The 112,720-nt window shown below is 65.5% G+C and carries 115 protein-coding genes and 1 tRNA gene (1 of these 116 cut by a window edge); 78 read left to right on the forward strand and 38 right to left on the reverse strand.

The window, feature by feature from the left end:
* Positions 1–170: 170 nt before the first annotated feature.
* Both ACZYZF_RS26825 and ACZYZF_RS26830 read right to left on the reverse strand, forming a co-directional pair.
* Entirely contained in the window at positions 171–668 is a 498-nt protein-coding gene (locus ACZYZF_RS26825; RefSeq protein WP_463747495.1) for a methylated-DNA--[protein]-cysteine S-methyltransferase, read from the reverse strand.
* Positions 665–2,158 carry a DNA-3-methyladenine glycosylase 2 family protein gene (locus ACZYZF_RS26830; RefSeq protein WP_463747494.1) on the reverse strand — a complete coding sequence of 498 codons (1,494 nt, stop codon included), beginning with the start codon at positions 2,156–2,158 and terminating at the stop codon, positions 665–667. The genes ACZYZF_RS26825 and ACZYZF_RS26830 overlap by 4 nt, the downstream gene beginning before the upstream one ends.
* Before the next feature lie 87 nt (positions 2,159–2,245).
* On the opposite strand from ACZYZF_RS26830, the gene glsA reads away from it, so the two are divergent.
* On the forward strand, positions 2,246–3,529 hold the full coding sequence (gene glsA, locus ACZYZF_RS26835; protein ID WP_463747493.1) for a glutaminase A: 1,284 nt from the start codon (positions 2,246–2,248) through the stop codon (positions 3,527–3,529).
* On the opposite strand, the gene ACZYZF_RS26840 is transcribed toward glsA, so the two are convergent.
* Complete coding sequence (locus ACZYZF_RS26840; RefSeq protein WP_463837352.1) at positions 3,526–5,133, reverse strand: adenylate/guanylate cyclase domain-containing protein; 1,608 nt, start codon at positions 5,131–5,133, stop codon at positions 3,526–3,528. The two genes, glsA and ACZYZF_RS26840, sit on opposite strands and share 4 nt — an antisense overlap.
* A gap of 47 nt (positions 5,134–5,180) precedes the next feature.
* Here ACZYZF_RS26840 and nucS point away from each other — a divergent pair, with 47 nt between their 5' ends.
* Entirely contained in the window at positions 5,181–5,852 is a 672-nt protein-coding gene (nucS, locus tag ACZYZF_RS26845) for an endonuclease NucS (RefSeq protein ID WP_463747491.1), read from the forward strand.
* A gap of 1 nt (position 5,853) precedes the next feature.
* On the opposite strand, the gene ACZYZF_RS26850 is transcribed toward nucS, so the two are convergent.
* The gene (locus tag ACZYZF_RS26850; protein ID WP_463747490.1) at positions 5,854–6,051 is read right to left on the reverse strand and encodes a ferredoxin; all 198 of its coding nucleotides are present in this window, start codon (positions 6,049–6,051) and stop codon (positions 5,854–5,856) included.
* Positions 6,048–7,415 (reverse strand): cytochrome P450, encoded by a 1,368-nt coding sequence (locus ACZYZF_RS26855; RefSeq protein WP_463837353.1) that lies wholly within the window; start codon positions 7,413–7,415, stop codon positions 6,048–6,050. Before ACZYZF_RS26855 ends, ACZYZF_RS26850 begins: the two co-directional genes overlap by 4 nt.
* Before the next feature lie 105 nt (positions 7,416–7,520).
* Between ACZYZF_RS26855 and ACZYZF_RS26860 the strand changes: the two genes are divergently transcribed.
* Together ACZYZF_RS26860 and ACZYZF_RS26865 are read left to right on the forward strand one after the other, a co-directional pair.
* Positions 7,521–8,162 carry a TetR/AcrR family transcriptional regulator gene (locus tag ACZYZF_RS26860; protein ID WP_463747488.1) on the forward strand — a complete coding sequence of 214 codons (642 nt, stop codon included), beginning with the start codon at positions 7,521–7,523 and terminating at the stop codon, positions 8,160–8,162.
* On the forward strand, positions 8,159–8,449 hold the full coding sequence (locus ACZYZF_RS26865; protein WP_463747487.1) for a hypothetical protein: 291 nt from the start codon (positions 8,159–8,161) through the stop codon (positions 8,447–8,449). Before ACZYZF_RS26860 ends, ACZYZF_RS26865 begins: the two co-directional genes overlap by 4 nt.
* Before the next feature lie 4 nt (positions 8,450–8,453).
* Here ACZYZF_RS26865 and mce read toward each other — a convergent pair whose 3' ends face one another.
* A complete protein-coding gene (mce, locus tag ACZYZF_RS26870; protein ID WP_454791278.1) occupies positions 8,454–8,927 on the reverse strand; it encodes a methylmalonyl-CoA epimerase in 474 nt (157 codons plus the stop codon).
* Positions 8,928–9,009: 82 nt separating this feature from the next.
* Between mce and ACZYZF_RS26875 the strand changes: the two genes are divergently transcribed.
* The 3 genes from ACZYZF_RS26875 to ACZYZF_RS26885 are packed head-to-tail and all read left to right on the forward strand — an operon-like array spanning position 9,010 to position 11,565.
* Positions 9,010–10,203, forward strand: coding sequence for an acetyl-CoA C-acetyltransferase (locus tag ACZYZF_RS26875; RefSeq protein WP_463837355.1), 1,194 nt, complete (start codon positions 9,010–9,012; stop codon positions 10,201–10,203).
* Positions 10,204–10,259: 56 nt separating this feature from the next.
* Positions 10,260–10,643 (forward strand): DUF3817 domain-containing protein, encoded by a 384-nt coding sequence (locus tag ACZYZF_RS26880; protein ID WP_463747485.1) that lies wholly within the window; start codon positions 10,260–10,262, stop codon positions 10,641–10,643.
* A gap of 13 nt (positions 10,644–10,656) precedes the next feature.
* Positions 10,657–11,565 (forward strand): tetratricopeptide repeat protein, encoded by a 909-nt coding sequence (locus ACZYZF_RS26885; RefSeq protein ID WP_463837356.1) that lies wholly within the window; start codon positions 10,657–10,659, stop codon positions 11,563–11,565.
* Between the two features lie 76 nt (positions 11,566–11,641).
* Here the strand turns inward: ACZYZF_RS26885 and glgB are convergent, their stop codons facing one another.
* Together glgB and ACZYZF_RS26895 are read right to left on the reverse strand one after the other, a co-directional pair.
* The gene (glgB, locus tag ACZYZF_RS26890; RefSeq protein WP_463747483.1) at positions 11,642–13,849 is read right to left on the reverse strand and encodes a 1,4-alpha-glucan branching protein GlgB; all 2,208 of its coding nucleotides are present in this window, start codon (positions 13,847–13,849) and stop codon (positions 11,642–11,644) included.
* Positions 13,850–13,856: 7 nt separating this feature from the next.
* Positions 13,857–15,935, reverse strand: a complete 2,079-nt coding sequence (locus tag ACZYZF_RS26895) for an alpha-1,4-glucan--maltose-1-phosphate maltosyltransferase (RefSeq protein ID WP_463837358.1) — start codon at positions 15,933–15,935, stop codon at positions 13,857–13,859.
* 215 nt (positions 15,936–16,150) lie between these two features.
* Here ACZYZF_RS26895 and ACZYZF_RS26900 point away from each other — a divergent pair, with 215 nt between their 5' ends.
* From ACZYZF_RS26900 to ACZYZF_RS26910, 3 genes are all read left to right on the forward strand, one after another.
* The gene (locus ACZYZF_RS26900) at positions 16,151–18,772 is read left to right on the forward strand and encodes a glycosyltransferase family 1 protein (protein ID WP_463747481.1); all 2,622 of its coding nucleotides are present in this window, start codon (positions 16,151–16,153) and stop codon (positions 18,770–18,772) included.
* Positions 18,769–19,617, forward strand: coding sequence for a Vgb family protein (locus tag ACZYZF_RS26905; protein WP_463837359.1), 849 nt, complete (start codon positions 18,769–18,771; stop codon positions 19,615–19,617). The genes ACZYZF_RS26900 and ACZYZF_RS26905 overlap by 4 nt, the downstream gene beginning before the upstream one ends.
* Positions 19,618–19,718: 101 nt before the next feature.
* Positions 19,719–20,444 carry an MspA family porin gene (locus ACZYZF_RS26910; RefSeq protein WP_463747479.1) on the forward strand — a complete coding sequence of 242 codons (726 nt, stop codon included), beginning with the start codon at positions 19,719–19,721 and terminating at the stop codon, positions 20,442–20,444.
* Positions 20,445–20,448: 4 nt separating this feature from the next.
* On the opposite strand, the gene ACZYZF_RS26915 is transcribed toward ACZYZF_RS26910, so the two are convergent.
* The 3 genes from ACZYZF_RS26915 to ACZYZF_RS26925 form a co-directional block, all read right to left on the reverse strand.
* Positions 20,449–21,891, reverse strand: coding sequence for a neutral zinc metallopeptidase (locus ACZYZF_RS26915; protein ID WP_463837360.1), 1,443 nt, complete (start codon positions 21,889–21,891; stop codon positions 20,449–20,451).
* Between the two features lie 92 nt (positions 21,892–21,983).
* A complete protein-coding gene (locus tag ACZYZF_RS26920; RefSeq protein ID WP_463837452.1) occupies positions 21,984–24,062 on the reverse strand; it encodes an ATP-dependent DNA helicase in 2,079 nt (692 codons plus the stop codon).
* 54 nt (positions 24,063–24,116) lie between these two features.
* A complete protein-coding gene (locus ACZYZF_RS26925; RefSeq protein WP_463837454.1) occupies positions 24,117–25,394 on the reverse strand; it encodes a nicotinate phosphoribosyltransferase in 1,278 nt (425 codons plus the stop codon).
* A gap of 104 nt (positions 25,395–25,498) precedes the next feature.
* On the opposite strand from ACZYZF_RS26925, the gene clpS reads away from it, so the two are divergent.
* The 11 genes from clpS to rdgB all read left to right on the forward strand — a co-directional run bounded on the left by clpS (position 25,499) and on the right by rdgB (position 32,890).
* The gene (gene clpS / locus ACZYZF_RS26930) at positions 25,499–25,813 is read left to right on the forward strand and encodes an ATP-dependent Clp protease adapter ClpS (RefSeq protein WP_463747477.1); all 315 of its coding nucleotides are present in this window, start codon (positions 25,499–25,501) and stop codon (positions 25,811–25,813) included.
* Between the two features lie 6 nt (positions 25,814–25,819).
* Entirely contained in the window at positions 25,820–26,398 is a 579-nt protein-coding gene (aosR, locus tag ACZYZF_RS26935; protein ID WP_463747476.1) for an oxidative stress transcriptional regulator AosR, read from the forward strand.
* A 5-nt stretch (positions 26,399–26,403) separates the two neighbouring features.
* Complete coding sequence (locus ACZYZF_RS26940) at positions 26,404–27,423, forward strand: P1 family peptidase (protein ID WP_463837456.1); 1,020 nt, start codon at positions 26,404–26,406, stop codon at positions 27,421–27,423.
* Between the two features lie 12 nt (positions 27,424–27,435).
* Entirely contained in the window at positions 27,436–27,855 is a 420-nt protein-coding gene (locus ACZYZF_RS26945; RefSeq protein WP_029109887.1) for a M67 family metallopeptidase, read from the forward strand.
* 20 nt (positions 27,856–27,875) lie between these two features.
* Positions 27,876–28,175: a MoaD/ThiS family protein gene (locus ACZYZF_RS26950; RefSeq protein WP_463837457.1), complete on the forward strand. Its 300-nt coding sequence runs from the start codon at positions 27,876–27,878 to the stop codon at positions 28,173–28,175.
* Positions 28,172–29,143 carry a cysteine synthase gene (locus ACZYZF_RS26955; protein ID WP_463747475.1) on the forward strand — a complete coding sequence of 324 codons (972 nt, stop codon included), beginning with the start codon at positions 28,172–28,174 and terminating at the stop codon, positions 29,141–29,143. Before ACZYZF_RS26950 ends, ACZYZF_RS26955 begins: the two co-directional genes overlap by 4 nt.
* On the forward strand, positions 29,134–29,814 hold the full coding sequence (locus ACZYZF_RS26960; RefSeq protein WP_463837361.1) for a rhomboid family intramembrane serine protease: 681 nt from the start codon (positions 29,134–29,136) through the stop codon (positions 29,812–29,814). The genes ACZYZF_RS26955 and ACZYZF_RS26960 overlap by 10 nt, the downstream gene beginning before the upstream one ends.
* A 4-nt stretch (positions 29,815–29,818) precedes the next feature.
* Positions 29,819–30,643 carry a glutamate racemase gene (murI, locus tag ACZYZF_RS26965; protein ID WP_358029136.1) on the forward strand — a complete coding sequence of 275 codons (825 nt, stop codon included), beginning with the start codon at positions 29,819–29,821 and terminating at the stop codon, positions 30,641–30,643.
* 64 nt (positions 30,644–30,707) lie between these two features.
* Entirely contained in the window at positions 30,708–31,475 is a 768-nt protein-coding gene (locus ACZYZF_RS26970; RefSeq protein ID WP_463747473.1) for a cyclic nucleotide-degrading phosphodiesterase, read from the forward strand.
* A gap of 17 nt (positions 31,476–31,492) precedes the next feature.
* Complete coding sequence (gene rph, locus ACZYZF_RS26975) at positions 31,493–32,272, forward strand: ribonuclease PH (protein WP_463747472.1); 780 nt, start codon at positions 31,493–31,495, stop codon at positions 32,270–32,272.
* Positions 32,273–32,890 (forward strand): RdgB/HAM1 family non-canonical purine NTP pyrophosphatase, encoded by a 618-nt coding sequence (gene rdgB / locus ACZYZF_RS26980; RefSeq protein WP_463747471.1) that lies wholly within the window; start codon positions 32,273–32,275, stop codon positions 32,888–32,890. It abuts the gene before it with no gap.
* Positions 32,891–32,910: 20 nt separating this feature from the next.
* Here the strand turns inward: rdgB and ACZYZF_RS26985 are convergent, their stop codons facing one another.
* Positions 32,911–34,143, reverse strand: a complete 1,233-nt coding sequence (locus ACZYZF_RS26985; protein WP_463747470.1) for a multidrug effflux MFS transporter — start codon at positions 34,141–34,143, stop codon at positions 32,911–32,913.
* 52 nt (positions 34,144–34,195) lie between these two features.
* On the opposite strand from ACZYZF_RS26985, the gene ACZYZF_RS26990 reads away from it, so the two are divergent.
* A complete protein-coding gene (locus ACZYZF_RS26990) occupies positions 34,196–34,648 on the forward strand; it encodes a MarR family winged helix-turn-helix transcriptional regulator (RefSeq protein ID WP_463747469.1) in 453 nt (150 codons plus the stop codon).
* Positions 34,649–34,665: 17 nt separating this feature from the next.
* On the opposite strand, the gene ACZYZF_RS26995 is transcribed toward ACZYZF_RS26990, so the two are convergent.
* Complete coding sequence (locus tag ACZYZF_RS26995; RefSeq protein WP_463747468.1) at positions 34,666–35,028, reverse strand: DUF3817 domain-containing protein; 363 nt, start codon at positions 35,026–35,028, stop codon at positions 34,666–34,668.
* Positions 35,025–35,408 carry a hypothetical protein gene (locus ACZYZF_RS27000; protein WP_463837362.1) on the reverse strand — a complete coding sequence of 128 codons (384 nt, stop codon included), beginning with the start codon at positions 35,406–35,408 and terminating at the stop codon, positions 35,025–35,027. The genes ACZYZF_RS26995 and ACZYZF_RS27000 overlap by 4 nt, the downstream gene beginning before the upstream one ends.
* A gap of 79 nt (positions 35,409–35,487) precedes the next feature.
* Here ACZYZF_RS27000 and ACZYZF_RS27005 point away from each other — a divergent pair, with 79 nt between their 5' ends.
* On the forward strand, positions 35,488–36,186 hold the full coding sequence (locus ACZYZF_RS27005) for a DUF6882 domain-containing protein (protein WP_463837363.1): 699 nt from the start codon (positions 35,488–35,490) through the stop codon (positions 36,184–36,186).
* On the opposite strand, the gene ACZYZF_RS27010 is transcribed toward ACZYZF_RS27005, so the two are convergent.
* Entirely contained in the window at positions 36,183–36,539 is a 357-nt protein-coding gene (locus ACZYZF_RS27010; RefSeq protein WP_463747465.1) for an LAGLIDADG family homing endonuclease, read from the reverse strand. The genes ACZYZF_RS27005 and ACZYZF_RS27010 overlap by 4 nt on opposite strands.
* 473 nt (positions 36,540–37,012) lie before the next feature.
* Between ACZYZF_RS27010 and ACZYZF_RS27015 the strand changes: the two genes are divergently transcribed.
* Positions 37,013–37,096: transfer RNA gene (locus tag ACZYZF_RS27015), tRNA-Leu, on the forward strand.
* A 51-nt stretch (positions 37,097–37,147) separates the two neighbouring features.
* Here ACZYZF_RS27015 and ACZYZF_RS27020 read toward each other — a convergent pair.
* Entirely contained in the window at positions 37,148–37,894 is a 747-nt protein-coding gene (locus tag ACZYZF_RS27020) for a potassium channel family protein (protein WP_463837365.1), read from the reverse strand.
* A 329-nt stretch (positions 37,895–38,223) separates the two neighbouring features.
* On the opposite strand from ACZYZF_RS27020, the gene ACZYZF_RS27025 reads away from it, so the two are divergent.
* The 4 genes from ACZYZF_RS27025 to ACZYZF_RS27040 all read left to right on the forward strand — a co-directional run bounded on the left by ACZYZF_RS27025 (position 38,224) and on the right by ACZYZF_RS27040 (position 40,640).
* Positions 38,224–38,877, forward strand: a complete 654-nt coding sequence (locus ACZYZF_RS27025) for a nitroreductase family protein (RefSeq protein ID WP_463747463.1) — start codon at positions 38,224–38,226, stop codon at positions 38,875–38,877.
* Between the two features lie 159 nt (positions 38,878–39,036).
* Positions 39,037–39,450 carry a hypothetical protein gene (locus tag ACZYZF_RS27030; RefSeq protein WP_463747462.1) on the forward strand — a complete coding sequence of 138 codons (414 nt, stop codon included), beginning with the start codon at positions 39,037–39,039 and terminating at the stop codon, positions 39,448–39,450.
* Positions 39,451–39,493: 43 nt separating this feature from the next.
* Positions 39,494–39,862: a SpoIIAA family protein gene (locus tag ACZYZF_RS27035; RefSeq protein WP_463747461.1), complete on the forward strand. Its 369-nt coding sequence runs from the start codon at positions 39,494–39,496 to the stop codon at positions 39,860–39,862.
* Positions 39,863–39,893: 31 nt separating this feature from the next.
* The gene (locus ACZYZF_RS27040; RefSeq protein WP_463747460.1) at positions 39,894–40,640 is read left to right on the forward strand and encodes an alpha/beta fold hydrolase; all 747 of its coding nucleotides are present in this window, start codon (positions 39,894–39,896) and stop codon (positions 40,638–40,640) included.
* Here ACZYZF_RS27040 and ACZYZF_RS27045 read toward each other — a convergent pair.
* Entirely contained in the window at positions 40,629–41,510 is an 882-nt protein-coding gene (locus tag ACZYZF_RS27045) for a hypothetical protein (protein ID WP_463837367.1), read from the reverse strand. The two genes, ACZYZF_RS27040 and ACZYZF_RS27045, sit on opposite strands and share 12 nt — an antisense overlap.
* Positions 41,507–43,288: an HSP90 family protein gene (locus ACZYZF_RS27050; protein ID WP_463747458.1), complete on the reverse strand. Its 1,782-nt coding sequence runs from the start codon at positions 43,286–43,288 to the stop codon at positions 41,507–41,509. Before ACZYZF_RS27050 ends, ACZYZF_RS27045 begins: the two co-directional genes overlap by 4 nt.
* A 165-nt stretch (positions 43,289–43,453) precedes the next feature.
* Here ACZYZF_RS27050 and ACZYZF_RS27055 point away from each other — a divergent pair, with 165 nt between their 5' ends.
* Complete coding sequence (locus tag ACZYZF_RS27055) at positions 43,454–44,335, forward strand: hypothetical protein (RefSeq protein ID WP_463837368.1); 882 nt, start codon at positions 43,454–43,456, stop codon at positions 44,333–44,335.
* A 133-nt stretch (positions 44,336–44,468) separates the two neighbouring features.
* On the opposite strand, the gene ACZYZF_RS27060 is transcribed toward ACZYZF_RS27055, so the two are convergent.
* From ACZYZF_RS27060 to ACZYZF_RS27070, 3 genes are all read right to left on the reverse strand, one after another.
* Positions 44,469–46,301, reverse strand: coding sequence for a fatty acyl-AMP ligase (locus tag ACZYZF_RS27060; RefSeq protein ID WP_463747456.1), 1,833 nt, complete (start codon positions 46,299–46,301; stop codon positions 44,469–44,471).
* A 94-nt stretch (positions 46,302–46,395) separates the two neighbouring features.
* Positions 46,396–46,956, reverse strand: coding sequence for a DUF4333 domain-containing protein (locus ACZYZF_RS27065; protein WP_463747455.1), 561 nt, complete (start codon positions 46,954–46,956; stop codon positions 46,396–46,398).
* Positions 46,957–46,983: 27 nt separating this feature from the next.
* Complete coding sequence (locus tag ACZYZF_RS27070; protein WP_463837369.1) at positions 46,984–48,417, reverse strand: neutral zinc metallopeptidase; 1,434 nt, start codon at positions 48,415–48,417, stop codon at positions 46,984–46,986.
* 98 nt (positions 48,418–48,515) lie between these two features.
* Here ACZYZF_RS27070 and ACZYZF_RS27075 point away from each other — a divergent pair, with 98 nt between their 5' ends.
* The 8 genes from ACZYZF_RS27075 (at position 48,516) to ACZYZF_RS27110 (ending at position 56,046) form a co-directional block, all read left to right on the forward strand.
* A complete protein-coding gene (locus tag ACZYZF_RS27075) occupies positions 48,516–49,166 on the forward strand; it encodes a nucleoside/nucleotide kinase family protein (RefSeq protein WP_463747453.1) in 651 nt (216 codons plus the stop codon).
* A gap of 120 nt (positions 49,167–49,286) precedes the next feature.
* The gene (locus ACZYZF_RS27080) at positions 49,287–49,874 is read left to right on the forward strand and encodes a peroxiredoxin (protein ID WP_209913918.1); all 588 of its coding nucleotides are present in this window, start codon (positions 49,287–49,289) and stop codon (positions 49,872–49,874) included.
* A 2-nt stretch (positions 49,875–49,876) separates the two neighbouring features.
* A complete protein-coding gene (gene ahpD, locus ACZYZF_RS27085; RefSeq protein ID WP_463747452.1) occupies positions 49,877–50,410 on the forward strand; it encodes an alkyl hydroperoxide reductase AhpD in 534 nt (177 codons plus the stop codon).
* 130 nt (positions 50,411–50,540) lie between these two features.
* Positions 50,541–51,863, forward strand: coding sequence for an MFS transporter (locus ACZYZF_RS27090; protein WP_463747451.1), 1,323 nt, complete (start codon positions 50,541–50,543; stop codon positions 51,861–51,863).
* Positions 51,860–52,864 (forward strand): LacI family DNA-binding transcriptional regulator, encoded by a 1,005-nt coding sequence (locus ACZYZF_RS27095; RefSeq protein WP_463747450.1) that lies wholly within the window; start codon positions 51,860–51,862, stop codon positions 52,862–52,864. Before ACZYZF_RS27090 ends, ACZYZF_RS27095 begins: the two co-directional genes overlap by 4 nt.
* 114 nt (positions 52,865–52,978) lie before the next feature.
* A complete protein-coding gene (locus ACZYZF_RS27100; RefSeq protein WP_463747449.1) occupies positions 52,979–54,181 on the forward strand; it encodes a cytochrome P450 in 1,203 nt (400 codons plus the stop codon).
* Positions 54,178–55,254 (forward strand): phosphotransferase, encoded by a 1,077-nt coding sequence (locus tag ACZYZF_RS27105; RefSeq protein ID WP_463747512.1) that lies wholly within the window; start codon positions 54,178–54,180, stop codon positions 55,252–55,254. Before ACZYZF_RS27100 ends, ACZYZF_RS27105 begins: the two co-directional genes overlap by 4 nt.
* Positions 55,255–55,308: 54 nt before the next feature.
* Positions 55,309–56,046 carry an SDR family NAD(P)-dependent oxidoreductase gene (locus ACZYZF_RS27110; RefSeq protein ID WP_463837370.1) on the forward strand — a complete coding sequence of 246 codons (738 nt, stop codon included), beginning with the start codon at positions 55,309–55,311 and terminating at the stop codon, positions 56,044–56,046.
* Positions 56,047–56,233: 187 nt separating this feature from the next.
* Here the strand turns inward: ACZYZF_RS27110 and ACZYZF_RS27115 are convergent, their stop codons facing one another.
* The 3 genes from ACZYZF_RS27115 to ACZYZF_RS27125 are packed head-to-tail and all read right to left on the reverse strand — an operon-like array spanning position 56,234 to position 58,880.
* Complete coding sequence (locus ACZYZF_RS27115) at positions 56,234–56,536, reverse strand: hypothetical protein (protein WP_463747447.1); 303 nt, start codon at positions 56,534–56,536, stop codon at positions 56,234–56,236.
* The gene (locus ACZYZF_RS27120) at positions 56,533–58,035 is read right to left on the reverse strand and encodes a class I adenylate-forming enzyme family protein (RefSeq protein ID WP_463747446.1); all 1,503 of its coding nucleotides are present in this window, start codon (positions 58,033–58,035) and stop codon (positions 56,533–56,535) included. The genes ACZYZF_RS27115 and ACZYZF_RS27120 overlap by 4 nt, the downstream gene beginning before the upstream one ends.
* Positions 58,032–58,880 carry an SDR family oxidoreductase gene (locus ACZYZF_RS27125; protein ID WP_463837372.1) on the reverse strand — a complete coding sequence of 283 codons (849 nt, stop codon included), beginning with the start codon at positions 58,878–58,880 and terminating at the stop codon, positions 58,032–58,034. The genes ACZYZF_RS27120 and ACZYZF_RS27125 overlap by 4 nt, the downstream gene beginning before the upstream one ends.
* Positions 58,881–59,135: 255 nt before the next feature.
* Between ACZYZF_RS27125 and ACZYZF_RS27130 the strand changes: the two genes are divergently transcribed.
* The 4 genes from ACZYZF_RS27130 to ACZYZF_RS27145 all read left to right on the forward strand — a co-directional run bounded on the left by ACZYZF_RS27130 (position 59,136) and on the right by ACZYZF_RS27145 (position 63,235).
* The gene (locus tag ACZYZF_RS27130) at positions 59,136–60,725 is read left to right on the forward strand and encodes a methylmalonyl-CoA mutase family protein (protein ID WP_463747444.1); all 1,590 of its coding nucleotides are present in this window, start codon (positions 59,136–59,138) and stop codon (positions 60,723–60,725) included.
* Between the two features lies 1 nt (position 60,726).
* Positions 60,727–61,128 (forward strand): cobalamin B12-binding domain-containing protein, encoded by a 402-nt coding sequence (locus ACZYZF_RS27135; protein ID WP_463747443.1) that lies wholly within the window; start codon positions 60,727–60,729, stop codon positions 61,126–61,128.
* Complete coding sequence (locus ACZYZF_RS27140; protein ID WP_463747442.1) at positions 61,125–62,081, forward strand: LLM class F420-dependent oxidoreductase; 957 nt, start codon at positions 61,125–61,127, stop codon at positions 62,079–62,081. Before ACZYZF_RS27135 ends, ACZYZF_RS27140 begins: the two co-directional genes overlap by 4 nt.
* A 92-nt stretch (positions 62,082–62,173) precedes the next feature.
* A complete protein-coding gene (locus ACZYZF_RS27145; protein WP_463747441.1) occupies positions 62,174–63,235 on the forward strand; it encodes a CaiB/BaiF CoA transferase family protein in 1,062 nt (353 codons plus the stop codon).
* 58 nt (positions 63,236–63,293) lie between these two features.
* Here the strand turns inward: ACZYZF_RS27145 and ACZYZF_RS27150 are convergent, their stop codons facing one another.
* A complete protein-coding gene (locus ACZYZF_RS27150) occupies positions 63,294–63,605 on the reverse strand; it encodes a 2Fe-2S iron-sulfur cluster-binding protein (protein WP_463747440.1) in 312 nt (103 codons plus the stop codon).
* A gap of 117 nt (positions 63,606–63,722) precedes the next feature.
* Here ACZYZF_RS27150 and ACZYZF_RS27155 point away from each other — a divergent pair, with 117 nt between their 5' ends.
* From ACZYZF_RS27155 to ACZYZF_RS27170, 4 genes are read left to right on the forward strand one after another with little or no spacing between them, the layout of a single operon-like run.
* Positions 63,723–65,093, forward strand: a complete 1,371-nt coding sequence (locus ACZYZF_RS27155; RefSeq protein ID WP_463747439.1) for a class I adenylate-forming enzyme family protein — start codon at positions 63,723–63,725, stop codon at positions 65,091–65,093.
* Complete coding sequence (locus ACZYZF_RS27160) at positions 65,071–65,901, forward strand: acyl-CoA dehydrogenase family protein (protein ID WP_463747438.1); 831 nt, start codon at positions 65,071–65,073, stop codon at positions 65,899–65,901. Before ACZYZF_RS27155 ends, ACZYZF_RS27160 begins: the two co-directional genes overlap by 23 nt.
* Positions 65,888–66,976 carry an acyl-CoA dehydrogenase family protein gene (locus tag ACZYZF_RS27165; RefSeq protein ID WP_463747437.1) on the forward strand — a complete coding sequence of 363 codons (1,089 nt, stop codon included), beginning with the start codon at positions 65,888–65,890 and terminating at the stop codon, positions 66,974–66,976. The genes ACZYZF_RS27160 and ACZYZF_RS27165 overlap by 14 nt, the downstream gene beginning before the upstream one ends.
* Positions 66,977–66,980: 4 nt before the next feature.
* Positions 66,981–67,745, forward strand: coding sequence for an enoyl-CoA hydratase/isomerase family protein (locus tag ACZYZF_RS27170; protein WP_463747436.1), 765 nt, complete (start codon positions 66,981–66,983; stop codon positions 67,743–67,745).
* A 79-nt stretch (positions 67,746–67,824) separates the two neighbouring features.
* On the opposite strand, the gene ACZYZF_RS27175 is transcribed toward ACZYZF_RS27170, so the two are convergent.
* Both ACZYZF_RS27175 and ACZYZF_RS27180 read right to left on the reverse strand, forming a co-directional pair.
* The gene (locus tag ACZYZF_RS27175; RefSeq protein ID WP_463837458.1) at positions 67,825–68,601 is read right to left on the reverse strand and encodes an SDR family NAD(P)-dependent oxidoreductase; all 777 of its coding nucleotides are present in this window, start codon (positions 68,599–68,601) and stop codon (positions 67,825–67,827) included.
* A 90-nt stretch (positions 68,602–68,691) separates the two neighbouring features.
* Positions 68,692–69,456 carry an SDR family NAD(P)-dependent oxidoreductase gene (locus tag ACZYZF_RS27180; RefSeq protein WP_463747435.1) on the reverse strand — a complete coding sequence of 255 codons (765 nt, stop codon included), beginning with the start codon at positions 69,454–69,456 and terminating at the stop codon, positions 68,692–68,694.
* 79 nt (positions 69,457–69,535) lie between these two features.
* Between ACZYZF_RS27180 and ACZYZF_RS27185 the strand changes: the two genes are divergently transcribed.
* Positions 69,536–70,705, forward strand: a complete 1,170-nt coding sequence (locus tag ACZYZF_RS27185; RefSeq protein WP_463837373.1) for a thiolase family protein — start codon at positions 69,536–69,538, stop codon at positions 70,703–70,705.
* Positions 70,706–70,716: 11 nt separating this feature from the next.
* Entirely contained in the window at positions 70,717–71,589 is an 873-nt protein-coding gene (gene meaB / locus ACZYZF_RS27190) for a methylmalonyl Co-A mutase-associated GTPase MeaB (protein WP_463837375.1), read from the forward strand.
* A 29-nt stretch (positions 71,590–71,618) separates the two neighbouring features.
* On the opposite strand, the gene ACZYZF_RS27195 is transcribed toward meaB, so the two are convergent.
* Positions 71,619–72,263, reverse strand: coding sequence for a TetR/AcrR family transcriptional regulator (locus ACZYZF_RS27195; protein ID WP_463747432.1), 645 nt, complete (start codon positions 72,261–72,263; stop codon positions 71,619–71,621).
* A 143-nt stretch (positions 72,264–72,406) separates the two neighbouring features.
* Between ACZYZF_RS27195 and ACZYZF_RS27200 the strand changes: the two genes are divergently transcribed.
* The 11 genes from ACZYZF_RS27200 to ACZYZF_RS27250 all read left to right on the forward strand — a co-directional run bounded on the left by ACZYZF_RS27200 (position 72,407) and on the right by ACZYZF_RS27250 (position 80,673).
* Entirely contained in the window at positions 72,407–73,774 is a 1,368-nt protein-coding gene (locus tag ACZYZF_RS27200) for an amidohydrolase family protein (protein ID WP_463837376.1), read from the forward strand.
* Between the two features lie 75 nt (positions 73,775–73,849).
* Positions 73,850–74,665, forward strand: coding sequence for a phytanoyl-CoA dioxygenase family protein (locus tag ACZYZF_RS27205; RefSeq protein ID WP_463837377.1), 816 nt, complete (start codon positions 73,850–73,852; stop codon positions 74,663–74,665).
* A gap of 26 nt (positions 74,666–74,691) precedes the next feature.
* Entirely contained in the window at positions 74,692–75,234 is a 543-nt protein-coding gene (locus ACZYZF_RS27210; protein ID WP_463837378.1) for a VOC family protein, read from the forward strand.
* Between the two features lie 31 nt (positions 75,235–75,265).
* A complete protein-coding gene (locus ACZYZF_RS27215) occupies positions 75,266–76,579 on the forward strand; it encodes an amidohydrolase family protein (RefSeq protein ID WP_463837380.1) in 1,314 nt (437 codons plus the stop codon).
* A gap of 38 nt (positions 76,580–76,617) precedes the next feature.
* A complete protein-coding gene (locus tag ACZYZF_RS27220; protein ID WP_463837381.1) occupies positions 76,618–77,046 on the forward strand; it encodes a hypothetical protein in 429 nt (142 codons plus the stop codon).
* Between the two features lie 67 nt (positions 77,047–77,113).
* Complete coding sequence (locus tag ACZYZF_RS27225) at positions 77,114–78,316, forward strand: cytochrome P450 (RefSeq protein ID WP_463837383.1); 1,203 nt, start codon at positions 77,114–77,116, stop codon at positions 78,314–78,316.
* A gap of 58 nt (positions 78,317–78,374) precedes the next feature.
* On the forward strand, positions 78,375–78,758 hold the full coding sequence (locus ACZYZF_RS27230; RefSeq protein ID WP_463747425.1) for a nuclear transport factor 2 family protein: 384 nt from the start codon (positions 78,375–78,377) through the stop codon (positions 78,756–78,758).
* A gap of 15 nt (positions 78,759–78,773) precedes the next feature.
* Entirely contained in the window at positions 78,774–78,902 is a 129-nt protein-coding gene (locus ACZYZF_RS27235) for a hypothetical protein (protein WP_463837384.1), read from the forward strand.
* A 32-nt stretch (positions 78,903–78,934) separates the two neighbouring features.
* The gene (locus ACZYZF_RS27240; protein WP_463837385.1) at positions 78,935–79,423 is read left to right on the forward strand and encodes a hypothetical protein; all 489 of its coding nucleotides are present in this window, start codon (positions 78,935–78,937) and stop codon (positions 79,421–79,423) included.
* A gap of 37 nt (positions 79,424–79,460) precedes the next feature.
* On the forward strand, positions 79,461–79,868 hold the full coding sequence (locus ACZYZF_RS27245; protein WP_463747423.1) for an SRPBCC family protein: 408 nt from the start codon (positions 79,461–79,463) through the stop codon (positions 79,866–79,868).
* Positions 79,869–79,920: 52 nt separating this feature from the next.
* Positions 79,921–80,673 carry an SDR family oxidoreductase gene (locus ACZYZF_RS27250; protein ID WP_463747422.1) on the forward strand — a complete coding sequence of 251 codons (753 nt, stop codon included), beginning with the start codon at positions 79,921–79,923 and terminating at the stop codon, positions 80,671–80,673.
* 19 nt (positions 80,674–80,692) lie between these two features.
* Here the strand turns inward: ACZYZF_RS27250 and ACZYZF_RS27255 are convergent, their stop codons facing one another.
* The 7 genes from ACZYZF_RS27255 to ACZYZF_RS27285 form a co-directional block, all read right to left on the reverse strand.
* Positions 80,693–81,445, reverse strand: coding sequence for an NADPH-dependent F420 reductase (locus tag ACZYZF_RS27255; RefSeq protein ID WP_463747421.1), 753 nt, complete (start codon positions 81,443–81,445; stop codon positions 80,693–80,695).
* Positions 81,446–81,493: 48 nt separating this feature from the next.
* On the reverse strand, positions 81,494–81,952 hold the full coding sequence (locus ACZYZF_RS27260; RefSeq protein WP_463837386.1) for a MarR family winged helix-turn-helix transcriptional regulator: 459 nt from the start codon (positions 81,950–81,952) through the stop codon (positions 81,494–81,496).
* A complete protein-coding gene (locus ACZYZF_RS27265) occupies positions 81,949–82,824 on the reverse strand; it encodes an LLM class F420-dependent oxidoreductase (RefSeq protein WP_463747419.1) in 876 nt (291 codons plus the stop codon). The genes ACZYZF_RS27260 and ACZYZF_RS27265 overlap by 4 nt, the downstream gene beginning before the upstream one ends.
* Positions 82,825–82,963: 139 nt before the next feature.
* Positions 82,964–84,163 carry an amidohydrolase family protein gene (locus ACZYZF_RS27270; protein WP_463747418.1) on the reverse strand — a complete coding sequence of 400 codons (1,200 nt, stop codon included), beginning with the start codon at positions 84,161–84,163 and terminating at the stop codon, positions 82,964–82,966.
* A 189-nt stretch (positions 84,164–84,352) separates the two neighbouring features.
* Positions 84,353–85,288, reverse strand: coding sequence for an SDR family NAD(P)-dependent oxidoreductase (locus tag ACZYZF_RS27275; protein WP_463747510.1), 936 nt, complete (start codon positions 85,286–85,288; stop codon positions 84,353–84,355).
* Between the two features lie 149 nt (positions 85,289–85,437).
* The gene (locus ACZYZF_RS27280) at positions 85,438–87,108 is read right to left on the reverse strand and encodes an FAD-dependent oxidoreductase (protein WP_463747417.1); all 1,671 of its coding nucleotides are present in this window, start codon (positions 87,106–87,108) and stop codon (positions 85,438–85,440) included.
* A gap of 7 nt (positions 87,109–87,115) precedes the next feature.
* Positions 87,116–87,841, reverse strand: coding sequence for an IclR family transcriptional regulator (locus tag ACZYZF_RS27285; RefSeq protein ID WP_463837387.1), 726 nt, complete (start codon positions 87,839–87,841; stop codon positions 87,116–87,118).
* A 129-nt stretch (positions 87,842–87,970) separates the two neighbouring features.
* On the opposite strand from ACZYZF_RS27285, the gene ACZYZF_RS27290 reads away from it, so the two are divergent.
* The 18 genes from ACZYZF_RS27290 to ACZYZF_RS27375 all read left to right on the forward strand — a co-directional run bounded on the left by ACZYZF_RS27290 (position 87,971) and on the right by ACZYZF_RS27375 (position 107,992).
* Positions 87,971–88,915 carry an alpha/beta fold hydrolase gene (locus ACZYZF_RS27290; RefSeq protein WP_463747415.1) on the forward strand — a complete coding sequence of 315 codons (945 nt, stop codon included), beginning with the start codon at positions 87,971–87,973 and terminating at the stop codon, positions 88,913–88,915.
* Positions 88,912–90,594: a bifunctional 3-(3-hydroxy-phenyl)propionate/3-hydroxycinnamic acid hydroxylase gene (locus tag ACZYZF_RS27295; RefSeq protein WP_463747414.1), complete on the forward strand. Its 1,683-nt coding sequence runs from the start codon at positions 88,912–88,914 to the stop codon at positions 90,592–90,594. The genes ACZYZF_RS27290 and ACZYZF_RS27295 overlap by 4 nt, the downstream gene beginning before the upstream one ends.
* Positions 90,551–91,474 carry a 3-carboxyethylcatechol 2,3-dioxygenase gene (locus ACZYZF_RS27300; RefSeq protein WP_463747413.1) on the forward strand — a complete coding sequence of 308 codons (924 nt, stop codon included), beginning with the start codon at positions 90,551–90,553 and terminating at the stop codon, positions 91,472–91,474. Before ACZYZF_RS27295 ends, ACZYZF_RS27300 begins: the two co-directional genes overlap by 44 nt.
* The gene (locus ACZYZF_RS27305) at positions 91,471–93,285 is read left to right on the forward strand and encodes an FAD-binding protein (RefSeq protein WP_463747412.1); all 1,815 of its coding nucleotides are present in this window, start codon (positions 91,471–91,473) and stop codon (positions 93,283–93,285) included. Before ACZYZF_RS27300 ends, ACZYZF_RS27305 begins: the two co-directional genes overlap by 4 nt.
* Positions 93,282–94,589, forward strand: coding sequence for an LLM class flavin-dependent oxidoreductase (locus tag ACZYZF_RS27310; protein ID WP_463747411.1), 1,308 nt, complete (start codon positions 93,282–93,284; stop codon positions 94,587–94,589). The genes ACZYZF_RS27305 and ACZYZF_RS27310 overlap by 4 nt, the downstream gene beginning before the upstream one ends.
* 15 nt (positions 94,590–94,604) lie before the next feature.
* Positions 94,605–95,429 (forward strand): coniferyl-alcohol dehydrogenase, encoded by an 825-nt coding sequence (locus ACZYZF_RS27315; protein WP_463747410.1) that lies wholly within the window; start codon positions 94,605–94,607, stop codon positions 95,427–95,429.
* A 2-nt stretch (positions 95,430–95,431) separates the two neighbouring features.
* Positions 95,432–96,430: a cyclase family protein gene (locus tag ACZYZF_RS27320; protein ID WP_463747409.1), complete on the forward strand. Its 999-nt coding sequence runs from the start codon at positions 95,432–95,434 to the stop codon at positions 96,428–96,430.
* A 7-nt stretch (positions 96,431–96,437) separates the two neighbouring features.
* On the forward strand, positions 96,438–97,019 hold the full coding sequence (locus tag ACZYZF_RS27325; RefSeq protein ID WP_463747408.1) for an NADPH-dependent FMN reductase: 582 nt from the start codon (positions 96,438–96,440) through the stop codon (positions 97,017–97,019).
* A complete protein-coding gene (locus tag ACZYZF_RS27330) occupies positions 97,016–97,852 on the forward strand; it encodes an alpha/beta fold hydrolase (RefSeq protein WP_463747407.1) in 837 nt (278 codons plus the stop codon). The genes ACZYZF_RS27325 and ACZYZF_RS27330 overlap by 4 nt, the downstream gene beginning before the upstream one ends.
* Positions 97,849–98,655: an SDR family NAD(P)-dependent oxidoreductase gene (locus tag ACZYZF_RS27335; RefSeq protein WP_463747406.1), complete on the forward strand. Its 807-nt coding sequence runs from the start codon at positions 97,849–97,851 to the stop codon at positions 98,653–98,655. The genes ACZYZF_RS27330 and ACZYZF_RS27335 overlap by 4 nt, the downstream gene beginning before the upstream one ends.
* Before the next feature lie 152 nt (positions 98,656–98,807).
* Positions 98,808–99,473, forward strand: coding sequence for a TetR/AcrR family transcriptional regulator (locus tag ACZYZF_RS27340; protein ID WP_463747405.1), 666 nt, complete (start codon positions 98,808–98,810; stop codon positions 99,471–99,473).
* Entirely contained in the window at positions 99,470–99,664 is a 195-nt protein-coding gene (locus ACZYZF_RS27345; protein WP_463747404.1) for a ferredoxin, read from the forward strand. The genes ACZYZF_RS27340 and ACZYZF_RS27345 overlap by 4 nt, the downstream gene beginning before the upstream one ends.
* 6 nt (positions 99,665–99,670) lie before the next feature.
* Positions 99,671–100,900, forward strand: coding sequence for a cytochrome P450 (locus tag ACZYZF_RS27350; RefSeq protein WP_463747403.1), 1,230 nt, complete (start codon positions 99,671–99,673; stop codon positions 100,898–100,900).
* 27 nt (positions 100,901–100,927) lie between these two features.
* Complete coding sequence (locus ACZYZF_RS27355) at positions 100,928–102,100, forward strand: amidohydrolase family protein (protein ID WP_463747402.1); 1,173 nt, start codon at positions 100,928–100,930, stop codon at positions 102,098–102,100.
* A 20-nt stretch (positions 102,101–102,120) separates the two neighbouring features.
* Positions 102,121–103,389: a M24 family metallopeptidase gene (locus tag ACZYZF_RS27360; RefSeq protein WP_463747401.1), complete on the forward strand. Its 1,269-nt coding sequence runs from the start codon at positions 102,121–102,123 to the stop codon at positions 103,387–103,389.
* Positions 103,379–104,512, forward strand: a complete 1,134-nt coding sequence (locus tag ACZYZF_RS27365; protein ID WP_463837388.1) for a M24 family metallopeptidase — start codon at positions 103,379–103,381, stop codon at positions 104,510–104,512. Before ACZYZF_RS27360 ends, ACZYZF_RS27365 begins: the two co-directional genes overlap by 11 nt.
* On the forward strand, positions 104,505–105,488 hold the full coding sequence (locus ACZYZF_RS27370; RefSeq protein WP_463837390.1) for an enoyl-CoA hydratase/isomerase family protein: 984 nt from the start codon (positions 104,505–104,507) through the stop codon (positions 105,486–105,488). Before ACZYZF_RS27365 ends, ACZYZF_RS27370 begins: the two co-directional genes overlap by 8 nt.
* A 74-nt stretch (positions 105,489–105,562) precedes the next feature.
* Entirely contained in the window at positions 105,563–107,992 is a 2,430-nt protein-coding gene (locus ACZYZF_RS27375; RefSeq protein WP_463837391.1) for a CaiB/BaiF CoA transferase family protein, read from the forward strand.
* A gap of 7 nt (positions 107,993–107,999) precedes the next feature.
* On the opposite strand, the gene ACZYZF_RS27380 is transcribed toward ACZYZF_RS27375, so the two are convergent.
* Positions 108,000–109,277, reverse strand: a complete 1,278-nt coding sequence (locus ACZYZF_RS27380) for a hypothetical protein (RefSeq protein WP_463747397.1) — start codon at positions 109,275–109,277, stop codon at positions 108,000–108,002.
* Positions 109,278–109,316: 39 nt separating this feature from the next.
* On the opposite strand from ACZYZF_RS27380, the gene ACZYZF_RS27385 reads away from it, so the two are divergent.
* Positions 109,317–110,141, forward strand: a complete 825-nt coding sequence (locus ACZYZF_RS27385) for an SDR family NAD(P)-dependent oxidoreductase (protein WP_463747396.1) — start codon at positions 109,317–109,319, stop codon at positions 110,139–110,141.
* Here ACZYZF_RS27385 and ACZYZF_RS27390 read toward each other — a convergent pair.
* Together ACZYZF_RS27390 and ACZYZF_RS27395 are read right to left on the reverse strand one after the other, a co-directional pair.
* Positions 110,134–110,979: a mycofactocin-coupled SDR family oxidoreductase gene (locus tag ACZYZF_RS27390; RefSeq protein WP_463747395.1), complete on the reverse strand. Its 846-nt coding sequence runs from the start codon at positions 110,977–110,979 to the stop codon at positions 110,134–110,136. The two genes, ACZYZF_RS27385 and ACZYZF_RS27390, sit on opposite strands and share 8 nt — an antisense overlap.
* A 465-nt stretch (positions 110,980–111,444) precedes the next feature.
* The gene (locus tag ACZYZF_RS27395) at positions 111,445–112,164 is read right to left on the reverse strand and encodes a TetR/AcrR family transcriptional regulator (protein WP_463747394.1); all 720 of its coding nucleotides are present in this window, start codon (positions 112,162–112,164) and stop codon (positions 111,445–111,447) included.
* A 205-nt stretch (positions 112,165–112,369) separates the two neighbouring features.
* Between ACZYZF_RS27395 and ACZYZF_RS27400 the strand changes: the two genes are divergently transcribed.
* Positions 112,370–112,720, forward strand: partial view of an enoyl-CoA hydratase gene (locus tag ACZYZF_RS27400; RefSeq protein WP_166905631.1) — the start only. 432 nt of this gene lie beyond the right edge of the window; the window shows 351 of its 783 coding nt (coding positions 1–351); its start codon is at positions 112,370–112,372; the stop codon falls past the right edge of the window.

Below are 112,720 nucleotides of genomic sequence, written 5' to 3' on the forward strand. Positions count from 1 at the left end.
CGGAAGCTAAGCCTGCCAGCGCCGATGATACTACCCTGTCGGGTGGAAAAGTAGGACACCGCCGAACACAAATTAAGTCCCGAGCCCTCCAATTTCGATTGGGGGGCTCGGGCATTTTTGTATGTAGGTACGTTTTTCAATTCTTGTACAGAATTGAAGAACGCCCTTATTCAATTGAAAAGAGCCGGCATTGTGCGGCTTCTCTCCAATTCCAACAAGGCTCGCTTGCGCCCCAGGCCGCCGCCGTACCCGGTTAGGCTGCCATTCGCACCGATCACCCGATGACACGGCACGATGATGCCGATCGGATTGTGCCCGTTGGCCAGGCCGACCGCCCGAGAGGCGGCCGGTGAGCCGATCTGTCGGGCGATCTCACCGTATGAGCAGGTCTCGCCGTAAGGAATGGTCTGCAGGGCCTCCCATACGCGACGTTGAAACTGCGTCCCCACCATGTCGAGCTCGACGTCGAATTCGGTACGGTCGCCGGCGAAATAGGCGGTCAGTTGATCTACGGCTTCGGCAAAGGCGGTCTCGTCGCTCTGCCAGCCCTCGCGGCTCGGCTCATACGTCTGATCGACCATCCGCAGGTGCATTAGCTTTCCATCCCGGCCGGCCAGCGTGAGAAGGCCGACCGGGCTGTCCATGGTGCGGTAGTGCAGTGTCGTCATGACTTCTCCTCTTGATCGTGCGGGGGCCATTCGTTCACCGCGTGGTCCAGTGTGGTCCACAGGTGCTGTGTCGCGTAGGCGCGCCATGGTCGCCAGCGGCTGCTGTGCTCCGCCAGCCCGTTCGTAGGCAAGCCCAACTGATCGGCCGCAGCGCGCACACCGAGATCGGTGGCGGGAAAGGCATCTGGATCACCGAGGCCGCGCATGGCGATCACCTCCGTGGTCCATGGCCCCACTCCGGGAAGCGCAAGGAGCTGTTCGCGGGCCCGCTCCCAGTCGGATCCGGGATCGAGGATCAGATCCCCCTCCGCGATCGCCGCCACCAGTGCGGTGACCGTCCGCTTCCTGGATGCCGGCATCGCGAGATCGCGGGGGTCCAGGTCGGTGAGAGAGGTGATGTCGGGAAAGGCGTGCGTCAGCCCGCCGGACTCGTCGGAGACCGGCGTTCCGTAGTGGGCGACCAGGCGACCCACGTGAGTGCATGCCGCCTTGATCGACACCTGCTGGCCGATCACCACCCGGAGCGCGAGTTCGGCTTCATCGACGGTGCGGGGGATACGCTGCCCCGGCGCCTTGGCCACCACCGCTGCGAGCTCCGGGTCGTCCTGGAGTGCGTCGATAACCGCCTCGGGGTCGGCGTCGAGGTCCAATAGTCGTCGGCACCGCGCGATGGCGGCCGCGAGGTCACGGAAGTCGTCGAGCACCAACTGGCAGCGGACATGGTCGGGCTGCGGCGTCAGGCCGGCCACACCGTGGCCGTGCGGCAGCTTCAGAGTGCGCCGGAACTGCCCCTCACGGACCTCTTCCAACCCTGGCACTGCACTGGCAGCCAAGTGGCCGAACAACCCTTCGTAGGCGAACGGGGTCCGTACGGGCAGCCGTAGCGACAGGACGCCGGGGGCGGCAGAGGCTTCGGTCGTGAATCGGCTGCGGGCCCGCAGCCGGAGCTGGGTGGGCGTCAGATCGCACACCGTGCGGACGGTGTCGTTGAACTGTCGGATGCTGGCGAAACCTGCGGCAAACGCCACGTCCGCAAACGGCAGCTCGGTGGTTTCGATCAGAACCCGAGCGGTCTGGGTGCGTTGCGCCCGGGCCAGCGCCAGGGGATTGGCGCCCAGCTCGGCCTGCATGATGCGTTGCAACTGCCGGCTCGTGTAGCCCACACGGCAGGCCAGCCCGGTTACTCCTTCGCGGTCCACAATTCCGTCGGCGATCAGCCGCATGCACCGCGCCACGACGTCGCCGCGCACATTCCATTCAGGGGAGCCCGGCGAGGCGTCAGGGCGGCACCGTTTGCATGCGCGGAACCCGGCTGCCTGGGCGGCCGCGGCAGTGGGATAGAACCGCATGTTGCGGGCAAAAGGTGGGCGCACCGGGCAGCTGGGGCGGCAGTAGATCCCGGTGGTGAGCACGGCGGTGACGAACCAGCCGTCGAACCGTGCGTCCTTGGACTGGACGGCCCGGTGACAGCGGTCGAAATCCTCGTGCATGCGTTCCACGATGGCACGGCATACGACACTTCACTAGCGGAAAAGCGACATGGTCGTGATATGCGGCCCGCAGCTAGACTCCGACCTGTGGCCGAGCTGGTGCAGCACTACCTGGACCGGATTCGTGCCGAGCAGATCGACGTGCGGGACGGCGCCCTGGCGAGCTATATCCCCGAACTCGCCAACGTCGACCCCGAGGGTTTCGGGCTCAGTTTGTCCTCCTCGGACGGCTATGTCTACGAGTCCGGTGACGCTGCAATCGAATTCACCGTCCAGTCGATTTCGAAGCCGTTCACCTATGCGCTGGCGTTGGACCAGATCGGCCAGGATACTGTCGACGCCAAGATCGGTGTCGAACCCTCCGGCGAAGCGTTCAACGAGATCAGTGTCGACGACGTCACCAAGACGCCGAAGAATCCCATGATCAACGCCGGTGCGATTGCCGCAGTTTCGCTGATACCCGGAGCGAGTCCCGACGAGAAGTTCGAGCACATCCGCGAGTTCTACTCGGCATGCGCGGGCCGAGCGCTCGAGATCGACACGAACGTCTACGCATCGGAGAAGGCCACCGGCAACCGAAATCGGGCTATCGCCTACATGTTGGCCAGTTTCGGTGTGCTGGACGGTGATCCGGACGAGGTGCTGGACGTGTACTTCCGGCAGTGCTCGGTCAAGGTGACCAGCACCGATCTGGCCCGGATGGCCGCCACACTGGCCCGGGGCGGGCTCAATCCGATGACCGGCCGACGGGTGGTCGATGCGAATGTGGTTCGGCGCACCCTCAGTGTGATGGTGACCTGCGGGATGTATGACGCGACAGGTGATTGGGTCAGTGCTGTGGGCATGCCCGCCAAGAGCGGGGTCGGTGGTGGCATCGTGGCGGTGCTGCCCGGCCAACTCGGCATCGGCGTCTACTCGCCACGTCTGGATGCCCGCGGTAACAGTGTGCGCGGCGTACGGGTATGCCGAAACCTGTCCTCACAGCTGGGATTGCACTTCCTCAGCGTCACCCGCGAGTCGTCGTCGACGCTACGGGCGGTGTTCGAGGTCAGCCCGGGCATTCGGGTCTATGAGGTTCAGGGCGATCTGTTGTTCGCCGGTGCCGAGCAGGTACTGCGGACCGCCGAGCACGATCGTGGCGAGTATGACGTCGCCGTACTGGACGTCACCCGGGTCGACGACATCGACGATGCCGCACGCGGCATGCTCACCGGGATGCGGGCCAGTCTGGCCGCCGCGGGCAAGGACGCCTATCTCGTCGACCCCGACGGCCGTGTGGTGCCGGCCGACCGACGCGGCGACTACGACGCGATCGTGTTCCGCACCCTTGACGAGGCGGTCGGCGCGGCGCGGCAGTGGGGTGCCGGCTAGGCGGGGACGGCGACGCGGGTCGGCTCGCCCAGCCCACGAAGGGCCACCGATTCACCCAGCGACCAACGGGCTCTTTCAGTTTCGGACGCGTTCGCGATGGTGTCCGATGAGGCCACCAGATGTCCGGGCACCTGCTTGGAGAAATCGCACAGTCGCGCGGCCTCGTTGACCGGTTCCCCGATGACGGTGTACTCGAAGCGTTGCTTGGCGCCGACGTTGCCCGCCACAACCTGGCCGGCCGCTACCCCGATGCCTGCCTCGAGCTCCGGCACCTCGGTTCGGAGCCGCCGCGCGATCGCCCGTGCGGCTCCCAGGGCCTCGTCCTCGGCGTTGGGCAGCGAGACGGGCGCACCGAACACCGCCAGTATTGCGTCGCCCTCGAACTTGTTGACCAGCCCACGGTGATTGTCGACCTCATCCACGATGACCGCGAAGAACCGGTTGAGCAGATCGACCACCTCGACGGCGCGCCGTGTGGTCACCAACTGTGTCGAACCGATGACGTCGACGAAAATCACTGCGGCGTGGCGTTCCTCGCCGCCGAGCACGGGTTTCTCCTGCTCGGCAAGTGCGGCGACCTCGCGGCCGACATGTCGGCCGAAAAGATCACGGACCCGTTCCCGCTCGCGCAGGCCGTGCACCATCGAGTTGAATCCGCGTTGCAGCTGGCCCAGTTCGGTGCCGTCGAACACGACCAGATTGGTGTCGAGTTCACCTCTTTCGACCCGATTGAGAGCAGCGCGCACGACACGGATCGGGGTTGCGGTGAGAAAGGACAAGATCCACATCAGCAGGAAGCCGAACACCAATGCGAAGGAGCCGAGGCCGATGACGGCATAGGCGAATTGGGTCGGGGTGAGGTTGTTCAGTGTCACGGCGAACACCGCGGCGAGCATGATGCCCAGGATCGGAACGCCCGAACTGAGCGCCCATACCACCATGGTGCGGCCCATGATGCCCGGAGCCAGCCGGACCGGCGGCGGGCCGGCTTCCAGTGCCTGAGCGGCCACCGGTCTAAGCGCGAACTCGGTGAACAGATGGCAGCTGACCGACAACACGATGCCGGGAAAGCTGATGCCCAGCAGGAACTTCGGAATGTAATCGGTGTTGACGAGTCCGTAGAGCGTCGTCAGTAGCGCGGTGCCTACGCCCCACAGAATCAGCAGCACGCGGGTGAGCCGGAAGGGCGCAAGGAAGGTATTCCGCTGGTCTGCGACGGTGGGTGGGCGCTCTTCGATGGCCCAGCGCACGTTGTCGATCACCCTGGTCGTCGCCCAGAACACCCCGACAACCAGGGCGGCCGCCATGTAGATGGGGGCCACGATGAAGGTGATCCAGCGGACCTGCGGATCGAACACGTCGGGCGTCGGGAACAACAGCGTGACGATGATCATCGAGATGCCGATACCGAGCAGGTTCACGAGTATCACGAACGTCGTGAGGATGACCTGGATGCGCACCCTGCGCCGGCGTTGACTCTCCGATACCCGGCCCAGCACCCACGATCCGTACTCCGGCGTGGCCGCCGGCAACTTGCTGCTTTGGCGGGTGACGCCTTCAAGGACGCGGCCCAGCCGTCGTGCCAGCGATTTGTCGGAGTTCATTGTGGCGTCGAGCCTAGTTCGTCTTACGTGCCCTTAAGGTGGATCGGGTGCGCCTCGTGATTGCCCAGTGCACCGTCGACTATGTCGGGCGGCTGACCGCTCACCTTCCTTCGGCCCGCCGGCTGTTGTTGTTCAAGTCCGACGGTTCGATCAGTGTCCATGCCGATGATCGCGCCTACAAGCCGCTGAACTGGATGAGCCCGCCGTGCTGGCTCACCGAGGCTGACACCGATGGTGTGCCGCTCTGGGTGGTCGAGAACAAGGCCGGCGAGCAGCTGCGCATCACCGTCGAGGACATCGAACACGACTCCAGCCACGAACTCGGTGTCGATCCCGGTCTGGTGAAGGACGGCGTAGAGGCGCACCTGCAGGTACTGCTGGCCGAACACGTCGAGCTCCTGGGCGCCGGATACACGCTGGTGCGCCGCGAGTACCCGACCGCGATCGGCCCGGTCGATCTGATGTGCCGTGACGAGCTGGGCGGTTCGGTGGCCGTGGAGATCAAGCGCCGCGGGGAGATTGACGGCGTGGAGCAGCTCACGCGTTACCTCGACCTGCTCAACCGCGATACCGTTTTGGCCCCGGTGGCGGGCGTGTTCGCTGCTCAGCAGATCAAGCCACAGGCCCGAACTCTGGCTACGGACCGTGGAATCCGTTGCGTGACTTTGGATTATGACCAGATGCGGGGTATGGACAGCAACGAATACCGGCTGTTCTGAGTCAGTCCGGCGTGGCCTCGATCGCGCCGGTCGGGCAGCGCGAGATGGCCTCGTCCAACTTCGAACCCGGTTCGACGAACGCTTGGATCGGGTGTGCCGCTCCGTCGTCGCCCATGTCGAACAAGGTCGGCCTGAAAGCCAGGCAGGTGCCCGACCCGATGCACAGCTCCGGGTCGACTGTGACCCGCACGGCGCTCATGAGGCGCGCCCCACGCCGGCCCGCCTGCGTAGGGTGACGGTGGCCCGTCGGCCCGGCAACAGCAAGACGGTGTGCGCCTGCTGATCTTCGGCGGCTGACGTATCGGGGACGAACGTCATCTCCTGCAGAATTGTGCGCAAGAGAACCCGGGCCTCGAACATCGCCATGTTCCCACCGAGGCAGCGGTTGATGCCGCCGCCAAACGGCAGCCAGTGGTACGGATCGGGTGTCGTGTCCAGGAACCGTTCCGGCCGGAAATCGTCGGGCGCGTCATATAGGTCGTCACGCCGGTGGATGCCGTTGATGTAAAGCCACACCATCGACCCTCGCGGAAGGAACACATCATTGACGACGACATCACGTTTCACCGCGCGCGCCGTGAACGGGATTGTGGGGCGCAACCGCAGGGTCTCGGTGATCACCGCGTCGAGATAGGTGTCGTCGCCGGCGGCCACCGTCTCCTCGAGCCGATTCAGCACCTCGGGATGCCGGACCAGTCGCTCGACCACCCACGACAACGTCGCGGCGGTGGTGTCGTTGCCGGCGACCAGCAGCAGACGCTGAAAACCTGCGAGCATCTCGTCGTCCATCAAGCCTTCCTCGTCGGCCTGCTGGAGTCGCAGGAAGACTGCCAGGCAATCGCTCCGATCGACGTCGTTCGGCGATGAGCGCCGTGCGGCGATCTCGTCGTAGGTCACCTGGTCCATCCCCGTCAGGATCTTCTGGAGCGCGGGGAAGGGTAGCCAGCGTCCGCGCGACACCATCGATGCGGCGTATCGCAGAGCCATCCCGCGAGATCCGACGATGCGGTCGAGTTGGTCCATGTGGTCGCACAGCCGTGCCCGTCGCTCGGGTTCGGTGACGCCGAAGACGACGGACATGATCACTTCGCGGGCCAAAGTCAGCATGTGCGAATGGAAGCGGATCGGCGTGTCCGTCGGGAGGTCGCGGATGAGGCGACGGGCGGCGTCTTCCATGGCGGGTTCGTAACCCTTCAGGGCCTTTCCCATGAACGCCGGCGCGACCTTGCGCCGCATCACCGTGTGGTCATCGCTGGCCCACCACTCCATGATCTTCTTGTCGAAGATGATCTCGTGCGGCGCCAGTCGTCGTAGCGCAGTGCCGAACGACAGCGCCCGCGTCTTGTCCTGGAAAACGGCACGAACGTCGTCGGGCGACGAGGTCCAGAACATCGTCGGCAACAGCGGAACGTCCAAGACGAACCGCTCGCCGAGCGTCGCGAAGTGCTGCCGGGCCGTTTCGGGTGCGAGGAACAACTTTGCCCATGCTGCGGCCGAGACCTTCGGGCGCGGCAGGCTGTCGAGTGTGGTGACCGGCTGTGTTGCCGGGCTGGTGATGCTCATCGCGACTCCCTGGAAACCATGGTTGGTTCGGCGTTCTTTCTCTAAGGTACGACATAGTACTTTTGAAACGCAAGGCATCGCCTGCTGCGGCGTAAGGTCCCGGGGGTGAGCACGCTGTCAGGGTCTGTTCCGAAGTCGGCGCCCGGGCTACCCCGCGGCCGCGCCAGTCTCGACCCGCTCGACGCAACCGCGGACCAGCGGGCGCGAGTACTGCGCGCCGTCATCTCCGCGGTCGCAGAGAAGGGATATCAGGCGACCACGATCACCGACATCGTCGAACGGGCCCGGGTGTCCCGCAGCGTGATGTACCGGGAGTTCGACGGGAAGCTGGACTGTTTCTTGGCCGCGATCGAAGCGGGTCGGGAATTGATCACGACGCGTATCGCGGACGCAATCACCGATGTGCCGGGCGGTTCGCTGGAAACGGTGCTGCGGGCCATCAGTCGGGCCTACCTGGAAACGTGTGCGCGCGAACCAGACCACACTCGCGCGTGGGTGCTCGAACTGGCCGCTGCGGGCCCGAAAGGTGTTGAAGCGCGCGACAGGTACCTGGACGGTTTCGCCACGCTGATGCGAGAGATCGACTGCGAGTACGGAAGTGGACGGCCCCGCCCGGCGGAGCACTACGTCGCGCTGGTCGGAGGCATCACCGAACTGGTCGGCCGCGAGGTGCGCGCCGGCACTCCGGCAACGCTACCGCGGCTCGAAGGAGCGCTGACAACTGCGGCACTGGCAATGTTGCGATGACCAAGCGACGGACCCCGTCGCGCCGGGAACGGCCGCTGCGGCCGCTACCGCGTTCGCGGCGCGTCGAGACGGGCCCCGACGGTTACGACTACGAGGTGCGGGTGGTCACCGCATCACGGGCGGTCAAGGTTTATCGATGCCCCGGTTGTGACCACGAGATCCGCGTGGCCACCGCACACGTGGTGGTGGTGCCGGTCGATGTCGGCGATGTCGAGGACCGCAGGCACTGGCACACCGCCTGCTGGGCGAACCGGGCCAACCGCGGCCCGACGAGAAAGTGGTCCTGAGCAGTCAGTGCTCGTCGGCGGCGGGTTCCACCAGCTCGATCAGCACGCCGCCGGCGTCCTTGGGGTGGACGAAGTTGATGCGTGAGTTGGCCGTGCCCTTGCGGGGGGCGTCGTAGAGGAGCCGAACACCGTTGCTGCGCAGCCGCTCGGACAGGGCATCGATGTCACTGGTCCGGTAGGCCAGCTGCTGCAGGCCGGGGCCGCGGGTGTCGATGAACTTGGCGATCGTCGACTTCTCGTTCAGCGGGGCCAGAAGCTGGATCTGGGCACTGCCCTTGGGAGCACCGCGCACCGAGAGCATCGCCTCGCGGACGCCCTGCTCTTCGTTGATCTCCTCGTGCAGGACGATCATGCCGAGGTTGTCGTGATACCACTTGGCGGTGGCGTCCAGATCGGCGACAGCGATGCCGACGTGATCGATCGCCGTCACCAGCGCGCTTGCGAGCAGTGGACGGGCATCAACCTGATCGGCGGTCATAACGTAACGGTAACCTTTACCCGAACGTTTGCGTATGTGTGATCGCCCACACAGCTCTTGGACCTGGCATTGGAGGTAGGAAATGACTGCGGAAAATCGCACGTCGGTGATCGTTGCTGGAGCGCGTACTCCGGTCGGCAAGTTGATGGGTTCGCTGAAGGATTTTTCCGGTAGCGACCTGGGTGCGGTCGCCATCCGCGGCGCCCTGGAGAAGGCGAATGTGGACGCCTCGCTGGTGGACTACGTGATCATGGGTCAGGTGCTGACCGCGGGCGCCGGGCAGATGCCCGCCCGCCAGTCCGCCGTGGCCGCCGGCATCGGCTGGGACGTGCCCGCGCTGACCATCAACAAGATGTGTCTGTCGGGCATCGACGCGATCGCACTGGCTGACCAGCTCATCCGGGCCGGCGAGTTCGAGGTTGTCGTCGCGGGTGGCCAGGAGTCGATGAGTCAGGCCCCGCACCTGCTGCCCAAGAGCCGTGAGGGCTACAAGTACGGCGATGCGACACTGGTCGACCACCTGGCCTACGACGGTCTGCACGACGTGTTCACCGATCAGCCGATGGGCGCGCTCACCGAGCAGCGCAATGACGTCGACAAGTTCACCCGTGCCGAGCAGGACGAGTTTGCTGCACAGTCGCACCAGAAGGCCGCCGCGGCGTGGAAGGACGGGGTGTACGCCGACGAGGTGGTGCCGGTGTCGATCCCGCAGCGCAAGGGCGACCCGATCGAGTTCGCCGAGGACGAGGGCATCCGGGCCAACACCACCGCCGAATCGCTGGGTGGCCTGCGTCCGGCCTTCCGCAAGGACGGCACCATCTCGGCCGGCTCGTCGTCGCAGATCTCCGACGGTGCGGCCGCAGTTGTCGTGATGAGTAAAGCCAAGGCGCAGGAGCTGGGCCTGGACTGGCTGTGCGAGATCGGCGCTCACGGTGTGGTGGCCGGTCCGGACTCCACGCTGCAGAGCCAGCCGGCCAACGCGATCAAGAAGGCTGTCGAGCGCGAGGGCATCAGCGTCGACCAACTCGACGTGCTCGAGATCAACGAGGCGTTCGCTGCGGTATCGCTGGCCTCGACGAAGGAACTGGGTGTCGACCCGGCCAAGGTGAACGTCAACGGCGGCGCGATCGCCATCGGCCACCCGATCGGGATGTCCGGTGCCCGCATCACCCTGCATGCGGCGCTGGAACTGGCACGTAAGGGGTCCGGCTACGCAGTCGCCGCGCTGTGTGGCGCCGGTGGCCAGGGTGATGCCCTGATCCTGCGTCGCCCGTAGCTAACCGACGACGCAAGAACGACGCTGCGTAGTAGCTGGCTGCCGGTTCGGGCACAATGGCGGCCATGACACGCTCCTTCGACCTGCGCACGATTGCCGGCTGGTTCCGGCTCATCGCCCTCGCCGAGGCGGTGAGCTGGGCCGGTCTGCTGGTCGGCATGTACTTCAAGTACCTGGGTAGTCCGCGCACCGAGATCGGTGTGAAGGTGTTCGGCCCGATCCACGGCGGCGTTTTCATCGCTTTCGTGGTTGCGGCCGTGCTGGTCGGTGCGGCTCGCAAATGGGACGTCGGCACCTGGATTCTGGCGTTGCTGGCCAGTGTCGTGCCCTTGGGCAGTGTGATGTTCGTCATGTGGGCTGATCGGACTGCCCGAATCGAATCGGGTGAAGCTCCGGCGCTGGTGGCGCAACCGGGCGGTGCTGCCGCGGAAACGACGTGACAGACTTGATGGCGTGACTCGTCCACGACCTTCTGTCGGGCCGGCGTTGGCCGGCGCGGTTGACCTCTCGGCACTCAAGCAACGGCCCGCGGCGGGCGACTCGGGCGTTGGCCCCAGCGCATCCGGTGGCCCGAACGTCGCCGAGGTGAACGAAGCCAACTTCGAAGCCGAGGTGCTGGTCCGCTCGGGCCAGGTCCCGGTGGTGGTGCTGCTGTGGTCGCCACGCAGTGATTCCAGCGCCGCCCTGGGAGACGCGTTGGCAGGTCTGGCTGCCGCCGACAACGGCAAGTGGTCCTTGGCGCTGGTCAACGTCGACACCACCCCGCGGGTGGCGCAGATGTTCGGCATCCAGGGCGTGCCCACCGTCGTTGCGCTGGCCGGAGGACAGCCGATCGCCAGCTTCCAGGGCTCGCAGCCGGCGGACGAACTCCGTCGCTGGGTCGATTCGCTGCTCGAGGCGACTGCGGGCAAGCTGACCGGATCGGGCTCCGGTGACGATGAGCCGGAGCAGGTCGATCCCGAGTTGGCCGCGGCCCGGGCCCACCTGGACGAGGGCAACTTTGACGCCGCAGCGGCTGCCTACCAGGCCATTCTCGATGCCCAGCCCAATCATTCCGAGGCCAAGGGCGCCGTCCGACAGATCGCGTTCCTGCAGCGGGCCAGCGCGCAGCGCCCCGATGCGGTGGCTGCTGCCGACGCCGCTCCTGACGACATCGAGGCGGCCTTCGCCGCTGCCGACGCCGAACTTCTCGCACAAAATGCGTCGGCTGCCTTCGATCGGCTGATCGCATTGATCAAGCGCACGGCAGGCGATGACCGGACCGCGGTGCGGACCCGGCTCGTAGAGCTGTTCGACCTGTTCGACCCGGCCGATCCCGAGGTCGTCGCGGGCCGTCGCAATCTGGCCAACGCGCTGTACTGATTTTCTTCCGCCGAACAGACACAAACCTGCCCCTTTTCGCTCGAAAAGGGGCAGGTTTATGTCTGCTCGCGGGGGACTAGGCGGGCTCGAACCAGAGCATCGCCAGCGGCGGCAGCACCATCACCGCCGAGGCCGGGCGACCGTGCCACGGTTCGCCGGTTGCCTGTACCGCACCGAAGTTCCCGATGCCCGCCCCGTTGTAGATGGTCGCGTCGGTGTTGAGCACTTCCTGCCAGTCGCCGGCATGAGGTAGACCCAGCCGGTACTCGCTGTGCTCACTGCCGGCGAAGTTGACCACGCAGGCCAGCACCGAACCGTCGGCACCGAACCGCAGGAAGCTCAGCACGTTGTTGGCCGAGTCGTTCGCATCGATCCATGAGTAGCCCTCGGGGCTGGTATCGCGGCTCCACAACGCCGGGTGCCGGCGGTAGATCCCGTTGAGATCGCGCACCAACCGTTGTACGCCACCGGAGAAGCCCTGCTCGTCTAGCTGGAACCAGTCCAGCCCCCGTTCCTCCGACCATTCGGCCCGCTGTCCGAATTCCTGGCCCATGAACAACAGTTGCTTACCGGGGTGGGCCCACTGATAGGCCAGCAGGCTGCGCAGGCCGGCGGCCTTGGCGTGGTCGTCACCGGGCATCCGGCTCCACAGGGTGCCCTTGCCGTGCACGACCTCGTCATGGCTGATCGGGAGCACATAGTTCTCACTGAAGGCGTACAGCATCGAGAACGTCATCTCGTGGTGGTGATAGCTGCGGTGCACCGGGTCGTGGCTGACGTAGTCGAGCGTGTCGTTCATCCAGCCCATGTTCCACTTCATCGAGAAACCAAGGCCGCCAAGGCTGGTCGGGCGGGTGACACCGGGCCAGGAGGTCGACTCCTCGGCAATGGTGACGATTCCCGGGGTCACCTTGTGCACGGTGGCGTTCATCTCCTGCAGGAACTGCACCGCCTCCAGGTTCTCCCGGCCGCCGTGGATGTTCGGCGTCCAGCCGCCCTCGGGGCGGGAGTAGTCGAGGTAGAGCATCGAGGCGACCGCGTCCACCCGCAGGCCGTCGACGTGGTATTCCTGCAGCCAGTACAACGCGTTGGCGACCAGGAAGTTGCGTACCTCGGGCCGGCCGAAGTCGAAAACGTAAGTGCCCCAGTCGAGCTGCTCGCCCCGGCGCGGGTCGGAATGCTCGTAGAGCGGAGTGCCGTCGAAGCGGCCGAGGGCCCAGGCGTCTTTGGGGAAATGGGCCGGGACCCAGTCGACGATCACCCCGATCCCGGCGCGGTGCAGCGAATCCACCAGGTACCGGAAGTCGTCAGGAGTCCCCAACCTGGAGGTCGGGGCGTAATAGGACGTGACCTGATAGCCCCACGAACCGCCGAACGGGTGCTCCGCCACCGGGAGCAGTTCGACGTGCGTGAAACCCTGTTCCACAACGTATTCGGTGAGCTCGGTGGCCAGCTGCCGGTAACTGAGCCCGGGGCGCCAGGACATCAGGTGCACCTCGTAGGTGCTCATCGGTTCGAACACCGGATTCTGTTCGGCGCGCCGGGTCATCCACTTGCCGTCGGTCCAGGTGTAGGAGCTCTCGGTGACCCGGGATGCGGTTTGCGGTGGCACCTCGGTCGCGAATGCCATGGGGTCGGCACGGTCGGCGGTGACGCCGCCCGCGCCGCGGATGCGGAACTTGTACAGACCGTCGGGCGGAAACCCGGGCCAGAACAACTCCCAGACCCCCGATGAGCCCAGCGCCCGCATCTGCGCCTCGTTGCCGTCCCAGTGATTGAAGTCACCGATCACGCTGATGCCCTTGGCATTCGGTGCCCACACCGCGAATGACACGCCTTCGACGACCCCGTCGGGGGTGGTGAAGCTGCGCCGATGTGCGCCCAGGATCTCCCACAGGCGTTCGTGGCGGCCCTCGGAGAACAGGTGCAGGTCGAGTTCGCCGAGGGTAGGCAGGAAGCGGTAGGCATCGGCGGTGGTGTGGGTGAAGATCGATTCGTCGGTGCCCGGATAGCCGATCTCCAGGCGGTAGTCGGCCAGCTTGGTGAACGGAACGGCCACCGCGAAAAGTCCGGAGTCGATGTGTTGCATGGGGAATCTGTCGCCGCCGATCACCGCCACGACCTTGGCGGCGTGCGGGCGGTAGGCGCGGATCACGGTCCGGCCGTTGTACTCGTGGGCCCCCAGTACCGAATGCGGGTCGTGGTGTTGGCCGATCAGCAGTCGCTGGATGTCCGATGGGTCGGGCCGCAGATGCCTGTCGGTGAGGTGGTTGCTTCTTGTCATCTTGTTCTCATTCCCTGCGTAGCAAGCCCAGTCGTTGCTCATAGGGTACGAGTGGCATGTTCAGCACGTGTGCCACCGCCTTGGCGGGATCGATGCGAACGTAATTCGACTGTCCCCATTGGTATTCCTCGCCGGTGATCTCGTCGCGTACCCAGAACCGGTCATGCGATTCCATACCCAGTGCCTCCATGTTCAACCACAACATGGCTTCCTCTGCGCTGAACGGGTTGAGCGTGACCACCACGAGCACGGTGTCTCCGGTGATCGGGTCGAACTTGCTGTAGGCGAGCAGGGCGTCGTTGTCCACATGGTGGAAGGTGAGGGTCCGAAGCTGACGCAGGGCCGGGTGCAGACGCCGGATCTCGTTGAGGCGGGACACGAACGGTTCGAGCGATCGGCCTTCGGCTATCGCCGCGGCGAAGTCGCGGGGACGCAGCTCGTACTTCTCGGAGTCCAGATACTCCTCGCTGCCCTCTCGGACGGCTCGGTGCTCGAACAGTTCGAAGCCCGAATACATGCCCCACGACGGGCTCATGGTGGCGGCCAGTACCGCGCGGATCGCGAACATGCCGGGACCGCCATGCTGCAGCGACTCGTGCAGGATGTCGGGGGTGTTGACCCAGAGACTGGGCCGTGCGCTGTCGGCGTTCGCCGTGATCTCGTTGCCGAATTCGGTGAGCTCCCATTTGTTGGTGCGCCAGGTGAAATACGTGTAGGACTGGGTGAAGCCGCGTTTGGCCAACCCGTAGAGCCGGGCCGGCCGGGTGAACGCCTCGGACAGGAACAGGACGTCCGGATCCTCGTTCTTGACCTCGGCGATCAGCCAGACCCAGAAGTTCGGGGGTTTCGTGTGCGGGTTGTCCACACGAAAGACCTTGACGCCGTGTGAGATCCAGAACCGAACTACCCGTAGCACCTCGTGGAAGAGGCCGGCGGGATCGTTGTCGAAGTTGAGCGGGTAGATGTCCTGGTACTTCTTGGGTGGATTCTCCGCATACGCGATGGTGCCGTCGGGCAGAACGGTGAACCACTCCGGATGCGCTGCGGCCCAGGGATGATCGGGCGCGCACTGCAGTGCCAGATCCAGCGCCACCTCCACGCCTTGCTTGCGGGCGGCGGCCACGAAGTCGTCGAAGTCGTCGATCGTGCCGAGTGCGGGATGCACGGCGTCATGGCCGCCCTCGTCGCTGCCGATGGCCCAGGGTGACCCGACGTCGTTCGGCGCGGCGGTGACCGCGTTGTTGGGGCCCTTGCGGTGCACCTTGCCGATCGGATGGATGGGCGGCAGGTAGACGATGTTGAAGCCCATGCGAGTGATCCGGGGAAGTTCCTCGGCAGCGGTGGCGAACGTGCCGTGCACCGGATGCCCGGCTTTGTCCCAGCCACCCGTGGACCGCGGGAACATCTCGTACCACGAGGAGAACCTGGCCAGCGGCCGGTCGACCCAGACACCGTATTGCTCACCGCGCGTGACCAACTCGCGCAGCGGGTACTGGTCGAGCAACTCGGTGACCTCTTCGGACAGGGCGGCGCCTGCGCGCCGGAACGGGTCACCGGGGATGCGCAGTGCGGCGGAGGCCTCGATCAGCGGGTCGCGCAGTTTGCGGGGCACCCCGGCGGCGGCGCGCTCGAGCAGATGCGCTCCGACCAGCAGGTCGTTGGACAACTCGGCCTCGCTCTGACCGGCGCCGAGCTTGGCTTCGACCGAATGCCTCCAGGTGGCCAGCGGATCGCCCCAGCCGTCGACCCGGTAGGTCCACAGGCCCACGGTGTCGGGCGTGAACTGGCCATGGAAGACATCGGGGGTGTGTCCGGTGGACATGGGCAGGGCCTGCGGCTTGATCCGATGGGCGGGGCGTAGCACCTGATCGACCGATACCGGCATGACCGCGGTGCCGGGCCCGGTGGCCAGCCGCGGGTATTCGGTACCGAGATACCGCACCACCAGGGTGGCCGCGACCGCGTCGTGGCCTTCGCGCCAGACGGTGGCTCTCACCGGCACCACCTCGCCGACGACGGCTTTTGCCGGGAACTGTCCGCCGAAGACCACAGGCGCGACATCGTCGATTCCGATACGACCGGCCACCCATCCACTCCTCACGTCGTCTCGGTCAAGCGGCTGTCTGTGTTCACTCGCCTTGTCGCGTCTGATACCCACCGTAGTGGGCTGCCCAATCTCGCGGGCGTTAAGCGCGTGCTGACCACAGCATGTACGGACACCGCCGCTCGTACGGCCAACGTTGCCTGAACGGATATCGCTCATCGCTGCACGGAACGGAATTGTCAGTAAGGTTGGGTCGCGTGAAAGCCCTCAGAAGGTTCACCGTCCGCGCGCACCTTCCCGAGCGGTTGGCGGCGCTGGAACGGCTGTCGACCAACCTGCGCTGGTCGTGGCACAAGCCCACCCAGGATCTGTTTGCTGTGCTCGATTCCGAGCTGTGGCAGCAGACCAACGGCGACCCCGTCGCGTTGTTGGGGGCCGTCAGTCCGCAACGGCTCGACGAACTGGCCGGCGACGAATCGTTTCTGGGCCGGCTCGACGAGCTGGCCGCGGATCTGGACAACTATCTGAGCCGGCCGCTGTGGTACCAGCAGCAGATCGCCGACGGCGTCGAGATGCCGAAAGGCATCGCGTACTTCTCGATGGAGTTCGGTGTCGCCGAGGTGCTGCCCAACTATTCGGGCGGTCTGGGCATCCTGGCCGGTGACCATCTGAAATCCGCATCGGATCTGGGGCTGCCGCTCATCGCGGTGGGCCTGTACTACCGCTCGGGTTACTTCCGGCAGTCCCTGACCGCCGACGGGTGGCAGCACGAGACCTACCCGTCGCTGGACCCCCAGGGACTGCCGTTGCGTCTGCTCACTGACGCGTCCGGAGCGCCGGTACTGGTGGAGTTGGCATTGCCGGACGCACGTGAACTGCGGGCCCGGGTCTGGGTGGCCCAGGTGGGCCGGGTTCCACTGCTCCTGCTCGATTCCGATGTACCCGAGAACGAGCACGACCTGCGCGGAGTCACCGACCGGCTTTACGGCGGCGATCAGGAGCACCGGATCAAACAGGAGATCCTGGCCGGTATCGGCGGAGTCCGTGCGATCCGCGCGTTTTCCGAGATCGAAAACCTTCCTGCCCCTGAGGTTTTCCACATGAACGAGGGCCACGCCGGCTTCCTCGGTGTGGAACGTATTCGCGAACTGGTCGCGGCGGGGCTGGATTTCGACACTGCTTTGACGGTTGTGCGTTCCTCGACGGTGTTCACCACCCACACCCCGGTGCCCGCCGGGATCGACCGGTTCCCGGTCGAGATGATCAGGCGTTACTTCGGAGGTCCCGCCGATGACGGCTTGCGCGAAGAGCATCAATCACGCGGGCCGGCCGATTCCCGGCTTCTGCCCGGAGTTCCGCTGGATCGGGTTGTCGCGTTCGGCGCCGAGGAGGATCCGTCGAAGTTCAACATGGCGCACATGGGTCTGCGGCTCGCGCAGCGGGCCAACGGGGTGTCGCTGCTGCACGGTCGGGTCAGCCGGGCCATGTTCAACGACCTGTGGCCGGGATTCGACCGTGCCGAGGTGCCGATCGGCTCGATCACCAACGGTGTGCATGCCCCGACCTGGGCGGCGCCGCAATGGTTGGCCTTGGGCCGCGAGCTGATCGGTTCCGAGGCCGCGGAGCCGGCGGTGTGGGAACGCCTGCAGGAGGTCGACCCGGCCCACATGTGGTGGATCCGTTCGCAGTTGCGCGAGACGTTGATCGCCGACGTGCGGGCCCGGTTGCGGCGTTCCTGGCTGGAGCGCGGTGCGTCCGAAGCCGAACTGGGCTGGATCGCAACGGCTTTCGATCCGTCGGCGCTGACCGTCGGATTCGCCCGGCGGGTGCCGACCTACAAGCGGCTGACGCTGATGCTGCGAGACCCGGAGCGGTTGGAGAAATTGCTGCTCGACGAGAAACGGCCGGTGCAGCTGATCGTTGCCGGGAAGTCGCATCCGGCGGATGACGGCGGCAAGGCGCTGATCCAACAGATCGTGCGGTTCGCCGACCGCCCGGAGGTGCGGCATCGCATCGCGTTCCTGCCCGATTACGACATGTCGATGGCCCGGGTCTTGTACTGGGGTTGCGACGTCTGGCTCAACAATCCGCTGCGGCCATTGGAGGCGTGCGGCACGTCGGGGATGAAGAGCGCACTCAACGGCGGGTTGAACCTGTCCATCAGGGACGGCTGGTGGGATGAGTGGTACGACGGCGAGAACGGATGGGAGATCCCGACCGCCGACGGCGTCGACGACGAGACCCGCCGGGACGATCTGGAGGCCGCCGCGCTGTACGACCTGCTCGAGCATGCGGTCACGCCCAAGTTCTACGAGCGCGACGACCAGGGCGTCCCGACCCGCTGGGTCGAGATGGTGCGCCACACGCTGCAGGTTTTGGGCCCGAAGGTGCTGGCCTCACGCATGGTGCGGGACTACACCGAGAAGTACTACGTGCCCGCAGCCCTGTCGCTGCGCGCGACCGTCGAGGCCACCTCGGGTGCGCCGTTCGGTGCGGCCCGGGAACTGGCCGAGTACCGGCAGCGTGCAGAGGAGGCGTGGCCGAAGATCCAGATCACCGATGTGGACAGCTACGGCCTGCCCGACACACCGCTGTTGGGGTCGCAGTTGACGCTGAAGGCCACGGTGCAGTTGGCCGGCCTGCGGCCCGACGAGGTGACGGTGCAGGCCGTGCTGGGCCGGGTGGACGCCGGCGACGTGATCGTGAACCCGGTGACCGTGCCGATGACGCACGCCGGGTCGTCCGACGGTGGGACCGAGGTGTTCTCGACCAGCACGCCGCTGCCGGTGGCCGGGCCGGTGGGTTACACCGTCCGGGTGTTGCCCCACCATCGGCTGCTGACGGCTGACAACGAGCTGGGCCTGGTGGCACTGGCTTGAGTAGAGCGCTCAAAGTTCAGCTCGACGGCGGACCGTATGCGCTGGCAGCCGGAAGCGACGGCGCGATGTGGGTGACCCTGGTGCACAGCGGCGCCGTCGCCCGCGTCTCGGCCGCCGGCGAGGTGACCACATACCCGGTCGGAGAATGCTCACGTCCGTCGATCATCGCGGCCGGACCGGACGGGGCACTGTGGTTCACCTGCTCCGGTGATGATCGGATCGGCCGGATCACCACGGCGGGGGAGCTGAGCTCCTTCGAATTGCCCGGGGGCAGTGCGCCGTTCGGGATCACCGCGGGCTCCGACGACGCACTGTGGTTCACCACGATGTCGTCGGGCGAGATCGGCCGGATCGGCACCGATGGTGAGATCAGCACCGCAGCCACGGTCGGCGGGATGCCGTCGATGATCACGAAGGGGCCAGACGATGCGTTGTGGTTCACGCTCAACGAGGCTGGCTCGGTGGGCCGGCTGACTCTCGACGGATCGCTGTCGGTTCGCGAATTACCCACTCCCGCAGCAGGTCCGGTTGGTATCGCGGCCACTCATGATGACGCCGTGTGGTTCACCGAGATCCGCGCGGACAAGGTGGGCAGAATCCCGGTCCGCGACGCGATCCAGGAGCTTGATCTGCCGGGCAAACCGCACGCGGTGGTCGCCGACCCGACCGACGGAGTGTGGGTCAGTCTGTGGGGCGCCGACCAGATCGCGCGGATCAGCGGCGATGGCGAGGTGGTGACCATCGATCTGCCGCCCGGTAGTGAACCGCACGGGTTGGCGATCGGTCCTGACGGTGCCTGCTGGGTGGCGCTCGAGTGTGGATTCGTCCTGAAAATGCCCACCTGATTGCGCAGGGGCGCTGACGGTCGGGTAAGCACATAGGAATCTTGTTCCCTCCGGGAACGTGGCGATACGTTCCCGCGGGGAGCTGTAACGAGAGGCCGCCTGTGTTGATTCGCTCGTTGGGACTGCTCACCGCCGCGTCGGTGGCCTGGGCGGCGTCGGTTACCCCGGCCTGGGCTGACCCCGTCGTGGTCCCGGAAGTGGAGGTCGTCGCCGACGTGGTGCCCGCGCCGGGTGAACCGATCGCCGCAGACCTGGTCGAGTCGACCCCGCCGGTCAACCTCAAGACCCCCGACGACTGGAACCTGACCGTGTCGGCTGCCGATGAGACGCAGGCCGTGGTTCCGCCTCTGACCACAGCGATTTCGTCCCGCGAATATGTCGTCGGCGGCACGTACCGCGGCGCGATGTCCGGTCCGGACCAAGGTGACCCGCGCGGGACCTTGGAGGCCGGTTATCAGATCGGCTGCGGCATCGACATGAGCACCTCCAACGGAGTCTCCTTGACCGGTACCGCCGGACTCAACACGTCTATCGGGCTCCTCGGCACCGATGTGGTCTCACCCTGGCCGGAGGGCATCCTGCCGGGAGTCGGCGCGAACATCGGCGGTGGCATCACGATCGGTCTCAAACCCGGCATCATCAACCTCATCCCGGTGGCGAAGAAGGAATTCAAGGGCACCGAACCGTGGGTGATGATCAGCAACTTCCGGGTGAAGATCGATGGCTGCGTGGGCCAGTCGTTCATCAGGTCCTACGCGGTGCTGACGCGTTCTACCGACGAATCCGAGGCGGTACTCGCCTGGTACGGCACCACGAAGGTGGTCTGAGCCGTCACCCGAAACGCTTGAGGCAGCGGTCCTCGTCGCCGAGAATGCCGACCCGGAACGCATCGATTCGGGCGAAGCCCGAGGGAACCGACTCGCCGTTGACATCGCTCGCCGCCAACCCGTTCGTGAGGATGCCCGATACCGCCTCGTCGACGTCACCGGCGGTCAGCAGAATCGTGTCACCACCGGCCAGTTTCACGGGCTTGATCATCTTGGCCGTGGCCACCCCGGTCAGACAGGCGGTGCGCAGAGCTGCCTCGGCATTGTCGAGCACCAGGCCGCGGGCGTGCTGCTGGGCGACCATGTAGCGCGAGATCAGCACCGAGAAGGCGGTGTTGTCCCCGCCGGCGAGGCCACCGCCGCCGAAATCGTCAGGCGGTTCGGCCAACAGTTGCAGCTCGGCCAGGTCGATCACGATGGTGTTGGTGTCAGGGCAGTAGGACACCGGAGGGCTGGGTCGGGCGCTCGGACAGTCCACCGCGGTGTCGGGCCGGAAACTGAGCTGCGGGGGATCGGCAGGCTTGAAGACACTGTTGAGCGCGTCGATCATCGTGCGGACCCAGCGTTCGGTGATGTCCAGGTCGCCGCTCTGGTCTTCGGGTAGCAGGACGGGAAGATCGCCGCGCCGCTGATTGATCTCCTTGACGTCCATCGCCGCACAGGCCGCGGGCCCGTCGGTGAACCCGAACTGGAAGGCCGAGATCCGTTCGAACGCCGACCCGTGCTCATCGATCCCCACCTCGGCCTCGGCCTCGGTGAGCAGCGGATCCCGGAATGCGACCACAGCGGCCAGGAGCTTGTTCAGCCCGTCAGCGGTACTGAGGGTGAACCGCGGGGAATCACCCTGGGCCACCCACCGCATGTAGGAGCCGGCCAGGCAGTCGGCCTGCTGTTCGGCGACCAGAGTGGGTGTCTTGCGGTTGATCAGTCCGGCCTGCTGCTGGATCGCATGGCCGTACTCGTGCGCGAGCACCATCACGGCACCCATGTCGCCGTTCTGCTTGCGGAGCCCGGGTATCAGCACGCCCCGGTCCCAGCCGATCGTCCGATCCGGTTTGCAGTAAGCCGCATTGACCAGCCCGTAGGTCTCCATCCCGCAGAACCGGCCGTCGAAACTTTCGGCATCCCAGGAGATCAGCGCGCGCACCGGCTGGAACTCACCGTCGAATGCCTCGGGGTACGCGTCCGACCAGAACTGCTCAAGGTCACTGACGGCACTGGCAGCGAGGTTGTCGCTCTTGCCTCCGTCAGTGTCGGTGACCTTGCGTGTGGGCTTCTCCGCATCGGGACGCAGCCCGCTGGAACCGTCGGTGGCGGGCATGCCGGCAACCGAGAAGGGATCGCTGAACACCGACACCGGCGTGCCGCCCACCAGAGATGAGCAGCCGGCCGACGGCAACACCGTGCACACCGCAAAAGCGATGCCGAACAGGGTGCGTCGGCTCATTCTGCCGCCTTCCGGTGCAATCGGCGGCAATGACCGTCCGCGCGGGTAATTTCCGCACACACTAGTTAACCGAGCGAGCGCAGGTTGCGATATCAGCTTGCGCCGCGTAGCCGCTTCAGTGACTGACGCACCCGGTCGGGGTCGGTGGTGGACCAGAACGGCGGCAACGAGGAACGCAGGTAGCCGCCGTAGCGGGCCGTCGCCAACCGGGAGTCCAGGACAGCGATGACGCCGCGGTCGTCGGTGTGGCGTAGTAGCCGGCCGGTGCCCTGGGCGAGTAGCAGCGCGGCGTGGTTGGCGGCGACCGCCATGAAGCCGTTGCCGCCGTGAGCGCTGATCGCGCGCTGCCGGGCGGTCAGCAATGGATCGTCGGGGCGAGGGAACGGAATCCGGTCGATCAGTACCAGCGACAGCGACGGTCCGGGCACGTCCACGCCCTGCCACAGCGACAGGGTGCCGAACAGCGATGTCTCCGGATCATCGGAGAACTTTTGCACTAGAGCCGACGTGGTGTCCTCGCCCTGGCACAGGACAGGGGTGGACAGCCGCCCGCGCATGACTTCGGCGGCGGCCTTGGCTGCGCGCATCGACGAGAACAGGCCAAGGGTGCGGCCGCCGGCCGCGGTGATCAGTCCTTCGATCTCGTCAAGCGTCCGGGTATCGGTGCCGTCCCGCCCGGGAGGCGGTAAATGCTTGGCAACGTAGAGGATCGCGGATTTGGCGTGGTCGAAAGGTGATCCGACATCGATGCCGCGCCAGCCGGGTTTGGCCGGCTCGCCGGCGCTGGCTGGTTTGGCCGGCTCGCCGGCACTGGCTGGTTTGGCCGGCTCGCCGGCGCCGGAGAAGCCGCCCAGCCCCCAATTTCGCGCCATGGCATCGAAGTTGCCACCGAGGGTCAGCGTCGCCGAGGTCAGTACCGCGGTGGTGTTGGCGAACAGCCTGGTGCGCAACAGGCCCGACACCGACATCGGTGCCACCCGCAGCAGGCTGCGCCCGGGGCGGGGAGCCGCGGTGTTTCCGGCGTTGGGGTTTGCCCCGCCCGGCCCGTCGGACTGTTCGACCCACACCACGTCGACGCGGTCGGGGATCGCGGGGACGAACGAGGTGAGAATCCGGGTCGCGGTGTCGCTCACGTCGCTCAGTGCGGTGACGGCCTCGGTGCGGGCCGAGGCGGCCTGCGGGTCGCTGGGGGTGGTGTCGATGGCTGTGCGCGCCGCATTGGCCGCGTCGCGCAATGCGGTCAGGTAGGTGCCCAATTCCTCGTCGAGCACATCGATGCGGCCCGCATCGAGCTCGTGCAGCAGCGAGGACAACGTCGCGACCACAGCCTCGAACCGTTGCGCCAGTTCGTCATCCACCAAACGCGACATCTTGCGGTGCGCCACAGCCATGGAGGTCGCCGACAACTCGGCGGTGGCCACGCTGGTCACCCGGTCGGCCAGTTCGTGGGCCTCGTCGACCACCAGTAACTCGTACTCGGGGAGCACCGAGAAATCGGAGAGCGCGTCGATGGCCAGCAGTGCGTGATTGGTGACGACGACGTCGGCCGCCCCGGCCTTCTCCCGCGCCCGCTCGGCGAAACAGTCGGTACCGAACTGGCAGCGCGACACCCCGATGCATTCGCGTGCCGAGACACTGACCTGCGACCACGATCGGTCCGGCACGCCCGGGGTCAGCTCGTCGCGATCGCCCGTCTCGGTGTCCGAGGACCATTCTGTCAGCCGTTGCACATCGCGGCCCATCGCACTGACAGCCATGGGGGAGAACAGCTCATCCTGCGGACGGTCGCCCGGCTCTTCAGCCGCATTGTGAATCTTGTTGAGGCACAGATAATTTCCGCGCCCCTTGAGTAGTGCGAAAGTGGGCTTGCGGGGCAGTGCATCGGCCAGCGAGTTCACCAGCCGCGGTAGGTCCCGGTCGACGAGCTGACGCTGCAGGGCGATGGTGGCAGTCGAGACGACCACCGGTTGCTCGGTCTGCAGCGCCCGGGCGATCGACGGCACCAGGTAGGCCAGTGATTTGCCGGTGCCGGTCCCGGCCTGTACGGCCAGGTGTTCACCGGATTCGAAGGCGTTCGCGACCGCCTCGGCCATCTGGACCTGACCGGGGCGACTGGCGCCGCCGAGCCCTTTCACGGCGATCTTGAGGAGATTGGTGACCACATTGGCCACCTCGCGGGATGGCTTGGTTCCAGGCGGCTTCGAAGTTGGGGGCACGGTGGGCGGCTAACGAATCTGGGTCGACGCCACGACCCGGGTGGGGATGGCCGGCTCGCCACGGGACAGTTTGAGGCCGTCCCACGGCAGGCTGTGCAGCCCCGCGGCCACTCGCTCGCGTGCGGTGACCAGGTCGTTGGTGGGGTGGTGCCCTGCGACGGGGACGCCGTCGGTGACCAGTGGCACCGTCAGCCGGCGTGCGGTCAGCCCCGAGGGCTCCGACGGCGACTGGCCGTGCGGGTGGACGACCTCCTCGACGATCGTGCCCGAGGACTTGGCCAGCCGAAGGGCTTGCTTGCGGCCACCGTGAGATTCCTTGTGGCTACTGCGCTTGGCCACCGGGATTCCATCGACCTCGACCAGCTTGTAGACCATGCCCGCGGTCGGTGCGCCCGATCCGGTGACCACCGAGGTACCGACGCCGTAGCTGTCGACCGGCTCGGCGCGCAGTGCGGCGATCGCGAACTCGTCGAGGTCTCCGGAGACCACGATCTGGGTCCCGGTGGCGCCCAGGCCGTCGAGCTGTTGGCGCACCTGGCGGGCCAGCACCCCGAGATCGCCCGAGTCGATGCGGACGGCGCCCAGCTCCGTACCGGCCGCGGTGATCGCGTTGGCCACGCCCGTGGTGATGTCATAGGTGTCCACCAGCAGGGTGGTGTCGACACCCAGCGCCGCCACCTGGCCGCGGAACGCGGCCTGTTCGTCGGGACCGGACTCGGTGGTGTGCAGCAGCGTGTAGGCGTGTGCAGCGGTGCCCAGTGCGGGCACGCCGTAGCGCTGCTGGGCGGCCAGATTGGACGAACCGGTGAACCCGGCCAGGTAGGCCGCACGCGCTGCGGCCACGGCGGCCAACTCGTGGGTACGCCGTGAGCCCATCTCGATCATCGGCCGGCCGTGAGCGGCGCTCGTCATCCGGGCCGCTGCCGAAGCGATCGCGGTGTCGTGGTTCAGGATTGACAGCACCAGCGTCTCGAGCACGACGCACTCGGCGAAGGTTCCGTGGACCGAAAGGACCGGCGAACCCGGGAAATAGAGCTCGCCCTCGGCGTAGCCGTCGACGTCACCGTTGAACCGGTAGCTCGCCAGGAAGTCCAGTGTCGCGGGGTCGAGAAACTCGGCGAGCTCGGTCAATTCCTCCGGAGAGAAGCTGAACTGCGCCAACGCTTCCACAAACCGTCCGGTGCCGGCGACCACGCCGTAGCGGCGTCCCTCGGGCAGCCGGCGAGCGAAGACCTCGAACGTGGTCCGACGGTGCGCCGTGCCGTCGCGCAGGGCGGCGGCGAGCATCGTCAGCTCGTACTTGTCGGTGAGCAACGCGACCGTCACACCAGCAACCGTAGCTGTTCGCGGCTGCTTCAATATCGCGGCTCCCCTGCCGGTATTGTGGCCCCATGGTTACACCGGCGAAGGCCCGACCGGGGACCCGCGAGGAGCGCAGCGTCGAGGCGGCGCCCCGGGAAGATGCGGCCACCGAAAGCCCGTGGGTGACCATCGTCTGGGACGATCCGGTCAACCTGATGACCTATGTCACCTACGTGTTCCAGAAACTGTTCGGATACACCGAGCCGCACGCCACCAAGCTCATGCTGCAGGTGCACAACGACGGCAAGGCCGTGGTGTCGGCCGGCAGCCGCGAGTCGATGGAAACCGATGTGTCCAAACTCCACGCCGCGGGGCTGTGGGCCACCATGCAACAGGACCGCTGATCGACTGTGCGCAAATGGAAACGGGTTGAGACCGCCGACGGTCTACGGTACCGCTCGGCATTGGAGGGCCACGAGGCCTCGTTGCTGTCCAGCCTGGGCACCTCGATGCTCGGGATGCTCGACGAGCGCGGATCATCCGGGCCCACAGACGAACTCGAGATGATCACCGGCATGAAAACCGGCAATCCGCAGCCGCCTGAGGACGCCACGATGAAGCGTCTGCTCCCGGATTTTTACCGGCCGCAGACCGAACATCCTGCCGGATCTGGCACCGCTGAGAGCCTCAACAGCGCGCTGCGCGGACTGCATGAGCCGGCCATCATCGACGCCAAACGTGAAGCAGCCCAACGTTTGTTGGACACCATCCCAGAGGGCGGCGGGAAGTTCGAGCTGACCGAGGACGACGCGGAGGCGTGGGCCGCCGCGGTCAACGACATCCGGCTGGCGCTGGGCACCATGCTCGACATCGACTCGCAGGGGCCCGAGCAGCTGCCTGCCGAGCATCCGATGGCCGGTCACGTCGACGTCTACCAGTGGCTGACCGTGCTGCAGGAATACCTCGTCCTGGGCTTGATGGGGAGATAGACGTGATGGGTTCGATCACCGACGTCGGCGGCATCCTGGTCGGTCACCATCACCGCATCGACCCCGATGTGTCGCTGGGGTCGGGATGGGCGACGGGGTCGACAGTGGTGCTGGCTCCGCCGGGCACCGTCGGCGCAGTCGACGGACGGGGTGGCGCGCCCGGTACCCGCGAGACCGACCTGCTTGACCCGATCAACACCGTGCGCCACGTCGACGCAGTGGTGCTGACCGGTGGCAGTGCCTACGGTCTGGCCGCCGCCGACGGTGTGATGACCTGGCTGGAGCAGCAGGGCCGCGGAGTGGCGATGGACGGTGGCGTCGTGCCGATCGTGCCCGCCGCCGTGATCTTCGATCTACCGGTGGGCGGCTGGGCGAACCGGCCGACCGCCGAATTCGGTCATGCCGCCGCCGCAGCAGCCGCCACCGAATTCGCGCTGGGCACCGTCGGCGGCGGGGTCGGCGCGCGGGCCGGGATCCTCAAGGGCGGTGTTGGCACCGCCTCGGTGAGGCTGGACTGTGGAGTAACCGTGGGCGCCCTGGTGGTGCTCAACGCCGCCGGTGACGTGATCGACCCGGCCACCGGTCTGCCTTGGATGACTCGGTTGGCGGCGCAATTCGGCCTGACCGCTCCGCCCGCCGACCAACTCGCTGCGTACGCCGACCGACATCGCGAGATCGGCCCGTTGAACACCACCATCGCGGTGGTCGCCACCGACGCTGCGCTCAGCCCGGCCGGGTGCCGTCGGGTGGCCGTCGCCGCGCATGACGGGCTGGCCCGGACCATCCAGCCGTGTCACACACCGATCGATGGCGATACGGTGTTTGCGCTGGCGACCGGCGCGGTGACCGTCGAACCGGACGAAAAGACGCCGGTGGCGATGTCGCCGGAGACGGCGCTGGTGACCAGGGTCGGGGCGGCCGCGGCCGACGTGCTGGCCCGCGCGGTGCTGGTCGGGCTGCTGGCTGCCCAGCCGGTGGCCGGAATACCGACCTACCGGGAGATGTTGCCGGGAGCGTTCGAATGAAGGAGCGATGACGTGCTCGTGATCCGCCGGGATCTCGTCGAGTCGATGGTGGCGCATGCCCGCGCCGACCACCCCGACGAGGCGTGTGGGGTGATCGCCGGGCCGGAGGGCTCCGATCGGCCTGACCGGTTCATCGCGATGGTCAACGCCGAGCGTTCCCCGACCTTCTACCGCTTCGATTCGGGGGAGCAGCTCAAGGTGTGGCGCGCGTTAGAAGATGCAGGCGACGCTCCTATTGTCATCTATCACTCACACACCGCGACCGAGGCGTACCCGAGCCGCACCGACATCTCCTACGCATCCGAGCCCGACGCCCACTACGTGCTCGTCTCCACGCGCGACCCGCAACAGCACGAGCTTCGGAGCTACCGCATCGTCGACGGCGTCGTCACCGAGGAACCCGTCACTATCGTCGAGCAGTACACCTCCTAAGGAGTCCCATGACCAACCCGATTTCTGTAACCGTCTCCATCCCGACCATCCTGCGTCCGCACACCGACGGGCAGAAGCGCGTCAGCGCCTCCGGCGACACCTTGCAGGCCGTGATCGCCGACCTCGAGGCCAACTACTCCGGCATCTCCGACCGCCTGGTGGATAACGGCAAGCTGCACCGCTTCGTCAACATCTACGTCAACGACGAGGACGTGCGGTTCTCCGGCGGACTGAACACCACCATCACCGACGGCGACTCGGTGACGATCCTGCCCGCCGTCGCCGGCGGATCAGCCGGAGGGTCAGTAGGCGGCGCATGACTCGGCACGACTCACTGCTGCAGGCCCTCGGCAACACTCCGCTGGTGGGGCTGCAGAACCTCTCGCCGCGTTGGGACGATGGTGAGGACGGGCCGCACGTCCGGTTGTGGGCAAAGCTCGAGGACCGTAATCCGACCGGGTCGATCAAGGACCGGCCCGCGCTGCGCATGATCGAGCAGGCCGAGCGTGACGGGTTGCTGAGCCCGGGCGCCACCATCCTGGAGCCCACCAGCGGCAACACCGGCATCTCGTTGGCCATGGCCGCGATGCTCAAGGGCTACAACATGATCTGCGTGATGCCCGAGAACACCTCGATCGAGCGGCGTCAGATCCTCGAACTCTACGGCGCGAGGATCATCTTCAGTGCGGCCGAGGGCGGGTCCAACACCGCCGTGGCGACGGCGAAAGAGCTTGCGGCGGAAAATCCTTCATGGGTGATGCTCTATCAGTACGGCAACCCGGCCAACTCCGACGCCCACTACTACGGCACCGGTCCCGAGCTGCTGGCCGACCTGCCCGAGATCACCCACTTCGTCGCCGGGCTCGGCACCACCGGCACGCTCATGGGTACCGGCCGCTTCCTGCGCGAGCACGTGCCAGGGGTACAGATCGTGGCCGCCGAACCGCGCTACGGCGAGGGTGTGTACGCGCTGCGCAACATCGACGAGGGGTTCATCCCCGAACTGTATGACGCCGACGTGCTGACCACGAGGTTCTCGGTGGGCTCCTACGACGCGGTCAAACGCACCCGTGACCTGGTCACCCGGGAAGGCATTTTCGCCGGTATCTCCACCGGTGCGGTGCTGCACGCCGCCCTGGGGATGGCGGCCAAGGCGGTCAAGGCCGGCGAGCGCGCCGACATCGCATTCGTGGTCGCCGACGCTGGCTGGAAGTATCTGTCGACCGGTGCCTACGCCGGTAGCCTGGATGACGCAGAGGATGCGTTGGAAGGGCAGCTATGGGCATGAGTGGTCCGGGACTGCCGGCACCGTCAGCGCCGAAGAAACAGCCCGCGTGGCTGGTCGGCGGCGTGACGATAATCAGTTTCGTCGCGCTGTTGTACGTGATCGAGTTCGTCGACACCGCCATGGGCCACCGGCTCGATGACGACGGCATCCGGCCGCTGCAGACCGATGGACTGTGGGGCATCCTGTGGGCGCCCCTGCTCCACGGTGGTTGGCCGCACCTGATCGCCAACACCGTGCCGGCCCTGGTGCTCGGATTCCTCATGACGCTGGCGGGGATGGGCCGCTTCATCGCCGCGACCGCCATCGTCTGGATTCTGGGCGGGTTCGGTACCTGGCTGATCGGCAACATCGGCGTGCACTGCCCCTACGTGAGCGTGCCGTGCACGAGCACGCACATCGGCGCGTCCGGCCTGATCTTCGGCTGGCTGGCGTTCCTGATCGTGTTCGGCTTCTTCACCCGCAAGGTGTGGGAGATCGTGGTCGGTGTCGTCGTGCTGTTCTTCTACGGCGGCGTCCTGTTCGGGGTGCTGCCCGGCAATCCCGGGGTGTCCTGGCAGGGGCACCTGTGCGGTGCCGTCGCCGGTGTGGTGGCGGCGTACCTGCTGTCCGGACCGGAACGCAAGACGCGGGAAGTGAAGAAGAGTTCCGCCCAACCGCGTCTGAGTGCATGAACATATGAACGACCCGCTCGCACCCGTCGGCATCTTCGACTCCGGCGTCGGTGGTCTGACCGTGGCCCGCGCGATCATCGACCAACTGCCCGACGAGGACATCATCTACGTCGGAGACACGGGCAACGGTCCGTACGGGCCGCTCACGATTCCCGAGATCCGGGCGCACTCGCTGGCCATCGGAGACGACCTGGTGGCCCGCGGCGTCAAGGCCCTGGTGATCGCATGCAACACCGCGTCCTCGGCGTGCCTGCGTGACGCACGCGAGCGCTACTCACCGGTGCCGGTGGTCGAGGTGATCCTGCCCGCCGTCCGGCGCGCGGTCGCCGCCACCCGCAACGGACGCATCGGCGTGATCGGCACCGCCGCCACCATCGCCTCGGGCGCCTATCAGGACGCGTTCGCCGCGGCACGTGACACCGAGGTGTTCGGGGTGGCCTGCCCGCGGTTCGTCGACTTCGTGGAGCGCGGGATCACCAGTGGTCGTCAGGTGCTGGGGCTGGCCGAGGGGTATCTCGAACCGCTGCAACGCGCCGAGGTGGACACCCTGGTGTTGGGGTGCACGCACTATCCGATGCTGTCCGGGCTGATCCAGTTGGCCATGGGCGACAACGTCACCCTGGTGTCTTCGGCCGAGGAGACCGCCAAGGACCTGCTCCGGGTGCTCACCGAGCTCGATTTGCTGAAACCTCACGAATCCGGCCCGGCCCAACGGGTGTTCGAGGCCACCGGCGATCCTGAGGCCTTCACCACACTGGCTGCCCGCTTCCTAGGGCCCGGGCTGGACGGGGCGCGGCAGGTCCGGCGTCACGTGGGCGCCGGAAAATGATCTCCGTCGCCCAAACCGGCGATGTCTTGGCAACGCGCGCAGCAAGCATGGCAAGCTAGACACTGTGCGATTGACCATCCTGGGATGCTCCGGCAGCGTCGTCGGCCCGGATTCGGCAGCCTCCGGCTATCTCGTCACCGCACCTGACACGACTCCGATGGTCGTCGACTTCGGCGGGGGCGTCCTGGGTGCGCTGCAGCGCTATGCCGATCCGAATTCGGTCAACGTGTTGCTGTCGCATCTCCACGCCGACCACTGTCTGGATCTTCCCGGCCTGTTCGTGTGGCGGCGCTATCACCCCATCCCCGCCACCGAGCGCGGGTTGATGTACGGGCCGGTCAACACCTGGGCCCGCCTCGGTGCGGCGTCGTCTCCCGAGGGTGGCGAGGTCGATGACTTCACCGACATTTTCGAGGTGCGCAACTGGGAGGACGGCGCCGCGGTGCAGCTCGGCACGCTCAGCGTGACACCGCGGCTGGTGTGCCACCCCACCGAATCCTTCGGTATGCGCTTCACCGATCCGTCCGGGGCGACGCTGGTCTACAGCGGTGACACCGGATACTGCGATGCCCTTGTCGAGCTGGCTCGTGGGGCCGACGTCTTCCTGTGCGAGGCGTCGTGGACGCACGACCCGTCGCGACCGCCGCACCTGCACCTGTCGGGCACCGAGGCCGGGCGGGCAGCCGCCGAAGCCGGTGTCGGTGAGCTGCTGCTCACCCACATTCCACCGTGGACGTCACGCGAAGATGTGATCAGCGAAGCCAAGGCCGAGTTCGACGGCCCGGTGCACGCCGTGGTGTGCGGCGAGACCTTCGACGTCACCCGGGGCTGACCCGCTAGGGTTGGCGGGTGTCCAAGCGAGAAGACGGTCGTCTCGACGACGAGCTGCGCCCGGTAACCATCACCCGCGGTTTCACATCGCATCCCGCCGGCTCGGTACTGGTGGAGTTCGGCCAGACCCGTGTCATGTGCACCGCCTCGGTCACCGAAGGCGTGCCGCGCTGGCGTAAGGGTTCCGGGCAGGGCTGGCTGACCGCCGAATACGCCATGTTGCCTGCCGCCACCCACGACCGTTCCGACCGGGAATCGGTCAAGGGGCGCGTCGGCGGGCGGACCCAGGAGATCAGCCGCCTCGTCGGGCGCTCACTTCGCGCGTGCATCGACCTCGGTGCGCTGGGGGAGAACACCATCGCAATCGACTGCGACGTGCTGCAGGCCGACGGCGGCACCCGCACCGCCGCCATCACCGGCGCGTACGTGGCGCTGTCCGATGCGGTCACGTATCTGTCTGCGGCCGGGCGGCTATCCGATCCGCGGCCGCTGTCGTGCGCCATCGCGGCAGTGTCGGTGGGCGTCGTCGACGGCAGGGTGCGGCTGGATCTGCCCTACACCGAGGATTCGCGCGCCGAGGTGGACATGAACGTCGTCGCCACCGACACCGGCACCCTGGTGGAGATCCAGGGCACCGGCGAGGGCGCGACGTTCCCGCGCTCCACCCTGGACAAGATGCTCGATGCCGCGCTGGCGGGTTGCGAGCAGTTGTTCGTGATCCAGCAGGAGGCACTGGAATTGCCGTATCCAGGTGTGCTGCCGGAGGGGCCCGCGCCCAAGAAAGCGTTTGGAAGCTGAGTGCCCTCGCTGCTTGTAGCCAGTCGCAACGCCAAGAAGCTGGCCGAGCTACGGCGTGTCCTGGATGCTGCCGGGGTGGTCGGTCTGGAGTTGTTGTCGCTGGCTGACGTGGCTGCGTACGACGAGGCGCCGGAAACCGGTGCGACGTTTGAAGAGAATGCCTTGGCCAAGGCTTCGGACGGATTTCGGGCCACCGGGTTACCTTGTGTGGCAGACGATTCCGGGATTTCCGTCGAGGCGTTGAACGGGATGCCGGGCGTGCTGTCGGCCCGGTGGTCCGGCAGGCACGGGGACGACGCCGCCAACACCGCACTGCTGCTCGGACAACTTGCCGATGTGCCCGATTCGCGGCGAGGGGCCGCGTTCGTGTCGGCGTGTGCGTTGGTGTACGGCGCCGGCTCCGCTGAAAAAAGTGTTGTGGTGCGCGGCGAGTGGCCCGGGACGGTCACCCGTGTACCCCGCGGCGACGGCGGGTTCGGTTACGACCCGGTGTTCCTGCCCGACGGGTCTGCCCGAACCGCAGCCGAATTGACGCCGGCCGAGAAGGACGCGGCATCGCATCGTGGTCGTGCGCTGGCGTTGCTGGTGCCTGCGCTGCGGGAGTTGGCCGGGTCTTAGAGGTTTGCGTGCCCGCCGGGTCAATCGACGGCCACGGCTCCACGCTCGCGGGTCAGTAGCAGTGCCGCCGCGCCGACGGTGGCGCTGACGACCATCGCCACAGCCATGGGCAGCGCGGTGTGGTCCCCGCCGATCCCCACGATCGGTGAAACCACCGCCGCCAGGCCGAACTGCAACGCGCCCAACACCGCGGACCCGGTGCCGGCCGCATGGCGGACCTTGTCGAGTGCCAACGAAGTGGCATTGGCGGCCACCAGGCCGATGCTCGCGACTGCGCCCCACAGCAACACCAAAGATGCCCACAGCACCGGACCGAGCAGGGCATCCACCACCAGCAGGGTCGAGAACAGGACGAGCAGGCCGACACCCAGGTGCAGCAGCCGACGCTGGCCGAAGCGACCCACGATCCTGGCGTTGACGGCATTCACGATCACGATGCCGGCGGCGTTGGCGGCGAATGCGAACGAGTAGTGCAACGGGGAGAGGCCGAGCACGTTCTGGAGCACGAACGGGGAAGCCGAGATGTAGGCGAACATCACCGTGAACCCGAAGGCGAAGGTCAGCGTGTAACCGAGGTAACCGCGGTTGGTGAGCACCGAGCGGGCGTCGCGCAGCATGGCGGCTACACCGCCGGTGTGGCGGCGGTCCTTCGGATGGGTCTCGGGCAGCACGGCGGCGACGCCGATGAACATCGCGACCGCAAGTGCGGACAGGATCCAGAAGATGCCTCGCCAGCCGATGACGCCCATCAGCGATCCACCGATGATTGGGGCCAACACCGGTGCAGCGCCGTTGATGATCATCATCAGACTGAAGGCTCGGGCGGCCACGGCGCCGTGCGCGCGATCGGCCACCACGGCTCGGCTCAGCACCACACCGGCGGCTCCGCTGAAGCCCTGCACGAAGCGGAACGCGGTCAGCAGGGCGATGTTTGGGGCGAGAGCGCACGCGACGCCGGCCAGTACACAGACGAGGGTGCCCGCGAGCATCAGCGAACGCCTGCCGAACCGGTCCGAGAGCGGGCCGATGATCAACTGCCCGCTGGCCAGGCCGACCATGAACGAGGTCAGGGTGAACTGAACAGCCGAGGCCGAGGTGCCGAACTCGTCGGCCATCGCCGGGAAGGCGGGAAGGTACATGTCGATCGACAGCGGTGCCACCGCGGTCAGCAGGGCAAGCACACCGAGCCAGCTCAGCGGCAGCGCCGGTGTCTGAGCCGCGGTCTCGGTGGTGGTGGTGGTTCGGGTGCTCATTCGGGCCTTACATCAATGGTTTATGTATAAAGTTATAGGTAATATAGCCGATATGGCGTCCACTCGAGTACCCACACCCTCACGTGATGTGCGTGACACCGCCGCTGCGGTGCGGACCCTGGTCTGGGCGCTGCGGCGGTTCGGCGAGAAACAGGTCGGCCTGGAGCCGTTGCCGCACTCGGAATTCGAAGTGATCCGGACGGTGGGCGATCAGCCGGGAATCAGCGTGTCCGACACCGCGCATGCCTTGGGCCTACAGCCCAGCAATGTCAGTACCACGGTGCGGAAACTGGTCGAGCGTGGCCTGATCGATCGGAGACCTGATCAACTTGACCGCCGCTGCATCCGGTTGCACCTGACACCCAGGGCCAGCGAGCACAAGAAGATGATCGACGCGGCTTGGACCGCCGGGGTCCACGAGCAGTTGGCTCAGATGACCGACGAGGAGATGGCGACTTTGGTCAAAGCCGGGCCGCTGCTTCGGCGGCTGGCTTCGATGGGATGAGGCGCTGACGGCCCGCGTTACAGCTCGAAGCGCTTCTTGAGATCCAGCGTGTTGAAGTGCTCGACGATGATGCCCAGGAGCGGGATCGTGCCGGCGAGCAGGACACCGATCGTCTTGCCGATGGGCCAGCGAACCTTGACCGCAAGGTTGGCTGTGAACAGCAGGTAGACGAAATACACCCAGCCGTGCACGATGCCGATCCAGCTCGGCGGATTGTCCACCTGGACGATGTATTTCAGCACCATCTCGTAGCACAGCGCGATCAACCAGATACCGGTCGTCCATGCCAGCACGCGGTAGCCCAGCAAGGCCTTGCGGATGGTCTCTTTCGGGGTCGAAACAACTGGCGTGACCTCGGCGCCCGGTTCTGGTGCGGTCATCTATCGGTCCTGTCTTTCTTCTCGGGCTGGTCGGACTTGGCCAGCTCGGCGAGGTAGGCGTTGTACTCGGAGAGTTCCTGGTCGCCGGCGGCGGGGGCGGCGGCCTTGGGACGTTCGGGCAGCAGGCCGGCGGGAATCTCGGTGACGTCGCCGCCGCCGGGGCGCTCCGGTGGGGCGTCTTCGTAACGGACGAACTTGTAGTACGCGTAGAAACAGAACCCGGCGAACATCGGCCACTGCAAGGCGTAGCCCAAGTTCTGGAAGGTGCCCGACGCTGATTCGTAGCGGGTCCATTGCCACCACCCCAGCGCCAGGCAGCCGGCGGCGCCGAGGAACACCAACGCGATGAGCGCTGGTCTCCTACGCCGTGTAGTGGACATTCGTCCATGGTACGGCGCGGCTGTCAGGGGTCGAAAATACGTGCCTGGATGGGCGGCAAGAGGCACTTAGGCTTTGCAGGTGCTGCTCTATGACCTGCTCCTCGACGCCGCGATCATTCAAGCCGAGACGCAAGCCCACCTCTCCGACCTCATCGGCGAAGATTCACCGTACGACGGGGACTGGAGCCTCGATCTCGGCGCGGGCGTGTTCTCGAAGGCCTCGACGAGCGGCGCCGAACCCTTTGTCGCCCAGGCTGAACTGCTCGGCTCCGCCGCGCAGGGGCCTGGCACATGGCTGTGGGCATGGGCGAACTCCGCCTTCCCGGCCTCGATCGTCGAACGCAGTGCACTGATCCGAACTTTCGGAGAGCAGTACGAAGTTGTCGAGTTGCGCGACGCAGAAGTGCCACTCGGCGAGGCTGACCCGCGTGAGTTCGCGTGGTGGATGGGCGGAGTCGCGGCGCTCCTGCTCGGGCAATTGCCTACCTACACCTTCGAGGCCGACGGCTCCACGATCGGCGCAATTGTGCTTGCGGACGATCGGCTGCGGTTGCCCGAGCCGACCCTGCCCCGACTGATGCGCAGTGTGGGAGAGGCCCTGCAGGCCTTGCCGGTCGCGCCCCGCAGCGTGTGGGCCTGGGGTGATGTGCGTGGGGTCCAGGTCGATGAGATGTCGGACGGCCTGCGGATCGCATTGCCCGACGGGCATGCCGAGTTCCGTTTCGACGAACAGGAGCGGCTGATCGACATGTCGGGTCAGGCGCGTCCGTCCGACTAGACCTTCGGGCCGATGAATTCGTCGAGACGAGCCGTGGCGGCCTTGCGGTAGATCGAGACGACGTACTTGGTGGACCGGGTCCACGGGATGCCGAGGGTGTCGAGTGCGCCGGTGAACAGGTTGAGGATGTCCTCCGAATGATTCGTGAAGTGGTACCGGATGCTCTTGATACCGCGATCATTCGCGACCACACGGCAGCCGTCGCTGTGGATCAGGCCACGTACGAACTCCTCGGTGGACCGGTCTACGTGCTCCTGCTGCCACGGTTCCAGGACGATCCGGCGGTTGTGCTTCCTGCCCGGACCGTGCTGCGGAAACAGACACGGCCAGTGTTTGGAATAGAGCGAAACCACGATGCATGCAGTTGGTTGTCGAGCAACCGACGCAAGTTGTCCGGGCATCAAGGTGTCGATGGCTGCGCGGCAGCTGTCAATAATGCCAGGGTATTTCTTGTCGAGCGTGACCCTGAGCCGCCATGCTCGCGGGTGTTGCGAGATGCATCCGTCTCCGAGGTAGAGGCCGAGCAGATACGCATATTCGCGCGCTGGCAATGCGCTGAAGTCATGGTCGATACCGCATTCGGACGACGCCTGCGGTTGCCTCAACTGCAATGGTGGTCGCACCCGCCAATCTCGGACCGTCGGTCGCGGAATACCGGTCTCGCGCGCGATTGCACAGTCATTCATACCTGTCGCGATGAGCTTCTGGACTTCGTTGAACTCGTCTGCCGACCGCACATCGCGCCTCTCTGAACCACCGAGGCTTCCAACCTATGGCCGACCTCCGACAAATTCGGCCACGGGGTGAGCTGTACGATCAAGGCGCTGCGGGCGTGGCGCAACTGGCTGACGCGCCGGCTTTAGGTGCCGGTGTTCGAAAGAACGTGTGGGTTCGAGTCCCACCGCCCGCACTCTTCAACTCAACCTGTGATCCCAAACCTGGTGCCGCACGGTTCCAGGCTTCACGGTCGGTGGTCGCTTCCAGCGCCATCGACGGCGGACTCCCGTCGCAGTTCGTCCCGCAGCGACGCGATCTCGGCGCGCAGGTCATTGATGTGGGCCGCCGTCACGGCTGCGCTGGCAGCGTCATCGACTGCCACGGTCTGCACGATCCACGATGCGATCGTCGCGGTGATCGAGCCGACCAGGCTGATCCCGCCGATCATCAACAGCGCGGCAATGACACGCCCGGTTGTAGTGACGGGGTACATGTCGCCGTAGCCCACGGTGGTGATGGTGGTGATCGCCCACCACAATGCGTCGCCGAAATCGGCGATGTGGGCGTCTGGTTGGCCGCGCTCAGCCTGCAGTACGGCCAGGGACGCGACGTAGACCAGCAGCACAGCACCAGAGATCGTGTAGAGGATCACCTTGCCTCGGATCGCGTTGCCGACGGCTTTCTGAAGCACGCCGATCAACACGACCAGGCGCAATAGCCTCAGCGGTCGAAGCAGTGGCAGCAGCACGATCGCCAGGTCGGCGAGGTGGCGCACGAACCACTGCCTGCGGTCAGGGGCGAGGTACAGGCGTGCCGCGTAGTCGGCACTGAACACCGCCCACGAGAGCCAGGTGGCCAGGGTAACGGCATGTGCACCCAGACCGCGGGGTTCGACGAGTACCTCGACGGTGTAGGCGGCAAGGAAGACGGCGGCGACCGCGGCAAGCGGCCACTCGGCGCGGTGCTCCCAGTTATCGAGGCGTGTCGTCACGAAAAAGAGTGTGCGGCAACACGCAGCGAAATACTCAGGCAACCCCGTCGACCGGTAGGCGAATAAGTCGTCGAGATCGGTCTGGGCGTCGTCGACCAGGCAGCGCGACGTCGCCCCAAACCAGGCCTCGCTACTGGCACTTGTGTGACCTGTCTGCGGACCAATGTCTCTTTGCGGTCATTCGGAGTGGTCTTTGATGCCGCCGACACACGGACCCAGCATGGTCAGGGTTACGGCAGCACCGGGTTCGAATGGAAAGCGTCGGATATGGCATCGGTCAACATCTCGGAAGGCCCCCTGACGAGACTGATCATGTTGAAATAGTGGCCATGCCGCAGCAAGAGGCCTTGGCCATGCCACTCGAAGAGGCGATGCGTACTCAACGGGCCATCCGGCGGCTCAAGGGTGATCCCGTTGATGACGCTCTGCTGCTTCACATTCTGGAACTCGCGATGAAGGCGCCGACGGGTTCAAACGCTCAGAACTGGGAATCCATCGTCGTCAAGGACCGCGAAGTCGTTGCGAAACTCGGCGGCTTGAATCGTCGAGCCTTGAAGTTCGGCGGCCCGATCTACAAGCGCGTCGTTGTGCGCAACATGAGTGACCAGATGCTGCGCATCGAGAAGGCGGTGCAATGGCAGGCGGACCATTTCGACGAGATCCCCGTCGTAGTCGTTGCCTGCCTAAAGGGCGTGATTCCGCTGTGGCCGTCGGTGGCGACGAGCAGTGCGTACGGTTCCATTTTTCCCGCGGTGCAAAACCTCTTGCTGGCGGCACGTGCGGCTGGGTTGGGTGCGGCACTGATCACCTTGCCGTTGTGGAGCAAGTTCTTGGCGAGGCGCGCCCTCGGCCTGCCGTGGAACGTTACTCCCTGTGCGGTCATTCCCCTTGGCTGGCCGATGGGCAAGTACGGTCCCACGACACGTCGGCCGGTCGGAGAATTCGTCTCGCTCGACCGCTACGGCAATAGAGCGTTTCTCTAGGCAGCGAAGCTCCCGGTGGCATTGCAGTGCAATTCGTCGCGCGCGTGACAGGTCGCCGTATCTCGGAGGGTGACTGTCTGAACAAGTCACTGGGGTGGTGATCGGCCGCGGTTGCCAGACCGTATCGTTCCATCTCGTCAGCACCGAAGGGATCGATACATGGGCAAGCGGTTGATCGCAGTGATTCTGGCTGTGATGGCGATCGCCGTGGGTTGCGGCAAAAGCGACGACGCCGCCGCGATCGTCACGCCCGGCCACGACCAGACATCTCCGTCGGACGCCTACACCGCCGTCGCCGAGGAGGGTCCCGACGAGAACGGGGGGACAACGTGGGTCCCCGTGATTCGTGACAAAGCCGGTCAGGAGGTCTTCCATGACCATTCCTCCTACCGCACCCCCGGCGTGATGATCGCCTGGTTGCCAACCGAACCCGAGCAGCTCTGGGTGTATTCGGGTGATGCGGGGGTCTACCGGATCGCTCCCGGCAGTCACGGCGGGTGGACCAGGAGCGCCGTCAAACGCGAGAACGTACCGTCGGAAATCTCCAGCCTCTGGGAGTCTTCACGTTCCTGAGTCGGTAGGTGCAGACTCGAGGTGTGAGACGGGAGGAGAACCAATGATCGATGTCCTTCCCGACATGCCTGAGGGCGTGTTCGGTATCCGAGTGTCGGGCCGGGTGCGTGGTGATGACCTGCATGAGTTTCGGCCGACGATGGACGAATTGCTGGCGACCGGTGAGATCCGGATCGTCGAGGTCATCTCACCGGATTACGAGGGATTCGGCTCTGGTGGTCTGGTCGAGGATCTGAAGCTCGGCTTCGGCGCGCTCCTGGGACACCACTCGGCATTCAAGCGCATTGCCGTGGTGTCCGATCGGGAATGGGTCGCCCACGCGATGCACGCGTTTGCGTGGATGATTCCGGGCGAGCTCAAGGTCTTTGGCCTTGGTGAGCTCGATGCGGCGAAGGAGTGGGCTGCGGGCTGAGATCGACGCCAGTCGTGTCACGATGTCGGACATGACGATCGTTCTGGTGCACGGCAATCCGGAGACTGACGCGATCTGGGGTCCGCTGGTCGATGCGCTTGGACGCAAGGATGTCGTGCGGTTGTCACCGCCGGGGTTCGGGGCTCCGCTACCCGACGGCTTCTCGGCGACGTATGTGGCCTACCGGGACTGGCTCGAAGGCAAGCTTGAAGCCATTGATGAGCCGGTTGACCTTGTCGGACACGACTGGGGTGGTGTGCACGTGGTGAACGCGATGATGCATCGACCCGACCTGGTGCGTAGCTGGGCAAGTGACATCGTCGGAGTGTTCGACGCCGAATACGTGTGGCCTGACATGGCCCAGGCGTGGCGGACGCCCGGTAAGGGCGAGCGGCTCGTCGAGAACATGCTGGGCGGCACGGTTCAAGACCGGACCGCCGTGTGGGCCGCGCTGCTGCCGGAGGACATCGCAGCGTCGATGGCACGAGCTCAGGGGCCGGTCATGGGGCAGGCGACCTTGCGGCTGTACCGCTCGGCAGGAGTGCCCGGTGACATGGCCGAAGCGGGCGGCGGGTTGGAGCGGGCGAGTGCCCGCCCCGGTCTTTCGCTACTGGCGACGGCGGACCCATACGTCGGGTCCGAAGAAATCCGGCGTCGCGCAGCCAGCCGAGCCGGGGCCTCCACCGAGGTGCTCGACGGACTGGATCACTGGTGGATGGTGCAGGATCCAGCCCGCGGTGCGGCGGCGCTTTCACGCTTCTGGGAATCACTCGACTGACGACACGTCGATCCGGATGTCCCAGAGGTGGACGTGGCCGGGTATCTGATGGTCCATGAACGCTGACCAGTCCTCGTACTTGTCTGCCTCGGCTTGCCACTGATCTGCCTCGACATCGCGGCCGACGCACCGCAAGGTGTCGGCCGCGTGGCGTTGCAGTGCTTGTCCCAAGTCGTGCATACAGATTTCGTCGAGCATCTCGATTGCTTGCCGCGCGATGCCATCGATCGCGTGATCCACTCGGTGTCGTGCCACCTCTGCGAACTTCAGCTCGGCGACCGCCCAGTGGAACGCCGCGTCGGCAGCCCGCATCGGGTGGTACATCTCGTCGCGCTCGATCAAGTTGGCGGCCAGTTCCTGGGCGAGGGTTATCGACTCCTCTGACGGCGCAAGGAATTCGATCAACTTGCGAAACGTCCAGAGCATCAACTCGGGCATGGCGGCATCGACTTGCCGGGCGAGCGCCACGGCCTGCCGGTAGGCGGATTCCGCGCCGTCGACATCGTCCAGTTCCGCCAGGATTTCGCCGAGATCGATACACAGCTCTGCCGCGTGAATAATGTGGCCTCCCTCCATGGACACATCCACCGCAGCGCGAAGGTCCGCCGCCTGTTCATCGAGCGGCTTCGGTGGCGGTTTCGTCGCGCTCACGAGGGCATCGCGCTTCCTGCTGATCCGGCTGAGCTCGTCGGCGATCTCTGACACTGTGTCGAAATCCGAACCCTGTAACACCCCCGGATCGAGCATGTCGAAGACAAGCCTGCGGGCTTCCCTGTAGTGATGCAGTGCCGCTTGCAGGTCTCCCGCAGCGAGCGCCTCATCACCCAGCCGTTCGAGCTCATCAGCTGACAGGGGCGTTGGCTCGGTCATCGGGCGACCTCCGTCCCATCGACGCCGGCGGCCAGCACGGTGATGTCATCGAGCGCCTCCGACAACAGGATTCGATCCTCGGGGCCATCGCACTGTGCGGCCATCCGGGCCTGGACGAACAGCAGCTGCATGAGCCGACTGAACACGAGGGCGTCGGTTGTGCGGGTCAGCGCCTGCACCGCCCGGTTGTCCCAGTTCACCACCAGATGCGGGAGGTCGCCGCACCCCGGCGAATCGGCGTCGATCTGGCCGTTACCGATGAACACGGCGGGCAGGTCCGTCGATGGAAACCGGCGCGCCACCACCCGACTACCCGACGCCTGCAGCACCTGGCTGCCACGCTGTTCCAGCGCCAGTACCTCCCGCGCAGAATCCGCCGACGGGACTGCCAGCCCGGCGATTTCGGACGCCGGGTAGGCGCGGGTGGCGGCCACCCCGGACGTCACCTGCGGCAGCATCAGCAGCACCTCCTGGTCCAGGGCATGGCCCGCATTCACCACGATCCGCCCACCAGGGTTGAAGCTCGCGATGGTGCGAAACTCCTTGACGGACACCGCGTAAAGGATGTTTGGATTGCGGCTGATCACATCGATCAGTCGCATGTGCCCTTCAGTCGTCTGCACCGTCAGCATCGGGAGCACGACTTCGGCCAGCTCCAGATTCTGTCCGTCGGCGTCACATGTGGCCGCGGATCGGAGTTCCAGTTCGTAGTCGGCGACGAATTCGGCGAACCGCTCGGGGTCCGTGTCGGCCAGGGACCGCAGCCATTTCAGAGCGGCTTGCCCGAGCTTGCGCCGGGTCGCGGTGAGCGCAGTGTTGTTCACGACGGTCTCGCGGCTGGCAGTCGGCTCCAGCGTGGTCGAGTTCACCACGGCCCAGGCGAAGAATGCCCATGCCGGCAGCAGCGCACTGTCGGCGTCATCGACGAGCATGTCGTTGATGTAGATGCGGTTGCGCGCGGCGCGCTTGGACCGCCCCGACGCGGCGCCGATGTACACCACGCCGTGTAGTCCGAGGCCGGCATCGGTGACCTCGATGGCGTCGAACTGGCTGCCCACACCCATCCCGCCGTAGACCGGTGAAACCCCTTGCAGCACAGTGGAACGGTGGGCGCCGAAGTCGTGCTCCCATGGATATTTCCGTGAAACGTCCTTCGGGCCCTGGCTTGTCAGAACCTTGATGTTTACCGGAAGGAACTCGGCGTACTTCTGCACCAGGGGGCACACCTGCTCGGCCCGGGCCCAGCCGATCATGTCGGGCCGCGGCCGCAATCGCACGGTCGTCCCGACTGCGATGTCCTGGGTTATGGTGCGGAGCGTGTAAGTGCCGTCGCTCCTGCCGACCCACTCGATCGGTTCCGTGCCTGTCGCGCTGCGGGAGACGACGGTGATCTCGTCGGCGATGAGAAAGCAGCTCAACAGGCCGATACCGAACTGCCCGATGTACGAGCGTCGACTCCGCTGCAGTTCGTCACCCTTGGAGCTGGCGCCGACGGTGGCCAGGAACTGCTCGACCTGCTCGGGGCTGACGCCGATCCCGGCGTCGGTCAGCATGAACTCGCCGGCGGGCGAATTCGGTGAGGCGACCCCGTACGGGGAGATCGAGACGATGCGCGGGGCAGGGGTGCCGCCGAGGGTGTCGCGGGCCGCGATGGCATCCACGGCGTTCTGGATCAGCTCCCGCACATAGACGCCGGGATTGGAATAGAGGTTCTTGCTGAGTAGTGCGATCACCCCGCCGAGGTTCACTCGGAAGTTCTGCTGCTGAAGTCCGGTCATCTCGGGTCCTTCCATGTCGGCTCGTGTGAGAACCGGACAGCGTTGCACGGGGCACCGACATGTCGGGGCACTCTCGGAACTGGTGCCGATCGGGCGTGTGCGACGGTGGGATCATGGCTGAGACGATCAGCACCACTACGGGGGTTCAGCATGGGGGAGTCGTGGATGAGCGAAAACGAGCCGACCGTCGGCACCGACGATGAGCGGCGTCGGCTCGTTCGCCGGCTGGCGTTGGAATCATTGGAACGTCGTGGGTTACGGGTGCGTCCGGCTCCACAGGACGCACTGGGTGATGACTGGTTCATGGACCAGACGGGAAATCACTACCGGCTGTACAACCTTCAGCTCCAGTGTGCGCAACGACCGCCGGCCGAGTGGGTAGGCGCCGTCGAGTTTCACTTCGATCAGCAGTTCGCCAGTCGATCAGACCCCGGGACCGCCGCACTGGCGGACGCGGAGTTCCTGGCGCAGGTTCGCACGCGCCTGCAGACGCCGGACACCTCGGGAATGATCTCGATGCGATATGCCCGCCCCGCTTTCGACGGTCTGGTCGCCGAGTTGAGCCGAGACCTGCCGACCGTGGTCAAGACGGTGGGTGACGACGACGTTGCCGGCCGGGACCTGGACTTCCTCTACGAGGTGGGTCAGCGCAACACCGATGGTGAGCCCGTGACCGTACAAGCGTTGGACCGCAACGTGTTTGCGCTGACCGGCGATTCCTTCTTCATCGCCTCGAAAGCCCTGAACATGCCTCGGCTGATCGAGACGGTGCTGGGGGGAGTCGCACCGCTGGGGGTCGTATTCAGCGTGCCCCACCGCAGTCTGCTGTTCCTGCACGCCGTCGGTGAACTCACATCGGACGCGGTTGGATGGCTCGCGTCGGTGACGGTCGGGCAGACCGAGAACCCGCCCGGTGGCGCCGTCAGTCGCGACACCTACTTCTGGCACGGCGGCGCCGTGCAGCGCATCACCCAGGTAGATACCGAGGCCCGCAGCATCAACCTTCTGCGCGACGGGGCGTTCGCTGAGGCAATGAGTCAGCTGTAGTTGGGTGTTGCAGGTGACACGGTGGACGCCGAGTCATCGGTGAAGCCTCCCACGCCAGATCAACGCCAGGGCCGGGCCACGCGCCGGATCACGACCTTGGCGTCGCATTCGGCGCAGGCAAACAGGCCAATCCCTACTTGTCGAACTTCCCACTCAAATATTCGACGCGACAAGCATTTCGGGCCAGTTTGCCGCTGGTCGTCCGGGGGATCACGCCGGCGGCAACCATGCGCACATCGGCGACCCGGATCTGGTGGTGGCGGGACACTGCGGCCCGCACCGCATCGACGATGGGGCCGGGCTCGGCGCGGCCGGCCCCGGCTGCGCGCTCGGCGACGATCACCAGTTCTTCGCCGCGGTCCCCGTTCACCGAGAACGCGGCGACATAGCCCGAGCGCACTGCGGGCGACGACGCGCTGACCGTCGTCTCGATGTCGTGTGGGTAGTGGTTGCGTCCGTCGATCAGGATCATGTCCTTGATGCGGCCGGTGAGGTACAGCTCGCCGTCGATGTAGACCCCGAGGTCGCCGGTGGCCAGCCAATGGCTGTTGTCGGGTACCTCGTCGGCGTGGCCACCGGTGGTGAGCCGGGTCTGCAGCTTGTTGCCGAACACCCGCTCGCTCTCGTCGGGGCGGCCGAAGTAGCCCTGGCCGACATTGTTGCCGTGCAGCCAGATTTCGCCGACGGTGCGGTCGGCCAACTCGTCGCCATCGGGGCTGGCGATCACTGCCCACTGGTTCGGGATCGGCTGTCCGCAGGACACATGTGCCACGGCGCCTTCGTCGGTGGCAGCGACGGTCACTGCGCGCCCGGCGCTGAGCTGGTCGCGGTCGAGATACACCACGCTGGCCGCGGCGTTCGGCGCGATGCTGGCCACCGACAGGGTGGCCTCGGCCATGCCGTAGGACGGCTTGACCGCGGTGGCGGGCAGCCCGTACGGGGCGAACGCAGACGTGAACTTCTCGACAGCGGCCATCGTGACCGGCTCGGACCCGTTGAGGAGCGTGACCACGTTGGTCATGTCCAGCGTCTCACCCTCGGGCGGCAGGCCGCGCTCGGCGGCCAGCTCGAAGGCGAAGTTCGGGGCCGCGGCGAAGGTGCGCCCGTGAGCAGCTTCTTCGGCCAACCGCTTGATCCAGCGATACGGGCGTCGGACGAACGCCATCGGGTCCATCAGGCTGATGTGGCCACCACACAGCGCCGGGAACATCACCATGATCAGGCCCATGTCGTGGTAGAGCGGCAGCCAGCTGACACTGCGGATACCGGTGTCGAGGTCGCCGGCCAGGACCATCTGGATGACATTGGTACACACGTTGCGGTGGGTGATCTCCACACCGGCGGGCGTGCGGGTGGACCCGGACGTGTACTGCAGGTAGGCGATGTCGTCGGTGTCGACCTCGGGGCTGACGTACATCTCGGACAGCGTGTCCGGGACGGCGTCGACGGCGATCATGCGGGGCCGCTCGGCGGCGGGCAGCGACTTGATGAAGGTGCGAACCGATTCGGCGGCGGCGGTCGTGGTGAGCACGACGGTGGGTTTGGCGTCGGCCAGCACGGCGGCCAGTCGCTCGGCGTGACCGGCCAGCGCGGGTGCGAACAGCGGGACGGCGACATTGCCCGCGTGCACTGCCGCGAAGAACGCTGCGACGTACTCGACGCCCTGCGGGGCCAGGATCGCTACCCGGTCGCGGGGTTTGGTGACCTGCTGCAGGCGGGCGCCGACAGCGCACACCTGTGACCACAGGGCGTTCCAGCTGAGCTCGACGGCGCGGCCGTCGGGATCCGTCGAGTAGTCGAGGAATCGGTAGGACGGCTGGTTCCCGTAAATGATCCGATTGCGGTCCAGGAACGACGTCAGGGTGACGCCGTCGGGTACGACAATCGTGCCGTCGTCGAGGACGTAATTTTCGATGTTCGACGTCGACATATCAACGGCACTGGTTGCAGCGGGATCCCGACCCATAACCGGTAAGACTAATAGCGGCTCTAATAAAGCCTGGCAGCGCGGTCGGGTGTGGGTTGTCACGAGGACCCGAAAATGTGTCGCGGGTCTCTATTTATCGGGGGCCGTCCACGGCATAAGTGCCGTTATCGTCGGTGAACTCCACGATGACCCTTCGAAGCGTGTCGTTGATCTCAACCGCGCACATGAACGTCGCGCCGGCCCGCACGACCGGATTCTCGCCGTTGTTACATGCCACCGCGACGACGCGGTTGGCCCCGTAGCCGTTGATCGGATCGGAGAGGATCTGTGCCACCCCGGACTCGGCCTGATGGACGTCGAGTCGGGTGCTGTTGGTGTCCGCGAGGCTCCACGCCCACAATCCGGCGCCGATCACCGCGACCGCCACGACGGCGATCGCCACACCGATGAGCAGACGTCGGTCGGCGTGCTTGGGGTTGGGCGGCGACGACGGCGGCTGTGGTGCGGACTGTGGTTGGTACCGCGGCGGCGGTCCGGGCCGCGCATGGTGCTGCGGCGGCTGTGGCGGCGACGGCTGCCGCGTGGGCGGGGGTGTCCATGCCCGGCGCTGCGGGGGAGCGCCGGGTGGCGGCGTGCCGCCAGGCAGGGGTGCGCCGCCCGGCCGTGCCCACCACGGCTGCTCGGGACCGCTCATCGGTTCTCCTCGACTGGACTCATCGGCTTACGGGAACCTCTGGTAGCACTGTGCATCGTCGCCTTGCAGGCCGGACCGGTAGGCCAGGATGCGGGTGAACCCCGCCGGCAGCACTCTGCCGTTGACGTCGCTGGCGGCCAGCCCGTTGGTGAGCAGGCTGCTGATCGCCTCGTCGGTGTCACCGGCTGACAGCGTGATCGGCAGACCGGGCTCGGCCATCCTGGCCTGGCCCACGCCGGTCAGGCAGCCGGTGCGCATCGCGGCCACGGAAGTGTCGAGCGTCAGGCCCTTCTCGTGCTGTACCGCCATGGCGTACCGCGATGTCAGGACGGAGATCGCCGAGTTGTCGCCCTGCAGGAGCTCCTGTTCGTCGTTTTCGTTTCTGGCTTCCCCCAGGGCTTTCAGTCCAGCCAGGTCGACGACGATGGTGTTGGTCGCCGGGCAATAGGACGCCGGCGGCGACGGCCCGGCGTCGGGACACGCGCTCGGCTCGGTACTCAACGTGGGCGGGTTGGCGGGTGCGTAGACCTGTTGCAGCGACTGCATGGTCTTGTCCAACAGATTCGCCGTGATCGTGCTGTTGGCGCTCTGCTGGCCGCCGAAGAAGTCGAGGAATTTGGGCAGATCGCCGCGACGCTTGGTGATCTCGTCGGAGTCCATGGCCGCGCACTGGTCGACGTTGCCACTGAAGCCGATCTGGAATGCGCTGACCCGGTCCAGCGCGGACCCGTGCTCGTTGCCGGTGAGCGTGGCGTCGATCCGGGTCATCAGAGGATCGCGGATATAGATCAGCCCGGCCAGGACGTGGTTGAGCCCGTCACCGGTGCTCAATTCGAAGCGTGGCGATTTTCCGGCGGCCACCCAGCGCAGGTACACCCCGGCCAGGCAATCGGCCTGCTGCTCGGCCACGAGGACGGGCGTGCTCTCGTTGATCAGCCGCGCCTGCTGCTGGACGGCGTGGCCGTACTCGTGGGCCATCACCCCGACCACGCCCATCTGGCCGAAATACTGCGCCGCCACCGGAATCGCGACGCCACGGTCCCACGCCATCACGTCGCTCTTGAGGCAGTAGAAGGCATTGGTCAGCCCGACCGTGCTCTGGCCGCAGATCTCGAGCCCGGGGGAGAGGTCGGAGTTGAAGGACACCAGCCGGGAGACCGGGGTGAAGGTCCCCGGCAGTGACCCGCCGGTGTAGTTCTGCGACCAGAAGTCTTCGATGTCGTCGACGGCCAGCAGGGCCAGGTCGTCGATCTGCCCGCCGTCGGTGTTCTCGGCCCGGCGGGCCGGCGCGGGCGCGTCGGGCCGGGTGCCGCTATGGCCGTCGGTCACCGGCAGTCCGCCTACCCGGTCGGGTAGGAACAGCATCGACGTCGCCCTGCCGCCGATCACGGTGGCGTTCCCGCACCCGGCCAGCAGTGCCGCACAACAGGCCAGACCGAGCCACCAGCGAAGCCTCGCCAACTGATCCGCCTTCCACGCGATCCACCCCAGCCAGTTCTACCTGCTCGCGGCGACGTTCGGCACGTGCCGTTGATGACCTGCGGGACAATGGCGGCGCTATGTGTACGTTCGACGATCTGGTGGCCCGGGTATTGGCCCGTGCGGCAGAGCCGGGGACGTCCGTCATCGGCATCGCGGGGGCACCGGGGGCGGGTAAATCCACGCTGGCCGAGGCGCTGGTATCCGCCGCCCGGGAACGGCTCGGCGACCGCGGTGTGGCGCACGTTCCGATGGACGGGTTCCACCTCGCCGATGTCGAACTGCGCAGACTTGGCCGGCTGGACCGCAAGGGTGCGCCCGACACCTTCGACGTTGCCGGATACGCCGCGCTGTTGCGCCGTATCCGCGGATGCGCCGAGGTGGTCTACGCCCCGGGTTTCGAACGCGACATCGAGCAGCCGGTTGCCGGTGCGATCCCGGTGTTCCCGGGTACGGCCGTGGTGCTCACTGAGGGCAACTATCTACTGCTCGACGATCCGCGGTGGTCGGCGGTGGCCGCGGCGATCGACGAAATCTGGTACTGCGCAATACAAGACGATGTACGCGTCGCGCGCCTGGTGGCCCGTCACATGGCCTTCGGCAAGCCGGCGGGTGCCGCGCGGCGCTGGGTCGCCGAGGTCGACGAGCCCAACGCGCGTCTGGTGGCGGCTACCGCGGGGCGGGCCGATCTGGTCGTGCCGGTGGCAGCCGTGAGGCCCAGCTCACACTGATGTCGTTTGTGTGCATAATCACGGCCGAGCGAGTTGCTATAACCATCGGTGAGAGCCATGATTGAGGAGGTAAATCTGGAATCATTCCAGAAAATCACACGCGAGATTGGATAGGTTGCAATGGCACTTTTGTCGATTGGTTCTCAGTTCCCGGAATACGACCTGACGGCCGTGGTTGGCGGAGATCTGTCCAAGGTCGACGCCAAGCAGCCCGACGACTATTTCACCCGCGTCACCAACAAGGATGACGACGGCAAGTGGCGCATCATCTTCTTCTGGCCCAAGGACTTCACCTTCGTGTGCCCGACGGAGATCGCCGCGTTCGGCAAGCTCAACGAAGACTTCGAGGATCGCGACGCCAAGGTCATCGGCGTTTCGGTGGACAACGAGTTCGTCCACTTCCAGTGGCGCGCGCAGCACGAGGACCTGAAGACGCTGCCGTTCCCGATGGTCTCCGACCTCAAGCGTGAACTCACCGCTGCGGCCGGCGTGCTCAACGCCGACGGTGTCGCCGACCGGGCCACCTTCATCGTCGACCCCAACAACGAGATCCAGTTCGTCTCCGTGACCGCCGGTTCGGTGGGGCGCAACGTCGACGAGGTGTTGCGGGTTCTCGACGCGCTGCAGTCCGACGAGCTGTGCGCCTGCAACTGGAAGAAGGGCGACCCGACGCTGAACGCCGGTGAGCTGTTGTCCGAGGCGGTCTAGTCATGAGCATCGACAACATCAAGGAAGCGCTGCCGGAGTACGCGAAGGACCTCAAGCTCAACTTCGGCAGCATCGTGAAGTCCACGGAGCTCAACGAGCAGCAGCTGTGGGGTGCGCTGGTCGCTACGGCGGCAGCCACCAAATCGCAGCAGCTACTGAAGGAGATCTCCGAGGATGCCCTCGACGTGCTGAGTGCGGAGGCCTACCACGCCGCTCTCGGCGCCGCCTCGATCATGGGGATGAACAACGTCTTCTACCGCACCAAGGGTCAGCTCGACGGCCGTTACGACGACCTTCGGGCCGGTCTGCGGATGAACATCATCGCCAACCCTGGTGTGCCCAAGGCGGATTTCGAGCTGTGGTCGCTGGCAGTCTCGGCGATCAACGGATGTTCGCACTGCCTGTCCGCGCACGAGACGGTGTTGCGCGACGCCGACGTATCCCGCACGACGATCTTCGAAGCCATCCGGTTGGCGTCGATCGTCTCCGGGGTGGCCCAGGCGTTGCTCACCGCGGAAGCGCTCACGTCAGTCTGACCCCGACCCGGGCGGAACTCGCTTACGCGCATAACTGAACAGGTAAACTCGCCTCTCGCGATTCCGAGAGGCGAGTTTTCTGTTGACGGCACCGAATAAACGCACCGGCACCTCCCATTTCAATCCCACCGTGCGCAAAGCGATCGTCGGCGCGTCCATCGGCAACGCGGTGGAATGGTTCGACTTCGCCATCTACGGCTTCCTGGCTACCTACATCGCTGCCAACTTCTTCCCGTCAGGCAACGAAACAGCGGCGCTGCTCAACACTTTCGCCATTTTCGCCGCCGCATTCTTCATGCGTCCGCTCGGTGGGTTCGTGTTCGGCCCACTGGGCGACCGATTGGGACGTCAGCGGGTGCTCGCCGTGGTGATCCTGCTGATGTCGGCCGCCACGCTCGGCATCGGCCTGCTGCCCACGTACGCCACCATCGGTGTGGCCGCCCCGCTGCTCCTACTCCTGCTGCGGTGTCTGCAGGGATTCTCGGCCGGCGGCGAATATGGCGGCGGCGCCGTCTATCTCGCCGAATACGCGAGTACCCGGCGGCGCGGGCTCACCGTCACGTTCATCGCTTGGTCTGGTGTGCTGGGTTTTCTGCTGGGCTCGGTCACCGTCACGCTGCTGCAGGCTTTCCTACCGCCGGAGGCGATGGAGAGCTACGGCTGGCGCATCCCGTTCCTGGTGGCCGCACCACTTGGTCTGGTCGGTCTCTACATCCGGCTGCGGCTCGATGACACCCCTGAGTTCGCCAAACTCGACGAGGCCGATCGCGTTGCCACGTCGCCATTGCGCGAGGCGGTGGGCACGGCGCGGTACGCGATCCTGCAAGTCATCGGACTGTTCATCGTGTTCAACGTCGGTTACTACGTCGTCTTCACGTTCCTGCCGACCTACTTCATCAAGGCGCTGCATTTCAGCAAGGCCCAGGCGTTCGTCTCGATCAGCCTGGCCAGCCTGGTGGCACTGATCCTGATCCTGCCGTTGGCTGCGCTGTCGGACCGGATCGGGCGCAAACCGCTGCTGCTGGCAGGATCAGCCGGATTCGTGGTGGGCGCGTATCCGCTTTTCCTGCTGATGAATTCGGGATCGGTGACGGCGGCGATCGTCGGACACTGTCTGCTGGCCGCCATCGAATCGGTGTACGTCGCGACTGCGGTGACGGCCGGTGTGGAATTGTTCGCCACTCGGGTCCGCTACAGCGGCTTCTCGATCGGGTACAACATCGCGGTGGCATTGTTCGGTGGGACCACCCCGTACGTCGTCACCTGGCTCACCGCGGCGACCGGTAGCAACCTGGCGCCCGCGCTCTATCTTGTTGCCGCGGCCATCGTCTCGGTGCTCACGGTGTTGACCTTGCGGGAGAGTGCCGGACGGCCACTGCGTGAGAGCGCACATCGGCAAATGTCCGGCGTGCAGCATCCCGATGGTCAGCAACGTGCCACGATGACACCGTGAGCGCGACAAGAGGACGCCCGAAAGTCGGGCTCCGTCCGACGAAAGCCGATGTTGCCAAGCTGGCCAACGTCTCCACGGCGACCGTCAGCTATGTCCTCAACAATGTTCAAGGGCAACGCATCTCGGAGCAGACTCAGGCCGCAGTACGCAAGGCCGCCGCCGATCTGGGCTACCGGCCCAACCTCGCGGCTCGCAACCTCGCGGTCGGCGGCAGCGGTGTGGTGCTCTACATCGTGCCGCGGACCGACCTGGGCGAATTGCCTCTGGAGGTCGGCAGCCGTCTCACCACCGCGCTGGGGCGGCACGGCATCGTGCTGTCGATGCAGCTCGAGACGGACGACGGCCAGAACATCGTCGACGCGGTTGCGAACCTCAACCCTCTGGCTGTGGCAGGGGTGTTCCCACTTACCGGTGCTGCTGCCGTGGCCGTCGAGGCGGCGCGGATTCCGCAGATCTACCTGGGTAGCGAGAAACTGCGCGCGCTCGGGTCGTTGCATCTGACCGTCGGATCGATGCGGGTGCAGCATCTGCTGTCGCGCGGCCACACGCGCCTGGGCTTCGCCTATTCCGGCAGTGAGGTGCTGAGGCCGCTCGGTGACTACTGGTTGTCGGGTCTGCGCGTGGCGGCCGGCGAGCACGGCTTGCCCGAGATCGAGGTCGGCAGCGTGGCCACCGACGGGTCCGACGCGGCGGCCGTGGTGTCGAGATGGGTGTCAGCGGGCGTGACGGCCGTCTGTGCGCAAAGCGACGAGACGGCGTTCGTGGTGCTGCACGGGATACGCCGGGCGGGCCTGCGTTGCCCTGATGATCTCGCGGTCATGGGGGTCGACGCGATACCGCTGGGTGCGGTGAGCTCCCCGCCGCTGTCCTCCGTCGTATTCGACGCCAAGACGATTGTCGATGCCGCCGTCCCCGCCATGATGGCCGAACTCGGATATCCCTCGGTCTCCGACGTCGACGGCGGTGACCCTGCCGGCCTCATTGTGCGCGACAGCACCTGAGCATTACGTGTAGGCAGCAAACTGTAAGCCGAAACGGCCTTGTCGGGTGGTCGTTCCGCCGTGTAACTTACGCGTGTAAGTAACTCTCCGCAGCCCTCAGAGAGGCGGACCGCCGTGAGTCTGAGCACCACCAATGACGTGTATTTCGACCCCTACGACGTCGAGATCAACGCCAACCCGTACCCGACCTTCGCGCGGCTCCGCGAGGAATCGCCGTTGTATTACAACGAGCAGTACGACTTCTATGCGTTGAGCCGCTTCGCCGACGTCAACAAAGCCCTCGTCGACCACGAGACGTTCAGCTCGGCTCGCGGCGCGATCATCGAACTGATCAAGGCCAACATCGACATTCCTTCGGGCGCCCTGATCTTCGAAGATCCGCCGATCCATACGGTGCACCGCAAGCTACTGGCCCGGATGTTCACGCCGCGCAAGATCAACGCGCTGGAGCCCAAGATCCGCGAGTTCTGCGCGCAGTCGCTGGACCCGATGGTGGGCACCGGCAAGATCGACTTCATCAAGGACTTCGGCGCAATCATGCCTATGCGGGTCATCAGCGCACTGCTGGGTATCCCCGAGGATGACCAGGAGATGATCCGCGACCACGGCAACGATCAGATGCGCACCGAGGCGGGCAAGCCGATGAAGGCGGCTCAGGAGGGGCTGGTCGACGGCTCGATCTTCGAGACCTATATCGACTGGCGCAAGGACAATCCGTCCGACGACATCATGACCGACCTCCTCAACGTCGAGTTCACCGACGAGCACGGGGTCACCCGGAAGCTCACCCGCGAGGAACTGCTGATCTACATCAACGTGGTGGCGGGCGCGGGTAACGAGACCACCACGCGTCTGATCGGTTGGGCGGCCAAGGTACTCGCCGAACATCCTGATCAGCGGCGCCAATTGGTCGAGAATCCGGCACTCATCCCCCAGGCGATCGAGGAACTGCTGCGCTTCGAGCCACCGGCCCCGCACGTGGCCCGCTATGTCACCCGCGACGTCGAGTTCCACGGCCAGACGGTTCCCGAGGGCAGTGTGATGATGATGCTGATCGGTGCGGCAGTCCGCGACAGCCGTCAATTCCCGCCCGATGGCGAGGTTTTCGACATCCACCGCGAGCAGCGTCAGCATCTGGCATTCAGCGTCGGCACCCATTACTGCCTGGGTTCGGCACTGGCTCGGCTGGAGGGCCGGATCGCGCTGGAGGAGATGCTGAAGCGTTTCCCGGAGTGGGACGTCGATCTCGACAACGCCGAGCTGTCACCGACTTCGACTGTCCGCGGGTGGGATTCGATGCCGGCGTTCGTCCGGTGACGGCCGCGCAGACCGTCCCCAAAGACTGGACCGACGTCACGCCCGAGTGGCTGACGGCGGCGCTGGCGGACCATCACCCCGGCGCCGTGGTGGACTGCGTGACCGTCGACATGCGCGACGACGGCACCAACCGCCGGGCGCGCCTGTCGGTCACGTACAAGCCGGGGCTGACCGGGCCTGCCACGGTCTTCGCCAAGGCCGTCGACCCCGGCCACAAGGAGATGATCAAGTACACCAGCGGCCTGCTGCACGAGCCCAGGCTGTTCAACTCCAAAGTCGATCTGCCACTGGAACATCCGACGGTGTACGCGGCGCCCATCGACGAGGGCGACGAGGACTTCATGCTGATCATGGAGGATCTCACCTCCCGTTCCGCCGATCCCCGCGACGCGACTCGGCCGCTGACCGTGGAGCAGGCCGCCTGTGGCGTGCGAGGCCTGGCCCGCCTGCACGGTGCGTTCTGGGGCGAGCGTGTCGAGCGTCCCGGCCTCGAATGGCTGGAGCCGTTCATGCCGTGGGACGGCATGCAGTGGGCGCCCTTGCCTGCCGCGCTCGAGCGGTTGGGGGACGACGCACCGGCCTCGGTACACGCACTCACGATCGACCATCTGGTGGAGGGGATCTGGAAGCCGTTCATCCGGACGCTCACCGCGCCCGGTACCTCGCAGACATTGCTGCACGGTGATCCGCACATCGGCAATACCTACGTGTTACCGGATGGGGATGTCGGCTTCCTCGACTGGCAGGTGGCGCGCCGGGGGAACTTTGCAGTGGATCTCGGTTACTTCCTGCAAGGTGCGCTCACCACCGAGGACCGGCGGCTCGCGGAGCGTGAACTGCTCGAGGAATACCGGGACACGCTGGAACTCCCGGCAGACGAACTGCCGTCGGCCGACGAGATCTGGTTGCGTTACCGGGCATCGGTGGCGCACGGACTGATGACCTGGCTGGCCACCGCCAGTGCGGGCGAGTTGTGGCAGCGTCCCGACATCGCCCTGGCGCTGGCCCAGCGTTATTCCGCGGCGTACGAGGATCTGCAGACCGTGCAGGCACTGGCCGATCTCATCGGTTAGTCGGTATAAGCAAATCACTGCCGGTGGGGGCGCCGGCCATCTAACCTGTCCGGCATGACTGGTGTGGTGGTGACAGGTGCAGCGTCGGGAATCGGCCGAGCCAGCGCGGAGGCGCTGATCGCAGATGGCCGACGGGTTTCGTTGTGGGACATAGCGCCCGAGGTCAGCGAGGTGGCCGACGGATTGGGCATGCCCTCGGCGGTGATCGACGTGTGCGATACCGCTGCGTTGTCGTCGGCCGTCGAAGAGGCGGCCGGGGCGCTCGACGGTATCGATGGCCTGGTGCACGCCGCTGGGCGGGTGCTCCCGGAACCGGTGGGCGCGTACACCGAGGAGTCCTGGGACGCGGTGCTCGACGTGAATCTGCGCGCGCAGGCGCTGTTGATGCAGTTGCTGTTGCCGCACCTGGAGAAATCTGCGAAGGACGGTGGATCACCCGCGGTGGTCGGCATCTCCAGCATCGAAGGCCTGGCGGCCAATCCGTTCATCCCGGACTACTGTGCCTCCAAGGCCGGCCTGTTGGGCATGACGAGGTCGATGGCTGCTCAGTTGGGCCCGTTGGGAATTCGCGTCAACGCAGTGTGCCCGGGCTTCATCCATACCCCGATGCTCCAGATCGCGTTGGACGTCGAGGAGATCCGCGCGAGCTTCGAACAGGCCGCGCCGCTGGGCCGGCTCGGACAGCCCCACGAGATCGGGGCCGCCGTGGCGTTCCTGATGTCACCGAAGGCGTCGTTCATCACCGGCACACAGCTGGTTGTGGACGGGGGAGTGACCAGCCGTCACGCGTGAAGGCCGGCAAGCTTCAGGGCCAGGGCGCCCGCCCGGCGAGGCTGCCACACCCATTAGTTGTTGGGGGACGCTGTGGCGAGCGTGCAGGTCACTGGCGGTGAGATCGCGGATCCGCCACTAAAGGCTGCACGTTCGTCACGGGGCCCTCAACCACACAGGTGCCGTGTTCTCTGACTGGAGCGGGTGGCTAGTCACTGGCCGGAAGCGGCTTGGCTTCCTTGAGGCTGAGGGCGGTGGACCCGACCGACAGCGTGCCGGTGCCGGCCTTGGTGACCAGCACCTCGGCGCCGGCATCGTCGACGTAGCGCTTACCCATCAGGTTGCCGTCGGAGAACGCGGGATCGAGCGTGGCACCGGAGTCTTTTTCGGCGTCGAGGGCGATCATGGCCACGCCACCGGCCCGCAGGTCGTCGAGGCTGTCGGCGCTGCGCACCACGATGACCTGGGTGTCGCACACCTGGCTCTGGAGGCGGGTGCCGTTCTTGATCATGCTGACTCCTTGGAGATCGGTGCGAGTTCGTCGACGAGCTGGCGGCGCAGGACCTTGCCTGTCGGGTTGGTGGGAAGTTCATCGCGGAAAACCACCCGGTCGGGGGTGCGTGATCCGCGCAGTTGCTTGCGGACATGATCCCGCAGCGCATCCGGATCGGGGGAGGTGCCCTCGACGGGCACCACGACGGCCACGATGATCTGGCCCCATTGCGGGTCCTCGGGGCCGACGACGGCCACATCACGGACCTCAGGATGCTCGACGAGCACGTCCTCGATCTCGGCCGGGGCGATGTTCTCTCCGCCGCGGATGATGGTGTCGTCGGATCGTCCCCCGATGAACAGGTAACCGCCTTTGTCGAGCATGGCGACATCCTTGGTGGGGAACCAGCCTTCGGCGTCGAGCACCGATCCGATATCGGTGTAGCGGCCCGACACCTGCTCGCCGCGTACGAACAGTTCACCGGTCTCGCCGGCACCCAGCACGGTGCCGTCGTCGGCGCGAATCTGCACCTCGATACCGGGCACCACCTGGCCCACCGAGCCGAGCCGCCGGGAAGCGGCGGGATCCTCGGCGGCCAGCGCCTCGCGGTGATCGTCCGGCCCGAGAACAGCGATGGTGGAACTGGTTTCGGTCAATCCGTAAGCGTTGACGAAGCCGACATTCGGCAGCAGCTGCAACGCCTTGCGGACCAGTGGCAACGCGACCTTGGAGCCGCCGTAGGCGAGGTTGCGCAACGTGGGCAGCTCGAGGCCGGCCGATTCCAGGGCCGTCACGATGCGGTCCAGCATGGTCGGCACGACGGTGGCGGACGTGACGCCCTCGGCGCGTACCAGCTCGACCCACTTGTCAGCGTCGAAGTGCCGCAGATACACCATTTTTCGGCCCGCGTACAGGTTCGACATGGCTGCGCTGACCCCGGCGATGTGATACGGCGGGACGCAGATCAGTGCTGCGTCTTCTTCTGCGGCCGAGGCGAATTCGACCGTTCCGGTGATGTAGCTGGTGAGGTTGTTGTGGGTGAGCTCGACGGCCTTGGGGCGCGACGTGGTACCCGAGGTGAACAGCACGACCGCCACTGCGTCAGGATCGGCGAACTCTGCCGCAGGCTCGGAGGCGTGGGCCGCGGCCAGGAACTCCTCGGAGGTGATGACCTGCTTGCCTGCCCCGGCCACCACATCGGCGTATTCGGTGTCGGCGACCACCAATGCCTCGGGCAGGCGGTCGATCAACTCGTGCAGGCCGTCCTTGCTGAGCCGGTAGTTCAGCGGGGTGAACGGCACCGCGGCGCGGGCCGAGGCGAACAGCAGCAGCGGCAGCAGCGCACCGCCGGTGCCGACGTATGCCACGTGCGAGGACCCAGAGGCCGCGATGACTCCGGCCCCGCCGTCGGCCAGGGTGCTGAGTTGCTCGGTGGTCAGGCGGAGATCGTCGGACACCACTGCGGTGCGGTCCGGTCCGCCCGAAACCGCCATCTCCAGCAGTAGCGAAATGCTCATAGGCCTTGTCCCGGTGCGTCGATGAAGATGTCGATGATCGGATTATCCCCGCCGCCGTACCGGGAGAGGTCGGTGACACCGGAGGAGGTGAGGACCTCAGAGTCGATGAAGGTCTGACCGTTCACCTCGGCGGCCGGGCGGGACAGGACCTCCACGGCCGCATCCGCCATGATCTCGGGGTTGCGGGACTGCGAGGCCATCTTGTCGCCATCGGCGAGATTCGTCACCGCGGCGGTGGCGATGTAGGTCTCGGGCCACAGACAACTGAATCCGATTCCGGCGTCGGCGTACTCGGCGGCCCAGCCGAGGGAGAGCAGCGTCATCCCGTACTTCGACAGGGTGTAGGACGGGTGTGCGCCCAGCCAGTACGGGTTCATGTTCATCGGCGGGGCCAGTGTCAGTACCTGCGGGTTGGCCGACTTCCGCAGATGCGGCAGCGCGGCCTTCGTCAGCAGGAAGGTGCCACGGATGTTGATGTCCATCATCAGGTCGAACTTCTTGGCCGACAGCGACTCGGTGGCGTCGGTGGAGATGGCGCTCGCGTTGTTGATCACGATGTCGACGCCACCGAAGTGCTCGACCGCGGTCTCGACCGCGCGGGCCACGTCCTCTTCCTTACGCACATCGCCCACCACAGCGACGCCCTTGCCGCCGGCGGCCTCTACCTCGGCGACGGCGGTGTGCACAGTGCCGGGAAGCTTGGGGTGGGGTTCTGCGGTCTTGGCCAGCAGCACCACGTTCGCCCCTCGGCGGGCGGCACCGAGCGCGATCGCCAGCCCGATACCGCGGCTGCCGCCGGATACGACCAGCGTGCGATCGGTGAATGACTCTTGCTGGCTGGACATGGTCCTCCTCGTCGCGCGCAGCGTCCGCCGTGCGCCGTGTGTCAACCGTACTCAAATGGTATTGGCATTCTCATTTTTAGCAAGTGCCGTAATCGTCGCGAGCGGCGGCTGAGGAATCGGCGTCCACCAGACCCGTTCGCTTGTGTCGCCAACCGTCCTCAGTGTGCAGGTCGGAGCACTCCCGTCCAGTACAGGCGCCACATTTCCACCCTGCGGTATTGGCATTCTCATTTTTAGCAAGTACGTTATCCACTGATGAGCGAGCAAGACGTCCCTCCGGTGGAGACTCCGTCCGGCATCCCGCTGGCGCCCGTCTACGGGCCGAGCGACCGCGCGGTCGAGCCGCCTCCCCCCGGGACCTATCCCTTCACCCGCGGCAACTTCGCCTCCGGCTACCGCGGGAAGACCTGGACCTTCCGGCAGTATTCGGGCTTCGGTACGGCCGAGGAATCCAACCGCCGGTACCGCTATCTGCTCGATCAGGGTGGGACCGGCCTGTCGGTGGCGCTGGACCTGCCCACCCAGTGCGGCTACGACTCCGATGACGAAGAGTACGGCGAGGAAGTCGGACGAGTCGGCGTTGCGGTCGACACTCTGGCCGACGCCGAGATCCTCTTCGACAGCATCCCGCTGGACAAGATCAGCACCAGCTTCACCATCAACGGCACCGCGGCCATCCTGCTGGCCTTCTACGTCGCCGCCGCCGAGAAGAAGGGCGTGCCGCGCGAGAAGCTCACCGGGACCATCCAGAACGACATCCTCAAGGAATACGCGTCGCGCGGCACCTGGATCTGGCCGCCCGAGCCGTCACTGCGGCTGATCGCCGACACCATCGAGTTCTGTGCAGCCGAGGTACCCCGGTTCAACGCGATCTCGGTGGCCGGTGCGCACTTCCGCGACGCGGGCGCCAATGCCGTGCAGGAGATGTCGTTCACGCTCGCCGATGGCGTCACGTACTGCGACACCGTCGTCGAACGCGGCCGGATGACGATCGACAAGTTTGCCCCGCAGATCTCCTTCTTCTTCTACACCCACGGTGACTTCTTCGAGGAGATCGCCAAATACCGTGCCGGCAGACGACGTTGGGCCACGATCGTGCGGGAGCGCTACGGCGCGACCACCGACAAAGCTTCGATGTTCCGGTTCGGGTGCGTGGCGGGTGGAGCATCTCTGTACGCGCCGCAGGCACAGAACAACCTGGTCCGGGTGGCCTACGAGTCGCTGGCGGCGGTGCTGGGCGGCGTGCAGTCGATGTTCACCGCGGCGTGGGATGAACCGTTTGCCCTGCCGAGTGAGGAATCGGCGACGTTGGCCCTGCGGACCCAGCAGATCCTGGCCTACGAGACCGGCGTGACCAAGGTGGCCGATCCGCTCGGTGGGTCCTACTTCGTCGAGGCGCTCACCGACGCCACCGAGGCCAAGATCATCGAGATCATGGACGATCTCGAAAAGCACGGCGGCATGGTGCGGTGCATCGAAGACGGCTACCTGCAGGGCCTGATCGCCGATGAGGCGTTCAAGATTCACCAGGAGACCGAGTCCGGCGAGCGCCCCGTCGTCGGGGTCAACAGGTTCGTCACCGACGAGCCGGCGCCCGACATCGACACGTACGAGCTCGACGCCGAGGGTCGCGATCTCCAACTCAAGCGGCTGGCGAAGGTCAAGGCGGAGCGCGACGACGTCGCGGTCAAAGAGACTCTGGCCGCATTGGCGAGGGGAGCCGAAGGTGACGACAACCTGATGCACCGGTTGATCGACTGCGCCAACGCGTATTGCACAGTGGGAGAGATGGTGTCGACCTTGAAGTCCGTGTGGGGCGAGTTCCAGCAGCCGGTGGTGTTCTAGCATGGCCACTCGAGTACTTGTCGCCAAACCCGGTCTCGATGGTCACGACCGTGGGGCCAAGATCGTCGCCCGTACGTTGCGTGATGCCGGATTCGAAGTCATCTATACGGGCATCCGGCAGCGTATCGAGGACATCGTCTCCATCGCACTGCAGGAAGACGTTGCCCTGGTCGGCCTTTCGATCCTGTCCGGCGCGCACGTCGCGTTGACCACCCGAACTGTCGAGGCGCTGCGGGCCGCCGATGCCGGCGACATTGCCGTCGTCGTCGGCGGTACCATCCCGCAGTCCGATGTGCAGAAACTGATGGATGCCGGTGCGGCAGCGGTGTTCCCGACCGGAACGTCGCTCGAAACGCTGGTGACCGATGTTCGTGCGCTGACGGAAAAGGTCTCGGAGTCATGAGGCTGGGTGTGATGATCGGGGCCGAGCGTGGCGATATGGCCCGCAAGGTCTCCAAGTTGATCTCTGACATCCAGTGGGCCGAGTCGGCCGGGCTGGATAGTGCGTGGATGCCGCAGGTGCCCAACGACTTCGACTGCCTGACGATGGTGGCGCTGATGGCAGCGAACACATCGCGCATCGAACTCGGAACCGCAGTGGTCCCGCTGCAGGCTCAGCACCCGATTGCGCTGGCCCGCCAAGCGCTTTCGATACACGCGATGTCCGCGGGCCGGTTGGCCCTTGGCGTCGGACCCTCGCACCACTGGATCATCCGCGACATGTTGGGCCTGCCCTACGAGAAGCCGGCTGCCTACACGCGTGACTACCTGCAGGTTCTGAACCAGGCGATCTCCGGGCCCGGCCCCGTTGACGTCGAGAACGATTCGTTTACCGTGCACAACCCGACGGTGCTCGCGGCCGACACTCCGATGCCGGTGCTGGTATCGGCACTGGGCCCGGTGATGCTGCAGCTCGCCGGCGAGCACGCCGACGGTACCTCGCTGTGGATGGCCGACGAGAAGGCGATCGGCGAGCACATCGCACCGAAGATCAACAAGGCTGCGGCCGAAGCGGGCAAGCCCGCGCCGCGCATCGTCGCCGGAATCCCGGTCACGCTGTGCGCCAACTCCGAGATCGAGGCGGCCAAGGAGCGGGCCAACCGCATTCTGGCCGAAGCCGAGACGTCGCCGAACTACCAGCGCCTGCTGGACCGGGGTGAGGCCCGCAATGTCGGAGATTTGTGCGCGGCCGGCGATGAGGAATCAATTCTCAAGCGGTTCAAGCAGTTCGCCGATGCCGGGGTCACGGATCTGTCGGTGCGGCTGCTGCCGATCGGGGAGAACCGTGACGAGCTGATCGCGTCGAAGTATCGGACGCGTGAGGTGATCGCCGAGCTCGCGAAAGCGGTGCGATGAGCGCTTGCGCGAAGAGCCGAGGGCACCGATGAGCGCTTGCGCGAAGAGCCGAGGGCACCGATGAGCGCTTGCGCGAAGAGCCGAGGGCACCGATGAATTCTCCTCTCGCCGGCATCCGCATCATCGAGGTCGGCGTGATGCTGGCCGGCCCGTACGCCACCATGATGTTGGCCGACCTGGGTGCCGAGGTGATCAAGGTCGAACCACCTGGCGGCGAGATCTCCCGTCAGGTCAGCGACAGCTATTTCGCCAGCCTCAACCGGGGCAAGCGCAGCATCTGCCTCGATCTCGCCTCAGAGGCAGGTCGGGCGAAACTCGGTGAGCTGGTCGCCGATTCCCACGCGCTGCTGGTGAACATGAAGCCGTCGGTGATCCGCAGGCTGGGCCTGACGTATGACAATCTGCGGCAGTTCAACGAGAAGATCGTGTGCGTCGCGATGACGGGATTCGGGCTCGACGGGGGAGACGACCCGGCGTTCGACTATGTCATCCAGGCCGCCACCGGGGTGGCCGCGATGACCGGTGATCCCGAAGGCCCACCCACGCTTCCCGGTTACTCCTCAGCGGACAACTCGACAGGGCTGACGGCGGCGCTGGGTCTGCTGGCGATGATCGTCTCGGGCAACGGTGGTCAGGTGGATGTCTCGTTGCGTGACGTCATGCTGTCGCAGTTGAACTACCGCGCCTCGGCGTACCTCAACGACGGTGTGGAACCGCGCCGCCACCCCTTCGGTGCGCATTCGTACTACGTACCGGCTCAACTGTTCCCGACTGCCGATGGCTATCTGGCGTTGTTCATCACCCACGACGGATTCTGGAAATCGTTCGCCACCGAGGCGGGTGTAGCGGGGTTCGATTCAATGGCCGAGCGGGCTTCCCGGCGAGAAGAAGTGCTCGACGTGGTGACTGCCGCGCTGGCGACCGACACCGCGGCGGGGTGGGAATCGAGGCTCAAGCCGCTGGGGATCCCGGCAGCCGCCGTGCGTAGCCTGCCGCAGGCGCTGGACGCGACCCCCGAGATGCTGGTCACCGCAGGTGATTTCCGGTTGGTGGGTAGTCCGGTGCACGTCGCCGGCTACACGCCTGACTACCGGCCGGCCCCTGACTTCGACGAGTATGGACAGTGCTCACCGGTTTCTGCACCGAGGTCGTGACCGCTCGAAATCTGCAGGTCTGCGGTAGAAACCGGCGGCACTCTTGACCGGCGGCGGCTCAATCTTCGTCGTAAGAGACCGTCACCGAATCGCAGTCCGGGACGGCCTGGCAGGTCAGTACGTAGCCGTCGGCCACTTCGTCGTCGTCGAGAGCGTCGTTGACCCGCATTGTGGCGGTGCCCTCGAGGAGTTTGGCCATGCAGGTTCCGCAGTTGCCGGCCTCGCACGAGAACGGCGGTGTCATGCCGGCCCGGCGCGCGCTCTCCAGCAGCGTCTCTCCCTGTCGGCGCGGCACGGACAGCTGCTCGCGGTCGAACACGATCGTGACCTTGCCGTTCGCTTCGCTGCCGGCCATCGGTTCTGCGGTCATGTGACTCCCCTGTGCACATACGTTCTGATATGAAGAGAATACCATTCTCACTAAATGATAGTATCTTCTCGGTGTGCTCGACGCCCAGGAGTGTTCTCCGGAGAGGGGTTATAGATCGTGACTGACCCCGCCGTGCTCGCGTTCGACGACCGTGAGTACACCCTGGCTGAGATCGATGCGCTCACCAGCGGGATGGCCACCGCGCTGGAGCACCGCGGCGTACGCCCGGGTGATCGCGTCGCCATGATGTCGTCCAACCGTCCTGAGTTCGTCGTGGCGTTGCGGGCGATCTGGGGTTTGGGTGCGGTGGCCGTCCTGATCAGCCCGGCCTGGAAAGCTGCCGAGGTGGCCCATGTTTTGGCCCTGACCGGACCCGCTCATGCGGTGGGCGATCACGACGTGCTCGCCGCACAGATGCCCATGCTGCCTCTGGACGAGCCGATCACCCCGGGCCTGCGGCAGTTCGACCCGCCCGATCCGGACAGCGACGCGCTGTTCGTCTTCAGCTCAGGGACCACCGGCCTGCCCAAAGCGGTGCGGCACACCCATGGTGGGTTCGCCGCGGCGATCGACCATTGGCGCACAGCACTGGGTTTCACCTCCGCCGATCGCATGCAGATCATGACGCCCCCGTCGCACATCCTGGGATTGCTCAACATCGCCATGGTGCTCGACACCGGTGCGTGGATGAGGTTGCACCGGCGTTTCGACATCGACACCATGTTGCGGCACATCGAATCTGATCGAATTACGATCGAAATGGCCGTGGCACCAATCGCTTTGGCGCTGGCCGCGCATCCCGATCTGGGACGCTACGATCTATCGTCGCTGCGCTACGTCATGTGGTGTGCCACCCCGGTGACCCGCAGTGTGGCGGATGCCGTCACCGAGCGGGCCGGGGTCCGGTGGCTGACCGCCTATGGCACCACCGAACTCCCGGTGATCGCCTGTAATCCGCTGGACGCCGTCCACATCGAGACCGTCGGCACGCCCGTGCGCGGGGTCCATGTCCGCATCGGCGAGGACGGCGAGATCCAGGTGCGGTCAGACTCGGTGATGGCCGGATACCTGCCGAAGGAAGCCACCGCGGGCGCATTCCGCGACGGCTGGTACCGCACCGGCGACATCGGCTACCTCGACGACGACGGATACCTGCACATCACCGACCGATCCAAGGAGATGGTCAAGGTTCGCGGCTTCCAGGTCGCGCCGGCCGAGGTCGAGGCGGTGTTGCACGGCCATCCGGCTGTCACCGACTGCGCGGTGTTCGGAGTGGCCGATGCGGCCGACGGAGAGGCGATCGTGGCAGCCGTGACGACAAGTTCCGAGGTGTCGGCCATGGAATTGATCGCGCTCATCGGCGATCAGTTGGCCTCGTACAAGCGGCCCAGCCGCGTGGAGTTCGTAACCGAGATACCCCGGTTACCTTCCGGAAAGGTATTGCGACGAGTGCTGAAGGAGCGGCATGGACGTTCGTCTGACGTCTGAACAGCAGCAGCTGCGAGAGGCCGCAGCAAAACTGGCCGACGACCTCGGGCCCGATGCGGTCGGAGAGTTGTCGGATGAGGGCCGGCGCGCCCGATTGGAAAGCACGGTCGCCGCAACCGAGTGGCGCACCCTGCGGTCCGACGGTGCCTCCGGCGTGGAAGTGGCGATCATCGCCGAGGAGTTCGGACGCGGTCTGATCGACGTGCCCTTCCTCGGGCCGGTGCTTGCCGACGATCTGGCCCGTCGGCTGGATCGGGAGGCGGTGACCGGGAGCGATGAGGCTGCCACGGCCGGTGTGGATCTGACCCGCAGCACGGTGGGTGTGGTCGAGTCGCCTGCCGAACTCGGTGAGCTGTCGGGTGAGGATGTTCTGCGGTGGCGGGCACTCGCGTTGACCGCTACGTGCGCCGACCTGGTCGGTGCCGCACGTGGTGCGCATGCCCTGGCGGTCGATTACGCGAAAGTCCGTGAGCAGTACGGCTCGACGATCGGCTCGTATCAGGCCGTCGCGCACCTGCTGGCCGAGGGGCTGGCCCTGATCGAGGGCTCGATCAGCGTTCTGCGCCACGCGGCATGGGCCGTCGACGAGCTACCTGCCGAGGAAGCCGTCCGGGCCGGGAAGATCGCCAAGGTCTACTGCGCCCGTGCCGCGCGCACCGTGTGTGAGACCTCGATTCAGGTGCACGGCGGTATCGGAAACACCTGGGAGTGCCTGGCGCATGTGTATCTGCGCCGGGTTCTGGTGGCCACCGAGTTGTGGCCCGTCAAGCTAGAAGACTTGGAGGTGACTGATCTTGGACTTTCGTGATTCAGCTGAGGAAGCTGCCTTCCGGGACCGGCTGCGGACCTGGCTGGCGGACAACGCCGCGTCGTTCAAGGCGTCCGGCGACGATTACTGGGCCCGGATGGGGGAGTGGCATCAAGCCCTCTATGCCGCAGGGTTTTTCGGTACCTCGTGGCCCGAGGAGTTCGGCGGCCAGGACCTGCCGCCCGTCTACGATGTGATCGTCGACGAGGAGCTTGCCCGGGCCGGAGCCCCGCCGCGGCCCAGCCTCGGCTACCTGGTGGTCGGCCTGGGACACCACGGCAGCAAGGAACTGCAGCAGCGATTCCTGCCCGGCATGATCAACGGCACCGAGCGTTGGTGCCAGGGCTTTTCCGAGCCCGGCGCCGGTTCGGACCTGGCCTCGCTGACCACCACGGCGACCCGTGACGGCGACAACTACATCATCAACGGGCACAAGATCTGGACCAGCTACTCAGACGTGGCCGATTGGTGCCTGGTGCTGGCCCGTACCGACAAGGATGTCGCACGACATAAGGGCATCTCGGCGTTCATCGTGTCGATGCACCAGGACAGCATCGAGCAGCGGCCGCTGCAGATGATCAACGGTGTCACCACGGAGTTCGGCCAGGTGGCGTTCGACGGTGCAGTGGTGCCGGCCTCGCACATGGTCGGTGAACCCGGTGATGGTTGGCGCCTGGCGATGACGGTGGTCAGCCACGAGCGTGAGCCGTCGACCCTCGGATACTCGGCGCGGTACGGAAAGCTGGTGCGTGAGATGGCGTCTCGCGTATCTGGTAAGACCCCCGAAGACCTCGCCTGGGCCGGTGTGCAGGCCGAGATGCTGCGCCTGCATGTGCGCAGGCGGCTGTCCGAACAGCTCGATGGGCTCAAGCACGGCCCCGAGGGCTCGCTGGACAAGTTGCTGATGACGTGGGTCGAGCAGTCGGTCGGGCACGCCGCGCTCGCGGTGACCGGAACCAAGGATCCCGAACTGCTGAGCGCCTATCTCTACAGCCGCGCGCAGAGCGTCATGGGTGGCACGTCGCAGATCCAGAAGAACATCATCGCGTCACGAATCCTCGGACTGGGAGTTTAGCCAGATGTACGGAATGCCAGACGAAATCGATGTGCAGGCCGACGGTGCGCTGCGCATCATCACGCTGAACCGCCCCGATGCCTTGAATGCGGTCAACGACAACCTGCACGTCGGACTGGCTCGGTTGTGGGAAGCGTTGAACGAGGATGCCGACGCGCGGGCCGCGGTGATCACCGGTGCGGGACGGGCGTTCTCGGCCGGCGGCGACTTCAACTACCTCGACGAGTTGCGGCGCGATGAAGCCTTGCGTCAGAAGACGATCAAGCACGGCCGCGACCTGGTCATCGGGATGGTGCGCTGCCGCATCCCGGTGGTAGCCGCGGTGAACGGGCCTGCCGTCGGGCTGGGCTGCAGCCTGGCCGCGCTGTCCGACGTCGTCTACATGGCCGAGACCGCGCACTTCGCCGATCCGCACGTGCAGATCGGCCTGGTGGCTGCCGACGGTGGTCCGCTGGTCTGGGGCTCACAGATTTCGTTGTTGCAGGCCAAGGAGTTTGCGCTGACCGGGGTTCGGATCAAGGCCCAGCGGGCCCTCGAACTCGGGCTGGCCAACCATGTGGTCGAGGATCCGCTTGCCGAGGCGATCGCGTGCGCCAAGAAGCTCATCGATCTGCCCAAGCAGGCGGTCGAGGCCACCAAGCGGTTGATGAACATCCAGCTTGAGCAGCAGGTGATGGCGTCGCTGGATTACGCCAATCTCGCCGAGTACGTATCGTTCGGCACCGCTGATTTCAATCGGATCGTGGACGGGCTGATCGCCAAGAACTGATCACCCAGCACCGCGAGCGTGCGTGTCTGCCGCCCGACACTCCGTGTCGGGGCGGCATTCCACGCACGCTCGCGGTGGATCAGATGGTGAGGGCTTCGGAGCGCTGGACGGTGCCGGTCACACCGCCGGCATCCTGACCGGCCAGCAGCACGGCCGCGCGTCCCATCGCTTCGGGCGGCTCGACCATCTCCGGCGGGATCTGCAGCCCGCTGCCCCCGGCCTGCCAGCCTTCGGTCAGCACCACCCGTGACGGGCTCAGGCAGTTGACCGCGATGTTGTCCTCGCGCAGGTCGGCGGCCAGGCCGAGGTAGAGACGTTCGGCGGCGGCCTTGGACACCCAGTAGGCATTGGCACCGTGCTCGACCATGTCGACTCCGGTGGTGGTGATCGCGATGAGTGACCCGCCGCCACGCTTGCGCACTTCGGGGATGACGGCCTTGGTCACCAGGAACACGCCGGTGAGGTTGACGTCGAGACACAGTTGCCAGCGCTTGAGCGGCGTGCTCTCTACCGGGCCGAGCCACAGCACACCGGCGTTCGCCACCAGGATGTCGATGCCGCCGAACTCTGAAACCGCCTTGCCGACGGCCTTGTTCACCGATTCCTCGTCGGTGACGTCGCAGGCGACTGGCATTGCGTGCCCGCCCGCGTCATTGATGGCTGCGGCCACCGAGCCGATAGTGCCGGGCAGCTTGCCCGGTTCTTCGGAGCGGGCGGCCACGGCTACCGCGGCGCCTGCGTCAGCCAATGCTCGAGCGATCGTCGCCCCGATGCCGCGGCTGGCGCCGGCGACGAAGGCGACTTTGCCGCGGAGGCCGGCCGCCCCCTCATCGGGCTGAACCGAGGTTTCGTGCATAGCGGTCATGTCCTGAGTGTGCACGAAACGTTGCGCCGCACCGGCATTTTCGCCAACAGACACGTACGCTCGCGGAGCACGGGGGCGGTATTACTTGGGAGGGAAGCGCAATGCCCCATCGAGACGGATGATTTCGCCGTTGAGGTAGTCGTTTTCGATGATGCTCTGCGCCAACTGGGCGTACTCGGTCGAGCGGCCCATGCGCTTGGGGAACGGCACCTGCGGGCCCCAGTACTGCTCGAGCTGATCGGCGGCCTTGCCGTAGGCCGGGGTGTTGATGGTGCCGGGGGCGATGGTGCAGACCCGGATACCCAGCGGCGACAGGTCGCGCGCGGCGACGAGCGTCATTCCGAGCACGCCGCCCTTGGCGGCCGAGTAGGGCAGCTGACCGATCTGGCCTTCGTACCCGGCGATCGATGCGGTGTTGACGATGACGCCGCGGCCGCCTTCCTCCAGCGGTTCGGTCTTGGCGATCGCTGCGGCCGACAGTCGCATGACGTTGAACACCGCGGTCAGATAGAACTCGATGGTCTTCTTGAAGCCGTCGAGGTCCAGCGGGGACCCGTCCTTGCCGACAAGACGGCCGCCGGCGGCCGGCCCGCCGTGGGTGTCTACCGAGATGCGGAGCGGGGCAAGGGCTTCAGCCTCGGCGATGGCTGCGAGCACCGATGCCTCGGAGGTGGCGTCGGTGGGTACATAGCGCACACCCAGCTCTTTCTCCAGCTTGGCGCCCTTCTCGTCGGCCAGGTCTGCGACGACGACTTTTGCACCCGCTGCCTGCAGGCGGCGGACGGTCGCTTCACCCAGGCCGCCGGCACCGCCGACGACGATCGCAGAACTACCGGCGATTTGCATACGGTTCCCCTTCTTGCAACTGACACTCTCTGACTGCGAGAATAGCATTCTCTTACCGGGTGAACCAGGGAGCAGATCAATGCCTGAAGCTGTCATCGTGTCCGCATTGCGTACCCCCATCGGCACCGCCAAGAAGGGCACGCTGCGCGACACCGACGCCTACGCGCTGGCGGACCACGTGGTGCGGGCGGTGTCGGAGGACCTTCCTGCCGGCCTCAGCGCATCAGTGGATGACGTGATCCTGGGCGAAGGCCTCTACGGCGGCGGTGTCATCGCCCGTCATGCCGCCATCACCGCCGGCCTCACCACGGTCCCCGGCGCGTCCATCAATCGGCACTGCGCCGCCGGTCAGGCGGCTGTGCAGAGTGCCGCCGCCAGCATTCGCGCCGGGATGGACCGGCTGATCCTGGCCGGCGGCGTCAATTCGGCCTCGACCTCGCCCCGGTTCATCCGCGCGGCCGGCAGTGCCAAGGATGCCGAGTGGGTGAACTGGTTCCCGCCCACGCATCCGGACCGGCCGGACGCACCGAACATGGACATGTCGATCACGGTCGGCTGGAACGCCGCGGTGAAGGCCGGGGTGAGCCGCGAGGAGATGGACGAGTGGGCGCTGGGCTCACACCTCAAGGCCATTGCGGCGATCGACGAGGGCCGTTTCAAGGAAGAGATCGTCCCCGTGAGAATCGGAGAGGGACCCGACGAATTCTTCGACACCGACGAGCATCCGCGCCGTGACACGACGTTGGAGAAGCTGGCAGCGCTCAAGCCGCTGCATCCTGAGATCGAGGGATTCTCCATCACCGCGGGCAATGCGTGCGGCGCCAACGATGCGGCTGCGCTGATGGCGATCGCCAGTGACAAACTCGGCCTGCCGGCCCTGGCCACGATCAAGTCATGGGCCTCGGTGGGGGTGGACCCGGCCTCGACCGGGCTGGCCCCGGTCGAGGCGATCACCAAAGCCCTTGGTCGGGCCGGGCTTTCACTGTCCGATGTGGACCTGTTCGAGATCAACGAAGCCTTCGCGGCGATGTGCGTTGCCACCGTCAAGCTGCTCGACCTCAATCCGGAGATCGTCAACGTCAGCGGCAGCGGCTGCTCGCTCGGACATCCGGTGGCTGCCACCGGGGCGCGCATGCTGACCACGATGGTCCACGAGTTGCGTCGGCGCGGTGGAGGTATCGGCGTGGCTGCGATGTGTGCCGGAGGGGGGATGGGCTCGGCGACGGTCATCGAGGTGCCTGCTCAGTAGGCTCACCGGTGATGGCAGATATCGAAGAACTCATCGCCGCCGCGCGCGGCGGTTCCCAGCGCGCCGTCGGGCGGTTGCTGAGCTTGGTCGAAAGCAACCGTCGCGACGAGGTTCTCGCGGTACTCGGCCCGGCATCTCCGCGCGTCATTGGCATCACCGGACCTCCCGGGGCCGGAAAGTCGACGACAGTAGGCGCACTCGTGGGTGCCTACCGCGAGCGTGGCCTGAGGGTGGCGGTGCTCGCCGTCGATCCGTCGTCTCCGTACAGCGGCGGAGCACTCCTCGGGGACCGGATCCGAATGGCCGCCCACATCAACGACCCAGACGTATTGATTCGCTCGGTGGCCACCCGGGGGCACCTCGGCGGACTGGCTGCCGCCGTGCCTGCGGCGATCCGGCTGCTGGCCGCTCTGTCCTACGACCTGATGGTGCTGGAGACCGTGGGTGTTGGGCAATCGGAGATCGAGATCGCCGCGATCGCCGACCCGACCGTGGTGATCCTCAATCCCGGTGCGGGAGATGCCGTGCAGGCCGCCAAGGCTGGTCTGCTGGAGGTTGCCGATCTGGTGGTGGTGAACAAGGCCGACCGCGAGGGTGCCGACCAGACCGCTCGCGATCTGAGGGCCGAGGCCACCGTGCCGGTGCTCAAACTCGTTGCGGCACAAGGGGAGGGTTTGGCAGCTCTGGTGGAGGCCATCGATGCCCACCATCGGGCTGACACCCCCGCGCGCCGTACGGCACGGGCCCGCACTCAGATTCTGTCGCTGGCGCAGACATTGCTGCGCAACCACGCCGAGTTGGATCGTTTGGCCGCCGCCGTGGCCGACGGCACCAGCGATCCGTACAGCGCTGCGGCGAATCTGATCGCTGATTCAGCCGGGTAGGGCCAGAATCGGCCGCTTCGTCTGGCCGATCAGGCTTCTGCAGCGGCTTGCTCGGTTGAGAGCATCGAGTTGGCGTGGGCGAGGATGTCGGTGCGCGCGCGTGGACGGGCGATGGCCAGTAGGCAGATGTCGAAAGCGTGCAGAGCGCCGGCGCGTAGCTGCTCGGCGGTGATGTCGCCGGCGGTCCATCGGCGTTGAAGGTGGAACAGGACCATCGCGGCATGGTCGGCGAGGACGTCGGGGTCGATGTCGTCGCGGAGTGCGCCCCGGCGGGTCGCGGCTTTGAGTTCGGTGACGATGAGATCCCAGCCGCTCCAGCGCAGATTTACCTGGTCGAGCAGCCGGTCGTCCATGAGCACGGCACGGACGACAGCTTTCGGAATGTCGGCGACCACTTTGTCGATCGACAAAGTGATGGCCTCCCAAATCCGTTCGATCGGGTCGGTCGCCGAGAGTTGGTGTACGGCAACGTCCATCGAGTCGAGTGAGCGCTGGATGAGGGCGGCCAGTAGGCCTTCTTTGTCGCCGAAGTGGTTGTAGAGAGTGCGGACGCTGACGCCGGCTTCGTCGGCGAGGCGACGCATGGACAGCTGTTCGACACCGTGTTGTTCGACGAAGTCGCGGGCAGCATCGAGTACGTGCGCGCGGGTTCGCTGCAGGGCGCGTGAGGCCATGGGTGTCACTGTACTCAGTTATGCCACAGTGAGCGATATTTGCCACGGCGATTCAAATGTATAACACCGTTGCACTTTGAAGCCGAGTGTGGTTAGCATCACAGCGCCCACATCAGACGATCTCGAACTTGCGAGGGACAAGCATGGTGCAGCAACAGCCCGACTCCGGTACCGATGGTGTGGCGGAGGCCCCCTACATCGTGGTCTCGACGGACAGCCACGTCGGACCGTCGCTCAAGAACCAGCTGCGGCAGTACTGCGAACCGAAATACCTCGAAGAATTCGACGAGTTCGTCGCAGAGATGGAAAAGCACGGGATGTTCTCGTTGCGCTCGTCCAAAGCCGGCGACAAGGGCTATGACGAGAACTGGTCACTGGATCAGTCGCAGGCCGAGGATTTCGCCAAGACCGCGGGCATTCGCAATCCGGACCAGATGGACCTGGGTTTTCTGAACCGCAGCTACGAACACAGTTTCGTTCCCGGCCTTCAGGACCCGGCGGCCCGGCTTGCCGACATGGACGAACAAGGCGTTGCGGCATCGGTGATCTATCACGGCGGGCTCAACGGTGAGTCGATTCCGTTCTCGACGACGGGCCTCATCAGCTGGGGTGACTCGAAATATGACCGTCTCGAGGATCTCGGGGTGCGCATCTACAACCGGTGGCTGGCCGATTTCGTGTCGACGGCGCCGGAGCGCAGCGCCGGCATCGCCCATATTCCGATATCCGACCCGGCCGCCTGCGTGCGCGAGGTCAAGTGGGCGGCCGAGGCGGGGTTGCGAGGTATCAACCTGCCCGCTCCCCGCAATGACATTCCGATGTTGAACGACCAGGTGTGGGAGCCGCTTTGGTCGATTTGCGAAGAGACCGGAATGACGCTCAACACGCACGGGGGTGGGGGAGAGCACTATCCGTACGAGGGCGAGGGCGCCCAGGCGATGTACATGATGGAAACGCTGTTCCGGACCCGTCGCGGCGTATGGGTGATGATCCTCGGCGGAGTGTTCGAGCGCCATCCCAAACTGAAGATGGTGCTCACCGAACAATGGATGGATTGGGCCCCGGAAGTCATGGACGACATGGACGGGCTCTACCACTCGCGAACCGGTGAATGGGTTCGTGCGGCGCTGTCGATGCCGCCGTCGGAGTACTTCAAACGCAACTGCTTCATCGGTGCCAGCTTCATGTCCAATTGGGAGGCGAAGCTGGGAGTCGAGAAGGGCCTCACCGGCAGGGTCATGTGGGGCGACGACTATCCGCACGCGGAGGGCACCTGGCCCGACACCCGGGAAGCTATTCGGTTCACATTCAACGACATTGAGCCCGAGCATGTGCGCAAGTACATCGGTGGCAACGCAATCGACGTTTACGGTCTCGATCGCACGAAATTGGCCGAGGTGGCGGCGAAGATCGGCCCCACGGTCGACGAGGTGGCAACGCCCTACACGGTTCCCGAGGATGCCGTCATGGGGCTCTACGCGTTCCGCACCGGCCCCGGCCGCTTCATCTAGCCAATCTGTCGACAGCGACGAGGAGACATTGAGATCGTGGGAGAGCCAACGGCTGTGACGTCCCCGTGCCGGTCGGTGACGGATGACGAAGTCGACCATTTGCACGAATTCGGCTGGGTGCAGCTGAAAGGCTTCGTGGACCCTGACGTGGTCCGCAAGATGCTTGCGATCGCTCGCGACGAGATGGGCGACGATGCGGACAGCAACCCACTGCAGGCCGAGGCGCCGGCCGAAGCCGACGGTGAGGAGCAAGGCGGTCTGGCGTACTTCAACGTGGGGCAGAGCGCCGGCCTGACGGACCCGGTGATGCGGCCGTTGATCGATGAAGTGGGCAAGAGTGCAAGCGTGCTGCAACGGCGGAGAGGTCCCGACGGTGCGGCCGTGGGTACGCGGTACTACGCGGACTTCTTTGCACCAAAACTGCCCAGCACCAAGACTGCACGGCACGGCGGGAACGGACCCACCGCGTTCCATCAGGACTTCATCACCTTCTCCGTCGACAGGTCCGGGGGCATGACCTTCTGGTTTCCGTTGGAGGCGTACGGACCTGACGCCGGGACGATGTCGTTCGTGAACCGATCGCACCGCGCCGGGGTGATGGGTGATTACACCACCTACGGTGCCGGTGACGCTCTGGATGCATTTCCCGAGCTTCGTGATCTGGAGATGAGCCAGCAGCTGACGTACGAGCTCGGTGACATCTCGGTCCATACGCACCTCACGATCCACGGTGCGGGCGCGAACGCGATGGATCGACCGCGTTGGGCTTACCTACTGGTCACTCAGCCCGCCGACGTGTGCTGGAACGGATCCGCCACGCCCAACTTCGATTCCAGCCGAATGACGCAATGGCAACCGCTCGATGACGAGCGGTTTCCGCTGATCGGCTGAGGCAGGGATGCAAGGAGAGCAGAGACATGGCGGCAACACCCTTCCCCGCACCGTTCCCGAACCGGAACTTCATGCAGATGTGCTGGACAGTGCCCGATCTTCGGAGTGCGATCGATTCCTGGGTTCGCAACGCCGGTGTGGGACCGTTCTTCTGGTTCGACGGGGTCGATTTCACCGATGGGAGACACCGGGGGATTCCCGCCGCCTTCCCGAAGGTTCAGGCGGCGATCGCCTACGCCGGTGAGGTGCAGATCGAACTGGTCTGCCAGGCCAACGACGAGCCCGGCGTCTTCCGGGATCTCTTCGGAGACGGCGACTTCGGATTGCACCATATGGCGTTGTACTGCAACGACTACGAAGTCGAGCGCGACGCTTACATCGATGCGGGCGCGCAGCTGGCATTCGAGGGCAAGCTCGACGGCATCCGCACGTGCTGGGTCGACACCTCTTCCACGCTCGGCTTCATGGTCGAGCTGCTCGAGCCGAGCTCGGCACGGGATGCGGGGTTCGCCGCCATGCGGACTGCGGCGCAGAAGTGGGATGGCACTGACTCGGTCGTCACGTTCTGACATGGCCGAAACATCTACGGAGGGATGACAAATGCCGGTACTCGCCAATGCCAGAGTGTTCGATGGCCGCAGGATGCTGCCCGGCAGCCAGACGGTGACCGTCGAGGGGAATCAGATCTCCGCCATCCATCCGCATTCCGGGCCGGTTCCGGATGGGGCAGTCGACGTCGCCGGAATGACGTTGATGCCGGGCCTGATCACGTCACATCTGCATCCTGACTTCTACAAATTCAGCATCGCCATCGCCGCGACCGAGCGGCCCGGAAAGGAGTTGCCACCCGGCGTCATGATGGCGATCGGCGTGCGTACCTGCCGCGTGCTGCTGGAGAGCGGGTTCACCGGCTATTCCGGTGCCTCGTGCGCGCACGACATCGATGCGCAGCTCAAGATGGCCATCGCCGAGGACATCATCCCCGGACCGCGGATTCGTGCCTGCGGGCATCACCTCGGCACCACCGGCGACATGAACAACAGTGGGCGCTGGTGGAAGCGGTACGAGACACCGGGCACCGACGTCTGCGCTGACGGGCCCGACGCCATGCGTTCGCTGGTCCGCGAAGAGATCAATCGGGGTGTCGAGACGATCAAGATCTTCGCCAGCGCCGGTCACGGCCAGCTGCACCGCACGACACGCAACATGTCGCGCGACGAAATCGCCACGATCATCAGCACGGCTCATGAGCGCGGCGCGAAGGTACGTGCCCACGTTTCCGACAAGGCGATGATGCTGGAGTGCATCGAGCTCGGGCTGGATCTGATCGACCACGGCGACGAGATCGACGAGGAAGTGATCGCCGCCATGGTGGAGGCGGGAACGTTCTGGGTGCCGAGCCTCATCTACCCGTGGAGCCTGCTCGAACTCGGCTATGCCGCTGAATTCGGGGTGACGCCAGAGCAATACGAGCACACACGGGCAATGCTGCCGGTCGCGCAGGCAGCCGGGGTCCGGATCCTGATCGGCGACGATTACAGCGGCATCTTCCGCGATCTGCTCGACGACGATCCGCTCGACCACCAGGTCGGCAACTATGGTCGCGAGTTCGCCTACTACGGAGCGATCGACGGGCTCTCGGCAGCCGAGGTGCTGAGCTGGGGTACCTGCAACGCCGGCCAGTTCTTGGCCGAAGGACCAGAGCGGCTGGGTGTGATAGAGCCTGGCGCCTTGGCGGATCTCATCGTCGTCGATGGCGATCCGCTTGCCGATCTTTCGTTGTTGTCCCGTCCGGCAGAAGCGCTCAGAGCGGTCATCCGCGACGGTGTGTTCGTGATCGACCGAATGGGTGCCGTTGGCGTCGAAGGAACTTCGGAATCCAATGTCCTGCACCGAGAGCTTGCGCTGCGATAACCGGCGAAGGCCGTCCGACGAACAACTGACGAGGAAGCGTGGCAAGAAACGTGCAACATCGTGTCGCCCTGGTCGCGAACAGTCACACCCGCCGGGCCCGCGGAATCGTGGCCGCAGGTGCCTGTCTCGGCATGATATGTACTGGAATTGGATTGTCGCCAAACGCGTTCGGTGACGAAGTGCCCTATCACATTCGGAGCGCGCAAGATCTGTGCAACTCGATCTGGCCGACGTCACAGGCAATGCCTCGTCCAGACGAGTTCGGAACCGTGTGCGCCAGGAAGGGCGGCGTCCTGGAACGGTTGTCAAAATCCATGCCTGCGTTCATCTCCGACACCTTCAAGCTCGAGCCGGGCAGCGCAGTCGAACTGCCGGTCGGATCCGTACGCGTCAATCCGGACGACCCTATGAGTGACTGGATCATTCCTGACTGCCACGTTTCTGGCGGGCCTGAGTGCGGCACCTGACTCGAGCAGAAGACCTCCGGCGACAAATTTCCTAGACCGGCACGAATCGTACTGAGAGGCGGAATCCGTGACAGTTGGAGCTGTGAGCGATGTCTGTTATGACCCCTACGACGTCGAGCTGAATGTCAGTCCGTACGAGACGTATGCGCGTCTCCGGGAAGAAGCACCGCTGTACTACAACAGCGAGTACGACTTCTATGCGTTGAGCCGATTCGTAGACGTCGACAGTGCATCTGTCGACGTCGAGACGTTCAGCTCGGCGCGGGGTGACGTGCTGGAAACGGTGAAGGCCAATATCGACATCCCGCCGGGCTTCATCATTTTCGAGGATCCACCGATCCACGACATCCATCGCAAGCTCCTGGCCAGGATGTTCACCCCGCGCAAGATCAGCGCCCTCGAACCCAAGATCCGGGAATTCTGTGCTGAATGTCTGGATCCTTTCGTCGGCAGCGAGCGGTTGGACTTCGTGGCTGATCTGGGCGCTCGGATGCCCATGCGGGTGATCGGAATGCTGTTGGGCATGCCCGACGAGCACCTGGACGCCGTCCGCAAACGATGGGACGACAATCTGCGAACCGAGGCCGGCAAACCGATGGAAGTCGCCCCCGAGGCGATTGACGCGGGCGAACTCTTCGCCGAGTACGTCGAGTGGCGTGTCGAGCATCCATCGGACGACATCATCTCCGAGTTGGCCAACGTCGAGTTCGTCGACGAGACCGGTACCGCCCGGCGACTGCGACGCGACGAACTCCGTGCCTACGCCAGCCTGGTAGTCGGTGCAGGAAACGAAACGACCAACCGGCTGATCGGATGGGCGGGCAAGGTGCTGGCCGAATATCCGGACCAGCGGCGCCAGCTCGTCGAAGACCATTCACTGATACCCAAGGCGATTGAAGAGCTGGTGCGCTTCGAGCCGTCGGGTCCGAACATGGCCAGATATGTCACGCGGAATGTCAGCTACTACGGACAGACGGTGCCGGCCGGCAGTGTGATGCTGTTGATGCTCGCTGCGGCCAACCGCGATCGTCGCCACTTCCCGCCCGACGGCGATGTTTTCGACATCCATCGCCGTTCCCCTCAGCACCTGGGGTTCGGCCGCGGTGTCCACTATTGCCTCGGCTCTGCGCTGGCCCGCCTGGAGGGACGGGTCGCCCTGGAGGAGATTCTGAAACGTTTCCCCGAGTGGGACGTCGATCTCGCGCAAGCGACGTTGACGTCAACCTCGGCCGTGCGTGGCTGGGAATCCATGCCTGTCGTTCTGCGGTAGTGCCGAATCCGCTGCCATGCGGGTCCGGAAGAAATAGCAAGGAAAGGCGGAGTTGCCGATGAGCCCTGAGGATGTCGTACGCACGGAGATTGCCGCGTGGGCGACCAACGATGTCGACGAAGTGATGAGCCATTTCGCCGACGACGCCACCTTCGACATCGGGCCTGACTGGCCGAAACTGGCTGGGCACGAGGCGATCTACGACTTGATGAAAGTGTTCTTCGGCCGCGGCAAGGTCGTAGATCTCGAGATCCGCCACCTGGCCGTCGATGGCGATGTTGTGTTGATGGAGCGCTTCGATCACTGGGTTATGGAAGGCACTCCGCTGAGCTGGCCGGTGATGGGTTCCTATCAGGTCCGAGACGGCAAGATCGTGGCCTGGCGGGAGTACTTCTGGCCGGCGGACGGCGATCCCGGATATGGTTCGGCCGGGGTTTCCTGAGCATGATGTGCTGGAATGGTCGCTCGGCTCACCGAGCGCGAGACCCTGTCATTCGTGAAGCGGTTCGCCAATGTCGCGGCCGCGCTGTCCAGATCGCCGGCTGACGCGTGCGACGCCAAAGACCCTGCCGTGCGGAAGGTGTAGGAGCAGAGGAAGATCGGGAGTGCTATCGACTGATGGTTGTCGCGTCCGACATCGGCGAGCTCGTGACCGTTATCGGCGGCTGGCTCTTCGATCGGGCAATGGCAGGATGGGAAGTCACCGCGCTTGTCGACGAAGATTCCGATGTGCGCCCGTTACGCATCCTCGGTGTTGGTGCGGCGGAACTGGACTCCGTGTTGTCGACGAATGCTCCCGCGTTGCCAGCAGATACTATTTCTATTGTTGGTCAACACTATTTGAGCGATCATCGGACCCGCGAACTCATTCGATGCGTGATGGAGAGCGGTGCGACCGAGTTGACCGTGTGGGGAGATGCGTGTCCGGCCGAGTTCAGGACAAGCCTGCTTCCGGTGGACTATGAACCCACCACTGCCGCGCAAGTATTCAAGAAGTACGCACTTGCGGCGGCCGGCCGCTTCGATCGAGTGGTCGAGCCAAAAGAATCGTTTCGGTGTGGCGTTCGTCCGCGTCCGGCGGTCGTACGATCCGGCTTCCTTGCCTGAAACCGACTGAGGTAGCGCGAATTAGTGGGAGGTCCAGTTGTTCAACGTTGAGGAGAGCATCGACATCGCATCAGCACCGGAGGTGGTCTGGTCGCTGGTAGGTGATCCGGCGGCGATCTGCGATTGGCACCCGGACATTGAGGCCTCATCGATGATGCACGGCGTGCGTCATTGCACGCTGATGGGCGGGGGAGAGGTCGCTGAGCAGATTGTCGAGCACTGCGACCGCGAGCGCTATTACGTCTACGCGGTAGTGGGCAGCCAGTTCGGAATGGTCGACTATCGATCACGTATCCAAGTGCTGGGTATCGACGGCGGTGGTGCACGGATGGAGTGGAGTGGGCGGTTCGACGCCGTCGAGCCGGCGCACGGGAGTCTTATCGCGGAGTCGGTCTCCACCACCTATCGCGATGGTCTGACCGCGGTCCGGAACCGCTTGGTGTGACGGCCGTTCGACCAGATCTACATCTTGACCACACCGACTAGAGGAGGAGCTCGTGCTGACATTGGCAGGCAAGGTGGCGATCGTCACCGGAGGCGCCCAGGGCATGGGCGCCGAGCACGCCCGGACGCTCGCCGAACTCGGCGCGAAAGTCGCAATTGCCGATGTATTGGGGGACGAGGGGCGGGCTGTTGCGAAAGAGCTTGGCTCCGGGGGAGAGTTTTTCGATCTGGACGTGACCGAGCCGGAACAGTGGACTGATGTGGTCGACCGTGTCACCAAAAAGTGGGGGCCCGTGACAGTCCTCGTGAACAACGCTGGAGTCCCCGGTCCATTCGCCCACACCGCGGAACTGACCGTCGACGACTATCTGAGAACGATTGCGGTCGATCAGCACGGGGTGTTCTACGGCATGCGGGCGGTGATTCCGGGCATGACCGACGCCGGCGGCGGTTCGATTGTCAACATCGCCTCCGTGGCGGGATTCGCACACGTCCGGCATGTTCCGAACGCCGGCTACACCGCAGCCAAATTCGCGGTGCGCGGTCTCACCCGGGCGGCCGCTGTCGAGTACGCGAAGAAGGGAATCCGGGTCAACTGCGTGATGCCGGGACCGGTCGCTACGCCGATGATGCTCAACTCCGGCATGGAGGATGTGCGCAGACTAGCGGGCAGCGGCGCGGCGATGGATCGCTGCGCCGAGCCACGCGAGGTCTCGAACATGGTGGCGTTTCTCGCCTCTGACGCAGCCTCTTTCATCACCGGCGGGGACCATTTTGTCGACGGCGGTCAAGCCGCCGGCTGGTGACCGCAGTCGGCCTGCGTTTTCACAAGAAGAGGGCGCGATTCAGTCGCACCGCCCACTCCGGGTCCGGGTTCTTCGGATTGGTGACGTCACCGAACCGTTCTGCGATGGCGGCGGCTGCCAGTTCCCGGCGTCGCGGCGATCTGGTGGAGTCGGCGGATGCTGACGCAGCAGGCATTTCGTCAAGGGCGAGGTCGGTGCAATAGCACGGAGTCCCGGGCTGCTGGCGCCATGACTCCGCCAATGTGCCTGCATCGAATCCATCGAATCCGGTGTCGTCGACCAGTGCGATGCCCACCGCACGTTGTTCGTCGTCCTCGGCGGCGACCGGGATGGCAATGCGGCCCGCGGTTTTGGCCGGGGCGCCCTTTTCTGCGAGTGAATGGGATCCGATTGCGTTCCACGCCTTCACAATCGGCCGCCCGAGCTGTTCGGCAACCCACAGACTCTCGACCTGGCCCGCTTCCACTGCCTCGATCTGCGAATCCCGAGAGGGATAGTAGTTGGACGTGTCGATGATGACCGTCTCTGCGGGCACCCCCGCAAGTACGGGAGCGAACTCGGGAAGTGTGTTGAACGGGATGGAGAGGATCACGACGTCGACGTCGTTGACTGCCTGGGCCGCGACGACCGGACGGGCGCCCGACTTCAGTACGTCGGGCTCGATCGTTTCCGGACCACGCGAGTTGGCGACCTTCACGTCGTGTCCGGCGGCGGCCAACTTCTGAGTGAGCGTCTTGCCGATGTGCCCAGTACCTACAATTCCTATTTTCATTGCGATTTTGCCTTTCTAGATGTCTGGGATGTCTCGATGCGCCACTCACTACTCGGCGGGATGGGCGAGGCCTTCGAGCGTGCGCCGAAGGCCGTCCAAACCGCTCTCGGTGAGCTGGCATGCTGACTTGATCTGGTCGGTGATTCCGCGGATGTCGGGTTCGAGCGCACGGCCGCGCGGCGTCAGGTCGACCAGCACTCGCCGCTCGTCGGCGCGGTCTCGAGTCCGCGTAACCATTCCGGTGGTCTCGAGTCTCTTCACGAGTGGTGTGATCGTGCCCGTATCCATATCCAGCCGAGCACCCAGTGCGCCGACCGAAAGCGGCGCGCCGTCGAGCAGCGCCAATATGACGAGATACTGGGGGAACGTCAGACCCAATGGCTCCAGAAACGGTTTGTGCTGGCGGACCATCCGGTTCGCAGCGCCGTACAGGGCAAATGACAACTGCTGGCCCAGTTTCAGGCGTTCGGGCGGCGCCGCTGCTGATTTTCTGGCGGACGAATTCACAGCGGTCCAGAGCCCAGTGCGGGTGCCAGAGCCGTGAGCACGGGCAGCAGTTTGTCGGCTTCGATGACTTGGATGGCGACGTGGTCAGCCCCGGCAGTGAGGTGTTGGTGCAGGCGCCGGGCGATTTGGGGCGCGGTGCCGTACGCGATGACGGCATCGATCAGGTCGTCACTACCTGGCTTGGTGATGTCCTTGTCGGAGAACCCCATTCGTTTCCAGCTGTTGAGGTAGTTGTTGAGCCCGAGATAGAGGCCGACGGCTTCGCGCCCGATAGCTCGGGCCGATCCGGCATCTGACGACAGCACCACCTTCTGCTCCGGAGCGAGAAAGGCTGCCGGCCCCATCACTTCGCGCGCCCGGGCGGTGTGTTCCGGCGTGGTGAGGTACGGGTGCGCCCCCGCGCCGCGTGCCGCGGATAGCTGCAGCACTCGGTCGCCGAGCGCGGCGAGGATGCGGCGGTCTGCCGGTACGCCGTAGCGGTCGAGTTCGCCGAGATACTTGTTGAGCGCGTCGTACGGCTTCTCCCACTGCGAAATGTGTTCGCGGTGGCCCGCACCGATTCCGAGCAGGAACCGGCCCGGATACTTTTGGTCGACACGGTGAAATGCCTCGGCGACGGGTCCGGCAGGCGAGGCCCAGATGTTGATGATGCCGGTAGCGGCTTTCAGCGTGGTGGTCTGCTCGAAGATGGGTTCAACCCATGACAAGTCACTGGGAGCTGTGCTGTTGACCCATACGGCGCCATAACCCAGTTTCTCAATTTCTCGAGCGACAGGTGGGGAGACCGGGTCTCCCGTCCAGGCGCCAAATCGTCCCAGATCGGGCTTGGCGCCGTGGGCCGGGGTGCTATGGCGGGTTTCAACGTGATGCATGGGTGACCTTCTGGGCGTCGGCGCTACGTGTAACAACTATTCCGTAGCGTACAACTGTCTAGCGCACTAGACATATTCCGACGGTGACGCTCACCACTCTGTTGTCATCGCGGCGTATCCGCCGCCCACCTGCCGATGCTCAACTGAGCTTGTACAGGTTGATCGCGTTCTCGCTGAGGATCTTTCGTGCGTTCTCAGGTGAGGTTGCCGCGATGACCTCGTTGATCGCGCTCGCGGAGTATCCGAATGTGCCTTCACTGTGCGGATAGTCCTGGGCCCACATGACGCGGTCGGCGCCCAGATAGTCCAGCAGCTTGAGGCCGATCGTGTCGGTCTGGAACGTCGCGAACATGTTGTTCTGCCAGTAGTGGCTCGGGCGGTGTTTCATCGGCCAGTCGAAGAGTTCGCGATGGGCACCGTAGGTGAGCTCGGCGTCCTGGAGCGCGCCGGCGATCCAGTTGATGCCCCCCTCGGCGAAAACGACCTGCAGGTTCGGATGGCGGTCGAAGATGCCACCGAAGATGAGGGCGCCGAAGGCGCGACGGAAGGGTGCGGCCTGCATCAGGAAGAACGTTCCGAACCCGCCCCGGCCGCCAGAGGACGGCACTTCTCCGATGTGGAAGTTGACCGGCAGGTTCGCCTCGGCCACGCACGCCCAGAAGCGGTCCATGTCAGGGCTGTCGTAGTCGATGGCCTCGCCGTGCGCATTCTTGCCCGGGCTGAAGGGAAGCATGAAGCTCTTGAGTCCGAGGTCCACGATCTGCTGAATTGCTTTCTCCGCATGATCGGGGTCCCACCAATTGCTGCAGATGCCGACGCCGTAGAAGCGGCCGGGATTCTTCTTGTCCAGCTCGGCTATGTACTCGTTGTAGGTCCGGTACATGAGCTCTTGCATCTCTTGGTCCGGGTAGCGGATGAAGGCCAGCAGGCTTTGCGGATAGACGATTTCCTTGTCGATGCCCTCGGCGTCGAGATGGCGGTTGCGAACACCGAATTCGAATCCATCGTTGAGGACGGAGCGGGCCAGTGCGGTGTCGACGTCGGCACTTTCCGGATATGCCTGCATGGAATCCGGGAAGCCGACGCGCCAATAGCGGTCGAACCACACACGGGGCGCGGCTTCGCGGCGGTCCGCCGGAAAGTGCTCGTAGAAGATGTCCTCGGTGAGTTCGATGTGGTTGTCGGCCGAAACCAGGACGAGGTCTTGAGGTAGCTTCGCGGCCTCTCGGGGTTGGCTGGTCCGGTCAACGATCATGCCGGCTTCGGCTGTCAGCGGATTCTCAAATGTCAGGCGTTCGTCGAGCATGTCGGCCTCTCCGTCGATTTCTTTGCAGGGCACCGGATTTCCTGGTCCGTCAAGCGCTTGCCGACCAAGGCGGGCTGATGACCTTTCGGCTGCGACATTGTGATGCTAACCACATCTGAACTAAAATGCAACACCGTTGTACTTGTAGCTCAAAGTGTTAAAAGCGCGTCGACGAGCCGTAGTCGAAATACTGGAACAGCCAGGAGTGCAACATGTTTCGCCTCAACCACGCTCGGCTGCGACATACTGCTTGACGTTCCAATCCCGGGGATCGTGTGCGGCGATCGGTACAGCGCGCTCGGGCGTCCCCTCGATTACTTCAGCCCAGCGCTCGGCGACGGTTTCGATCGTCAACGGTCTCTGGGTGAAGCCGGCGGTTTCGGCCAGGTACACCCGATTCACGAGCCCGCCGGCACCGTTGACGGTGTCGCCATTCACCGGGCAACTCTCATGCGACAGAAACGCAGCGACCGGGGCCACCAATTCCGGCGGCAGCGCGGTCTTCGCCATCTGGTACATCGGGGAGCTCTCATCCTGTTGGGCGGCCACCATGCGGGTGAACGCACCGGGATTGAGATTGTTGACCTTTATGCCATATGCCGCGCCCTCGCCGGCGAGCGCGCGGGTGAACGAGAATATTCCGCCTTTGCTCGTGCTGTACGCCACCAGGAGCGGCGCGCCGGCGAACGCCCCCGAGCCGGTATTGACGATACGTCCATAGCCGTTGGCTTTCATGTGCGGCCACGCCGCGCGGCACGTCCAGATGGTACCCATCAGGTTGATGTCGATGTGCTGGCGGATATCGTGCGAAGTCATTTCGTCGAACGCCGCGGCGATCGAGATGCCGGCGTTGTTGACGAGGACATCCACCCGGCCGAACGCGTCGATCGCCGTGTGGATCAGCGCGGCCGCGCCCTCCTCTGTCGCGATCGAATTATGGTCTGCGACAGCGCTTCCGCCCGCGCGGCGGATCTCTTCGACCACCGCGTCGGCCGACGCGGTTCCCTCATAGCCCGGTGCGGCGCTCCTGCCGATGTCGTTGACGACGACGTTCGCGCCGCGCTGGGCCAGCAGCAATGCGTGGGAGCGGCCGATGCTGGGATTACCGCCTGCGCCGGTGACGATCGCGGTGCGGCCGTCGAACCGAAGTTCAGTCACGGAGTGCCTTTCTCGATTGGCTGGACGCAGTCGCGACCGCGACCTGAGACCGGCGGGCAATGGGCGATGTGATGCTAACCACAACCCGAACAAAAGTGCAACGGTGTTATAACTTTAGCCTGCCGTGGCAAACGCAGGCCTGCGCGAGCTCAGGCGAGTAGGTCGGCCGAGGCTGCATCCATAGCTGTTCTTGAGTTCTCGGCGGCGGCCTGTCCCGCGCGGTACCCGAATACCATGGCCGGCCCAAGGGTGCCGCCCGCACCGCCGTACGCCTTCCCGGTCACGCCGCCCATCGCGTTGCCCGCGGCGAACAGGCCCGGGATCGGCGCGCCGTTGACGTGCAGGACACGGCCGTCTCGGTCGGTGCGTGGTCCACCTTTGGTGCCCATGGCACCGATCTTGACCGGTACCGCGTAGTACGGTGCGGTATCGAGCGGCCCGAGCGTCTGGCCCGCCGGAGTGGCGGCCGAATTGTCGCCCCAGTACCCGTCGTAGGCGCTGGATCCGCGGCCGAAGTCGGGGTCGATCTCGTTGGCGACGTTGGCATTCCACCGGGCCAGGGTCGCGGCCAGACCTTCGGGATCGATTCCGGTCTTGGCGCCGAGTTCGGCAAGAGTGGCCGATTCGCAAAACCAGTCCGGCGCCGCGTCGCCTGGCTCGACGCCGAGGAAGCCGTAGCGCTGCAGGTGCCCGGAGTCGAACACGATCCAGGCCGGATCGTTGGCGTAGCCGAGTTTGGGGTCGAGGTACTGGAAGGCCCCAGCCATCGAGTTGTACTCGCCTGCCTCGTTGAGGAAGCGCTTGCCGGCCCGGCTGACGATGATGCTGCGTGGCCGGGTGCGTTCCAGCCGGACGCTGCGGCTGCGCGGGTGGCCGTCGATGGTGTCTCCGGGGAGCTGCACGATCGGAACCCACCACGCTTCACCCATGTTGGCCAGGTCGGCGCCGTGTGCCATGGCCATCCGCAGCCCGTCGCCGGTGTTGTTCGGCGGGGATACCGCGCCGCGCATGGGGCCGCGCAGGTAGGCCTCGACCAGTTTGGTGTCCCATTCGAAGCCGCCGGTGGCCAGCACGATGCCGCTGCGGGCGCGGATACGAACGTCGGCACCGTCGGTGCTGCTGACGTTGATGCGTACCCCCGTGATGCCGGTGTGGTCACCGATCAGTTCGACGGCGCGGGCTTCGGTGACCGGTTGGATGCCACGGTCGAGCAGGCCGCGCAGTAGACCGGCGATCAAGGCGGTGCCGGCCACACACAGGTCGGCGTCCGGGTCGTCGGACACGGCGTGAATGCGGGCCCGGGTTTCCGCGTCGATGCCGACATTGCTGAAATCCGCAGGGAAGGAGGTGATCCGGTCCCGCCAGACACCGAGCTTGCCCTGATCCACCGGACCTGCGCTCAGGGAGCGGCCGCCGCCCGGGCGCCCGCCCGGCAGTTCGGGCTTGTAATCGGGGAAGCCTTCGGCGACCGCGAAGCGCAGCTCACTGTGTTCCTCGACGAAATCGAGCATCGCCGGGCCGGTGCGCACGAAGGTGTCCACCAGATCGGCGTCCATGTAGCCAAGTGATTGGGCCTGTAGGTAGTCCACCGCATCGGAGACCGGCAACGGCCCGTCGGCGCTGCGGTCATGGGCGGGGATCCACACGATGCCGCCGGAAACCGCCGTTGTACCGCCGACCGTGGGTGCTTTCTCGTAGATTGCGACCGACGCGCCGCCGACCGATGCGGTCAACGCCGCGGTGAGCCCGGCGCCACCGCTGCCCAGCACTACGACGTCGACTTCGTCGTCCCAGCGAATTTCGTTACGGGTCACTGTCATTCCCTTCTCAGTACAGGATTGTCGATAATTCGTTTGCTGCTCGCACCACCGCGTCCTTGCCACCCAGCACGACGTCTTCGCGGTGCGAGATGAGGTTGATGCAGGTGGGCGGTGACGGCAGGCGTCGACGTACGGGGACAGCAAGGCCATAGGTGTCCGGTTCGATCTCGCCGTGGGTGATCACCCAGCCCTGTTCGCGGGTCTGGCGCACCAGTTCACGTTCGCCGGGCCGCGGCGGCATGCTCGCCAACAACGCCACCCCGGCCGCACCCCGGTCGAGCGGGTGGCGGCTGCCCTCATGGAAGGACAGTTGGTAGAACACCTGCGTCGGGACGATCACCGCCACGGCCACCTGCTGATCGCCCTCGGCCACCAGTAGGGACACCGTGCTGCCGAGTTCGTCGGCAAGTGCGCGCAAGGTCGGGACGCTGAGCTGGCGCATGTTGTTGTCGAACGACGAGCCCAGGGCCGCCAGCCCGGCGCCGGGCCGGTAGCGGCCATCTTCACCCTTTGTCACATAACGGAATTGGCTCAGGGTGGCCAATAGCCGGTAGGCGATCGTGCGATGGGCTCCGACGTGGTCGGCGACCTGTTGCACGGTGAGCCCGGTCGGGGCTGCGGCGATGGCCGCGAGCGCGCTCAGCCCGCGCGCCAGCGTCTGCGAACCGGGCACACCGGTGGGGGAGCCGTCGGTCTTCGATTGTGGCTGCGGCTGGGTTGCCTTGGCCGACATCGCGCCCTCCTTGACAGATAGAACCGCGAGAGTGATGCTCTGATAATAATGCACTCTGGTGTGCGCTATATGAGCAAAGTGCTTACAAATTCGGAGAATATCATTCTCCCGATCTCCGGAGAGGGGAACATGACCAGCACTGCCGCCGGGCCGGCATCCGGTTCCGTTTCGGCCACCGAGCACGAGAGCGTCTGGGCTGACCTCCAAGGCGTGGCGTTCTCGCAGGGCTACCTCGATGTCGGCGGCATCCGTACCCGCTACCTGCATGCCGGCGACCCGAAACTGCCTGTGCTCGTTCTGCTGCACGGGTCGGGCGGACATGCCGAGGCCTATGTGCGCAACCTGGAATCCCACGCCGAGCATTTCTCGACGTGGTCGATCGACATGCTCGGGCACGGCTACACCGACAAGCCGGGACATCCCCTGGAGGTGTCGCACTATGTCGATCACCTGATCGGCTTCCTCGACACGATCGGCGCTGACCGTGCCCACATCTCCGGTGAATCGCTGGGCGGCTGGGTGGCCGCGCGGGCCGCTGCCGATCATCCGGGTCGCATCGACCGGTTGGTACTCAACACCGCCGGTGGATCACAAGCCGACCCCGAGGTGATGAAGCGGATCATCACGCTGTCGATGGCGGCCGCGGAGAACCCGAGCTGGGAGACCGTGCAGGCCCGGATCAAGTGGTTGATGGCCGACAAGTCAAAGGGTTACGACGACATTGTGGCGAGTCGTCAGGCGGTGTACCGCCAGCCTGGTTTCGTCGCCGCGATGAGCGACATCATGGCACTGCAGGATCCCGAGATCCGTGCTCGGAACCTGCTGGGGGAGAAGGAATACGGCTCGATCACCGCGCCGACTCTGGTCTTGTGGACCAGCGATGACCCTACCGCCGACGTCAGTGAGGGCAGACGCATCTCGGAGATGATCCCGGGTGCGGTGTTCGAGGTGATGGCCGACTGCGGGCACTGGCCGCAATACGAAGACCCCGAGACGTTCAACCGCCTGCATCTCGACTTCCTGCTGGGCAGACCGGCGATGAGCGCTCGCGCGAAGAACAGCAGGCCGGCGTGACCGACCAGGAGGTGGACGTCCTCATCGTCGGGGCCGGGCCGGTCGGCCTGACCCTGGCGAATGTCCTCGGAATCCAGGGCGTCCGGACGCTCGTGGTGGAGGAACGCGACACCCTCATCGACTACCCCCGTGGCGTCGGGCTCGACGACGAATCGCTGCGCACCTTCCAGTCCATCGGGTTGGTGGAGGCGGTCCTGCCGCACACCGTGCCCAATCAGATCCTGCGGTTCTACGACGGCAGCCGCCGGTTGCTGGCCGAAATGGCGCCCCCGGACGCACGATTCGGCTGGCCCAAGCGCAACGGGTTCGTTCAGCCACTCGTCGACGCACAGCTGCTGGTCGGTCTGGACCGGTTCCCTCACGTGGAGGTGGCTTGGGGACGCCGGATGGAATCGGCCGTCGAGACCGCCGATGGTGTCAAGGTCGAATTCGGACCGGACCTGCCCGCGGTGCGTGCGCGCTACGTGGTCGGCTGTGACGGCGGGCGCAGCGCCACCCGCGGCATGATGGGGGTGTCGTTCGAGGGCACCACCTCAGCGACCCGCTGGGTGGTGGTCGATTTGGAAAATGACCCACTGGGACACCCGAACAGTGAGGTCGGCGCCGACCCGGACAGGCCGTACGCCTCGATCTCGATCGCCCATGGCATCCGGCGGTTCGAGTTCATGATCCATGCCGACGAAACTGATGAGCAGGCCGAAGATCCCGACTTCGTGGCACGGCTGCTGGCCCCCTTCGTCCCGCATCCGGATCAGGTGGACGTGATCCGTCGCCGGGTCTACACCCACCATTCCCGTATCGCCGGCAACTTCCGTAAGGGCCGATTCCTGTTGGCCGGCGACGCCGCGCACCTGATGCCGGTGTGGCAGGGGCAGGGATACAACAGCGGTATCCGGGATGCCGCCAACCTCGGCTGGAAGCTGGCCGCGGTCGCCAAGGGCCAGGCAGCCGAGGAGTTGCTGGACAGCTACGACACCGAGCGCCGCAAGCACGCCCGAGCCATGATCGATCTCTCCACCCTGGTGGGGCGGGTCATCTCGCCCACCAATCGCAAGGTTGCGATGTTGCGGGACAAGCTGATTCGCGGTGCATCGGTAGTTCCGGCGCTCAAGCGCTACGTGTTGGAGATGCGGTTCAAGCCGATGCCACGTTATGACCAGGGCGCGGTTTACCACCCGCAGCCGCCGACGGCAGACTCGCCCGTGGGCACGTTGTTCATCCAACCCCGGGTCGACACCCGCGAGCAGTCGAACGTTCTGCTCGACGATGTGATCGGGCTCAACTTCGCAGTGCTGTGCTGGAACAACAGTCCGCGCGCATTGCTCGGCGAGCAGGCCTACGCACGTTGGAAAGCCCTGGGCGCGAAGTTCATCGCCGCCAGGCCGCAGACCCAGTTGTTCTGGACGGGCCACGACGCCGACCACGACGACGGATCCGTGGTGATCGTCGGTGACCGTACGGGTGCACTCAAATCCTGGTTCGACGTGCACGCCGAATCGGTGCTGGTACTGCGCCCGGATCGGTGCATTGCCGGGGCCGACATCGCCCAGCGTGCCCCCGAACTGAGTAAAGCCCTGTTCGACGTACTCCATCTGACGGAGGGAGGAGTGAACGGTGCCAGTAGCCCTGTGTTGTATGTCCCACAGCCCACTGCTGAATCTTCCGGGACCGTCGGCTGACCTCCTCGACGAGATCGGGGCAGCGGTCGGGAGTGCTCGCGAGTTTGTTGCCGACTACGACCCCGAACTCGTCGTGACGTTCTCGCCGGATCACTACAACGGATTCTTCTACCGGCTGATGCCCCCCTTCTGCATCGGCACCGCCGCGGCCGGAGTGGGTGACTACGGGACGTATCGGGGTGCGCTGGACGTCGCGGGCGACATCGCCCGGCAATGTGCCGAGGCGGCCTGGGAATCCGGCGTCGACGTCGCCATCTCGACGAGCATGGACGTCGACCATGGCACCGTGCAGCCGCTGCAGGCGTTATTCGGCGAAGCGACAGCGCGTCCCATCGTGCCGATCTTCGTCAATTCCGTCGCCACCCCGCTGGGTCCGCTGTCGCGGACCCGAGCACTCGGTGCGGCGGTCGGTGCCTTTCTGGCCACCCTCGACAAGCGGGTGCTGGTACTGGGTTCCGGTGGACTGTCGCATGATCCGCCGGTCCCGACGCTGGCGACGGCCCCGCCGGCCGCGCTGGACCGGATCGTGCACGGGGCCCCGATGACCGACGAACAACGGCTGGCCCGGCAGAGCGCAGTGAGCCAGGCTGCACACGACTTTGCCCACGGTGACAGTGCGTTACGGCCGCTGAACCCCGAGTGGGACCACAGCCTGCTGGAGATCTTCGACCAAGGTCGGTTGACCGATCTGGACCAGTGGTCCAACGACTTCATCGCTACCGAGGGGGGCAACTCGGCGCATGAAATCCGCACCTGGGTGGCTGCATTCGCGGCGATGGCAGCCAACGGGCGGTACCAGACCGAGAACCATTTTTACCGGGCGGCACCGGAATTGATCGCAGGATTCGCAATCAGGACGGCGGTAGGAATCGCAGCATGAATTCAGACACCACTGCACAGACCGCCGATGAAGGCTTCGACGAAACGGTCGACGTGCTTGTCATCGGTTCCGGGGGCGGCGGCATGACGGCGGCGCTGACGGCTGACGCGGCCGGCCTCAAAACCCTCGTGGTCGAAAAGTCCTCCCACTTCGGCGGTTCCACCGCCCTTTCCGGCGGCGGCATCTGGGTGCCGGGAGCGCCGTCGCAACGCCGGGCCGGCTATGTGCCCTCACCCGACGGGGTGTTCGACTACCTGAAGCAGATCACCGAGGGCACCGTCAGCGATGCCAGGCTGCGAAAGTACGTCGAGGCGGCGCCGGAGATGATGGACTTCCTGGAGCGCAACAGCGGCTGGTTCGAGTTCGTCTGGAAGCCCGGCTACGCCGACTACTACCCGGAACTGCCCGGCGGCTCGGCACTGGGCAGCACCATCAACGTCCCGGCCATCGATCTACGCAAGCTCGGCGAACACGAGCAGGAGTTGCTCGCCCCGCTGGCCCTGGCACCCAAGGGAATCTGGTTCGCGCCCAAGGATCTTCGGCTGTTCTACCAGATCCGACAGAACTGGCGCGGCAAGGCGGTGCTGCTGAAGCTGATCTGGCGGATGGTGCGGGCACGGGTTTTCGGTGACCGGATGGCGGCCATCGGACAGTCGCTGGCCGCCCGAATGCGGCTGGCACTCAAGCAGCACGACGTCCCGCTGTGGCTGGATGCACCGATGACTTCGCTGATCACCGGTGCGGACGGCGAGGTGCTCGGCGCGGTGGTGGAACGTGACGGCAAGCCGCTGCGGATCCGGGCCACCGGTGGCGTGGTCCTGGCCTCCGGCGGCTTCGACCATGACATCGCCTGGCGCAAGGAGCACCTCCCGGTACTCGAGAAGGACTGGAGCTTCGGCAATCCGGCCGCCACCGGCGACGGTATCAGGGCCGGCGAGAAGGCCGGCGGTGCCACCGAACTGCTCGACGAGGCGTGGTGGTTCCCGGCCATCTGCTGGCCCGACGGGCGGCTGCAGTTCATGCTCAACGAGCGGATGATGCCGTCACAGTTCGTGGTCAACGGCGAGGGCAAGCGGTTCATCAACGAGGCCGCGCCCTATATGGATTTCGCCCACGCGATGATCGAGGGCCAGCAATCAGGGGTGGGCCATATCCCATGTTGGCTGGTCACCGACATCGACTCGTTCCACCGGTACGTGGTGGGCGGGCACCTGCCCATCCCGAAGATCCCGTTCGCCCCCGTTCCCACCGGGCGCAAGGTGCCGCGAGCCTGGCTGGACTCCGGTGTGGTGGTCGAAGCGCAGAGCTGGGCGGAGTTGGCCGGAAAGATCGGTGTACCCGCACAGAATCTTCAGGCCACCGCCGAGCGGTTCAACCAGTTGGCTCAGACCGGTCACGACGACGACTTCAACCGCGGCGACAGCGCATACGACAACTATTACGGAGACCCGACCCTGCCCAACCCGAATCTGCGTCCACTCGGTAAACCGCCGTACTACGCGTTCCAGATCATCCTCGGCGACCTGGGCACCTCGGGCGGGCTGCGCACCGACGAGAACGGGCGCGTCCTGCGTGCCGACGATTCCGCCGTGGACGGGCTCTACGCGGTGGGCAACGCCTCGGCCGCCGTCATGGGCCGAAGCTACGCCGGTGCGGGCGCGACCATCGGGCCTGCGATGACCTTCGGGTATGTGGCAGCCAGACACATTGCCGACCTCCAAGCCGAACAGCTTGTTGCACAACCTATTTCACCCGCCGCCAATCAAACAGTCCAGGACAACGTCAGCAACACCCCAGGAGGAAACCGATGAAGATTTCGCTGTTCTACGAGTTCCCACTGCCCCGGCCGTGGTCGGAGGATGACGAACATCAGCTGTTCCAGCACGGGCTGACCGAGGTCGAGGCGGCCGACAAGGCCGGTTTCTCCACCGTCTGGCTGACCGAGCACCACTTCCTCGAGGAGTACTGCCACTCCACCGCGCCGGAGATGTTCCTGGCCGCGGCCAGCCAGCGCACCAAGGACATCCGGTTGGGTTTCGGTGTCATGCACCTGCCCCCGCCGATCAACCACCCGGCCCGGATCGCCGAGCGGGTCGCCACCCTGGATCACCTGTCCAACGGGCGGGTCGAGTTCGGCACCGGTGAGGGCTCCTCGGTCGCCGAGCTGGGCGGTTTCGACATCGACCCAGCCGACAAGCGCACCATGTGGGAAGAGGCCCTTGAGGTTTCGATCCGCTGTATGACGGAAGCCCCCTTCACGGGCTTCAAAGGCGAGCACGTCGAGATGCCTGCCCGCAACGTCATTCCCAAGCCGCTGCAGAAACCGCACCCGCCGGTGTGGGTCGCCTGCACCCGCCCGTCGTCGGTGCAGATGGCGGCCCAGAAGGCCATCGGTGCGCTGAGCTTCGCCTACACCGGTCCCGAGGCGCTCAAGGAACGGGTCGACGGTTACTACAAGGAATTCGAAGAGCAGGGTGCACCCATCACCCCGGCGATCAACCCCAACGTACTTGCCATCGGCGGTGACCTGTCGATGATGGTGGCGAAGTCGGACGACGAGGCACTCAAGCGTCTGGGAATCGGCGGTGGCTTCTTCTCGTTCGGGATCATGCACTACTACCTGACGGGGATGCACACCCCCGGCCGCACCAAGGTGTGGGAGCGTTACGAGCAGGCGGTCAAGGAGGATCCGACACTGGCGTACGGCCCCGGCCGCGGTGCGATCGGTTCGCCCGACACCGTGCGCGAATTCCTGCGCAGCTACGAGGCGAGCGGGGTCGACGAGATCATCCTGCTGCTCAACCCGCGCAGCCACGAAGGCACCATGGAGTCCATCGAGCTGATGGGCAAGGAGATCCTTCCCGAGTTCATTGAGCGGGACGCAAAAGCGGTGGCGGACAAGGCCAAGCGCCTGGAACCGGTCATCGAGAAGGTCGAGGCGCGTCGACGCCCGTCGGAGGCCCCACTGTTCGACGAGACCTACGCCTTCGGTGGCCTGCCCACCGGCCGCGACAAGTTCACCGCCGGCGAGATCCCCGAGGCGATGGCCGAGATCAACGAGGGTCGGGTCAAGGCGGCTCAGGCCGAGAAGTCAGCCCGCGAATCCGCCGGCTGAGAGGAACCCGCACACGTGACCCCAATCAGCGAGTTGGTGCGCTACGACGGCAAGCACGTTGTGGTCACCGGCTGTGGGTCGGGCATCGGCGCCGAGGTGACCCGCGCGCTGGGTGAGCTCGGCGCCCGGGTGACGGGCCTGGACGTCCGGCCACCCGAGCGCCTACCCGACAGGTTCATCGAACTGGACCTTGCGGACCCGGAGTCCGTCGATCGTGCATCCGGCGCGATCGACGGACCGGTGGACGCCCTCTTCAATGTGGCCGGCGTGTCCTCGGGCATCGGCAACCCGCTTCTGGTGGTTCGGATCAACTTTCTGGGCACTCGGCAGTTCACCGAGGCGTTGGTGGACCGGATCCCAGCGGGTGGTTCGATCACCTCGGTGTCCTCGCTGGCGGCTTCGGGTTACCGCGAGAACCGCGCGACCACAGTGGGATTACTCAAGACCCGATCGGTCGATGCGGGGTTGCAATGGTGCGCCGACCACCCCGATGCTCTTGCTGACGGGGGCTACCGGTTGTCCAAGGAGGCGATGATTCTCTACGCGATGTGGCGGGCCACCGAACTCGGGGCTCGCGGGATCCGGATCAACTGCAGCGCGCCGGGGGTTACCGAGACACCGATCCTCGACCAGCTGCGCACCGCCTATGGGCAGCAGTTTCTCGATTCGTTCACGACACCGTTGGGCCGCAAATCCGAGGCTGCCGAGCAGGCTTCGGTGCTGGCATTCCTCGGCAGCGCGGCAGCCAGTTATGTGACCGGGCAGGTGATCTGGGCGGACGGCGGAATCCTCGCCCAGCGCGAGTCGGCCCTGCTCGATGCCGCAGACGACAGGAGCTGACCATGTCCGGGACGATGAGCGACTTCCGCAAGGTCGCCGACGATGTGCGCAACTGGGGACGCTGGGGGGATGCCGACGAGCTCGGCACCCTGAACCTGATCACCCCGGACAAAGTCGCCCATGGTGCCTCACTGGTGAAGCAGGGCAAGGTGTTCGCGCTCGGCGGTGACTTCTCCTCGGCCGGTCCACAGGGGGCGTTCCAGTTCCGGCAGAACCCGACGCACGTGATGACGGTCGACGGCGGGGACGCCAACACGTTGACTCAGTACGGCCCGCAATGGCTGCGTAATTCGGTGGCCCACCAGGTCAGCGAGTTCTTCGTGGACAATCCGTTCCGCTTCAACGACGACATGATCGTCATGCCGCTGCAGGCCGCCACACAATGGGACGCGCTGTCGCATGTCTATTACGAGGACAAGCTCTACAACGGATTCCCCGCCGATTCGGTCACCAGCTTCGGTGCCTTCCACTGCGGTATCGACAAGGTGGACGGTAAGGGCATCACCTCGCGCGGGGTGCTGCTTGACGTGGTCCGTCACCGAGGTGCCGGCCAATTCCTGGAACCCGGCAACCCGATCGGCGCGGCTGAGCTCGACGACGTGGCCGCAGCCCAAGGGGTCACCATCACCCCCGGAGACATCGTTGTGGTGCACACCGGTTGGTGGACGAGGTTTTTGGCCAGCGGCGACGGCACCGAGCCTGGCTCCGGGCTGGATTGGCGCTGCGCCTCCTGGCTGCACGACCATCAGGTGGCCGCGGTGGCCGCCGACAACCTGATGGTCGAGGATCCTGACCCCGCCAACGGTGTCGAGGGGACCTTCTTGCCGATGCACATGCTCTGTCTGCGCGACATGGGCCTGATGCTCGGTGAATACTGGGATCTGGGCGCACTGGCCGCCGATTGTGCCGCCGATGGTGTGTACGAATTCCAGCTGATTGCGCCTCCGCTGCGGGTGACCGGTGCGGTCGGGTCACCGGTGAATCCCATTGCGATCAAATGAGGAAGACATGACGTCAGCCGAGAAAGTCCCGTTCGTCGTCGGGCTCGGCGGTACGCTGCGCGCCGATTCGTCGACCGAGCGGGTGGTGCGCTATTGCCTGGAATCGGTGGAGCGCCAGGGCGGCCGGACCCGGATGTTCGCGGGACCTGATCTGGAGCTGCCGATGTATGCGCCGCACTCGTTGGAGCGCACACCCGCGGCGCTGGAGTTCGTCTCCGCGCTGCGAGACGCCGACGCCGTGGTGGTGGGCTCACCCGGTTACCACGGCGCGATCTCCGGTCTGGTCAAGAACGCCCTCGACTACATTGAGGACCTGCGGGAGGATCCACGGGTATACCTGGACAACACCCCGTGGGGTTGCATCAGTTGCGCCTACGGTTGGCAGGCCGCGGTAGGAACGCTGGGGCAGTTGCGTTCGATCGGTCATGCGTTGCGGGCCTGGCCCACACCGTTGGGGGTGGCGATCAACTCGGCCGATCAGATCTGGGACGAGGCAGGCGAATTGGCCGACGGGCCGGTACGCGGCCAACTCGACATGCTGGCCACCCAGCTGTTGACGTTCGGCCGGTCCGACGGAGTCGCCCAATGACGGCCCAGCGCACATTCGTACGCAAGACCATTGACGTCGACGGTCTGACCACCAGCTACCTGGAAGCCGGGCAAGGTGACCCCGTCGTGCTGCTGCACGGCGGCGAGTTCGGCGCCGGTGCCGAACTGGGTTGGGAGCACGCCATCGGCGCACTCTCCGAGCATTACCGCGTGCTGGCACCCGACATGCTGGGTTTCGGTGAGAGTGCCAAGGTCATCGATTTCAATGACGGTCGGGGAATGCGGATCCGGCACATTGCCCGATTCTGCGCCGAACTCGACGTCGCTCAAGCCCATTTCGTCGGCAACTCGATGGGGGCGATCAACCTGCTGGTCGATGCCACCTCGGATGCCCCGCGGCTCCCCGTGCGATCGCTCACCGCGATCTGCGGGGGAGGGGAGATTCAGCGCAACGAGTTCTCGGCGGCGTTGTACGACTACGACGCGACCATCGACGGGATGCGTCGCATCGTCACCGCACTGTTCGCCGATCTGGCCTATCCGGCCGACGAGGCTTATGTGCAGCGGAGATACGAGTCGAGCATTGCGCCGGGGGCCTGGGAAAGCCTGGCCGCGGCTCGATTTCGGCGGCCCGGACTCGAGGCGCCGGCGATGCCTTCGTCGCAACGGGCCTATGACCGCATCGGGGTGCCGACCATGATCGTCGAGGGGGAGCGTGACAAGCTGCTGCCGTCCGGTTGGGCCGCCGAAATCGCCGGCCAGATCGCCGGTGCCCGTAGTGCGGTGATTCCCGGCGCCGGGCACTGCCCGCAGATCGAACAGCCGGCCGCGCTCACCGCGGTGCTGCTGGAATTCCTGAAAGAGGTGCAATGAACGAGCTGGCCGGAAAAGTCACGGTCGTCACCGGCGGGGCGTCAGGTCTCGGTGAAGGTCTGGTGCGCCGCTTCGCGGCCGAGGGTGCCCAGGTGGTGATCGGTGACATCGACGAGGATCGCGGCAAGGCGCTGGCCGCCGAACTCGGTGACAACGCCGCGTTCCTGTTCACCGACGTGGGCGACGTCGAGCAGGTGGGGCGTCTGGTGTCGACAGCGGTGGAGACCTTCGGCGGCCTGGACGTCATGGTCAACAACGCCGGGGTCTCGGGCCGGATGCACCGTCGTTTCCTCGACGACGATCTCGCCGATTTCGACACCGTGATGCGGGTCAATGTCCGTGCTGTCATGGCCGGCACCCGTGATGCCGCGCGGTACATGGCCGAGCACGGAGGCGGATCGATCCTCAACCTGACCTCGATCGGGGGGATCCAGGCCGGCGGCGGGGTGATGACGTATCGCGCGTCCAAGGCGGCGGTCATCCAGTTCACCAAGTCCGCGGCGATCGAGTTGGCCCACTACGAGATCCGGGTCAACGCCATCGCGCCGGGAAATATCCGCACGGCGATCGTGGCCAAGTCGGCTTCCCCTGACGAGCGCGAGCGCATCGAGGAGTTCGAGGCCGGGATCCGTGCCCAGATGCGCAACGACCGCCCGCTCAAGCGGGAGGGCACAGTCGAGGACGTGGCCGAGGCGGCCCTGTACTTCGCCACCGACCGGTCGCGGTACGTGACCGGGACCGTGTTGCCGATCGACGGGGGCACGGTCGCGGGCAAGGTCCTCGTCCGCAAGCCTAAGTCCTGAACTCCGGCGCCGACGCTACGGTTCTGGTCGAAAACCCGGTTATCCAGCCAAAAGCGTAGCTCCGGCGAGGCGGCGGAACGGCCGCCGACCAGCGTCCGACGAGTTTAAATCAACTGCTTGACTTAATTACAGGGGGAGCGTTGACTGTAACGGTGACAGCAGCCAACCGGACCGCTCGCGCCGACCGGGCCAGCAGCACCCAGGAGGCGATCCTCAAGGCGGCCGAGCGGCTCTATGCCGAGCACGGTGTGTTCGCGGTGTCCAACCGGCAGGTGAGCGAGGCCGCCGGGCAGGGCAACAACGCCGCGGTCGGCTACCACTTCGGCACCAAGACCGATCTGGTCCGCGCGATCGAGCACAAGCACCGCGGCCCGATCGAGTACCTGCGTGAGCAGATGGTCGCCGACATCGGTGACGCGTCGGGGCTACGGGACTGGGTCGCCTGCCTGGTGCAGCCACTCACCGATCACCTTGCAGCGCTCGGGAACCCGACCTGGTACGCCAGGTTCGCCGCGCAGGTTATGACCGACCCCGCCTACCACAACATCGTGGTCCGCGACGCCCTGAGTTCGGAGTCGCTGGTGCAGGTTATCGACGGGATGAAGAACTGCCTGCCCGATCTGCCCGACGAGATCCGGGCCGAACGCAACATCATGGCGCGCAACCTGTTGATGCACAGTGCCGCTGATCGTGAACGTGCGATGGCGCAGGGCGGCAACGTACCGCGGGCGTCCTGGCAGGGCGCGGCATCGGGACTGATCGACGCGATCGTCGGCCTCTGGATGGCGCCGGTTACTCAAGAAAGCGACCTCATATGAAAGTCACTGTCGACCAGGACAAGTGCGTCTCGTCGGGGCAGTGCGTGCTCAACGCCGGCGAGGTGTTCGACCAGCGCGACGAAGACGGCGTAGTGGTCCTACTCGAACCTGCTCCCGACCCGGACCAAACCGACAATGCCCGCCGCGCCGCAGCGGCCTGCCCAGCCCTAGCCATCGAGATCGAGGAATGACACCGAATGTCTGAAACCCTTGCCGACTCCGTGACCACCACCGACATCCCCGACTACCCGATGGAGCGCGACGTGCGGTGCCCGTTCGCGCCGCCGCCACCCATGCTGGGCAACCCCAAAGGCCTGTTCCGCGTGAAGATCTGGAACGGCAGCACGCCATGGTTGATCACCGGCCACGAAGAGGCCCGGACCCTCTTCGCCGACGCCCGGATCAGCGTGGACGACCGGATCTCGGGCTTCCCGCACTGGAATGAGCACATGCTCTCCACCGTGGACAAACGGCCGCGCTCGGTGTTCACCTCCGACGCCGAGGAGCACACCCGTTTCCGCCGGATGCTGTCCAAGCCGTTCACGTTCCGTCGGGTCGAGGCGTTGCGCGCGGCCATCCAGAAGATCACCGACGAGTGCATCGACGAGATCCTGGCCGGTCCGCAGCCCGCCGACCTGGTCGCCAAGCTGGCTCTGCCGGTGCCCACCGTGGTGATCAGCGAGATGCTCGGTGTCCCCTACGAAGACCACGAGTTCTTCCAGGAGCACGCCAACGCCGGCCTGGCCCGTTACGCCGCAGCGGATGCCATGCAGAAGGGCGCGATGAGCCTGCACCAGTACTTGATCAATCTGGTCGAGGAGAAGCAGGCCAATCCGTCCGAGGACGCCGTGTCCGACCTGGCCGAGCGGGTGACCGCCGGGGAGATCAGCGTCAAGGAGGCCGCACAGCTGGGCACCGGCCTGCTGATCGCCGGGCACGAGACCACCGCCAACATGATCGGCATCGGCATCCTGGCGCTGCTCGAGAACCCCGAGCAGGCCGACTTCCTGCGTACGGCCGACGATCCGAAGGTGATCGCCAACGCGGTCGAGGAACTGATGCGCTACCTGTCCATCATCCAGACCGGCCAGCGCCGGGTGGCACTCGAGGACATCGAGATCAGCGGCGAGACCATCCGCGCCGGTGACGGCGTCATCATCGACCTGTCTCCGGCCAACTGGGACGCCAAGGCCTACCCGGAGCCCGACAAGCTGGACCTCAGCCGGGATGCCGGACAGCAATTGGGCTTCGGCTACGGTCGCCACCAGTGCGTCGGACAGCAGTTGGCGCGCGCCGAACTGCAGATCGTCTTCCACACCTTGCTGCGCCGGATCCCGACCCTGCGCCTGGCCGTTCCGCTCGACGAGGTGCCGTTCAAGCACGACCGCCTCGCCTACGGCGTCTACGAACTTCCCGTGACTTGGTAACCGACAGCCCTGATTGGAGTACCACAGATGACTGCTTCGACTACCCTCTATCCGCCGGAAGGCTTTGGCGCACCGAAGAATCGCCGCGGCCACGCGACGGAGGGAGGTCTGACCGGGCTCCCTGAAGACACCACGATCTTCTCGGCCGACAACCACATCTCGGTGGCCGACGACATCTTCTACGAGCGCTTCCCCGACGACCTCAAAGGTGCCGCCCCCCGGATCTGGTACGAGGACGGCGCCTACATGGTCGGGATGAAGGGCAAAGCGTGGACCGGTGGCGATTTCGGCCGGGTGCTCATGCAGTACGACGACCTGGCCGGTGCGGCATCCAACAACATCACCGCCCGCATCCGGGAGCTCAAAGAAGACGGTATCGACCGGGAACTCGCCTTCCCCAACGCTGTGCTCGCCCTTTTCCACTACCCGGACAAGGGGATTCGTGAGCGGGTGTTCCGCATTTACAACGAGGTGATGGCCGAACTCCAGGAAAGCAGCAATGGCCATTTCTACGGGGTCGGGTTGATCAACTGGTGGGATCCGGCCGGCACTCGCAGTACCCTCGAGCAGCTGAAATCGCTGGGGCTCAAGACGTTCCTGCTGCCGCTGAACCCGGGCAAGGACGACGAGGGCAACATCTACGATTACGGCAGCACCGAGATGGACGCGGTCTGGGACGAGATCGAGGCCGCCGGCCTGCCGGTCAGCCACCACATCGGGGAGACCCCGCCCAAGACTCCGTGCCAGAACAACAGCGTCGTGGTCGGCATGATGGTCAACGTGGACTCCTTCCGTGAGCAGTTCGCCAAGTACGTATTCTCCGGAATTCTGGATCGGCATCCGAGCCTCAAGATCGGCTGGTTCGAAGGTGGAATAGCCTGGGTGCCCACCGCATTGCAGGATGCCGAGCACATGCTGGCCTCCTACCGGCACATGTTCAACCACGAACTGCAGCACCCGGTGCGGCACTATTGGGACCAGCACATGGCCGCGTCGTTCATGGTCGATCCGCTGGGCCTGCGGCTCATCGATGAGATCGGCGTCGACAACGTGATGTGGTCCAGTGACTACCCGCACAACGAATCCACCTTCGGCTACTCGGAGAAGTCCCTGGCCACGGTGGTGAACGCAGTCGGCCCGGAGAACGCCGTCAAGATCGTGTCCACCAACATCCAGAAGTTCCTGGGGCTGCGCACGTGAGGAGCAATCGGGGCAACAGCATGAGTACCCTCACCAATTCGGGCGTAACTCAGATCGCCCGAACCGGCTACACGCCGTTCGATATTCCCGACGAGCCCGACGTCGCCCGGATGCGTCGAGAGGTCGGTGCCCGGTTGCATGCCGCGATGGCCGACCAGGGCGTCGATGCGCTCGTGCTGCTCGGCAACAGCAACGTCATGTATGCCACCGGTATCGCCTGGCCGTTGGCCGACGCGGGACTGTCGCACGTCGAGCGGCCGATCGCGGTCGTGCTGGCCGATGACGAACACCCACACCTGTTCCTGCCTTTCCGGGAGGGCGCGGCCATGGAAACAGGTCTGCCCGAGGGGCACTTGCATGGGCCGGTCTACCTCGAATTCGACGAGGGTGTCGCGGAATTCGCGAGGATCCTGGCCGGTTTGGTGCCCGCCGGTGCGACGATCGCGACCGACGAGTTGACCGGGGCGATGCGATTGGCCGGCAGTGCACTGTTTCCCAGCACACCGGTGGATGCCGCCCCGGTGGTCGGTGCGGCGAAACTCGTCAAGACGATCGACCAGATCGCCTGCATCCGCCGAGCTTGCCAGATCACCGAAGAGGCCATCGCCGAGATCCACAAGTCGCTGACGCCCGGTGTGCGCCAGATCGACCTGTCTGCCGAATTCGTGCGCCGCACTTTCGAGTTGGGTGCCACGACCAACATGTTCGATTCGATCTGGCAGGCGATGCCCGCGTCGAAGGCGGAAGGCACCTGGACCACCACCGGCGATCTGGCCCTGCCCCTGCTGACCACCGAGCGCGAGCTGCAGCGGGGCGACGTGCTGTGGACCGACGTGTCCATCGCCTACCACGGCTACTGTTCCGATCATGGGCGGACGTGGATCGTCGGTGAGGACCCGACGCCGGCCCAGCAGCAGCAATTCGACAAGTGGAGTCGCATTGTCGACGCAGTGCTTTCGGTGACGAAGGCCGGTGCCACGTGTGGTGACCTCGGCCGCGCGGCAACTGCGGCCGGCGGCGGGCAGAAGCCCTGGCTGCCGCATTTCTACCTGGGACACGGTATCGGCACCAGCGCAGCTGAAATGCCGATGATCGGAACGGATCTCGGGCAGGAGTGGGACGACAGCTTCGTCTTCCCGGAGGGCATGTTGCTGGTGTTCGAGCCGGTGGTCTGGGAGGACGGCACCGGCGGGTATCGCGGCGAGGAGATCGTGGTGGTGACCGAGGGCGGCTGGATGCCGCTGACTGCATATCCGTACGACCCCTATGAGGTGTCCCGTGGGAACTGAAATCGAGGCCGACGGCCGGGCGCTGCGGGTCAGCCGTCGGGCGCGTGCCATCGCACAGATGGAGGCCCATGACCTCGACGCGCTGGTGCTCGGCAGGCAGGCGAACGTCCGGTACATCTCCGGCGCCCCACAGCTGTGGGTGGTAGGTACCCGGCCTTTCGGGCCGATCTGCACGTTCGTCCGCGCCACGGGTGCGATCCACCTGAACAGCACGTGGGACGAGGGCATCCCAGAGGAGATCCCACACGAGAATCTGTACGGCTTCGCGTGGAACCCGATGACTCTGGTTGGGGTGCTGCAGAGCATCGAGGGCGCCGATTCGGCATGGCGCATCGGAACCGATGCTCTGACACCGACCTTCGCCAAGCTGCTGCCGATGGCGTTCCCGAACGCGGAACTGGTCGACGGTGAGCAGGCGATGCGGGCCGCGCGTCGAGTCAAGACGCCCGAGGAGATCCTGGCATTGCGGCGGGCTTTGGCCGTCGCCGGGGAGGGGTTGGCCAAAGGTGTGGCCGGGTTGGTTCCGGGAACCACCGAGAAGAGCCTTGCCGGTGCCATATTGGAGGCCGAAGCCGCCGGTGGGGTGAGCACCCCGGCCACACAGGATGCCGCATGGGTCACCTCGAAGGATCATCCGTGGCGTCGTGCCGAAGGAGACGGCCGGGTGAGCGAGGGCGATCTCGTGGCGTTGTCGGCGGGTGTGCTCGCAGACGGCTACGTGGCGGAGGTCGCGCGCACCGTGTACGTGGGTGAACCGACAGATGCGGTCAGATCGCTGTACCGGCGACGGGATGAGCTGTGGGACAGGCTGCTTGATGCCTGCCGTGCGGGTAAGCCGGCGAGTGCCCTGCTCGATGCGTACAACCAGGCCGGCGAATCGGTACCGGCGATGCCGGTGGCACACGGGCTCGGGTTGGGATTCGACCCGCCGGTGGTGTCCCCGAGCCTGCGGGCGACCGCCGAGGCCGACGTCCTTGAGGAGGGGATGGTCCTCGCCGTCACCGGCTACGTCTGGGAGCCGGGCGTCGGTGCGGTGTTCACCCGTGACGCCGTGGTTATCGGCGCCAATGGTCCCGAGGTGCTCACCCGGGCCCCGTCCGACAGCGAGGCCGCACATGTCTGAGCGTCTCCAGCCCTCTGCCGCAGAGCGGCCCAAACCTGAAGAGATCATCCTCTACGAGAAGGACCCCAGGACCAAGATCGCCACCATCACGTTCAACCGGCCGGAGTTCCTCAACGCGCCTACGTCGATGGCCCGGCTGCGCTACGCCGATGTGCTGCGGGCGGCCAACGCCGACAACGACGTCAAGGTGGTGATCATCCGGGGTGTCGGGGACAACCTGGGTAGCGGGGCGGATCTTCCGGAATTCATGGAGGGCAACGACGATCCGGCGGTGCGGCTGGCGGAGTTGCGACTGGAGGACGATGGGGTGGGCGAGGTGACGTACCCGCCGAAGGGCACGTTCCGTAACGGGGCCACCATCAGCTCGTGGTATGCGAACTCCCAGGCCGGCAACCGTGCGCTGCAGGACTTCAAGAAGATCAGCATCGTCGAGGCCAAGGGGTACTGCTACGGCTGGCATTTCTATCAGTGCGCCGATGCTGATCTGGTGATCTCGTCTGACGACGCTTTGTTCGGTCATCCGTCTTTCCGGTACCACGGCTGGGGGCCACGCATGTGGACCTGGGTCCAGATGATGGGCCTGCGCAAGTTTCAGGAGATGGTCTTCACCGGGCGCCCGTTCACGGCGGCGGAGATGTACGACTGCAACTTCCTGAACAAGGTGGTAACCCGCGATCAGCTGGAAGCCGAAGTGCGGAAGTATGCGCTGGCCTGTACCCGGAACCGGCCGGTGGACACCGTCTTTCAGCAGAAGATGTTCTTCGAGATCTTCAAGCAGCAGCAGGGTGAGTACATGGGCAGCCTGCTGTCCGCGTTCTTCGAGTCGATGGGCAACGGGGTGGCCAACGACAGCGACGACGACCTTGACATGTTCGAGTCGATCGATTCCGGACTGTCGGCTGCGGTCAACGACAACGACAGCAAGTTCCCGCCCGATTTCCGGCTCTCCAAGAAGAACCGGGCCAAACCCGAATAGCGGCGAAACGGCATTCCAGCAGAGAAAGTCCGAGTGTCGGCCTGCTGGAATGCGGTTTCGGCGAGAGAGCGGATATGACACCACCACCACTTGACGGCTACACCGTCATCGACCTGTCCAGCGGGATCGCTGGGGCGTACGCCACAAAAGTTCTCGCCGACGGCGGCGCGGATGTGATCAAAGTCGAAGCGCCCGAGGGTGACCCGCTGCGTCGCTGGTCGGCGTCGGGCGCGCATATCGGCCCGGACGAGGACGGCGCGTTGTTCGGCTACCTGGCCGGTGGTAAACGCAGTGTGATCGTTGACCAGGAGGCCTCCGGTGACCGAGAGCTGCTCGACCGGTTGGTGGCCGCGGCTGATGCGGTGATCTGGTCGCCGGAATCGGCTGTCGCGCAGTCGGTTGCGCCCGAAGACGTATTTCGGCGCTACCCACATCTGATCGTCACCACGATCACGCCGTTCGGGTTGGACGGTCCGTGGAGCGGCCGGCCCGCCACGGAGTTCACGCTTCAGGCATGGTCGGGCGGGGCGATCGGAATCGGCCGTGGTGTGCAGGACCGGGCACCCGTGTCCATCGGGGGCCAAGTGGGCGAGTGGTTGGCCGGTGCCTACGCGGCAGCGATGACCCTGGCGTTCCGGGCACGTGCGCTGCATGACGGCCACGGCGAGCTGGTGGACCTGTCGGCGTTGGAGGCGCAGATCCTGGGCCTGACCTATTACCCGGTTACCTACTTCGAAATGCTGGGCCGCCCGTGGCGCAGCGAGCGCAGGCCCACTGTTCCCGGGGTTGCCGAGGCGGCCGACGGCCTGGTGGCGCTCGGATGCGGTACCGCCCAGCAGTGGTGGGACCTGTGCGCGATGTCGGGCCACGACGAGTGGATCGACGAGAGCTCCGAGCTCACCATCACCGAACAAGCCAATCTGCATGCGGAGGAGCTTTTTGCGTGGGTGCGTGAGCAGCAGGCCGAAGAACTCCGCGACCTGGCAGCGGCCTTCCGGATCCCGAACTCACCGGTCGGCAACGGTGAAAACATCACCGCCATGGACCATTTCGTGGAGCGGAAGGCGTTTGTCCGCAATCCACAGCACGGGTTCACCCAGCCCGCCGCGGCGTACCGGCTGTCCGGTGTGTCGCTGCGGGAGGCGGCGCCGGCTCCCCGGCTCGGCGCGCACACCGGGGAGATCCGGGCGGCCGAGCTGAGTCCGCGCGAAGTCCCGGCCGGTGAGCCGAGAGGCGATCGGTTGCCGTTCAGCGGGTTACGGGTGCTCGACATGACCACGTTCTGGGCCGGACCCTCGTGTACCCATCCGCTCGGCATGCTGGGCGCCGAGGTGATCCATCTGGAGTCGACCCCGCGCCCGGACGGCACTCGGTTGATCGCGGGTATCCCGGCCACCGTGGAGCAGTGGTGGGAGCGCTCACCGATCTTCAGTGCGCTCAACACCAACAAGAAGGGCCTCACGCTGGATTTCCAGACGGAGCAGGGCCGGGATCTGTTGCGCCGGCTGATCGCCACCTGTGACGTGGTGGTGGAGAATTTCACCCCGAGGGTGATCGAACAGATCGGCCTCGATTTCGATTCGCTGCGGCAGTTGCGCGAGGACATCATCATGGTGCGCATGCCCGGTTTCGGGCTCGATGGGCCGTGGCGGGACAACCCGGCATTCGCGTACATCATCGAAGACGCCTCGGGGCTGAGCTGGCTCACCGGTTACCCGGATCGCACTCCGTTCGAACCGTATTCGATCGGCGATCCCAATGCCGGGGTGCACGCGCTGTCGGCACTGATGTTCGCACTCGAGCACCGCCGCCGCACAGGAGAGGCGGTGCTGGTGGAGGCCGCGATGGTCGACGCCGCGCTCAACATCGCTGCCGAGCAGGTCATCGAGTACTCGGCGTACGGTGCTCTGCTGCAGCGAGACGGCAATCGCGGGCCGGCCGCGGCGCCGCAGAACATCTACCAGAGCGCTGATATCGATGAGTTCGGCCGCGCCGACAGTTGGGTCGCCATCGCAGTCAGTACCGATGCCCAGTGGACGGCATTGCGTACCGCGATCGGGCAGCCGGATTGGGCCATGGTCCCGGGACTGGATTCCGCTGCTGGGCGCCGGGCCCACCACGATCTGGTCGATGAGAAGCTGGCCGCCTGGTGTCTACCCCGAAGCGGCGACGAGATCGTCGAAACCTTGTGGCCGGCCGGTGTGCCGGTGGCCAAGGTGATGCAGCCGCATCGTCAGCTCGAGCTGCCGCAGCTGCGGTTCCGGCAGTTCTTCGAACACGTCGGGCATCCGGTCAACAACGCCGCGCCGCACAGCACCCTGCCAGTCTCGTTGGCCAACGGCCCACGGGCGTTGCATCGGCGGGCCGCGCCGCTGCTCGGCGAGCACAATCACGAACTACTGTCCGAGCTGGGGCTGTCCGACGACGAGATCGCCGCACTGGCCGCCGATGGCGTGATCGGGACCGAACCGGGGGTGGGCGGACGCCGCAAGGCGGCTCGCTGAGGCAGGCTCAACCCCGCTGGAACCCGTCGATCAACGCTCCGAAATCTTCTGTGTTCCATAGATGCAGGACGTTGCTCAGCATCAGCAGCTGCGCCCGAACCGGCTCGTTGTCGGCAATCCGCGGGTCGAAGCGGTCAATTTGTTCTTCGGGCAGTGCCGGCTCAAGGTGGGCGGGCGCGTCGAGTAACCAGGCCACACCCATCACCGCGGCGTACAGCATGAGCTGAGTGCGTAGCCTGACGAGGTCGAGTTCCGGCCCTCCAGCGGACATGAACTCGGCGGCGAAATGATTCAGGAGCGCATCGAGGTGCTGGTCCCAGAGTTCGGTCTCGGCGCTACAGAGTGAACCCCACAGGGCCATCGCGACATTCATCACGCTCACGCAACCCCAGTCCATCAGCCCGCATCCCGACATCCCGTCCGGTTCGGCCCAGAACCAGGCGTTGTCGACGTTGGCGTTCCAGTGGCACAACGCGACCTGGTCGTCAGTGGAGTGCAGCCAGGACATGATGGCGTCCTCGGCCGCGGCGATCCGGGCCACGTCGGCGAGCATTCGGGCCGTGAACTCTGGCTGTCCGACTGCCGGCGGCAGCAACGCCGGGTACCTCATGGCGAATGCGACCAGCCGGTGAACCTGCTCGGTGAGTTCGGAGGGGGAGTGGCGCACCCGGCTGCCGACCGTCACTTTGGCCGCATCGTAAAGGAATCGGTGGGCAGTGGTATCGGGAAGGACCCCGGCTTGGTGGGCGCCGGCCAACCGGGCGACCGATGTCAGCAGAACCCGGTAGTGGCCGAGGGGATCGGGCATCCGGTAGTCGAGGCATTTGTCGTAGTGCGGTTCAATGCCGGCCTTACCGAATGAGATCCGCTCGGTCAACAGCATCCCGGTGCACGAGGCTTGGTGGTAGTCGGCGAATAGACACAGCGGCACCACGATGGGCAGCTTGGTTTCGGCCGTCAGCGCTCCGAATGCCACCTCGAGCTCCATTTGCGATTTGCCCCGATCGCGCCGCGGGCTGTCGAAGTCGCGGGAGAACTTCACGAAGAGTTCGGTGGGTAGTCCGTTGGCCGGATCCGCGTAACACACATCCAGTAGGGCCTTGCGCCCGGTACTTCCTCCAGAGCAGTCCTCGAAGCGGGTGATCGCGCTGACCCGGTCGCCTTTTGGGAGAACGTTGAAAGCATGCAGTGCTGCGGTCAGGAAGCCGGGGCCGGTTTCGCGCAGGGTGTCCGGATCGGCCGGAAATCGCAGCCCGGTATTGTCCCCGGTTACCCAACGTTGCATCTAGCGTCCCGATCCGTCGCACCGCTAACGTCAATGACCATGGCTATCAATCCTTCTGACATTCTGCTCACCGGACAGGTGGCTGTCGTCACCGGCGGCGGCTCCGGTATCGGCCGGGGTATTGCCGCCGGCCTGGCAGCGTTCGGGGCCTCGGTGGCGATCTGGGAACGCAACCAGGAGAGCTGTGCTGATGCCGCGGCGTCGATCGGTGCACTGGGGGTTGTCACCGACGTGCGCGATGGCGAGCAGGTGGATGCCGCGCTGGCGCGGACCGCCGCCGAGTTGGGGCCGGTCCGCATACTGGTCAACAACGCCGGCGGTGTCTTCGCCTCGTCGCTGCTGGAGACCAGCGAGAACGGTTGGGATGCGCTCTACAAGAGCAATCTGCGCCATGTGCTGTTGTGCACACAGCGGGTGGCACGTCGGCTGGTGGCCGACGAATTGCCCGGCAGCATCATCAATCTCACGTCGATCGAGGGAGTGCGTGCGGCCCCCGGCTATGCCGCGTACGCGGCAGCGAAGGCCGGCGTCATCAACTACACGCAGACCGCGTCGTTCGAGCTTGCGCCGCACAACATCCGGGTCAACGCGATCGCACCCGATCTCACCCTCACCGAGGGACTCATGGCTCTCTCGCCAGACGGGCCGCCGCCGGGTATCGCTGATGCCATCCCGCTGGGCCGGGCCGGGCACGTCGACGAAATCGCGGGGGCGGCAGTCTTTCTGGCGTCCGGCCTGTCCGGCTACGTCACCGGACAGACGCTTCACGTCGACGGTGGCACTCGGGCTGCGGGTGGCTGGTACCGCCACCCGCAGACCGGTGCGGCAACACTCGGTCCGGGCGCAGGCTCCGGACCTACTTGAGGCAGCTTCCCGCGTCGACCGGCAGCGTCACACCGGTGACGTAGCGGGCCTCGTCGGAGGCCAGGAACAGCACGGCGTTGCTGATGTCCACGGCCTCGACCCACGGGATGGGCAGCGTGTGGAACAGCTGGCAGATCGGCGCCATGTCGTCGGGACCCGGGTTCTCCAGGTCGGGCCGGAACATCTTGAATGTGCCGTCATTGTGGAGCATCGGAGTTGCGACATGCGTGGGATGCACGCTGTTGCAACGGATATTGTGCTGACCAAGCTCCACGGCGAACCCGCGCATCAGGCCGACTACGCCGTGCTTGGCGGCAACGTAGTTACCGCAATGCGGGTAGGCCTTGAGTCCGCCGACCGAGCTGGTCAGGATGATCGATCCGCCGTTGCCGCCCTTGATCAGGTGCGGCACACCGGCTTTGACCGACTTCCAGACGCCTGACAAGTTGATGTCGATCATCTCGTCCCAGTCCAACTCGCTGGTCTCGTGCAGGACGTCGCCGCCGTTGCCGATACCGGCGTTGGCCACGATGATGTCGAGGCGACCGAGCTGCTCGACACCGCTGTCCACGGCGGCCTTGATCGCATCGGCGTCGCGGACGTCGACCTCGGCGGTGACGACACGGCGGTTGAGTCCCTTGATGAGATTCGCGGTCTCGGCCAGGTCGTCGGTGGTGGAGGCCGGGATGGCGGTCTCCACGCCGGGTCGGATCGGTCCACAGATGTCGATCGCGATGATGTCGGCGCCCTCCTGCGCCAGCCGTACCGCGTGGCTACGCCCCTGGCCGCGGGCCGCGCCGGTGACGAACGCGACCTTGCCTTCCACCCGTCCAGTCATTGATTACCCCAGTTCTGTTTTTCGTGTCTGCCACATGGTTCGGTGAAATACTGTGCACCTGCTCAGCAACTCTGTCACCGCGTCGCCCGTCATGTCAACGACAGATACGTTTCAGGCAATTTGTACTCTTCGCTTAGGAGAATTGACTTCTCAGGCTCACCATGGCGACGGCGATCAGCGGCAGATCCACGTCGAGTGGATGCCGGGGGCGCATCGGCCATCCACCGGTGGCGTCATCCGGTGGTCTCCAAGGCTGCACAGTGAGCCGGCACAGCGCCGACCTGGTCGGCGCTAGAGACGTGAACAGCGGTCAGTTGCGGGGTGTGATGCTCGATGATCGAGCGCGACGGCTGGGTTCCGATGGTGCCGGTTGCCCGTTGCGCGACGCGGTATCGGTGAGTCCGGAGATCGGACACACGCGTGGATGCAAGGAGAATTCTGTCTCTACGAGAACAAAGTTCTCAACTAGCTGGCGGCGAATCCGTTCGCGCAGAAATCCCAGACCTCGTCGGCGCTGATCGGGCGCATCGATGCTTCGTCGGCACCGCCGCTCGATTGCGCGACGAACATCACCGTCTGCATGGTCATCGCCGCCATCCGCCGCGGGTTGATCCCCGAGCGCAGCTGACCGGCCTCGGAGGCTTCCTCCATGAGCTCGGTGAGCAGGGCCAACAGTGGAGCGTGGGCGACCTTCACCTCGGACGGGTGCGACACCAACAGCCGGGGTGCGAAGTCCGTGAACAGCGGACGCCTGGCGGCAGGATCCGGCCTGGAAGATTCGAAGAGCAGCTGAATGGCGACTTTGAGTCGCTCGATCGGCTCGCCCTGGGTGGAGGTGGCCGCACGGATCTGCTCGGCCGAGCGGCTCAGCGCGTCCTCGAACAGCGCCAGCAGAAGCTCGTGCTTACCGTCGAATTGCAGGTAAAAGCTCCGCAACGACTGGCGGGAGCGGTCGACGACCTCCTGGACCGTGAAGTCGGTGCTGCCCTTTTCGATGATGATCGCCTGGGCGGCGTCCAGGAAGCGTTGCACGCGCTGCGCGGCGCGCAGTTTGGCGGTTTTGATCGACCGTTCGACCGCTCGTTGCTTCCAAGCGGGCTCTTCGCCAGCAGTGGTCACTGGCCGCTCCGACGCTTGTCGAGTGGGGAGAACATGAACAGACTGTACCGGAGAACGCCTTGCCATCGTGGTGCCAGACCCCCTCGCGGTCAACGTGTCGGAGATTGTAACTTTCGTACTGCGAGAATAGTATTCTCATGAAGGGAATTATAGAAGTCCTTTGAGAAGAAGGGTTTCGCATCAAAATTGGCGCCACCGGGGCGCTTTCTGCCGGCGGTTGCCGCATCGCGAAGACGGCTGTCGGCTGGCAGCGGCAAGCAGAAGGAAACACGTGTACATCGACTACGACGTCGCCGATTCGATCGCCACGATCACGCTGAACCGGCCGGAAGCCGCCAACGCGCAGAACCCCGAACTTCTCGACGAGCTCGACGCCGCCTGGACCAGGGCCGCGGACGACCGCGAGGTGAAGGTGATCGTGCTGCGGGCCAACGGCAAGCACTTCTCCGCAGGCCATGACCTGCGTGGCGGAGGCCCGGTGCCCGACAAGATCACGCTGGAGTTCCTCATCGAGCACGAGTCGCGGCGATACCTGGAATACACGCTGCGGTGGCGCAATGTGCCCAAGCCATCGATCGCCGCAGTGCAGGGGCGCTGCATCTCTGGCGGCCTGCTGCTCTGC

The organism is Mycobacterium sp. IDUB_24 (assembly GCF_055419385.1).

Coding starts and splice junctions, on each gene's coding strand:
- ACZYZF_RS26825 (WP_463747495.1), bottom strand. CDS start 668: ATGACGACACTGCACTACCGCACCATGGACAGCCCGGTCGGCCTTCTC.
- ACZYZF_RS26830 (WP_463747494.1), bottom strand. CDS start 2,158: ATGCACGAGGATTTCGACCGCTGTCACCGGGCCGTCCAGTCCAAGGAC.
- ACZYZF_RS26840 (WP_463837352.1), bottom strand. CDS start 5,133: ATGAACTCCGACAAATCGCTGGCACGACGGCTGGGCCGCGTCCTTGAA.
- ACZYZF_RS26850 (WP_463747490.1), bottom strand. CDS start 6,051: ATGAGCGCCGTGCGGGTCACAGTCGACCCGGAGCTGTGCATCGGGTCG.
- ACZYZF_RS26855 (WP_463837353.1), bottom strand. CDS start 7,415: ATGAGCATCACCAGCCCGGCAACACAGCCGGTCACCACACTCGACAGC.
- ACZYZF_RS26865 (WP_463747487.1), top strand. CDS start 8,159: ATGACCAAGCGACGGACCCCGTCGCGCCGGGAACGGCCGCTGCGGCCG.
- mce (WP_454791278.1), bottom strand. CDS start 8,927: ATGACCGCCGATCAGGTTGATGCCCGTCCACTGCTCGCAAGCGCGCTG.
- ACZYZF_RS26875 (WP_463837355.1), top strand. CDS start 9,010: ATGACTGCGGAAAATCGCACGTCGGTGATCGTTGCTGGAGCGCGTACT.
- ACZYZF_RS26880 (WP_463747485.1), top strand. CDS start 10,260: ATGGCGGCCATGACACGCTCCTTCGACCTGCGCACGATTGCCGGCTGG.
- glgB (WP_463747483.1), bottom strand. CDS start 13,849: ATGACAAGAAGCAACCACCTCACCGACAGGCATCTGCGGCCCGACCCA.
- ACZYZF_RS26915 (WP_463837360.1), bottom strand. CDS start 21,891: ATGAGCCGACGCACCCTGTTCGGCATCGCTTTTGCGGTGTGCACGGTG.
- ACZYZF_RS26925 (WP_463837454.1), bottom strand. CDS start 25,394: ATGCTCGCCGCCGCCCTGCGCGACGGCACGGCGCACCGTCGGACCACG.
- clpS (WP_463747477.1), top strand. CDS start 25,499: ATGGTTACACCGGCGAAGGCCCGACCGGGGACCCGCGAGGAGCGCAGC.
- ACZYZF_RS26940 (WP_463837456.1), top strand. CDS start 26,404: ATGGGTTCGATCACCGACGTCGGCGGCATCCTGGTCGGTCACCATCAC.
- ACZYZF_RS26955 (WP_463747475.1), top strand. CDS start 28,172: ATGACTCGGCACGACTCACTGCTGCAGGCCCTCGGCAACACTCCGCTG.
- ACZYZF_RS26960 (WP_463837361.1), top strand. CDS start 29,134: ATGGGCATGAGTGGTCCGGGACTGCCGGCACCGTCAGCGCCGAAGAAA.
- murI (WP_358029136.1), top strand. CDS start 29,819: ATGAACGACCCGCTCGCACCCGTCGGCATCTTCGACTCCGGCGTCGGT.
- ACZYZF_RS26985 (WP_463747470.1), bottom strand. CDS start 34,143: ATGAGCACCCGAACCACCACCACCACCGAGACCGCGGCTCAGACACCG.
- ACZYZF_RS26990 (WP_463747469.1), top strand. CDS start 34,196: ATGGCGTCCACTCGAGTACCCACACCCTCACGTGATGTGCGTGACACC.
- ACZYZF_RS26995 (WP_463747468.1), bottom strand. CDS start 35,028: ATGACCGCACCAGAACCGGGCGCCGAGGTCACGCCAGTTGTTTCGACC.
- ACZYZF_RS27000 (WP_463837362.1), bottom strand. CDS start 35,408: ATGTCCACTACACGGCGTAGGAGACCAGCGCTCATCGCGTTGGTGTTC.
- ACZYZF_RS27025 (WP_463747463.1), top strand. CDS start 38,224: ATGCCGCAGCAAGAGGCCTTGGCCATGCCACTCGAAGAGGCGATGCGT.
- ACZYZF_RS27030 (WP_463747462.1), top strand. CDS start 39,037: ATGGGCAAGCGGTTGATCGCAGTGATTCTGGCTGTGATGGCGATCGCC.
- ACZYZF_RS27035 (WP_463747461.1), top strand. CDS start 39,494: ATGATCGATGTCCTTCCCGACATGCCTGAGGGCGTGTTCGGTATCCGA.
- ACZYZF_RS27040 (WP_463747460.1), top strand. CDS start 39,894: ATGACGATCGTTCTGGTGCACGGCAATCCGGAGACTGACGCGATCTGG.
- ACZYZF_RS27045 (WP_463837367.1), bottom strand. CDS start 41,510: ATGACCGAGCCAACGCCCCTGTCAGCTGATGAGCTCGAACGGCTGGGT.
- ACZYZF_RS27050 (WP_463747458.1), bottom strand. CDS start 43,288: ATGACCGGACTTCAGCAGCAGAACTTCCGAGTGAACCTCGGCGGGGTG.
- ACZYZF_RS27055 (WP_463837368.1), top strand. CDS start 43,454: ATGAGCGAAAACGAGCCGACCGTCGGCACCGACGATGAGCGGCGTCGG.
- ACZYZF_RS27060 (WP_463747456.1), bottom strand. CDS start 46,301: ATGGGTCGGGATCCCGCTGCAACCAGTGCCGTTGATATGTCGACGTCG.
- ACZYZF_RS27065 (WP_463747455.1), bottom strand. CDS start 46,956: ATGAGCGGTCCCGAGCAGCCGTGGTGGGCACGGCCGGGCGGCGCACCC.
- ACZYZF_RS27075 (WP_463747453.1), top strand. CDS start 48,516: ATGTGTACGTTCGACGATCTGGTGGCCCGGGTATTGGCCCGTGCGGCA.
- ACZYZF_RS27080 (WP_209913918.1), top strand. CDS start 49,287: ATGGCACTTTTGTCGATTGGTTCTCAGTTCCCGGAATACGACCTGACG.
- ahpD (WP_463747452.1), top strand. CDS start 49,877: ATGAGCATCGACAACATCAAGGAAGCGCTGCCGGAGTACGCGAAGGAC.
- ACZYZF_RS27110 (WP_463837370.1), top strand. CDS start 55,309: ATGACTGGTGTGGTGGTGACAGGTGCAGCGTCGGGAATCGGCCGAGCC.
- ACZYZF_RS27115 (WP_463747447.1), bottom strand. CDS start 56,536: ATGATCAAGAACGGCACCCGCCTCCAGAGCCAGGTGTGCGACACCCAG.
- ACZYZF_RS27120 (WP_463747446.1), bottom strand. CDS start 58,035: ATGAGCATTTCGCTACTGCTGGAGATGGCGGTTTCGGGCGGACCGGAC.
- ACZYZF_RS27125 (WP_463837372.1), bottom strand. CDS start 58,880: ATGTCCAGCCAGCAAGAGTCATTCACCGATCGCACGCTGGTCGTATCC.
- ACZYZF_RS27130 (WP_463747444.1), top strand. CDS start 59,136: ATGAGCGAGCAAGACGTCCCTCCGGTGGAGACTCCGTCCGGCATCCCG.
- ACZYZF_RS27135 (WP_463747443.1), top strand. CDS start 60,727: ATGGCCACTCGAGTACTTGTCGCCAAACCCGGTCTCGATGGTCACGAC.
- ACZYZF_RS27140 (WP_463747442.1), top strand. CDS start 61,125: ATGAGGCTGGGTGTGATGATCGGGGCCGAGCGTGGCGATATGGCCCGC.
- ACZYZF_RS27145 (WP_463747441.1), top strand. CDS start 62,174: ATGAATTCTCCTCTCGCCGGCATCCGCATCATCGAGGTCGGCGTGATG.
- ACZYZF_RS27150 (WP_463747440.1), bottom strand. CDS start 63,605: ATGACCGCAGAACCGATGGCCGGCAGCGAAGCGAACGGCAAGGTCACG.
- ACZYZF_RS27160 (WP_463747438.1), top strand. CDS start 65,071: ATGGACGTTCGTCTGACGTCTGAACAGCAGCAGCTGCGAGAGGCCGCA.
- ACZYZF_RS27170 (WP_463747436.1), top strand. CDS start 66,981: ATGTACGGAATGCCAGACGAAATCGATGTGCAGGCCGACGGTGCGCTG.
- ACZYZF_RS27175 (WP_463837458.1), bottom strand. CDS start 68,601: ATGCACGAAACCTCGGTTCAGCCCGATGAGGGGGCGGCCGGCCTCCGC.
- ACZYZF_RS27180 (WP_463747435.1), bottom strand. CDS start 69,456: ATGCAAATCGCCGGTAGTTCTGCGATCGTCGTCGGCGGTGCCGGCGGC.
- ACZYZF_RS27185 (WP_463837373.1), top strand. CDS start 69,536: ATGCCTGAAGCTGTCATCGTGTCCGCATTGCGTACCCCCATCGGCACC.
- meaB (WP_463837375.1), top strand. CDS start 70,717: ATGGCAGATATCGAAGAACTCATCGCCGCCGCGCGCGGCGGTTCCCAG.
- ACZYZF_RS27195 (WP_463747432.1), bottom strand. CDS start 72,263: ATGGCCTCACGCGCCCTGCAGCGAACCCGCGCGCACGTACTCGATGCT.
- ACZYZF_RS27200 (WP_463837376.1), top strand. CDS start 72,407: ATGGTGCAGCAACAGCCCGACTCCGGTACCGATGGTGTGGCGGAGGCC.
- ACZYZF_RS27210 (WP_463837378.1), top strand. CDS start 74,692: ATGGCGGCAACACCCTTCCCCGCACCGTTCCCGAACCGGAACTTCATG.
- ACZYZF_RS27215 (WP_463837380.1), top strand. CDS start 75,266: ATGCCGGTACTCGCCAATGCCAGAGTGTTCGATGGCCGCAGGATGCTG.
- ACZYZF_RS27230 (WP_463747425.1), top strand. CDS start 78,375: ATGAGCCCTGAGGATGTCGTACGCACGGAGATTGCCGCGTGGGCGACC.
- ACZYZF_RS27235 (WP_463837384.1), top strand. CDS start 78,774: ATGGTCGCTCGGCTCACCGAGCGCGAGACCCTGTCATTCGTGAAGCGG.
- ACZYZF_RS27240 (WP_463837385.1), top strand. CDS start 78,935: ATGGTTGTCGCGTCCGACATCGGCGAGCTCGTGACCGTTATCGGCGGC.
- ACZYZF_RS27255 (WP_463747421.1), bottom strand. CDS start 81,445: ATGAAAATAGGAATTGTAGGTACTGGGCACATCGGCAAGACGCTCACT.
- ACZYZF_RS27265 (WP_463747419.1), bottom strand. CDS start 82,824: ATGCATCACGTTGAAACCCGCCATAGCACCCCGGCCCACGGCGCCAAG.
- ACZYZF_RS27280 (WP_463747417.1), bottom strand. CDS start 87,108: ATGACAGTGACCCGTAACGAAATTCGCTGGGACGACGAAGTCGACGTC.
- ACZYZF_RS27285 (WP_463837387.1), bottom strand. CDS start 87,841: ATGTCGGCCAAGGCAACCCAGCCGCAGCCACAATCGAAGACCGACGGC.
- ACZYZF_RS27290 (WP_463747415.1), top strand. CDS start 87,971: ATGACCAGCACTGCCGCCGGGCCGGCATCCGGTTCCGTTTCGGCCACC.
- ACZYZF_RS27300 (WP_463747413.1), top strand. CDS start 90,551: ATGTCCCACAGCCCACTGCTGAATCTTCCGGGACCGTCGGCTGACCTC.
- ACZYZF_RS27305 (WP_463747412.1), top strand. CDS start 91,471: ATGAATTCAGACACCACTGCACAGACCGCCGATGAAGGCTTCGACGAA.
- ACZYZF_RS27310 (WP_463747411.1), top strand. CDS start 93,282: ATGAAGATTTCGCTGTTCTACGAGTTCCCACTGCCCCGGCCGTGGTCG.
- ACZYZF_RS27320 (WP_463747409.1), top strand. CDS start 95,432: ATGTCCGGGACGATGAGCGACTTCCGCAAGGTCGCCGACGATGTGCGC.
- ACZYZF_RS27325 (WP_463747408.1), top strand. CDS start 96,438: ATGACGTCAGCCGAGAAAGTCCCGTTCGTCGTCGGGCTCGGCGGTACG.
- ACZYZF_RS27330 (WP_463747407.1), top strand. CDS start 97,016: ATGACGGCCCAGCGCACATTCGTACGCAAGACCATTGACGTCGACGGT.
- ACZYZF_RS27335 (WP_463747406.1), top strand. CDS start 97,849: ATGAACGAGCTGGCCGGAAAAGTCACGGTCGTCACCGGCGGGGCGTCA.
- ACZYZF_RS27345 (WP_463747404.1), top strand. CDS start 99,470: ATGAAAGTCACTGTCGACCAGGACAAGTGCGTCTCGTCGGGGCAGTGC.
- ACZYZF_RS27350 (WP_463747403.1), top strand. CDS start 99,671: ATGTCTGAAACCCTTGCCGACTCCGTGACCACCACCGACATCCCCGAC.
- ACZYZF_RS27355 (WP_463747402.1), top strand. CDS start 100,928: ATGACTGCTTCGACTACCCTCTATCCGCCGGAAGGCTTTGGCGCACCG.
- ACZYZF_RS27360 (WP_463747401.1), top strand. CDS start 102,121: ATGAGTACCCTCACCAATTCGGGCGTAACTCAGATCGCCCGAACCGGC.
- ACZYZF_RS27370 (WP_463837390.1), top strand. CDS start 104,505: ATGTCTGAGCGTCTCCAGCCCTCTGCCGCAGAGCGGCCCAAACCTGAA.
- ACZYZF_RS27375 (WP_463837391.1), top strand. CDS start 105,563: ATGACACCACCACCACTTGACGGCTACACCGTCATCGACCTGTCCAGC.
- ACZYZF_RS27380 (WP_463747397.1), bottom strand. CDS start 109,277: ATGCAACGTTGGGTAACCGGGGACAATACCGGGCTGCGATTTCCGGCC.
- ACZYZF_RS27385 (WP_463747396.1), top strand. CDS start 109,317: ATGGCTATCAATCCTTCTGACATTCTGCTCACCGGACAGGTGGCTGTC.
- ACZYZF_RS27390 (WP_463747395.1), bottom strand. CDS start 110,979: ATGACTGGACGGGTGGAAGGCAAGGTCGCGTTCGTCACCGGCGCGGCC.
- ACZYZF_RS27395 (WP_463747394.1), bottom strand. CDS start 112,164: ATGGCAAGGCGTTCTCCGGTACAGTCTGTTCATGTTCTCCCCACTCGA.